Origin of the sequence: Sporolactobacillus shoreicorticis (assembly GCF_024125445.1) — a bacterium.
Taxonomy (GTDB): Bacteria; Bacillota; Bacilli; order Bacillales; family Sporolactobacillaceae; genus Sporolactobacillus; species Sporolactobacillus shoreicorticis.
Genome location: NZ_JAMXWM010000004.1, coordinates 115,343 through 227,517, shown reverse-complemented (window position 1 = coordinate 227,517; position 112,175 = coordinate 115,343). Strand labels below are relative to the sequence as shown.

135 protein-coding genes, 4 pseudogenes and 2 riboswitches (2 of these 141 running past the window's edge) are annotated in these 112,175 nt (G+C 43.8%); of the genes and pseudogenes, 31 read left to right on the top strand and 108 right to left on the bottom strand.

The window, feature by feature from the left end:
* Positions 1 to 184: the end of a HoxN/HupN/NixA family nickel/cobalt transporter gene (locus NIE88_RS05415; protein ID WP_253059889.1), read on the top strand. It extends 821 nt beyond the left edge of the window; only the last 184 of its 1,005 coding nucleotides appear in the window; its start codon lies beyond the left edge, outside the window; its stop codon occupies positions 182 to 184.
* 194 nt (positions 185 to 378) lie between these two features.
* Here the strand turns inward: NIE88_RS05415 and NIE88_RS05410 are convergent, their stop codons facing one another.
* Both NIE88_RS05410 and NIE88_RS05405 read right to left on the bottom strand, forming a co-directional pair.
* Positions 379 to 1,038, bottom strand: coding sequence for a VTT domain-containing protein (locus NIE88_RS05410; RefSeq protein ID WP_253059887.1), 660 nt, complete (start codon positions 1,036 to 1,038; stop codon positions 379 to 381).
* Between the two features lie 215 nt (positions 1,039 to 1,253).
* Complete coding sequence (locus tag NIE88_RS05405; protein ID WP_253059885.1) at positions 1,254 to 1,523, bottom strand: glutaredoxin family protein; 270 nt, start codon at positions 1,521 to 1,523, stop codon at positions 1,254 to 1,256.
* 137 nt (positions 1,524 to 1,660) lie between these two features.
* Here NIE88_RS05405 and NIE88_RS05400 point away from each other — a divergent pair, with 137 nt between their 5' ends.
* The 6 genes from NIE88_RS05400 (at position 1,661) to NIE88_RS05375 (ending at position 5,700) form a co-directional block, all read left to right on the top strand.
* Positions 1,661 to 2,173, top strand: coding sequence for a GNAT family N-acetyltransferase (locus NIE88_RS05400; RefSeq protein WP_253059883.1), 513 nt, complete (start codon positions 1,661 to 1,663; stop codon positions 2,171 to 2,173).
* A 114-nt stretch (positions 2,174 to 2,287) separates the two neighbouring features.
* Positions 2,288 to 2,863, top strand: coding sequence for an ECF transporter S component (locus NIE88_RS05395; RefSeq protein WP_253059881.1), 576 nt, complete (start codon positions 2,288 to 2,290; stop codon positions 2,861 to 2,863).
* 96 nt (positions 2,864 to 2,959) lie between these two features.
* Complete coding sequence (locus NIE88_RS05390; RefSeq protein WP_253059879.1) at positions 2,960 to 3,820, top strand: energy-coupling factor transporter ATPase; 861 nt, start codon at positions 2,960 to 2,962, stop codon at positions 3,818 to 3,820.
* Complete coding sequence (locus NIE88_RS05385; protein WP_253059877.1) at positions 3,807 to 4,670, top strand: energy-coupling factor transporter ATPase; 864 nt, start codon at positions 3,807 to 3,809, stop codon at positions 4,668 to 4,670. The genes NIE88_RS05390 and NIE88_RS05385 overlap by 14 nt, the downstream gene beginning before the upstream one ends.
* Positions 4,667 to 5,479 carry an energy-coupling factor transporter transmembrane component T family protein gene (locus NIE88_RS05380; protein WP_253059873.1) on the top strand — a complete coding sequence of 271 codons (813 nt, stop codon included), beginning with the start codon at positions 4,667 to 4,669 and terminating at the stop codon, positions 5,477 to 5,479. The genes NIE88_RS05385 and NIE88_RS05380 overlap by 4 nt, the downstream gene beginning before the upstream one ends.
* Before the next feature lie 104 nt (positions 5,480 to 5,583).
* The gene (locus NIE88_RS05375) at positions 5,584 to 5,700 is read left to right on the top strand and encodes a YjcZ family sporulation protein (RefSeq protein ID WP_253059871.1); all 117 of its coding nucleotides are present in this window, start codon (positions 5,584 to 5,586) and stop codon (positions 5,698 to 5,700) included.
* 194 nt (positions 5,701 to 5,894) lie between these two features.
* Here NIE88_RS05375 and NIE88_RS05370 read toward each other — a convergent pair whose 3' ends face one another.
* The 9 genes from NIE88_RS05370 to NIE88_RS05330 all read right to left on the bottom strand — a co-directional run bounded on the left by NIE88_RS05370 (position 5,895) and on the right by NIE88_RS05330 (position 16,665).
* Positions 5,895 to 6,635: a YdcF family protein gene (locus NIE88_RS05370; protein ID WP_253059869.1), complete on the bottom strand. Its 741-nt coding sequence runs from the start codon at positions 6,633 to 6,635 to the stop codon at positions 5,895 to 5,897.
* A gap of 511 nt (positions 6,636 to 7,146) precedes the next feature.
* Positions 7,147 to 8,187, bottom strand: a complete 1,041-nt coding sequence (locus NIE88_RS05365; RefSeq protein WP_253059867.1) for an N-acetylmuramoyl-L-alanine amidase — start codon at positions 8,185 to 8,187, stop codon at positions 7,147 to 7,149.
* A 126-nt stretch (positions 8,188 to 8,313) separates the two neighbouring features.
* Positions 8,314 to 9,279, bottom strand: coding sequence for an aldo/keto reductase (locus NIE88_RS05360; protein ID WP_253059865.1), 966 nt, complete (start codon positions 9,277 to 9,279; stop codon positions 8,314 to 8,316).
* 128 nt (positions 9,280 to 9,407) lie between these two features.
* Positions 9,408 to 10,598, bottom strand: coding sequence for a M20 family metallopeptidase (locus NIE88_RS05355; RefSeq protein WP_253059863.1), 1,191 nt, complete (start codon positions 10,596 to 10,598; stop codon positions 9,408 to 9,410).
* 329 nt (positions 10,599 to 10,927) lie between these two features.
* On the bottom strand, positions 10,928 to 11,887 hold the full coding sequence (locus NIE88_RS05350; RefSeq protein WP_253059861.1) for an ABC transporter ATP-binding protein: 960 nt from the start codon (positions 11,885 to 11,887) through the stop codon (positions 10,928 to 10,930).
* Entirely contained in the window at positions 11,880 to 12,932 is a 1,053-nt protein-coding gene (locus tag NIE88_RS05345; protein ID WP_253059859.1) for an ABC transporter ATP-binding protein, read from the bottom strand. Before NIE88_RS05345 ends, NIE88_RS05350 begins: the two co-directional genes overlap by 8 nt.
* Positions 12,933 to 12,936: 4 nt before the next feature.
* The gene (locus tag NIE88_RS05340; RefSeq protein ID WP_253059857.1) at positions 12,937 to 13,971 is read right to left on the bottom strand and encodes an ABC transporter permease; all 1,035 of its coding nucleotides are present in this window, start codon (positions 13,969 to 13,971) and stop codon (positions 12,937 to 12,939) included.
* A complete protein-coding gene (locus tag NIE88_RS05335) occupies positions 13,968 to 14,912 on the bottom strand; it encodes an ABC transporter permease (RefSeq protein WP_253059855.1) in 945 nt (314 codons plus the stop codon). The genes NIE88_RS05340 and NIE88_RS05335 overlap by 4 nt, the downstream gene beginning before the upstream one ends.
* 82 nt (positions 14,913 to 14,994) lie before the next feature.
* Positions 14,995 to 16,665 (bottom strand): peptide ABC transporter substrate-binding protein, encoded by a 1,671-nt coding sequence (locus tag NIE88_RS05330; protein WP_253059853.1) that lies wholly within the window; start codon positions 16,663 to 16,665, stop codon positions 14,995 to 14,997.
* A 406-nt stretch (positions 16,666 to 17,071) separates the two neighbouring features.
* A riboswitch (SAM riboswitch) is annotated at positions 17,072 to 17,177 on the top strand.
* Positions 17,178 to 17,336: 159 nt separating this feature from the next.
* Here NIE88_RS05330 and NIE88_RS05325 point away from each other — a divergent pair.
* Positions 17,337 to 18,467, top strand: a complete 1,131-nt coding sequence (locus NIE88_RS05325; protein ID WP_253059851.1) for a vitamin B12 independent methionine synthase — start codon at positions 17,337 to 17,339, stop codon at positions 18,465 to 18,467.
* Positions 18,468 to 18,648: 181 nt separating this feature from the next.
* On the opposite strand, the gene NIE88_RS05320 is transcribed toward NIE88_RS05325, so the two are convergent.
* The 12 genes from NIE88_RS05320 to NIE88_RS05265 all read right to left on the bottom strand — a co-directional run bounded on the left by NIE88_RS05320 (position 18,649) and on the right by NIE88_RS05265 (position 31,930).
* A complete protein-coding gene (locus NIE88_RS05320) occupies positions 18,649 to 19,416 on the bottom strand; it encodes a LytR/AlgR family response regulator transcription factor (RefSeq protein ID WP_253059849.1) in 768 nt (255 codons plus the stop codon).
* Positions 19,416 to 21,074: a sensor histidine kinase gene (locus NIE88_RS05315; protein WP_253059847.1), complete on the bottom strand. Its 1,659-nt coding sequence runs from the start codon at positions 21,072 to 21,074 to the stop codon at positions 19,416 to 19,418. The genes NIE88_RS05320 and NIE88_RS05315 overlap by 1 nt, the downstream gene beginning before the upstream one ends.
* Positions 21,075 to 21,280: 206 nt before the next feature.
* The gene (locus NIE88_RS05310; protein ID WP_253059962.1) at positions 21,281 to 22,504 is read right to left on the bottom strand and encodes an L-lactate MFS transporter; all 1,224 of its coding nucleotides are present in this window, start codon (positions 22,502 to 22,504) and stop codon (positions 21,281 to 21,283) included.
* 301 nt (positions 22,505 to 22,805) lie between these two features.
* Entirely contained in the window at positions 22,806 to 24,164 is a 1,359-nt protein-coding gene (gene hemA, locus NIE88_RS05305; RefSeq protein ID WP_253059845.1) for a glutamyl-tRNA reductase, read from the bottom strand.
* A 241-nt stretch (positions 24,165 to 24,405) separates the two neighbouring features.
* Positions 24,406 to 25,917 carry a glutamate/gamma-aminobutyrate family transporter YjeM gene (yjeM, locus tag NIE88_RS05300; protein ID WP_253059843.1) on the bottom strand — a complete coding sequence of 504 codons (1,512 nt, stop codon included), beginning with the start codon at positions 25,915 to 25,917 and terminating at the stop codon, positions 24,406 to 24,408.
* 151 nt (positions 25,918 to 26,068) lie between these two features.
* Positions 26,069 to 26,833 (bottom strand): uroporphyrinogen-III synthase, encoded by a 765-nt coding sequence (locus NIE88_RS05295; RefSeq protein WP_253059841.1) that lies wholly within the window; start codon positions 26,831 to 26,833, stop codon positions 26,069 to 26,071.
* Between the two features lie 13 nt (positions 26,834 to 26,846).
* Positions 26,847 to 27,755 carry a hydroxymethylbilane synthase gene (gene hemC / locus NIE88_RS05290; RefSeq protein WP_253059839.1) on the bottom strand — a complete coding sequence of 303 codons (909 nt, stop codon included), beginning with the start codon at positions 27,753 to 27,755 and terminating at the stop codon, positions 26,847 to 26,849.
* A 165-nt stretch (positions 27,756 to 27,920) separates the two neighbouring features.
* Positions 27,921 to 28,559 (bottom strand): precorrin-2 dehydrogenase/sirohydrochlorin ferrochelatase family protein, encoded by a 639-nt coding sequence (locus NIE88_RS05285; protein WP_253059837.1) that lies wholly within the window; start codon positions 28,557 to 28,559, stop codon positions 27,921 to 27,923.
* Positions 28,534 to 29,283 (bottom strand): sirohydrochlorin chelatase, encoded by a 750-nt coding sequence (locus NIE88_RS05280; RefSeq protein WP_253059835.1) that lies wholly within the window; start codon positions 29,281 to 29,283, stop codon positions 28,534 to 28,536. The genes NIE88_RS05285 and NIE88_RS05280 overlap by 26 nt, the downstream gene beginning before the upstream one ends.
* 13 nt (positions 29,284 to 29,296) lie before the next feature.
* Entirely contained in the window at positions 29,297 to 30,058 is a 762-nt protein-coding gene (gene cobA / locus NIE88_RS05275; protein ID WP_253059833.1) for a uroporphyrinogen-III C-methyltransferase, read from the bottom strand.
* Positions 30,059 to 30,070: 12 nt separating this feature from the next.
* Positions 30,071 to 30,289, bottom strand: a complete 219-nt coding sequence (locus NIE88_RS05270; protein WP_253059831.1) for a DUF3906 family protein — start codon at positions 30,287 to 30,289, stop codon at positions 30,071 to 30,073.
* A gap of 21 nt (positions 30,290 to 30,310) precedes the next feature.
* Positions 30,311 to 31,930: a nitrite/sulfite reductase gene (locus tag NIE88_RS05265; RefSeq protein ID WP_253059829.1), complete on the bottom strand. Its 1,620-nt coding sequence runs from the start codon at positions 31,928 to 31,930 to the stop codon at positions 30,311 to 30,313.
* Between the two features lie 363 nt (positions 31,931 to 32,293).
* Positions 32,294 to 32,402: riboswitch (SAM riboswitch) on the top strand.
* 196 nt (positions 32,403 to 32,598) lie between these two features.
* Between NIE88_RS05265 and NIE88_RS05260 the strand changes: the two genes are divergently transcribed.
* From NIE88_RS05260 to NIE88_RS05245, 4 genes and pseudogenes are all read left to right on the top strand, one after another.
* Entirely contained in the window at positions 32,599 to 33,951 is a 1,353-nt protein-coding gene (locus tag NIE88_RS05260) for a YeiH family protein (RefSeq protein WP_253059818.1), read from the top strand.
* A 59-nt stretch (positions 33,952 to 34,010) separates the two neighbouring features.
* A complete protein-coding gene (locus NIE88_RS05255) occupies positions 34,011 to 34,379 on the top strand; it encodes a hypothetical protein (RefSeq protein WP_253059816.1) in 369 nt (122 codons plus the stop codon).
* Positions 34,380 to 34,654: 275 nt separating this feature from the next.
* Positions 34,655 to 34,759 (top strand): annotated as a pseudogene (locus NIE88_RS05250) (GH-E family nuclease); the annotation flags it as partial.
* 29 nt (positions 34,760 to 34,788) lie between these two features.
* Positions 34,789 to 35,363 (top strand): annotated as a pseudogene (locus tag NIE88_RS05245) (suppressor of fused domain protein).
* Between the two features lie 350 nt (positions 35,364 to 35,713).
* Here the strand turns inward: NIE88_RS05245 and NIE88_RS05240 are convergent.
* The 9 genes from NIE88_RS05240 to NIE88_RS22340 all read right to left on the bottom strand — a co-directional run bounded on the left by NIE88_RS05240 (position 35,714) and on the right by NIE88_RS22340 (position 43,443).
* A complete protein-coding gene (locus tag NIE88_RS05240; RefSeq protein WP_309247018.1) occupies positions 35,714 to 36,286 on the bottom strand; it encodes a uracil-DNA glycosylase family protein in 573 nt (190 codons plus the stop codon).
* Positions 36,287 to 36,362: 76 nt separating this feature from the next.
* Positions 36,363 to 37,724: a tripartite tricarboxylate transporter permease gene (locus NIE88_RS05235; protein WP_253059812.1), complete on the bottom strand. Its 1,362-nt coding sequence runs from the start codon at positions 37,722 to 37,724 to the stop codon at positions 36,363 to 36,365.
* Between the two features lie 3 nt (positions 37,725 to 37,727).
* Positions 37,728 to 37,973: a hypothetical protein gene (locus NIE88_RS05230; protein ID WP_253059810.1), complete on the bottom strand. Its 246-nt coding sequence runs from the start codon at positions 37,971 to 37,973 to the stop codon at positions 37,728 to 37,730.
* An 81-nt stretch (positions 37,974 to 38,054) separates the two neighbouring features.
* Positions 38,055 to 39,116, bottom strand: coding sequence for a type 2 isopentenyl-diphosphate Delta-isomerase (gene fni, locus NIE88_RS05225; protein WP_253059808.1), 1,062 nt, complete (start codon positions 39,114 to 39,116; stop codon positions 38,055 to 38,057).
* Between the two features lie 4 nt (positions 39,117 to 39,120).
* On the bottom strand, positions 39,121 to 40,212 hold the full coding sequence (locus NIE88_RS05220; protein WP_253059806.1) for a phosphomevalonate kinase: 1,092 nt from the start codon (positions 40,210 to 40,212) through the stop codon (positions 39,121 to 39,123).
* Between the two features lie 15 nt (positions 40,213 to 40,227).
* Entirely contained in the window at positions 40,228 to 41,208 is a 981-nt protein-coding gene (gene mvaD, locus NIE88_RS05215; RefSeq protein WP_253059804.1) for a diphosphomevalonate decarboxylase, read from the bottom strand.
* A 31-nt stretch (positions 41,209 to 41,239) separates the two neighbouring features.
* On the bottom strand, positions 41,240 to 42,208 hold the full coding sequence (mvk, locus tag NIE88_RS05210; RefSeq protein ID WP_253059802.1) for a mevalonate kinase: 969 nt from the start codon (positions 42,206 to 42,208) through the stop codon (positions 41,240 to 41,242).
* A 360-nt stretch (positions 42,209 to 42,568) separates the two neighbouring features.
* Complete coding sequence (locus NIE88_RS05205; protein ID WP_253059798.1) at positions 42,569 to 42,754, bottom strand: hypothetical protein; 186 nt, start codon at positions 42,752 to 42,754, stop codon at positions 42,569 to 42,571.
* 563 nt (positions 42,755 to 43,317) lie between these two features.
* Positions 43,318 to 43,443, bottom strand: coding sequence for a hypothetical protein (locus tag NIE88_RS22340; RefSeq protein ID WP_290446316.1), 126 nt, complete (start codon positions 43,441 to 43,443; stop codon positions 43,318 to 43,320).
* Between the two features lie 151 nt (positions 43,444 to 43,594).
* Here NIE88_RS22340 and NIE88_RS05200 point away from each other — a divergent pair, with 151 nt between their 5' ends.
* The 3 genes from NIE88_RS05200 to NIE88_RS05190 all read left to right on the top strand — a co-directional run bounded on the left by NIE88_RS05200 (position 43,595) and on the right by NIE88_RS05190 (position 44,948).
* On the top strand, positions 43,595 to 44,167 hold the full coding sequence (locus tag NIE88_RS05200; protein WP_253059796.1) for an RBBP9/YdeN family alpha/beta hydrolase: 573 nt from the start codon (positions 43,595 to 43,597) through the stop codon (positions 44,165 to 44,167).
* 137 nt (positions 44,168 to 44,304) lie between these two features.
* Complete coding sequence (locus NIE88_RS05195; RefSeq protein WP_253059786.1) at positions 44,305 to 44,463, top strand: hypothetical protein; 159 nt, start codon at positions 44,305 to 44,307, stop codon at positions 44,461 to 44,463.
* 104 nt (positions 44,464 to 44,567) lie between these two features.
* Positions 44,568 to 44,948: a hypothetical protein gene (locus NIE88_RS05190; RefSeq protein ID WP_253059784.1), complete on the top strand. Its 381-nt coding sequence runs from the start codon at positions 44,568 to 44,570 to the stop codon at positions 44,946 to 44,948.
* A 145-nt stretch (positions 44,949 to 45,093) separates the two neighbouring features.
* Here the strand turns inward: NIE88_RS05190 and NIE88_RS05185 are convergent, their stop codons facing one another.
* The 3 genes from NIE88_RS05185 to NIE88_RS05175 form a co-directional block, all read right to left on the bottom strand.
* Positions 45,094 to 45,276, bottom strand: coding sequence for a hypothetical protein (locus NIE88_RS05185; protein WP_253059782.1), 183 nt, complete (start codon positions 45,274 to 45,276; stop codon positions 45,094 to 45,096).
* A gap of 1,004 nt (positions 45,277 to 46,280) precedes the next feature.
* On the bottom strand, positions 46,281 to 46,526 hold the full coding sequence (locus tag NIE88_RS05180; protein ID WP_253059780.1) for a hypothetical protein: 246 nt from the start codon (positions 46,524 to 46,526) through the stop codon (positions 46,281 to 46,283).
* 1,002 nt (positions 46,527 to 47,528) lie between these two features.
* The gene (locus tag NIE88_RS05175; RefSeq protein WP_253059778.1) at positions 47,529 to 49,466 is read right to left on the bottom strand and encodes a DUF1565 domain-containing protein; all 1,938 of its coding nucleotides are present in this window, start codon (positions 49,464 to 49,466) and stop codon (positions 47,529 to 47,531) included.
* A 149-nt stretch (positions 49,467 to 49,615) separates the two neighbouring features.
* On the opposite strand from NIE88_RS05175, the gene NIE88_RS05170 reads away from it, so the two are divergent.
* Positions 49,616 to 50,413, top strand: coding sequence for a helix-turn-helix transcriptional regulator (locus tag NIE88_RS05170; protein WP_253059776.1), 798 nt, complete (start codon positions 49,616 to 49,618; stop codon positions 50,411 to 50,413).
* A gap of 449 nt (positions 50,414 to 50,862) precedes the next feature.
* Here NIE88_RS05170 and NIE88_RS05165 read toward each other — a convergent pair whose 3' ends face one another.
* The 3 genes from NIE88_RS05165 to NIE88_RS05155 all read right to left on the bottom strand — a co-directional run bounded on the left by NIE88_RS05165 (position 50,863) and on the right by NIE88_RS05155 (position 55,033).
* Positions 50,863 to 52,179 carry a sialidase family protein gene (locus NIE88_RS05165; RefSeq protein WP_253059774.1) on the bottom strand — a complete coding sequence of 439 codons (1,317 nt, stop codon included), beginning with the start codon at positions 52,177 to 52,179 and terminating at the stop codon, positions 50,863 to 50,865.
* Positions 52,180 to 52,208: 29 nt separating this feature from the next.
* Complete coding sequence (locus tag NIE88_RS05160; RefSeq protein ID WP_253059772.1) at positions 52,209 to 53,540, bottom strand: glycoside hydrolase family 30 protein; 1,332 nt, start codon at positions 53,538 to 53,540, stop codon at positions 52,209 to 52,211.
* A 212-nt stretch (positions 53,541 to 53,752) separates the two neighbouring features.
* On the bottom strand, positions 53,753 to 55,033 hold the full coding sequence (locus NIE88_RS05155) for an MFS transporter (RefSeq protein ID WP_253059770.1): 1,281 nt from the start codon (positions 55,031 to 55,033) through the stop codon (positions 53,753 to 53,755).
* A gap of 1,673 nt (positions 55,034 to 56,706) precedes the next feature.
* On the opposite strand from NIE88_RS05155, the gene NIE88_RS05150 reads away from it, so the two are divergent.
* The 7 genes from NIE88_RS05150 (at position 56,707) to NIE88_RS05120 (ending at position 60,586) form a co-directional block, all read left to right on the top strand.
* Positions 56,707 to 57,246, top strand: coding sequence for an ATP-binding protein (locus NIE88_RS05150; protein WP_253059766.1), 540 nt, complete (start codon positions 56,707 to 56,709; stop codon positions 57,244 to 57,246).
* Position 57,247: 1 nt separating this feature from the next.
* A complete protein-coding gene (locus tag NIE88_RS05145) occupies positions 57,248 to 58,363 on the top strand; it encodes a hypothetical protein (protein WP_253059764.1) in 1,116 nt (371 codons plus the stop codon).
* 18 nt (positions 58,364 to 58,381) lie between these two features.
* The gene (locus tag NIE88_RS05140) at positions 58,382 to 58,750 is read left to right on the top strand and encodes an ASCH domain-containing protein (protein ID WP_253059762.1); all 369 of its coding nucleotides are present in this window, start codon (positions 58,382 to 58,384) and stop codon (positions 58,748 to 58,750) included.
* A gap of 134 nt (positions 58,751 to 58,884) precedes the next feature.
* Entirely contained in the window at positions 58,885 to 59,367 is a 483-nt protein-coding gene (locus tag NIE88_RS05135) for an ImmA/IrrE family metallo-endopeptidase (RefSeq protein WP_253059760.1), read from the top strand.
* Positions 59,364 to 59,561: an Arm DNA-binding domain-containing protein gene (locus NIE88_RS05130; protein WP_253059758.1), complete on the top strand. Its 198-nt coding sequence runs from the start codon at positions 59,364 to 59,366 to the stop codon at positions 59,559 to 59,561. The genes NIE88_RS05135 and NIE88_RS05130 overlap by 4 nt, the downstream gene beginning before the upstream one ends.
* Before the next feature lie 480 nt (positions 59,562 to 60,041).
* Positions 60,042 to 60,215, top strand: a complete 174-nt coding sequence (locus tag NIE88_RS05125; RefSeq protein ID WP_253059756.1) for a hypothetical protein — start codon at positions 60,042 to 60,044, stop codon at positions 60,213 to 60,215.
* 5 nt (positions 60,216 to 60,220) lie between these two features.
* Entirely contained in the window at positions 60,221 to 60,586 is a 366-nt protein-coding gene (locus NIE88_RS05120) for a hypothetical protein (RefSeq protein WP_253059754.1), read from the top strand.
* Positions 60,587 to 60,960: 374 nt separating this feature from the next.
* Here NIE88_RS05120 and NIE88_RS05115 read toward each other — a convergent pair whose 3' ends face one another.
* From NIE88_RS05115 to NIE88_RS22585, 15 genes are all read right to left on the bottom strand, one after another.
* On the bottom strand, positions 60,961 to 61,968 hold the full coding sequence (locus NIE88_RS05115) for a hypothetical protein (protein WP_253059752.1): 1,008 nt from the start codon (positions 61,966 to 61,968) through the stop codon (positions 60,961 to 60,963).
* Between the two features lie 565 nt (positions 61,969 to 62,533).
* The gene (locus tag NIE88_RS05110) at positions 62,534 to 62,809 is read right to left on the bottom strand and encodes a phage holin (protein WP_253059750.1); all 276 of its coding nucleotides are present in this window, start codon (positions 62,807 to 62,809) and stop codon (positions 62,534 to 62,536) included.
* Positions 62,810 to 62,823: 14 nt separating this feature from the next.
* Entirely contained in the window at positions 62,824 to 63,027 is a 204-nt protein-coding gene (locus tag NIE88_RS05105) for a LysM peptidoglycan-binding domain-containing protein (RefSeq protein ID WP_253059731.1), read from the bottom strand.
* 35 nt (positions 63,028 to 63,062) lie between these two features.
* Entirely contained in the window at positions 63,063 to 64,070 is a 1,008-nt protein-coding gene (locus tag NIE88_RS05100) for a replicative DNA helicase (RefSeq protein WP_253059721.1), read from the bottom strand.
* Positions 64,071 to 64,102: 32 nt separating this feature from the next.
* Positions 64,103 to 64,375, bottom strand: coding sequence for a hypothetical protein (locus NIE88_RS05095; RefSeq protein WP_253059719.1), 273 nt, complete (start codon positions 64,373 to 64,375; stop codon positions 64,103 to 64,105).
* Positions 64,344 to 65,186 carry a phage replication protein O gene (locus NIE88_RS05090; protein ID WP_253059717.1) on the bottom strand — a complete coding sequence of 281 codons (843 nt, stop codon included), beginning with the start codon at positions 65,184 to 65,186 and terminating at the stop codon, positions 64,344 to 64,346. Before NIE88_RS05090 ends, NIE88_RS05095 begins: the two co-directional genes overlap by 32 nt.
* Entirely contained in the window at positions 65,179 to 65,340 is a 162-nt protein-coding gene (locus NIE88_RS05085; RefSeq protein ID WP_253059715.1) for a hypothetical protein, read from the bottom strand. Before NIE88_RS05085 ends, NIE88_RS05090 begins: the two co-directional genes overlap by 8 nt.
* A gap of 97 nt (positions 65,341 to 65,437) precedes the next feature.
* Complete coding sequence (locus NIE88_RS05080; RefSeq protein WP_309247016.1) at positions 65,438 to 66,010, bottom strand: hypothetical protein; 573 nt, start codon at positions 66,008 to 66,010, stop codon at positions 65,438 to 65,440.
* A gap of 192 nt (positions 66,011 to 66,202) precedes the next feature.
* Positions 66,203 to 66,511: a DUF771 domain-containing protein gene (locus tag NIE88_RS05075; RefSeq protein WP_309247015.1), complete on the bottom strand. Its 309-nt coding sequence runs from the start codon at positions 66,509 to 66,511 to the stop codon at positions 66,203 to 66,205.
* A gap of 63 nt (positions 66,512 to 66,574) precedes the next feature.
* Positions 66,575 to 66,739 (bottom strand): hypothetical protein, encoded by a 165-nt coding sequence (locus tag NIE88_RS05070; RefSeq protein ID WP_253059713.1) that lies wholly within the window; start codon positions 66,737 to 66,739, stop codon positions 66,575 to 66,577.
* Positions 66,736 to 66,900: a hypothetical protein gene (locus NIE88_RS05065; protein ID WP_253059711.1), complete on the bottom strand. Its 165-nt coding sequence runs from the start codon at positions 66,898 to 66,900 to the stop codon at positions 66,736 to 66,738. The genes NIE88_RS05070 and NIE88_RS05065 overlap by 4 nt, the downstream gene beginning before the upstream one ends.
* A complete protein-coding gene (locus NIE88_RS05060; RefSeq protein ID WP_253059709.1) occupies positions 66,897 to 67,409 on the bottom strand; it encodes a hypothetical protein in 513 nt (170 codons plus the stop codon). Before NIE88_RS05060 ends, NIE88_RS05065 begins: the two co-directional genes overlap by 4 nt.
* 14 nt (positions 67,410 to 67,423) lie before the next feature.
* Positions 67,424 to 67,648, bottom strand: a complete 225-nt coding sequence (locus NIE88_RS05055; protein WP_253059707.1) for a hypothetical protein — start codon at positions 67,646 to 67,648, stop codon at positions 67,424 to 67,426.
* A 246-nt stretch (positions 67,649 to 67,894) separates the two neighbouring features.
* Entirely contained in the window at positions 67,895 to 68,071 is a 177-nt protein-coding gene (locus NIE88_RS05050; RefSeq protein WP_253059705.1) for a hypothetical protein, read from the bottom strand.
* 65 nt (positions 68,072 to 68,136) lie between these two features.
* Positions 68,137 to 68,514: a helix-turn-helix domain-containing protein gene (locus tag NIE88_RS22585; protein ID WP_309247014.1), complete on the bottom strand. Its 378-nt coding sequence runs from the start codon at positions 68,512 to 68,514 to the stop codon at positions 68,137 to 68,139.
* Positions 68,515 to 68,657: 143 nt separating this feature from the next.
* Here NIE88_RS22585 and NIE88_RS05040 point away from each other — a divergent pair, with 143 nt between their 5' ends.
* The 3 genes from NIE88_RS05040 (at position 68,658) to NIE88_RS05030 (ending at position 71,326) form a co-directional block, all read left to right on the top strand.
* Positions 68,658 to 68,993 (top strand): helix-turn-helix domain-containing protein, encoded by a 336-nt coding sequence (locus tag NIE88_RS05040; RefSeq protein ID WP_253059703.1) that lies wholly within the window; start codon positions 68,658 to 68,660, stop codon positions 68,991 to 68,993.
* 160 nt (positions 68,994 to 69,153) lie between these two features.
* On the top strand, positions 69,154 to 69,387 hold the full coding sequence (locus tag NIE88_RS05035) for a hypothetical protein (RefSeq protein WP_253059701.1): 234 nt from the start codon (positions 69,154 to 69,156) through the stop codon (positions 69,385 to 69,387).
* A gap of 19 nt (positions 69,388 to 69,406) precedes the next feature.
* Entirely contained in the window at positions 69,407 to 71,326 is a 1,920-nt protein-coding gene (locus tag NIE88_RS05030; protein ID WP_253059699.1) for an ATP-binding protein, read from the top strand.
* Here NIE88_RS05030 and NIE88_RS05025 read toward each other — a convergent pair.
* Positions 71,323 to 72,567 carry a DNA cytosine methyltransferase gene (locus NIE88_RS05025; RefSeq protein WP_253059697.1) on the bottom strand — a complete coding sequence of 415 codons (1,245 nt, stop codon included), beginning with the start codon at positions 72,565 to 72,567 and terminating at the stop codon, positions 71,323 to 71,325. The genes NIE88_RS05030 and NIE88_RS05025 overlap by 4 nt on opposite strands.
* A gap of 146 nt (positions 72,568 to 72,713) precedes the next feature.
* Here NIE88_RS05025 and NIE88_RS05020 point away from each other — a divergent pair, with 146 nt between their 5' ends.
* From NIE88_RS05020 to NIE88_RS05005, 4 genes are all read left to right on the top strand, one after another.
* Positions 72,714 to 73,217 carry a hypothetical protein gene (locus NIE88_RS05020; protein WP_253059695.1) on the top strand — a complete coding sequence of 168 codons (504 nt, stop codon included), beginning with the start codon at positions 72,714 to 72,716 and terminating at the stop codon, positions 73,215 to 73,217.
* Positions 73,218 to 73,379, top strand: a complete 162-nt coding sequence (locus tag NIE88_RS05015; RefSeq protein WP_253059693.1) for an Arm DNA-binding domain-containing protein — start codon at positions 73,218 to 73,220, stop codon at positions 73,377 to 73,379.
* Positions 73,380 to 73,510: 131 nt separating this feature from the next.
* Positions 73,511 to 74,146, top strand: a complete 636-nt coding sequence (locus NIE88_RS05010; protein ID WP_253059691.1) for a tyrosine-type recombinase/integrase — start codon at positions 73,511 to 73,513, stop codon at positions 74,144 to 74,146.
* A 40-nt stretch (positions 74,147 to 74,186) separates the two neighbouring features.
* Complete coding sequence (locus NIE88_RS05005) at positions 74,187 to 74,366, top strand: site-specific integrase (protein ID WP_373689404.1); 180 nt, start codon at positions 74,187 to 74,189, stop codon at positions 74,364 to 74,366.
* A gap of 358 nt (positions 74,367 to 74,724) precedes the next feature.
* On the opposite strand, the gene NIE88_RS05000 is transcribed toward NIE88_RS05005, so the two are convergent.
* Complete coding sequence (locus NIE88_RS05000; protein ID WP_253059689.1) at positions 74,725 to 75,432, bottom strand: ParB N-terminal domain-containing protein; 708 nt, start codon at positions 75,430 to 75,432, stop codon at positions 74,725 to 74,727.
* Positions 75,433 to 76,049: 617 nt separating this feature from the next.
* On the opposite strand from NIE88_RS05000, the gene NIE88_RS04995 reads away from it, so the two are divergent.
* Positions 76,050 to 76,196 carry a hypothetical protein gene (locus NIE88_RS04995; RefSeq protein ID WP_253059687.1) on the top strand — a complete coding sequence of 49 codons (147 nt, stop codon included), beginning with the start codon at positions 76,050 to 76,052 and terminating at the stop codon, positions 76,194 to 76,196.
* A gap of 4 nt (positions 76,197 to 76,200) precedes the next feature.
* Here the strand turns inward: NIE88_RS04995 and NIE88_RS04990 are convergent, their stop codons facing one another.
* From NIE88_RS04990 to NIE88_RS04735, 53 genes and pseudogenes are all read right to left on the bottom strand, one after another.
* Entirely contained in the window at positions 76,201 to 76,887 is a 687-nt protein-coding gene (locus NIE88_RS04990) for a hypothetical protein (RefSeq protein WP_253059685.1), read from the bottom strand.
* Positions 76,888 to 77,071: 184 nt separating this feature from the next.
* The gene (locus NIE88_RS04985) at positions 77,072 to 77,365 is read right to left on the bottom strand and encodes a phage holin (protein WP_253059683.1); all 294 of its coding nucleotides are present in this window, start codon (positions 77,363 to 77,365) and stop codon (positions 77,072 to 77,074) included.
* A gap of 18 nt (positions 77,366 to 77,383) precedes the next feature.
* Positions 77,384 to 78,496 carry a peptidoglycan-binding protein gene (locus NIE88_RS04980; RefSeq protein ID WP_253059681.1) on the bottom strand — a complete coding sequence of 371 codons (1,113 nt, stop codon included), beginning with the start codon at positions 78,494 to 78,496 and terminating at the stop codon, positions 77,384 to 77,386.
* A 42-nt stretch (positions 78,497 to 78,538) separates the two neighbouring features.
* Positions 78,539 to 78,757: a BhlA/UviB family holin-like peptide gene (locus NIE88_RS04975; RefSeq protein WP_253059679.1), complete on the bottom strand. Its 219-nt coding sequence runs from the start codon at positions 78,755 to 78,757 to the stop codon at positions 78,539 to 78,541.
* A 67-nt stretch (positions 78,758 to 78,824) separates the two neighbouring features.
* A complete protein-coding gene (locus NIE88_RS04970) occupies positions 78,825 to 79,403 on the bottom strand; it encodes a hypothetical protein (RefSeq protein ID WP_253059677.1) in 579 nt (192 codons plus the stop codon).
* 172 nt (positions 79,404 to 79,575) lie between these two features.
* Positions 79,576 to 79,707, bottom strand: coding sequence for an XkdX family protein (locus NIE88_RS04965; RefSeq protein ID WP_253059667.1), 132 nt, complete (start codon positions 79,705 to 79,707; stop codon positions 79,576 to 79,578).
* Entirely contained in the window at positions 79,700 to 79,966 is a 267-nt protein-coding gene (locus tag NIE88_RS04960; protein ID WP_253059665.1) for a hypothetical protein, read from the bottom strand. The genes NIE88_RS04965 and NIE88_RS04960 overlap by 8 nt, the downstream gene beginning before the upstream one ends.
* Positions 79,963 to 80,760 (bottom strand): hyaluronate lyase N-terminal domain-containing protein, encoded by a 798-nt coding sequence (locus NIE88_RS04955; protein ID WP_253059663.1) that lies wholly within the window; start codon positions 80,758 to 80,760, stop codon positions 79,963 to 79,965. The genes NIE88_RS04960 and NIE88_RS04955 overlap by 4 nt, the downstream gene beginning before the upstream one ends.
* Entirely contained in the window at positions 80,757 to 81,191 is a 435-nt protein-coding gene (locus tag NIE88_RS04950; protein WP_253059658.1) for a hypothetical protein, read from the bottom strand. The genes NIE88_RS04955 and NIE88_RS04950 overlap by 4 nt, the downstream gene beginning before the upstream one ends.
* Positions 81,191 to 82,807, bottom strand: a complete 1,617-nt coding sequence (locus NIE88_RS04945; RefSeq protein WP_253059656.1) for a phage tail protein — start codon at positions 82,805 to 82,807, stop codon at positions 81,191 to 81,193. Before NIE88_RS04945 ends, NIE88_RS04950 begins: the two co-directional genes overlap by 1 nt.
* Before the next feature lie 2 nt (positions 82,808 to 82,809).
* Positions 82,810 to 83,517, bottom strand: a complete 708-nt coding sequence (locus NIE88_RS04940; RefSeq protein ID WP_253059654.1) for a phage tail family protein — start codon at positions 83,515 to 83,517, stop codon at positions 82,810 to 82,812.
* Complete coding sequence (locus NIE88_RS04935) at positions 83,517 to 86,528, bottom strand: phage tail tape measure protein (RefSeq protein ID WP_253059652.1); 3,012 nt, start codon at positions 86,526 to 86,528, stop codon at positions 83,517 to 83,519. Before NIE88_RS04935 ends, NIE88_RS04940 begins: the two co-directional genes overlap by 1 nt.
* 3 nt (positions 86,529 to 86,531) lie before the next feature.
* Positions 86,532 to 86,831 carry a phenylalanine racemase gene (locus NIE88_RS04930; RefSeq protein WP_253059650.1) on the bottom strand — a complete coding sequence of 100 codons (300 nt, stop codon included), beginning with the start codon at positions 86,829 to 86,831 and terminating at the stop codon, positions 86,532 to 86,534.
* A gap of 122 nt (positions 86,832 to 86,953) precedes the next feature.
* Positions 86,954 to 87,256 (bottom strand): segregation and condensation protein B, encoded by a 303-nt coding sequence (locus NIE88_RS04925; RefSeq protein ID WP_253059648.1) that lies wholly within the window; start codon positions 87,254 to 87,256, stop codon positions 86,954 to 86,956.
* 12 nt (positions 87,257 to 87,268) lie between these two features.
* Positions 87,269 to 88,039, bottom strand: coding sequence for a phage major tail protein, TP901-1 family (locus NIE88_RS04920; RefSeq protein WP_253059646.1), 771 nt, complete (start codon positions 88,037 to 88,039; stop codon positions 87,269 to 87,271).
* Positions 88,040 to 88,050: 11 nt separating this feature from the next.
* Positions 88,051 to 88,458 (bottom strand): DUF5072 family protein, encoded by a 408-nt coding sequence (locus NIE88_RS04915; RefSeq protein WP_253059644.1) that lies wholly within the window; start codon positions 88,456 to 88,458, stop codon positions 88,051 to 88,053.
* Positions 88,459 to 88,462: 4 nt separating this feature from the next.
* Entirely contained in the window at positions 88,463 to 88,828 is a 366-nt protein-coding gene (locus tag NIE88_RS04910) for a hypothetical protein (RefSeq protein ID WP_253059642.1), read from the bottom strand.
* The gene (locus NIE88_RS04905) at positions 88,825 to 89,145 is read right to left on the bottom strand and encodes a phage head closure protein (RefSeq protein ID WP_253059640.1); all 321 of its coding nucleotides are present in this window, start codon (positions 89,143 to 89,145) and stop codon (positions 88,825 to 88,827) included. The genes NIE88_RS04910 and NIE88_RS04905 overlap by 4 nt, the downstream gene beginning before the upstream one ends.
* Complete coding sequence (locus tag NIE88_RS04900; RefSeq protein ID WP_253059638.1) at positions 89,142 to 89,468, bottom strand: phage head-tail connector protein; 327 nt, start codon at positions 89,466 to 89,468, stop codon at positions 89,142 to 89,144. Before NIE88_RS04900 ends, NIE88_RS04905 begins: the two co-directional genes overlap by 4 nt.
* Positions 89,468 to 89,629 carry a Rho termination factor N-terminal domain-containing protein gene (locus NIE88_RS04895; protein ID WP_253059635.1) on the bottom strand — a complete coding sequence of 54 codons (162 nt, stop codon included), beginning with the start codon at positions 89,627 to 89,629 and terminating at the stop codon, positions 89,468 to 89,470. Before NIE88_RS04895 ends, NIE88_RS04900 begins: the two co-directional genes overlap by 1 nt.
* A gap of 13 nt (positions 89,630 to 89,642) precedes the next feature.
* Positions 89,643 to 90,071, bottom strand: coding sequence for a fibronectin type III domain-containing protein (locus NIE88_RS04890; RefSeq protein ID WP_253059633.1), 429 nt, complete (start codon positions 90,069 to 90,071; stop codon positions 89,643 to 89,645).
* Between the two features lie 121 nt (positions 90,072 to 90,192).
* Positions 90,193 to 90,903 (bottom strand): annotated as a pseudogene (locus NIE88_RS04885) (coat protein); the annotation flags it as partial.
* A 172-nt stretch (positions 90,904 to 91,075) separates the two neighbouring features.
* A complete protein-coding gene (locus tag NIE88_RS04880) occupies positions 91,076 to 91,699 on the bottom strand; it encodes a DUF4355 domain-containing protein (protein ID WP_253059622.1) in 624 nt (207 codons plus the stop codon).
* Between the two features lie 117 nt (positions 91,700 to 91,816).
* Positions 91,817 to 92,050: a hypothetical protein gene (locus tag NIE88_RS04875; RefSeq protein WP_253059620.1), complete on the bottom strand. Its 234-nt coding sequence runs from the start codon at positions 92,048 to 92,050 to the stop codon at positions 91,817 to 91,819.
* 3 nt (positions 92,051 to 92,053) lie between these two features.
* Entirely contained in the window at positions 92,054 to 93,487 is a 1,434-nt protein-coding gene (locus NIE88_RS04870) for a minor capsid protein (RefSeq protein WP_253059617.1), read from the bottom strand.
* 92 nt (positions 93,488 to 93,579) lie between these two features.
* Entirely contained in the window at positions 93,580 to 93,945 is a 366-nt protein-coding gene (locus NIE88_RS04865; RefSeq protein ID WP_253059615.1) for a hypothetical protein, read from the bottom strand.
* Positions 93,946 to 93,947: 2 nt separating this feature from the next.
* Positions 93,948 to 94,208, bottom strand: a complete 261-nt coding sequence (locus tag NIE88_RS04860; RefSeq protein WP_253059613.1) for a hypothetical protein — start codon at positions 94,206 to 94,208, stop codon at positions 93,948 to 93,950.
* Entirely contained in the window at positions 94,174 to 95,523 is a 1,350-nt protein-coding gene (locus NIE88_RS04855) for a phage portal protein (protein ID WP_253059611.1), read from the bottom strand. Before NIE88_RS04855 ends, NIE88_RS04860 begins: the two co-directional genes overlap by 35 nt.
* A 2-nt stretch (positions 95,524 to 95,525) precedes the next feature.
* The gene (gene terL / locus NIE88_RS04850; protein WP_253059609.1) at positions 95,526 to 96,923 is read right to left on the bottom strand and encodes a phage terminase large subunit; all 1,398 of its coding nucleotides are present in this window, start codon (positions 96,921 to 96,923) and stop codon (positions 95,526 to 95,528) included.
* On the bottom strand, positions 96,916 to 97,350 hold the full coding sequence (locus NIE88_RS04845; RefSeq protein ID WP_253059607.1) for a terminase small subunit: 435 nt from the start codon (positions 97,348 to 97,350) through the stop codon (positions 96,916 to 96,918). The genes terL and NIE88_RS04845 overlap by 8 nt, the downstream gene beginning before the upstream one ends.
* Before the next feature lie 55 nt (positions 97,351 to 97,405).
* On the bottom strand, positions 97,406 to 97,780 hold the full coding sequence (locus NIE88_RS04840; protein ID WP_253059605.1) for a PH domain-containing protein: 375 nt from the start codon (positions 97,778 to 97,780) through the stop codon (positions 97,406 to 97,408).
* A 67-nt stretch (positions 97,781 to 97,847) separates the two neighbouring features.
* Positions 97,848 to 98,348, bottom strand: coding sequence for a sigma-70 family RNA polymerase sigma factor (locus NIE88_RS04835; protein ID WP_253059603.1), 501 nt, complete (start codon positions 98,346 to 98,348; stop codon positions 97,848 to 97,850).
* Positions 98,338 to 99,705 (bottom strand): SNF2-related protein, encoded by a 1,368-nt coding sequence (locus NIE88_RS04830; protein ID WP_253059601.1) that lies wholly within the window; start codon positions 99,703 to 99,705, stop codon positions 98,338 to 98,340. Before NIE88_RS04830 ends, NIE88_RS04835 begins: the two co-directional genes overlap by 11 nt.
* A complete protein-coding gene (locus NIE88_RS04825; RefSeq protein WP_253059589.1) occupies positions 99,695 to 99,982 on the bottom strand; it encodes a VRR-NUC domain-containing protein in 288 nt (95 codons plus the stop codon). Before NIE88_RS04825 ends, NIE88_RS04830 begins: the two co-directional genes overlap by 11 nt.
* Positions 99,983 to 100,297: 315 nt before the next feature.
* A complete protein-coding gene (locus tag NIE88_RS04820) occupies positions 100,298 to 102,703 on the bottom strand; it encodes a virulence-associated E family protein (RefSeq protein ID WP_253059586.1) in 2,406 nt (801 codons plus the stop codon).
* 363 nt (positions 102,704 to 103,066) lie between these two features.
* Complete coding sequence (locus NIE88_RS04815) at positions 103,067 to 103,648, bottom strand: HNH endonuclease signature motif containing protein (RefSeq protein ID WP_253059584.1); 582 nt, start codon at positions 103,646 to 103,648, stop codon at positions 103,067 to 103,069.
* 1 nt (position 103,649) lies between these two features.
* Complete coding sequence (locus NIE88_RS04810; protein ID WP_253059582.1) at positions 103,650 to 103,844, bottom strand: hypothetical protein; 195 nt, start codon at positions 103,842 to 103,844, stop codon at positions 103,650 to 103,652.
* Positions 103,845 to 103,874: 30 nt separating this feature from the next.
* Positions 103,875 to 105,038 (bottom strand): sigma-70 family RNA polymerase sigma factor, encoded by a 1,164-nt coding sequence (locus NIE88_RS04805; protein WP_253059580.1) that lies wholly within the window; start codon positions 105,036 to 105,038, stop codon positions 103,875 to 103,877.
* A 6-nt stretch (positions 105,039 to 105,044) separates the two neighbouring features.
* Positions 105,045 to 107,018 (bottom strand): DNA polymerase, encoded by a 1,974-nt coding sequence (locus NIE88_RS04800; RefSeq protein WP_253059578.1) that lies wholly within the window; start codon positions 107,016 to 107,018, stop codon positions 105,045 to 105,047.
* Between the two features lie 75 nt (positions 107,019 to 107,093).
* Positions 107,094 to 107,651 carry a DUF2815 family protein gene (locus tag NIE88_RS04795; RefSeq protein WP_253059576.1) on the bottom strand — a complete coding sequence of 186 codons (558 nt, stop codon included), beginning with the start codon at positions 107,649 to 107,651 and terminating at the stop codon, positions 107,094 to 107,096.
* A 45-nt stretch (positions 107,652 to 107,696) separates the two neighbouring features.
* A pseudogene (locus NIE88_RS23020) lies at positions 107,697 to 107,816 on the bottom strand (hypothetical protein); the annotation flags it as partial.
* Entirely contained in the window at positions 107,816 to 108,994 is a 1,179-nt protein-coding gene (locus tag NIE88_RS04790) for a DUF2800 domain-containing protein (RefSeq protein ID WP_253059574.1), read from the bottom strand. The gene NIE88_RS04790 and the pseudogene NIE88_RS23020, both read right to left, overlap by 1 nt.
* The gene (locus NIE88_RS04785; protein WP_253059572.1) at positions 108,991 to 109,365 is read right to left on the bottom strand and encodes a hypothetical protein; all 375 of its coding nucleotides are present in this window, start codon (positions 109,363 to 109,365) and stop codon (positions 108,991 to 108,993) included. The genes NIE88_RS04790 and NIE88_RS04785 overlap by 4 nt, the downstream gene beginning before the upstream one ends.
* A 13-nt stretch (positions 109,366 to 109,378) precedes the next feature.
* Complete coding sequence (locus tag NIE88_RS04780; protein WP_253059569.1) at positions 109,379 to 109,795, bottom strand: hypothetical protein; 417 nt, start codon at positions 109,793 to 109,795, stop codon at positions 109,379 to 109,381.
* A gap of 42 nt (positions 109,796 to 109,837) precedes the next feature.
* Positions 109,838 to 110,047 (bottom strand): hypothetical protein, encoded by a 210-nt coding sequence (locus NIE88_RS04775; RefSeq protein ID WP_253059567.1) that lies wholly within the window; start codon positions 110,045 to 110,047, stop codon positions 109,838 to 109,840.
* 14 nt (positions 110,048 to 110,061) lie between these two features.
* Entirely contained in the window at positions 110,062 to 110,313 is a 252-nt protein-coding gene (locus tag NIE88_RS04770) for a hypothetical protein (protein WP_253059565.1), read from the bottom strand.
* Positions 110,314 to 110,337: 24 nt separating this feature from the next.
* Positions 110,338 to 110,529: a hypothetical protein gene (locus tag NIE88_RS04765; RefSeq protein ID WP_253059563.1), complete on the bottom strand. Its 192-nt coding sequence runs from the start codon at positions 110,527 to 110,529 to the stop codon at positions 110,338 to 110,340.
* A complete protein-coding gene (locus tag NIE88_RS04760) occupies positions 110,516 to 110,836 on the bottom strand; it encodes a hypothetical protein (RefSeq protein ID WP_253059561.1) in 321 nt (106 codons plus the stop codon). The genes NIE88_RS04765 and NIE88_RS04760 overlap by 14 nt, the downstream gene beginning before the upstream one ends.
* Positions 110,837 to 110,841: 5 nt before the next feature.
* Positions 110,842 to 111,072: a hypothetical protein gene (locus NIE88_RS04755; protein ID WP_253059559.1), complete on the bottom strand. Its 231-nt coding sequence runs from the start codon at positions 111,070 to 111,072 to the stop codon at positions 110,842 to 110,844.
* Positions 111,047 to 111,358, bottom strand: coding sequence for a hypothetical protein (locus NIE88_RS04750; protein WP_253059557.1), 312 nt, complete (start codon positions 111,356 to 111,358; stop codon positions 111,047 to 111,049). The genes NIE88_RS04755 and NIE88_RS04750 overlap by 26 nt, the downstream gene beginning before the upstream one ends.
* On the bottom strand, positions 111,359 to 111,553 hold the full coding sequence (locus NIE88_RS04745) for a hypothetical protein (protein WP_253059555.1): 195 nt from the start codon (positions 111,551 to 111,553) through the stop codon (positions 111,359 to 111,361).
* Positions 111,553 to 111,795, bottom strand: a complete 243-nt coding sequence (locus tag NIE88_RS04740; protein WP_253059553.1) for a DUF771 domain-containing protein — start codon at positions 111,793 to 111,795, stop codon at positions 111,553 to 111,555. The genes NIE88_RS04745 and NIE88_RS04740 overlap by 1 nt, the downstream gene beginning before the upstream one ends.
* Positions 111,788 to 112,175: the 3' portion of an antA/AntB antirepressor family protein gene (locus NIE88_RS04735; RefSeq protein ID WP_253059551.1), read on the bottom strand. It continues 353 nt past the right edge of the window; only the last 388 of its 741 coding nucleotides appear in the window; the start codon falls outside the window, past its right edge; its stop codon occupies positions 111,788 to 111,790. Before NIE88_RS04735 ends, NIE88_RS04740 begins: the two co-directional genes overlap by 8 nt.

The window sequence follows — 112,175 nt, the reverse complement described above, 5'->3', positions numbered from 1 at the left end:
TATAGGCTTTACAGAATTGGTGCAAACATTTTCCAGTCTTTTTCAATGGAAGGGTTCGTTCTGGCATTTTATCAGTTCGTTAAATTTGAATTCAATCGGCTATTTACTTGTCTCATTATTGCTCACATCATGGGTGATCGCACTTATTCTGTGGCGGAAGGATAAAGCAATACTGAGACAATAGTCATGATCAAATTGTTTTGCTTACAGCTCATACAATTTGTGTATCTGGTACTTCGATCATTGACAAGAACTACGCCCCTGGCTTAAAAGATGGGTCTTTTAAGCCAGGGGCGCTCTGTTTTTTTATCGTAACCATGTAAATTAAGTGCGAGCAAATGAGCGTTAAATCATAAAGATCGGGATGCCCACAAAGCATTAATCAAAACGTTTTCCTTTGAACATATTTTTAATCATGACAAGCAGCATCGGCAGAAGCGACACAAAGACGATCAATAGCATCATTAACGAAAAATTATCCTTAATGAAGGGTATCTGTCCGAAAAAGAAGCCGGCCATCAGTCCTGCCAGTGTCCAAACGACGCCGCCTAATACATTGTAGAAGATAAAGAACGGGTAATGCATCCGGCTTGCCCCTGCAATAAATGGAATAAACGTGCGGATGAACGGTGCAAAACGACCGAGAAATACGGCAAAACCGCCATATTTATTGAAAAAATGCTGCGCCTTCTCCATCTTTTCTTTATTAATCAATTTGTGAAAACGATTATGCTTCTCCAATGATTGTCCAATCTCACGGCCGACCCAATAATTAATGGTATCGCCAAGCACCGCGGCAATCGCTATTAAAATCACGAGCAGCCAAATATTGAGTTCCGTTCCACTGTGAGCGGCAATCGCACCGGCAGCAAACAGCAGCGAATCGCCAGGCAGAAACGGACAGATCACCAGCCCCGTTTCAATGAAGATCACAATAAATAAAATCGCATACGTCCATGCGCCATATTGATTCACAATTTGAGTGAGAAATTGATCAATATGCAGAAAGACATCAATAAACCAAGATACAGAATTCATCAATACGTCTCCTCGCCAATTTGTCCTGTTTCAAACAAGTATACAAAATGTCTGTTGGAAAAGCTGTAACCTAAATAACCTAATCTTCATCGTACCTGATTTTCAATCATTAGAAAACCCTAATTTTCATTCTCTCAATACGAAACAATGACTTTTAAGAATCTCTTAACAAAAAAAGAGCCCGAGACGGGAATCTCGGGCATGTGCGGGCAAACTCAGCCGATTGCTTCTTTCATAAAAGCTGTAATCGTTTCTTCTCTGGAATCGCTCAGCGTTTTACCTGTTGTCTGATCAACAAAAGTCGGAACCGTCATGAATTGATATTTTTCTTTCAGCTGCGCAAATCGTTCTTCATCATCTTCACGCACAAACACTTCAATTTGATCATTATATTTCCCGTCAAGCGCATGGTTCAGCACCATCTTCGCCCGATCACAATAGGGACATACTGTTTTTGTTATCATCAATACTTTTTTGTCAGCCATTATGTTCACTCCTTTCTTCTATTGTAACCAATGATCAGCGATTCTGTCATGCAACCTGTTTCACGACCATTGAACAGATTCCATGTGGGAAAACTGATATATACTTGGAGCAAAACCTTAAAATGGAGGAAGCATAAATGAACCTGTTTGATGCAAAACAGCCGGAATTGCTGAATATTTCATGTACGCTCCGTCTCCGTAAATTCAATAGGGTCGCCCCTCAAGCTTTAGTTTGGTATCAGAATGAAGAAACATTGCGGCTTGTCTGCCGGAACAACCCCGCACCGTTTGATCTTGTGCGTTTAAAACGGATGTATGATTACCTTGAGCAGCATGGCGAATTGTACTACATTGAATGTGCGGATAACGGATGGTTCCATGCTATAGGGGACGTTACACTATGTCCTCATGATCTGCCGATCGTCATCGGCGATCCCGCGTATCGCGGTAAGGGAATCGGAAGCCAGGTCATTCGTGCCTTAACGATACGAGCCATGAATTATGGGATAAAAGAACTCTACGTGGAAGACATCTATGATGATAATATCGGATCGAGACGCGCATTCCAAAAATGCGGTTTCACGGCAAGCAAGAAAACGCAATTCGGCCATTCATATCGGCTGACCAAAACTACGTTAACTGTTCACTGAATTCTATTGACAGTTCAAAAGGCAAATAGTAAAATCATCCTTAATCCCCTGCAGGTAAGTAGGGTTTATGGACTTAATAAAATCATTTATTTAATTTAAAAGGAGAATCAAACAATGAGCAATCCAAAAAATTCATTTGGTGTGCGCGACATTGTACTTGTCGCACTCTTTGCTGCAGTGACATACCTTGGTATCTCTGCTCTTAGAATCCCGCTTCCGGCAGCTGTTGGTGCACCGTTCATTCATTTTGGCAATTCGCTGCTCGTTCTCGCCGTCCTGCTTCTTGGGGGATTCCGCGGAGGCCTGGCGGGCGCGATCGGTCTTGGACTTTTCGATCTGCTGAGCGGCTATGCGTCGACTGCACCGGTGACCGTCATCCTTGCATTCCTTGTTGCAGGCATCGTGACCTTCGCCTTCCGTCTGCTGAAACATGTTGACAAACCATTGAATATCTTCATTCTTGCTCTGATCGCAGGTGCATCAAAAATCGTACTTGAGTTTCTGCATGGCTTGATTGTATTATTGCTTGGCGGCAGCGCGTTTGGCGCATCCGTTGTCGGTGCGTTTACCAGTCTGCCGGCAACAGCGATAAATGCGGTCTCAACCGTGATCATTGTTTCCGTGCTGTATTTTCCATTAAAGAAGGGATTATCGGTCTTCGATTCCAATAAAGGGATTTCCAAAGTCTGATTAAACCGTGTATGATTAAGTTCGGACGGGTATTTCGTCCGAACTTTTTTCATTTTTTCATATCCGTAATTATTCTTAACGATAAGGAGAGTTCACATGAGCGCTCTGATTGAAACGAAAAATCTCCACTTTCAATATTTGCATCACCAGTCGCAAAATGAATGGATCTTAAATGGGATTGATTTGACAATTCAAAACGGTGAATTCATTGCTATTCTCGGATCAAACGGATGCGGAAAATCAACGCTCGCGAAGCATTTCAACGCATTGCTGATGCCCTCAGACGGCACCGTACGGGTAAACGGCATGGATACGGGTGACGAAAAAAAACAATTTGAGATTAAAAAGCTGATCGGAATGGTATTTCAGAATCCTGACAATCAATTGATCTCAACGATCGTTGAAGAAGATGTTGCCTTTGCACCGGAAAATTTAGGCATGCCGCCTTCAGAAATTCGTGAACGTGTGGACTGGGCACTTGAAGCCGTGGATATGTTTGATTATAAAAGGCATACGCCGTTTAAATTATCAGGGGGACAAAAACAGCGTGTGGCAATCGCTGGAATTCTCGCGATGCGTCCGCAATGCATTGTCCTTGATGAGCCAACATCAATGCTGGATCCAAAGGGTCGCACTGATGTCATGCAGACAATTTGCCGGCTTAATCATGAATTCGGGATCACGATCGTGCTGATTACGCATCACATGGAGGAAGCTGCACAGGCAAAACGGGTACTTATGATGGATCATGGACGAATTGCATTCGATGATACACCGGAACGCACCTTTGAGCAAATTGAACGCTTAAAGAAACTAAAGCTGGATGTCCCACAAATTACCGAATTAGCCCATCGCCTGCAGCAGCGCGGCATTCGTATTCCAAACGGAATGACTCAGGTCGGCCAATGCGTGGAGGCCTTGGCTGCTGCTTTGGAGGAACGTTATGGCCATCATTGAACTCAGAGATATCAGCTTCCGTTATGGTACCGGCACACCCTTTGAGAAACAGGCACTTCAAGACATTTGTTTATCCGTTGAACATGGTGCGTTCATCGGAATCATTGGTCATACCGGATCAGGAAAATCAACACTGATTCGTCACTTTAACGGATTGCTCCGACCTGATTCCGGACAAGTACTTGTAAACAACGAAGATATCTGGAAACATCCTAAGCAAATTCGCTCGATTCGTTTTCAGATCGGGCTTGTCTTTCAATATCCGGAAACACAAATCTTTGCAGATACGGTCGCTCGCGATATTGCCTATGGGCCTAAAAATATGGGACTTGATCAGGAAACGATTAATCAGCGCGTTCGTGAAGCTTTGTCCTTCGTCGGTCTTGATGATTCTTATCTGGATCGCAACCCGTTTCGCCTGTCAGGCGGAGAGATGCGCCGTGTTGCTATTGCCGGTGTCATGGCGATGAGACCGGCAATACTGGTACTGGACGAACCAACGGCCGGACTGGATCCTGAGGGATGCCGCAACCTGTTTGATCATTTGGAACAGTACCGGCGAAAAACAAACACAGCGATCGTCATGGTTTCTCATAGTATGGAGGAAATTGCCGAGCATGTGCAGCGAGTGCTTGTCCTTGATAAAGGAAGAATTGTCCTTGAAGGATCCGTTCCTTCTGTTTTTGCCCATGCAGGTATACTCAATCAGTTCGGTCTTGATGTTCCGCAAATCACTAAAGCCCTGCTTGGCCTTAAAAAAAAGGGATATCCGGTCGACACCTCTGCCGTTACAGTGGATCAAGCGGAAAACGAGCTCTTAAGATTATTTGAAGGGAAAGATGATGAATGACGCGTGATATTACAGTTGGTCAATTTCTTCCGGGCCAATCGCTCTTGCATCGGCTTGATCCGCGGACAAAAATTGTCCTGACCCTTGTTTTTATTATTCAAGTGTTCGTATCCAAAAGTGCGCTAAGCCTATGTTTTCTCATCGTCTTGCTCGGAGTTCTGATCGCCTGTTCCCATGTACCGGCGAAAAAAGTATTTCGAGCCGTTCGACCAATGATTCCGGTCATTATCTTCACGGCGTTAATTAATATTTTCTACGTCTCAGGGAATCCTGTATTCCACTATTCCTTTATTCGGATTACAGATCAAGGCCTATTTATCGGTTTTACATTGTTCGTTCGTTTAACCGCACTCATTGCCGGATGTTCGCTGATCACATACACAACTTCGCTAAATCAGCTTGCTGCGGGACTTGAACAGCTTCTCGCTCCACTTAAACGATTCCATTTCCCGGTTAATGAACTTTCAATGACTCTATCGATCACACTCCGTTTTTTGCCGACGATCGCCGAAGAACTTGATCGCATTATTGACGCGCAAAAAGCACGCGGTGCTGATCTTAGCAGCGCAAACCTATATAAAAAAGTTCATGCCTATTTTCCGATCATCCTCCCTTTGTTCATGTCTGCCTTCAGACGTGCATTCGAGTTGACAAACGCGATTGAATGCCGCTGTTATCAAGGCGGAATCGGCCGAACGAAAATGAATGTGCTCAGGCTGTCTCGATTAGACTACCAAGCAATCGTCTTTTTTTGTGTTGCTTTTGGTCTCTCCATCGCTTTCAATTTGTATTTTCCAACTTTTTTCTAATCATTCATGAATTGACGTTGAATACGTTAATCGGTATATTTGCCCTCCCAATATCGGAACTGGATACATATAATGCAGTATCTGATTGATGAGGGGGTGTTTTCATGGGCTGTCCAGATAAAGGCGGTGCCAGCTACAGTGGCGGAATCGGCAACGGCTTTGCTCTGCTCGTTGTACTGTTCATCTTGTTAGTTATCGTTGGTGCTGCATTCTGTTACTGATCCGTTTGAGTTCTGAAGCAACTCATCCATCCGGCACCCATTGATGCCGCTGTCTCTAGTTAAATGCATAGCCTCCTGAAAAAGAGCGTCCGGACTGTGGACGCTCTTTTTTGCACAACCGATCTAACGAACTGCTTAATTTAGCATTATTTTCCTATACCGTTCATTCGCATAGCAGCAATTGCCGCTTGTCGTCAAAAAAGTGAAACAAGTATTCCGACATACTCTTTCAATGCGGTGAATGCGGTTCCGCCGTTTGAGGGGACAAACTGCCCGGGATACAGGAAAACCTTCCTGCTTACCAAGTAATCAGTCGGATAAGCCGTAACATGCATGCCCTGCTTATTAAAAATCAGGACTGCACGCGGCATATGAAAAGCAGATGTGACGAGAATAGGTCTGTGAAAATGAAAACGGTCAAGCAATTGCTTCGTATTTCTAGCATTCGTTTTTGTCGTAATGCTTTTCTTTTCCACAATAATTTCAGATCTCGGCACACCAAGCGCAATCAGCTGTCTTTTCCCGATTTCTGCTTCAACCCCACTATCCGGATAAACCTTCCCTCCTGACAGAATAATCGGCAATCTCGTTTGCCTGTACAATCTGTATGTAGTGAGCAGCCGATTCGCTGCGCTTCCGGAGAGCTGACCGTTTCCATTCATATCCGGGGTGCCAAGCGTCGCTCCGCCGCCAAGCATGGCAATCACGTCACCTTTTGGAACAGCGGGAGGCTGATAGCGTTCTTCAAGTGGGTGCACAAGCAGAATTCCGGTTAACGGAATAAAGGAAAAATACATAAAAAGCATAAGTCCGCCAGTTAGATAAGCTGCTCTTCGCTTCTTTTGAAATAATAGAAAACTGACTACGGCAAGCAGTGTCACAAATAATCCGGGCGGCAACAAAAATCCATAAATAAATTTAATGCCGTATTCCATAGCTCACCTCTCCCGATCAGACAATCCTGACTGATTCTTCACCATGTAATTGATTGTAACATCTTGAAAAAGGAATGTGGTCCAATAGACGGAACAATTACAGAAAAGAGGCCGCAATCATTTGATATCGTCATGAAAATAGTACACGGTAACCGAGATTGAGCCGTTATCCCACTTTTACTCTGAAAAACTGTTCTTTAAGTGCATAAAAAAACCGAGAGCACTGTTTTATTTTTATGGAAATCCGTTCGCCAATGAGCGTAGTCGTTTCATAGTTGAAATTTCGTGCGCTGGCATCACGTTTTCGTGCATAGGATTATCTTTTCATGCATTGAATCACCGTTTTTGTGAGTAGGATCAGCTTGTCACTCTGTTCGTGCGTTGATTTCGCAATGATGTTTTATCACGACACAATGTCCGCAGATTATTGGACGAACAATCTTCACCCGCTTTTTAATTCCGAGACAACAAAAAAAGCACGCATTTTGCATGCCTTTAAATCGCATCCCAATTAAAACAATGTATTCCATGTCTTCATACCAACGATTCCATCCACTGTCAGTCCATGGCGTTTTTGATATGCCTTAACAGCTTCCTCTGTCTTCAGGCCAAAGATACCGTCCACAGCTAGTGACAGCGCCCGTTGAACCCGTTCCACATCCTTCCCCTGACTGCCTCGTCTAAGGAGCACTCCGGGATAAGCAACCACCGCCGTTCCCGATGATGCAGCCGACTTCGCTTTCCGAGTTACGGCTTTGGTTAATGCTGCCCGGGTATCTGGCCCGACAATACCATCGACCGCAATTTTATAATCACTTTGCAACGCGCGCACCGCACGTTCCGTGGCCGTTCCGAAAATACCATCGACGCCTGCCTTGCCGATAGAATAACCGGCTTTAATCAAATCCTGTTGCAGTTTTTTGACCGCTGAACCGGTTGATTTATTTTGTAACAATGGGCTCTTCTTAGACGATGTTGCGTCCTGTTTCGCAGGTGCAGATTTTGCTGATTGATTTGGCGCATTTTCTGCAATGATCGTTTTATTAAGGATTCCTTCAGCAATCGCCTTTCCGATCACATCGGTTTTCGCTGAAACAATTTCCGCATCGGTTTTTGTATCCACAAACCCGCATTCCACGAGAATTGCCTGCGGCTTGGTATTTCTGAGAACATAGAGGCTTGTATTTTTCTTAATCCCGCGACTTCTCAATCCGGTTATCGCGCAAATATGATTCAAAACGCGTGTGGCTACCGCATCGGTTTTGCTGTCATACTGATAAACTTCGATTCCGGTTCCGCCTCCAGCATTCAAATGAATCGAAACAGCCAAAGTAAGGTCGGTATGGGCATTCACGTTTCGCACAATCGCAGACAAATTTTCATTTTGAGTCTTGCCTACGTCATCCGTGTCGTCATAAACGGTTTGGCCGTCAGCTCGTAAATACTTAATGGTGGCATCTTTAATCATACGATCCACCACTTCCTCCTTAATATATCCCTGCGCGCCCGGTACAAATGCATTATGTCCGGCATGAATACTGTATTTTGCCATGTCTCGACAGCTCCTTTTCTATATTTTTATGTCTGTCCTTCCTTTTTTGGAAAGACAGATCACTAATTATATAGAAAAGACACGTTTACCCGGTGGGAAAAAACAGCCATCGGTGAGATAAACGTCTCACTGACGGCTGTTTTCAAAAAATGATACAAAAATCTGTTCGATAATTTTGTAATCTGAATCGCTAAGCTGAAGACCCTCGCTTTGCACATTTGCAAGCAATTGCTCTGGTGTACGCGCGCCTGGAATTACTGGTCCAATCAGCGGATTCTTCATGTACCATGCAAGGACAATCTGCGCCACCGTCGCATGATAGGTCGCAGCGATCGGCTTCAGCTGCTCGACTTTCGCAACATTTGCTTTTAGCTGATCCGGTTTATAGAGATCAATGTTTAAACGATGATCCCCTTCTTCAAAATGCGGCAGATTGTCCGGAGCGTAGCGCCCAGTCAGAAGAGCAGCAGCGAACGGTTCATACGGAACAAATGAGATGTGCTGTTCACTTAAATATGGTAGTAATTCCTTAACCGCATTTTGCTGAAGCAGATTGTACTGATTCTCCACCAAGTCGACATAACCATCTGCATCTGCCTCTTTCACCTGATCCAAATTAAAGTTAGACACGCCGATCGCGCGAAGCTTTCCCGCTTCTCTCAACCGTTGCAGCGCGCCGACAGCTTCAGCCTTGGGCGTGTCTTGATCGGGGAAGTGAATATAAAAGATATCCAAATAGTCGGTGTGCAGACGTTGCAGACTTTCATCCACGGATTTAGTTAAAAACTCTGGGGTGTTGTTTAAGGTCACCGTTCCATCAGCAGCCACCTGCTGCGCACCCTTCGTTGCCACGACCACTTTATGCCGGTCATTCTTTTGCAGCACCTCGCCAATCAGTTCTTCAGAATGCCCAAGCCCGTACATAAATGCTGTATCAATCAGCTCAACATCATGGTCGATCGCTGACTGAATAACCTTTTTCCCGACTTCGTCATCCAGATTCGGAAACAGATTGTATCCGCCGATCTTGTTGGTTCCAAGGCCGAGAGGGTTAACGCTCAACTCTGTCCGTCCGATTTGAATCTTTGCCATTAAATCACCCGCTTCTCTATAGATTACTTTTATCGTAAAAAACAATGCCTGTGACCTTAAAGCAGCCTCGGTGATCAGCCGACCGTTCATTTGCCAATCACATGTCGTATACATATCTCAATTAATCTTCATTGCGCAGCTTTTTCCGCATGCTGTTTCTTTATTTTTTCAAGCAAAATTCCATCTAAATATAAGTCCAATGCGGTTAATGCCAACAATTGAGCACCGAGAGGAATTGAAGCGAGTCCTTTTTTGCTTGCTGCTGCTTCCTTGAACGCAACCGTATGTCCGCCAATTGGTTGATCAGAAATAGATAGTGTCGGTTGAATGGTCGGAATCACCTGGCTGACATTACCTACGTCACTCGATCCACCTAGTTTTCCCGAATCCTTTTCATAGGGAATCTTAAATGCTTCTAAATGCTTTGCAAATAGTTGATCAAACGATGGTGTGAGAATCATATGATCTACCTTATTCTGATAAAGACCGAACTTATAGGTAGTACTAGTGGCTAATGCTGCTCCCTTAACTATATTCAGAACTTTTTCTTTGACTTCATCCAGTTCCGGACGTGTCGCGGCCCGGAGGTAGAACTTTGCCGACGCATAATCCGGTATCACATTCGGCACATCGCCGCCGTGGGTAATGATCCCATGAATTCGGATATCCTCCTTTAACTGCTGGCGCAGCGCATTGATCCCGTTAAAAGTTAGAATAATCGCGTCCAGCGCGTTAATTCCCTTCTCAGGAGCGCCTGCCGCATGAGCAGGTTTCCCAAAGAATTCAATAGAAACCGGATCATTGGCTAGTAAACTCCCAGACAACTTATTCTTATATCCCGGATGGACACATAATGCAGCATCTACATCGTTGAAAAATCCATTTTTCACGAAACTTTCTTTCGCGCTTCCGTTTTCTCCGCCTTCCTCTCCCGGAGTACCGTATACCCTGATCTCACCGCCTAAATCATCAATGAGTGAGCGAATAGCGACTCCTGCCAAAGAGGAAGTAGGCCCAAACAAATTATGTCCGCATCCATGTCCCAATCCGGGTAACGCGTCATATTCAGCCAAAAAAGCAATCGTAGGACCCGGTTTGGATGATTTATAGCGCGCGTCAAATCCTGTGCGATGACCGGCCACATCCTTTTTCACATCAAATCCACCCTTTTGTAAAAGGTGAATCAACACATCAGAAGAATGAAATTCATGATTGCTTACTTCCGGATGATGATGAATGTCTAGCGATGCTTCCTGATATTCTGTTGTATTCTGTTCAATAATCGCTCTAATTTTCGTTTTGTATTCTTCTACACCCATTGTCTCTCACCCCAGTTCAAAAAATAAGAAGCACAAAGCTGAAACAGCAGTAAATGATCGCAGTCAAAAACTCATAAGCTAAATAATGATTGATTCTCGTTTTCTTCTCTTGGTGTTTCTCATTCTTCCAACTGCCTTTAAAGAAAAATCGTTTACAGCACTGTATAAAGAATGCAAATACTCTTTCACGAATCAGCCATTGAAACGTTGCCATAATACTTAACGAAAGCGCCAATAAAAAACTTGAGTTGGATAAGGTAAGGATATCAAAACGGCCGCCTTCCCACAGAACGAAAAGATAAAAGATCGGCAGTGACCATAATAAACAGTTAATGAGCGTTATTCGTTGCTTGTGTTTTCTCATACGCTAATTGTCCCTTATAATTCTCAATCTGATTTTCCGTGCTTAAGATGTAATGGTTGGTTCCTATTTCATGGATTCCGCCGATAAGATCATCTTCGTTAACATGATAAATAATGCGAGAACGCTTTTTATCCGCATACGGATCAGCGTACGGAATAGCAGACAGCAGGCTTTTTGTATAACTATGAATTGGATAATGATAGATTTCACCGGCATCTCCGGACTCAACAATTGTGCCGCGATACATCACAGCTATTCGGTCGCTAATATGCCGCACCATTGAAAGATCATGGGCGATAAACAAATAAGTAAGCTGTTTTTCTTTCTGCAGCTTTTTCAAGAGATTGACAATTTGTGCTTGTATGGATACGTCAAGAGCAGAGATCGGTTCATCACAAACGATCAATTTAGGCCGTACCGCTAAGGCCCTGGCAATACCGATTCGTTGACGCTGTCCGCCGGAGAACTCATGTGGATAGCGGTTGGCATGTTCCGGATTGAGACCGACCGTTGCCAATAGCACTCTGATTTGATCATTTCGATCCTTTTTCGATTTAGCCAGATGGTGAATATCGATGCCTGCACCAATGATATCCAAGACCTTTTTCTTAGGATTCAGTGATGCATAGGGATCTTGAAAAATCATTTGAACATTTCGATGAAATTCCAACTGTTCTCTTTTTGATTTGATTCGTGAAATATCCTTGCCTTCGAAATAGATCTTTCCCGCCGTCGGCTGGTACAAGTTAACAATACTTCTCCCGGTTGTTGTTTTTCCGCAACCGGACTCGCCCACGAGCCCAAATGTTTCTCCTTCGTATATATCAAAACTAATACCATTGATCGCTTTCACTTCATTTTTTTTACCGCGGGAATAAATTTTCTGCAATCCCTTTACCTGAATCAATTTTTTTCGTTCACTCATCGTACCCCTCCTTATGCCTTTGATGATAAATGTCATACCGACGCTGAATGGACGCAGGCACTGCTATTTTAGGAGCCCGCTTGTCCAATAACCACGTTGCCGCGTAATGAGTCGGCGATACTTGGTAAAGAGGCGGCTCAAAGTGAAGATCGACTTCAAGCGCATAAGGATTTCTTAGATAAAATGCGTCTCCTTTGGGCGGATGAATTAAATCAGGCGGCGAGCCGGGAATCGCATACAAGTCTTCCTCTGTTTCTTCTAATGATGGAATGGATTGTAATAATCCCCATGTATAAGGATGCTGCGGCAGATAATAGATTTCTTCAGTTTTGCCAAACTCGACGATCTTCCCTCCGTACATCACCGCAACTCGATCGGCAACCTTTGCAACAACGCCCAAATCATGGGTGATAAAAATAATCGACATTCCTGTTTTTTTCTGTATTTCTTTCATCAGCTCAATGATTTGCGCCTGAATCGTCACATCCAAAGCCGTCGTCGGTTCATCGGCGATTAAGACTCTAGGATTGCAGGCTAACGCAATCGCGATGACAATTCTCTGCCTCTGACCTCCTGAAAACTGATGCGGATAATTTTTGTAGCGTTCCTCACTATTCGGGATGCCGACAAGATCCAACAAATCAATGGCCCTTCGCTTTGCTTCGTTCTTTGAAAGATGTAAGTGATGGATCATCGGTCTGGAAATTTGTTTTCCAATTTGCATCGTCGGATTAAGCGAGGTCATCGGATCTTGAAAAATAATTGAAATTTCTTTCCCACGAATTTTTCTTAATTCCTTCGGTGTTTTTAACAGCATTTCCTCATCTTCATAAAAGATCGTTCCTTCGTCAATTGAAGCATTTTTTGAAAGCAGTCGAATGATGCTTCGGCATGTTACCGACTTTCCGGAACCGGATTCTCCTACAATCGCTAAGGTTTCTCCTCGCAATAAATCAAACGAGACTCCCCTGACCGCGTGAACTTTCCCAGAGAATGTGTCAAAGGAAACCTGTAAATTTTTCACGGACACTATTTTTTCAGTCATTGGATTACCCCTTCATCTTCGGATCAAAAGCGTCTCTGAGTCCATCAGCGAAAATGTTAAACGAAATCATGATTAAGCTGATGACGAGCGCCGGATACCACATTAAATGCGGATAAAATCGAAATGTCTGGTATCCGTCATTAATCAGTGTTCCTAAAGAGGCGCTGGGTGCGCGCATGCCCAACCCAATAAAGCTTAAAAACGCTTCAAAGAAAATGGCAGTTGGAATGGTGAACATGGTTTGAATAATAATGACACTGCTTAGATTAGGAAAGATCTCGCCAAGTGCGATTTTCAATGGACTTTGCCCCAGAACCTTGGCTGCCAGAACAAATTCCTGATTTTTTAATTGTAATGTCTGCCCCCTAACGACCCGGGCCATCGTGATCCATCCGACCAGAACCATCGCCATCACGATCGATACAATTCCGGGTGGAAACACGAGCAGCATCAATACGACAACAACAAGTGTCGGCACGCCTGAGATGATCTCCAGGATGCGCTGCATCACCGTATCAACCTTGCCGCCAATCCAGCCTGAGGTCAGACCATAGGCCACACCGATCGTCAGGTCAAGAAAAGCGGCGAAAAAGGCGATAAGCAGCGAAATTCTTGTTCCAAAAAGCAATCGTGAAAGCAGATCCCTGCCGAATTTATCCGTACCTAAATAGTAATAGCTTCCGGAAGGCACCTGTTTTTGTTGATACACATCCACCCAGCGATCTCCTTGTTTCGCATAACCGTTAAATCCATTAATCGAGACCCCGGGAATTTTGGGCGGTAAAAAAGAATATCTGACTTCCTGAGCATTAGGATCATGCGGCGTTATCCAGACCGACACGATTGAAATGAATAAAATAAGAAGCAATACGACAAAAGAAGCGACTGCCCCTTTATTTTTCTTTAATCTTCTCCAGCTGTCTTGATAGAAGTTAACCGATTTTGTCTGGATTGCTTCGTTTTCATAAGCTTTCTCAGAATGATGTAGTCTGAAATAGTGATCAGGGATCTTTTCGATCGGACGTACAGGTTCGCTCATTCTTCATCCCCCTCACTCAGGCGTATCCTCGGATCGATCAATACATAGAGAATATCAACAACCAAGATAACGGCGACCAGTAAAGCAGAGTAGAGAATGGTGAGACCCATGATTGTAAAATAATCATTTGAAAGAATTGATTTGATGAATTGCTCACCAATACCGGGAACGGCAAAGATTTTTTCAATGACTAAAGAACCGACCAGCAAGCTGGCAACCATCGGACCTAATATCGTGATAAGCGGAATGACCGCATTTCTTAAGCCGTGTCTCGCGGCTATTTCCCATTCTCCTATTCCAGTGGCGCGCGCTAATTCAATAAAATCGCTATGCAAAACGTCGATCATCTCAGTTCGAACAAATCGAGCCGCGTCCGCCATTGGAGCGAATGAAAGGGCAATCGTTGGAAGAACGGTTGAATAAAATCCCTGATCCCACAATCCGATCGGCAGCCATTGCAAATGAATGGCGAAAATAAGCTGTAAAAGAACCGCAAAAACAAAGTTAGGAACGGAGCGTCCGAGAATCGCGGTCAATGAAGTGGAGGTATCAATCCATGTATTCTGAAACATGGCTGAAATAATGCCTAGAATGATCCCAACCACTGTACCCAAAATAATGGCCTGAATGCCCAGTTGAACAGACGGACCAATTCTGGCCGCAATAATTTTTCCCACCGGCTGATCGCCGAATTGCAGCGATATACCGAAATCACCTCGGGCGATACCGGCCATGTAGAGCAGATACTGCTCGGCAACCGGTTTGTCTAAACCATAGCGTTCATTCATCACTTTTTTCTGAGCGGAAGTAATTTTTTCTTCATTTCCATAGGGAGATCCCGGGAGCTTTTGCATGAGAAAAAAAGTAACCGAACTGATTAATAGAATCGTAACCAGCATGTAGATGATTCTTTTACCTATGAATTTTATCCATTTAGCCAACCCAAAACCTTCCCTCCAAAGAACATCAATAAAAAAGAGAGGGGCAGAAAAAGATCCCCTCCCTTTTTGTAATGATCGATCATTATTTCACAAAATACGCACGTGTTATGTCAAGGGGGGCTCCAAGATTATGTGTTACGATTCCCTTAACTTTCGTATTCACCAGGTAGTTTTCCGCACCTTGATCTAATGGAATAACCACTTGTTTATCCAATAAATACTTTTGAGCTGTCAGCAAATCTTCCCATCGATGATTTAGATCGGTCAAATCCTTTGTTTTAATTTTATCGATCAGCTGATCATATTTAGGATCGTTAAATTTGGCGTGATTATGTTCAAACGTTGAGTAGAACTGATTTAAATAGCTCACCGGATCAAAGTCTCCGGTCCAGCCTCCGAGAGCTAAGTCAAACTTATAGGACATCATTTTCTGGAAACGGACCTTTGCAGGAACGTTGCTCAAATTAATCTTTACTCCTGGAAGTGCTGTTTCTATTTGACTCTGCAAGTATTCACCGACATCCTTAGAGACATCATCGTCAGTAGTCAATAAGGTAAAAGATACTTTGTTCTTGCCAAGTTCTTTCTTCGCTTTATTCCATAGTTGCTTTGCCTTTGCGGAATCATGCTGCACTAGGTTTCCTGCCGCATCCGCGAAATCTGTTCCATCCTTCGGACTCTTCGCAATGCCCTTTGGAATTGCTCCGGTCGCCGCCCTGGAACCGTCTGCAAGCACATTGTTAACGAGTTCATTGCGATCAATCGATAAACTTAACGCTTTTCGCAGATTTTCATTTTGCAGATCTTTATTTGAGCTTGTCCCTAACTCAAGATTTGTTGCGCGCAGTGCTAAAACTTTCTTATATCCCGGATCATCTTTGTACTGCTTAATAAAGTCACCGGATAGTGCCGCGGCGTCAACGGTACCGTCTTGATACAGATTAATACCGGTTGCTGTTTCTTTCACAACCTGTACATTAATCTGGTCTAGTTTAATATTTTTCTTATCCCAGTAATTTTTGTTTTTCTTATACTTCCATGTCAGCCCGGTACCGTCCCAGTCAGTCAGAACAAATGGTCCGTTGCTCAACGTATTCTCACTGCTTGATCCGTATTTATCGCCCTTCGCAGTTACGAATTTTTCATTTTGCGGGAAAAGATTCTCATCAGAAAGTGTTTCTTCAAAATATGCGTCCGGATATTCCAAGTTGACCTGAAGCTTTGTATCGGAAAGTGCTTTAATGCCTAACTCGCTTTTATCCTTTTTTCCTTCATTGATGGCTTGCGCATTCTTTATATTGAAGTATGTGCTGGCATTTTGTGCCGCCGTCTTTGGATCAAACAAGCGCTGCCAGGCAAAAACAAAATCCTTTGCCGTCAACGGATCGCCGTTAGACCATTTCAAACCTTTCTTAATATTAATCGTGTATTCTGTTTTCTTATCATTTGTCGCCTTTGGACGCCCGTCGGCAATGGCGGGAACAGGTTCATTTTCCCCGTTAATTTTGTACAATCCTTCAGCAAAAATATCAATTTGTTCTGAGCTTGCCGTGTCATATTCTTTCACTGAATCGGCAGTTGGCAGTTCGACAGTCGCGATCCAATTCAATACCTGTTTGTCGGCCAAATTGCTCGCCGATTTTTTATTTGATGAAGCATCGTCTCCACTTGTGTTCGCTCCACAGCCGACTAATGATGAAACGACGAACAATGCGCCAACGAGCATCATTACCTTTCTTTTTATCTTCCCCATGTTTTCTACCTCTCTTTTTTGAAAAAACTATTCTGTTGCTGTTCTGTTTTGAATCTCCTGATACAGTTGACGTCAATGCCAACAACAGCATTCTTGATGTTTATTGTCCAATTTCATCATAGAAATTCCCCCCATTGTTGATGTTTCTCTGCTGCACTTGCCTCTATTCGGCATTGATAACAGTATAAGAATTAATCCACAGTAAGTCAATGTGTTTTATTATATTTAGATTAGATTTTTCTTCAGTAAAGGTGAATATTCGTTTATTAACAATTACTGGCTCCATGCACTGTATCAATAGCTGCTGACCGCCAATCGTTTATATTTAGAGTAGGGCTACAGAAAACTCTTGAATAAATAGGCAACTTATCGTAAACTACATTAAAACCTTATAATTAATAAATGATTCTTATCTAGAGAAGCTGAGGGACTGGCCCAATGACGCTTCAGCAACCGTCGTTTCGCGACAAGGTGCTAATCCCAGCCGGTAAAATGTGCCGGAGGGATAAGAAGAGACTTGAACGCGCAGCCTTCTTCTCCCTCGAAGAAGGCTTTTTTGCATCGAAAATATGCTGAGTCAATGAAATCTCTTCGGACAGACCGACTTCACCAATCGGTGCGGTTGTAACAGAATCATTAAACAAGAAAATTATTTTGAGGAGGCAACAGAAGTGACAGTAACCGCTGCAAAACAGGCACCATTCAGATTCGACCAAGTAGGAAGTTTTTTACGCCCGACCAAATTGAAAAGGGCTCGGGAGAAATTTGACTCAGGAGAAATTGACAAAACAGCATTAACTCAAGTAGAAAATGAAGAAATAAAAAAAATTGTTGAGAAGCAAATTCAATCGGGACTGAAGGCAGTCACAGATGGAGAATTCCGCCGCAGCTGGTGGCATCTTGACTTTCTTGCCGCATTAAACGGTGTCGAAAGCTATTCTCAAAATGCAAGTTATAAATTCCAAGGAGCAAAAACACGCGATACAAACGTGCGCTTCGTTGACAAGGTTTCCTATAACCCGGAACATCCTTTTTTTGAAGCATTTAAATTCATGCAGAGCATCGTACCGGAAGGCATTCTGGTCAAGCAGACAATTCCTAGTCCAACGCTCTATTTCCGTGATCATCGCAGCAATGAAGCCGATCATTGTTACGCTACGCGTGAAGCATTCTTAGCAGATTTGGCCACTGCCTATCATCAGACGATTCAGCGATTTTACGACCTTGGCTGCCGTTATCTTCAACTTGACGATACAACTTGGGCCTTCCTGATCGATCAAATTATAAATGCCAAGAATGCTGAGGAAAAGGCAAAAAACGAACAAATTGCTGAAGACGGTGTGACTGTAATCAACGAAGCTTTAAAACGACTTCCTGAAGATTTGACCGTAACGACCCATATATGTCGTGGCAACTTTCGGTCTACATTCCTGTTTTCCGGCGGCTATGCACCGGTCGCAAAATACCTTGCGCGACTAAATATCGACGGTTATTTTCTTGAATACGACAATGAACGCTCCGGCGACTTTGCTCCGCTCGGTGAGCTATTTAAAGAAGACTCCAATAAAAAAGTTGTCCTTGGTCTGGTAACCTCTAAATTTCCCGAACTTGAATCCGTAGTCGGATTGCAGAAACGAATCGAAGAAGCAACAACCTATGTCCCACTGAAAAACCTTTGTTTGTCCACGCAATGCGGCTTCGCTTCAACCGAAGAAGGGAATAAACTTACCGAAGCACAGCAATGGAAAAAAATCGAATTGGTTGTCGCTGCCGCGAAAAAGATCTGGGGAAACGCCGATTAATCAGCGCTCCGGAGCAATCAAAATGCATTTATCTTAGACAAGTCCACATAGAAAAACCGCTCAGTCCTGTTACGGCTGAGCGATTTTTTTATAACAGATACTTCTCTAATAATCAGTGATAAAAACAAATTCATTTCTCAGTATGTCGCTTATCTCTAATAGACCGCTTGGCAGTATTTAATTACAAATCCAAATGCATCCGTTGTCGAAACTCCTTTACTTTACTTCGGCTGACCGGAATCTCGGCTTTAAGATCGTTCAAACGTACGAGATAGGTCTGATTAAACCACGGCACAATTTCACGGATTTTGGACAGATTGACTGTATAGGAGCGATGACAGCGAAAGAATAACTTTTGGGGCAGCATCCCCTGAAATTCGGACAGGCTCATTGGCATTGTATACTGCTGATCGTTGGTATACACCAGCGTCACTTTTTCGTTTGCTTCCGCATAATAAAGGTCATCAACATCTTTGACAATGATTTTCTCATCATGGCGCAGATTGATCCGCCTCGGATGAATTGATTCGTCTTGTGCGGCTGCTTGATCACGTGGATCAATTATTTTTCCTATCGATTGATGATCACGCCGAAATGCGGTCTCCAGTTTGGCCAGCATCGGTGCAATCCGCTTTTCATCATAGGGCTTCAAAATATAATCGAAAGCCTCCAGTTCAAAGGCTTTTGCCGCATGTTCCTTATAAGCCGTAGTGAAAATAATATACGGCTTCCGTTTGAACTTGCTGATATTGCTTGCTAAAAGCATACCGTCAAGAGATGGAATATTGATATCCAAAAAAATTGCATCGGTCTCATTTTCCTGTAAAAATTTCAACACATCAAGACCGTCTTCGAAGCAGTCTGTAATTTCGATTGAACTGTATGTCTTGATTAAGAACTCAAGTTCATCACGCGCTAATTGCTCATCTTCAACGATAATTGCTTTCATTAATCCACCTTCTTAATGTCGAAGTAAACGTCCGTACCGGGCGACAAATGGCGAATAATCAATCCGTTCCCATAAATTAATTTTACGCGCTGATGAACGTTTAGCAAACCGATTTTCTTTGCCGGCATTTGCTCTTGATACAAGTGATCAATCGTGTTCTGATCAATACCTGGTCCGTTATCCCTCACATGAATACGAACACAATGATTCAATGCTTCTACGCTTATCGTAACCTTGCCTTGGCCCCCCGCTTTCAATGCGCCATGCTTGATCGCATTTTCCACGAGCGGCTGCACCAGAAGGCTGGGAATTTTTATATCGACCGGATCAAGGTCATAGTCTACCTCCAGTCGGTGGCCGAATCTTGCGCGCTCGATTTCGACATAGTCCTTTACCTGCTGAATGGCCTCATTCATATCAATCAATTCGTCTGTTCGTTCGATATTCGAACGCATATATCCGGATAAATGGATAATCAATTCACGTGCTTTTCCCGGATCTCTGCGCGTCAGAGATGCAATCGTGTTCAGTGCGTTAAAAAGAAAATGCGGATTGATCTTGGATTGAAGTGCCCGCAGTTCTGCCTTGCTCGCCGCCTCTTTGATTTGTTCCATTCGGGAAATCTCCAATAAGGTGGAGATCATCTGTGAAAGACCGATTGCCAGTGTCTGCTGAGAATAGGTCATTCTTGTCGCTTTGCGATAGTATGTCTTAAGCGTCCCTGTAACTTCATCCTTTTCTTTTAACGGAATAATAAGTACGGATTGTATTTGCGGCAGATGATGCTCCGACGAATCGTTTGAGAAGGTAATATGGCCTTGCCTAATCACCTTTTTCGTCAATTCGCTGACGATATTTTTGCCGACCGTGTAGCGTTCCTCACCAAAACCAACGTATGCAAGAACGGTCTCTTTATCCGTCATCGCCACAGCATCCGCATGAATTTCTTGTTTAATGATGCTGCAGATTTTTGCCAGAGAATTCTTATTAACAGAACGAAAATAAGGAAGTGTCTTGTTAGCGATGTCCAGAGAAAGCTTCGCCTGCATCGCAGCGATTTTTTCCTTTTCTCCTTCAACACTCATGACGAGCAGAACAATGAAACCGATATTGACTTCACCTAAGATCATTGGCAAGGCAATCTGCGAGACAATACTCCAGCCGCGTTCAAACGAACCGGCCATCAAAAGGATGAGCACCATCGTTAACAGTTCGCAGAACATCCCGCCGGCGATACCATAGATCCAGCGCTGTGATTTCTTTACCTTTTTATGAATCCATACCGAAACAACTCCGGCAAATGAGCTTGTAATAAAGCATGGAAGTGCCGAAACGCCTCCGATATCAATCAAATAGCGGTGTGTACCGGAAACGAAACCCGTAATCATGCCGACCGCCGGTCCAAATAGAATGCCACTTGATACAATCGTTGCGATGCGGACATTCACGAGTGATCCTTCCACGTGAATCCCTGAATAAGTACTTAAAATGGCAAACAGGCAAAAAATAGATGTCAAAATCGCAAGCTCGGTTGGCGAATGCTTTTCGCGCTGCAAGATCTCTTTAAAACGCGGGATCCGAGTGATTAAAAAAAGAAAAACAATCAATAATGCCGCCCGCTCGAATAATTGAAACAGCATCGTCACAAATGATGTCATCGTGGTTTTTCACCCGCTTCCAGCTCGTAATGGTACCGATTTCATAATCATTTTAGCAAACTTTTGCAAATCTGCGCCACCCTTCGTCGAAACAGCAAAAAGTTTCTGCCTCAAACACCTATGATTTGGATGCTGAAGGCAGAAGCTTTTGCGAAAAACTCACAAGCTATCTATTTATAATGCTCTTTTTTCATCCTCAAAACAAATTATCTTCTTTCTTCCTGTACTTTGTGAGCGGCAAACAAAGGCGCGCGTTTCATACCCGGAACATGGAGCAGCAGCGCAACAACGGAGGCGGCGACGCATAGCAGCGCAATAAAGTTGAACGTTGGCGCGAATCCCCCTAGAAATCCGGAAACGAAGGATACGCTTAACCCGCCGATTCCGAAACCTTGATAGATGATTCCATAGTTTCGGCTTTGATTTTTCAATCCGAAGAATTCGGAAACAATCGTTGGGAAGATTGTGATATTCCCGCCGAAGCAAAACGCGACGCTGGACACACAGATGAAGAACAAAGCAAAGTTTAGTTTCAATTCACTGAGAACAAGTGCGGCTGCCGCCGTAATGAACAGCGATACGGCAATCACTTTCAACCGATCAAAATGATCGGATACGGTGCCTAGTACAATGCGTCCGGTGGTGTTGAAGATCGCGACAAGCGCAACTGCATTCGCCGCCGTCGCAAGATCCAACCCGGCAAGGCTGACACCGATATTCGCCACACTGCCGATCAGATACAAGCCGCTCATACATGCGGTGAACAGAACAAAGAATAAAAGATACGCTTCCTTCGTGTGCAGCATTTCTTTCAAGGTATAATCATTCTGAATGCTTTTACTGCTTTTTTGCGGACTTGCCGCAACTTTCGCTTCTTTAATTAAGAACGCGCCAACGATAAGTAAGAGGGTGATGATCGCGCCCCAATAGAGGAACGCTTGCACAACACCGACAGAATCGATGAAAAATCCGAGAACATATTTGAACAACAGGCTTCCGGTTCCGTATGCGCCTACTGCAATTCCCGAAATCAACCCTTTTTTCTCAGGAAAATACTGAATCGCATTCGACAGTGTTGTCATGTAACCAATACCGTTTGCGGCACCAACAAGTATGCCTGCGAAAATATAAAGCATCCACAATGATGAAGAAATCGAACTGATCATCAGTCCCGCACCCATGCCCACACCACTAAGAATGAGCAATCCGCGAATTCCCAATTTCTTCTGAATGCTGCTCGCCGACAAAGTCGAAAAGGACAGAGCAAAACTCATAATTGAGAACGTCGTTGCGACCGCGCCGACACTCCAGCCGTACGTGTCGGCAAGCGGTTGATTAAATAAACTCCATGTATAGATGGTACCTAAACCAATCATTGCAATAACCGTTCCAATCAGCACAGACAGACGGGATTGTTTTGAGCTTTTCATTTCATTTGTCATTTTAATGACCTCTTTTCGCTCCAATTAGTCATAGAAAGCTGTAAAATCTGCTTTTCTAAAGAATTTATTTTCTTTCCACACACTAATTGTAGCAACAAAAGAGATTATGAAAGCGTTAACAGAATGAGATGACGAAAATCAGGAACGAACGGCAGAAATGACGGATTAAAGTTCAGGGCTGTAGTATCTGCGGCCCAAGAACACGGCAAAATAATAAATGGTGCATTCTTTCGAATCACCATTATGCTTTGAAACATATAGAAAAACTGTTTTTATCATTGAACATTTCTCAACCGCTATGAATCGGTTGATGAGTCGCTCTTTTTTCAACAGAAGGATTTGGAACGCGATCTGATTGACCTGTCTGAGCGGACGGCTTCCCATCTCCCGTTAGATTAAATAATTCGGCAAAATGATCGACCGCACGAATTTCCTGATCGTGTCGCGCTAATTCCTTGATATTATGAATTGGATCACGGAGCAGCTGATTAATCATTTGCTCTGTCTGCCGGCTGATGATCTTAAACTGTTGCTCCGTCATTCCGGGCAGCTTATTCTCAATGCGCCTCATCGCACCGGCATGCAGAGACAGTGCTTTTTTTCGCAAAGCGGAGATGACCGGTATAACAGCAAGTGTCCGAAGCCATTCGGTATACTTCATCTGCTGCTGTTCAACAAACTGCTCAATTTGCAGTGCAGCCCTCCTTCGCTCATCCAGGCTGTCATCAACGATCCGGTCCATGTCATCAATATCATACAGAAGGACACCGTCCAATGAGGCAATCTGCGGATCAATATTTCTCGGAACGCCGACATCGATAAGGATCAGCAAACGCCCCGCACGTGCCGCAATAAGCGGAAGAATATCCGCTTTTGTGAGCAGAAATTCAGGAGCCGAAGTCGACGTAAAGACAATGTCACTTTGCTTGATCCGGACCGCAAGTTCATCGAGAGTCGCAGCCTTTCCATGAAACTGCTCCGCTAAATGAACCGCGTGTTCTTTCGTTCGGTTCATCACCGTCAACTGCCCCATACCGATCACAGACAGATGCTTGAGTGTCAGCCTGCTCATATCGCCCGCACCAATCATCAGCACCGATCTGTTTTCAAGTGAGCCAACCGCATTCTGAAGCATTTTAACCGCCGCATAGCCGACCGAAACCGGGTGATCATTAATTTGCGTCTCATTCTGTGCGCGTTTCGCTACATTCAGCGCCTGTTGGAACAATTCATTGAGAAAGGTTCCGATTGTTCCGGCATGCTGCGCCGCCAAAAAACCGGTTCTGACTTGACCAAGAATCTGCGTCTCACCCAAAACCATTGACTCCAATCCGCAGGTCACACGGAAGAGATGGCGAACCACTTCCTGATCTTCCTTAATCATTAAATAGGGAGCAATTTGCTCAGCCTTTATGTTGAACCATTCGGTAAAAAATTTCGTGCTATAATAACGACCATCATGCAGTTGTTCACAGACGACATAGAGTTCTGTTCGGTTGCATGTCGATAGAATCACATCTTCAGCAATTGTTTTCGCTTTTCTCAATTTAAGGAGTGCCTGCTCTAAATCCGACGGATGAACGGTTAATTTCTCTCTCATGTTCACCGGAGTATTTCGATGGTTGACTCCAATTGTCAGAATATGCATGAACCCGCTTCCTCCGATCTTCTTCAAACAATGGAACCGATTGAAACGGACGGGTGTCGCTCCATTAGCCACTGTCTTTTAAAAAATAACAAAAAAGCGGCTTGAAATCAAAACATAAGCATTAATTAAATGATGTTCATCACTTGAAGTAAAAAATAATATGACTTTTTTGTTAAATAGTCATAAAGAAATCACCTACTTTTAATGAATGGAACGTTGTAAGTTATTTTAAAGCCTCGATTTACGAGCGATGATTAGAAATACCCGCTAAATTTGCACTGATTTTTTTTTGAAACTGGCGGTACAGCCATAAAGCGATTAGTGAGAAAGCAATCGGACCGATAATAAGGAAGAACGAATCCAAATACCTGGCCTGTGTTATGGGTTGGATGACTGTAAAAATAATAGCAGCCACAATACTTACACTCACAGTACCACTGGCCCATGGTACCTGTGACTCCGTTAATAATTCATAGGTACTGCGCTTACGCCTGAATAAGGGAAACGATAAAGCAACGATCAGATAGGGAATTGATCGCGAGACATTTGTCATCAGGGTAAGATTGTTGTATAGACTTGTCGCCTTAGCATTACCAAAAGACACAAGCAATACTAAACCGATAATCAAAACAGCCTGAACCCAAACGGCATTGCGGACAATATTATGCTTGTTTTTCCGTGTCAACGCCTTTGGCCAATAGGATTTCGGTGTTCCTTCGATTATAGCTTTCAATGGAGCATAAGATATTGTGACCAGCAAACCGACATATGCCCAGAATAACGCTAAGCCTGTGATACGCAAATACACTTGACCTACAAGTGCGGCTTTATCCGCCGACAGACCGCTAATCTGTCCGACTTGCTCACCTAGATTCTGCATTAAAAAATACATCGCGTTTCCCAGACTGACGTCTTTATTTGCAAAAAGGGTGTGCCAATTTGCACTTGCGCCCCAAAGAAAAATTCCCGATAAATAAGTGCCAGCGATAACAAACGTCGCGATTAGAATCGCTTTGGGAAATTTATTTTTACCTGTACCGGTTTTGTCTACCAGACTGGCAACGGTATCCAAACCACCAAAAGCAGTTATGCCGAAAATAAAAAAGCCCAGATTTCCAAATAAGCCTTGATATGTAGGATTTTGAGCGGCGAGCAGTGAATGCATCCCCTGAAACGGCTGGCTAAAAGTAAAGTTGTTGTGAATTAAAACAAACAGATTGCTTATGGCTGCAATACCAAAAAGAATTAAGATGAATACACCGCCTAATAACATGAAATGGGAGATGGTGGTAAACCCGCGACTAATTAAAAGTGCGACAAGCGCCACTGCGACTAGCGAGCCCAATCCTAACCACCGTATTTGCGGTATACCCAACACTAAACGAGAAGAAGTCGTTCGATCCTCACCAAAAAATAGAATAGACAGCGGAATCCAAAACTTCATAAACAAGCTTGCCATCCAAATCGTATAGCTGCTGTACCACAGAAACACGGTCATAAAAGCTACTCTTGGACTGGTCGAATTCACAATCCAGCTATAAATGCCTCCGCTTTGATTTTTAAAGTTGCCTGTATATTCAGATACGATCAAGGCGTAGGGAATAAAAAATAGAATACCAGCTAGAATATACCACGGAATCGCGGCATAGGACATCAAATAAAATGCATTAGACATGCTTGTAAAAGAATAGACGGTTGTCGCAATGATAATCACTAGCTTAACCAGCGATAAGTTTACTGCTTTATCTGACAAAAAAACCACCACTTTTCCTTTTATTAAATGAACTTCCAATGCCTGCCACACCGATTAATTAACGATTTTCTTTTTTACATAAATTAAGAAAGTATAAAGATTTAGAGGAATTTAGTGTAAGTGCGACGGCGGCTTGGCGAAGCCAAGTTTTCTAATAATACCTTTCCAGAGCCCTGATCATATCCATCGCTGTGTAGCGATCGGGAATCACATCGGGCGGATACCCCAAATTTGTCAGCGTCTGAGCGGTTATGTCCCCGATTGAAACGACGGTACTGCTGCCCAGAACTTGGCGCCAAAGGTGTTCATCCAGCATTTCAGTAAAAAAGCGAACAGCGGATGGACTGGCAAACGTCAGCGCGTCAAGGCTTCCCGATTTGACAACTTCTGCCAGTCGCTCTTTTTCCTGCCAGTCGGGTATCGTTTCATAAATAGTAGACTCATATACTTGCATGCCGATCAGCCTTAATTCATTGAATCGGGACATGTTGGCTAGTGATCCGTGCGGAATTACAATTGTTTCTTCATGAATCTCTCGTTCCCGAAAGGTTCTGACCAGCATCTCTACATTAAAGGTCCGAGAGACAATATCGGCATGTAATCCTATTTCTTCTAATCGATGTGCGGTCTGTATTCCGACAGTCGCGATTTTCTTTTTCTTTAATAAATCCGACATATATCGGTATTCGATCAGAAAATCAATGCTGTTGCGGCTGGTAAAAATGATCCAACCGGCCTGTCGAATCTGTGCACGCAGCGCCGACTGTTCGGAGCAAGAAAGTGCAACAGATTTAAAACAAATGACCGGAACACAAATCGGTATTCCGCCTAATTGATGAATAAAAGCACACATAGAGGCCGCTTGCTCAGCTTGGCGTGTAATCAGTATGCGTCGTCCCTCTAGAGAAGAAATCATTCATCGCCGCCTCCTACAGACCCTCAAGAATCTCAGCGGCACCCTGTCTAAGAAGATCCTTCGCGGCAAGTAAACCAAGTTCTTCCGGATTTTCTCCAGTTCGATCTGTTTTCAAAACCTGTCGCCCATCGATCGAAGAGACAAGTCCGTTCATTTGAAGCGTCGTATCGTTTAGCCGTTTGCAGAAGGCCGCGATCGGCACCCGGCAACTGCCGTTCAATTTTTGTTGAAAAGCACGTTCGGCGCGAACCGTACGTTCCGTATCATCATCATTGATTTTTCTCAGCAATGTTTTCAATTCAGTATCCGCTGAACGACATTCAACCGCGAGTGCACCTTGACCCGCTGCCGGCAGCATCACAGACAGGGGAAGAAGCTTGTCCTGATAAGAAAGGCCGAGTCGCTGCAGCCCCGCGGCAGCAAGTATGATCGCGTCGAAATCTCCGTTCGCAAGTCGTTTCAAGCGTGTATCGACATTACCGCGCAAGTGTCTGATCTTTATGTCCGGCCGCACATGAAGGATCTGCGCTGCCCTTCGCAAACTTCCCGTACCAATGACCGTTCCCGGAGACAACTGATTGAGCGACGCACCCGTTCGTGAGATCAAAACATCACGTGCATCCGCTCTTTTCGGAACAGATATAATTTCCAATCCATCGGGCAATACAGTAGGCATGTCTTTCATGCTATGGACAGCAAGATCAATTTTTCCATCTAGAAGCGCGCGCTCGATTTCCTTAACAAACACCCCTTTACCACCTAAGTTAGAGAGCGGAACATTTTTCATTCGGTCACCTTTCGTCAAAAGATGCACGATTGAAAAATCAAAGTGATCCTCTATTCGAAGCAGCGCATCGATCACTTCATAGGTCTGCGCTAATGCAAGTTTGCTTTTTCTTGATCCGACAAGGATCGTTCTCATTACATTATTCCTCTCTTTTCGCCAAGCTGTTTAAAAACGGCATCTGTTAATCGGCGAAAACCATGTATCTATTGACACCTTTATTCGAAAGAAGTACCGTCCGGCCTTTCATTATTTCCAGAAAAGACAACGGTTCCCTGTTGGCGTCTTCATCCACATTTATACCTAGCTTTGTGTTTCAGATGCTTGATTTCGAGTCCACTGATTCATAGCTTTCATTAATTCATCTTGATTATTTCTGTCATGATATTTTGGTTGAAGTATACTTTTAAGATACGCCTCTTTAAGCTCCGAGCTCAAGCCCTTTTTTATGATCTCTTGTCTAAATACATAGAGAAAGTCCAGATAGTCTTCAAGATCTTCATCGAGATTACAGGCGATCTGGTCGCGCAGCTTTTTTGCATAAAGAGGACTTGCTCCACCTGTTGCCACAGCAACAGTCAGGCGACCGCGACGAGTTACGGCCGGTACGGAAAAATTTCCAAGGGCTGTCTTTCCCGCGACACAAATTAACTGATTCGGACCTGCAGATCGAGCAATCTCAGTATTCACACTCTCGTTATTCGTTGCTACGATTGTCAAGAATGCATGATCAGTGTCTCCACTTCTCCAATTTCTCCTTATCCAGATGACATCATTATGCTCCGACCACTCCTGAATCTGATGAGATGCTTGCTCACAAATGACGGTCACCTTGGCGTGACACCGGATTAACGAGCGGATTTTACGTGTCGCAATGCGTCCTCCACCGATGACAACCGCAACCCTTCCGTCAAGATCAAGATTGAGTGGGTAATCGATCATAAGACATCGACTCCTCAATTCTTTTCTTGAGCAATCGGATCAGCAGCGGATGGTAGCCTATCGATCGACAAAGCACTAGAGAAGATCGATTGTCTTTGGCAGCTATGATCCTTTTCATGGACTTCATCAGAATTCCCGAAAATAGCAGGTAAGGTAAAATGTACAGTTTACCCGACAGGTGCTTCGATGCTTGTTCGAGCCCTTCTTTTAACAGAGGCCGGGCAGCCGCCATATAGCATACAGAAACATGATGGATGCCCCGTTTCATCAACATGGAACGAATTTGAGCAAAAGCTTGCGGTATTTCTGGGTAACTTGATCCTCTGCCAACGACCAAGACATCTTCGACTCGTTCCGAACCAGTTTGCTGTTCACGGAGTCGTTCGAACAGAATATCAATAATACAGCTGTCTACGCCAAACGGCTGTCCATAGATAAATCGGACATTGGGAAATATTTTCCTTGCCTTGTCAATGATACCGGGAATATCCCGTTTGTCATGCCCCGCCGACAGAAGGAGGATCGGCTGAACAACAATGCAATCTGCTCCAAGATCAACGCAGTGACTGATTCCTTCAAGAATCGTCGGTCTGACAAGTTCAAGGTAGCTTATTTTCTGAATAGGCACATTGATCTGATCCATACATTTCTCAAGAAATTGATTCACTTGATGGACACCCTCAGCAACTCGTGAACCATGGGCAACATACATAATTGCCTGCATCGGAAGACCTCCCTTAGCTTGTTTTGCCGCACCTTTGGTTTTCAAACCACTTCAATTGCTCCCTGAGCCTCACAACCTCACCGACAATGATCATGGATGGATTGCAAATATGCGCCTGCTCAGCTAATTCACATAGATCACACAAAGGCGCGGTAAATGTGCGTTGATGCTCCGTCGTCGCCCATTCAATAAGCGCTGTTGGTGTAGACGGACTTCTGCCACCGGCTATCAGCCCGGAAACAAGATGAGGCAAGGCGGACACACCCATATAGATCGCCAACGTATCAGCCGCTGACGCTAACACAGACCATTGCGCTACACTCTTATTGCCGACTTTGCTATGACCGGTCAAAAAAGCGACCGAACCCGCATAGCCTCGGTGCGTAACTGGAATACCTGCATAAGCCGGTGCGGCAATCCCCGCCGTAATTCCAGGCACAATTTCAAAATCAATCTGCTCTTTAACCAGTTCGGCTGCCTCTTCTCCGCCGCGCCCGAAAGTAAAGGGATCCCCCCCTTTTAACCGCACAACAATGGAATATTCATTCGCATAATTCACAAGCAGTCGATTGATCGCGCGCTGATTCAATGGGTGCGCATGAGGTTTCTTCCCGCAATAAATCAGTGTGGCATTTCGTTTCGCTTCCCTGAGCAGATCTTTATTGACCAGCCTGTCATAGAGAATCACATCCGCAGTCCGAAGAATCCGCAATCCCTTGACTGTTATCAGTCCCGGATCTCCCGGTCCCGCTCCGACGAGGTAAACTTTTCCCATGCCGCGCACCCCCTACTCATAAGATTTCCGGGGCTGGATCAAATAACCGGCTCCACTTTTTTTAATGCCTTTCTTCTCGATTAAGACGACATCTCTGATTTTCGGCTGAATCAACAGATTATGCTGAATTTCCTGATCTACCACCTGCAAAGCCGCTTCCTCACTTTCCGCAGCGGCAATAACCGGAAGTTCACCTTCCTCCGTAGACACAATAAAACGAAATAACTTCATCGTCTTTTCACACATCCCTTATCAATTGTCGAAGTTTTCCAGAATAGCATCAAGAACAACCTGCAATTTTTCTGTCCCCAACCTGTTTTTAAATTCAAAGAATGTTTCCCCTTTTTCTTTTTCATTCTTAAAATAAATAAGAAATTCCTTAAGCACGTCGGAAATCACCGATGCTCTGATTCTTCCCTTCAGACGTTCATTGAAATGACCGCCTCCAATGAGCGTGCCCCCTACAAATAGCTCATAAGCGTCAACGAGTTGATTATTCTCTGCTCTCAGCTTAAGACCTTGAATGCCGATATCGGCAATTTGACGCTGACCGCACGAATTGGTGCACCCCACCATGTAAATGCGCACCGGAACATCCAGATCAACTTCTCTATCGAGCCGAGCGGCGATCTCTTCCATTCTGTCCTTGGTGTTCGTCAATGCCTTATTACAGAATTCATCACCAGTACAGGCCATTGCGTAGCCGGTGAAGTGTGCCGGATGAATAGGAAATTTTTTGAAAATATTGTCTGTCAGTAATTCATCCAGTACCTGATCCGGTATATTGGGGATAATCAAATTCTGAGAGCTTACCGTCCTCAGTTCTCCATTTCCATATGTTCGCGCAAGTTCTGCAATTCTAAGAAAGTCATCTGAATGGATACGTCCGACGGGAACACTGATTCCAATATAATTCAAGCCCTTCTGCTTTTGCGGATGGGCGCCAAAAAAGAAGCCGCCGTTCCATCCACTGATCTCGTCATGACCCGCTGCGGGTAGCGGTCCTGTCAGTTCCAAAACCTTTTCTTCAAACTTACTGATTCCCCAGTCCGCAACCAAATATTTAAGCCGCGCGCGGGCCCTGCTCTTTCGGTAGCCGAAATCCCGATAAATTGTCGTTACCGCTTCCGCAACTTTAATTACCTGATCCGGCACGACAAAAACATTTAACGCATCGGCAAGATAAGGTTTTGCCGCAAGGCCGCCGCCAACTTTAACATTAAACCCTAACCGCTTCTGCCCATCAATCACTTTGGTTGCGGGTGTAAATGCGAGGTCATTGATTTCAGCCTGCCCGGCATTAAAGATATTTGCATTGACCGATATTTTATATTTCCTCGGTAGATTAGAAAAATCAGGATTATCCTGAAAAAATCGATAGATTTCTTCCACAACCGGCCGTGTATCAAACAGTTCATTCGGATCAATACCGGCCAATGGATTGCCGACTACATTTCTGGGTGCGTCCCCTTCGGCTTCACTCGTTGTCAAATCGACCTTTTTCAATCGATCAAAAATTTCCGTTAATTTTTCAAGCGGTACCCAGTGAAACTGGATCGACTGTCGTGTTGTAATATCCAAAACATCCCGACCGTAATCGTGTCCGATTTTCGCAAGTGTCACCGCCTGCTCATCGCTCAATATACCGGTTGGAACTTTGACGCGCAGCATGAAAAGTCCTTTGTCCTGAGGCTTCTGCACCGTTAAACCAGCATATTTAAAATACATGTACTGATCTTTCGGAATCGATTCAAAGCCGGCTTTCGCGTAGTGCGGAATATCATCGAAAATGGTCAATCCGTCTTTTTTAAGCTTACTTATTTCATTCTTATTTAGTTTTTGATTGTCTGCCCACACCTTTTCATAACTCAAAATACGTCCCCCTCTCAAACAATTTTTAATCGCCTAAACAAAAAAATTTTTCAATTTGGAATTGAGGAAATACCTTGCAAAGATCAAGATTTTATCCCTGTTTTCCAAACTCGGCTTCCATTTTGCTTGTAACAGTTTACTTATTTCGTAGATTGCAAGATACAGCTGCCATCAACAAGGCAGTTTCTTAACCACTTTAGATAATTGTTAATTTCATTCATTCTAGAATTTTGACCGTTCATTGTCAATATATCTTATCGGATTATAGGTATTTAGATGCTTTTTTCCATATCACTAAAAAAATTAATTATTTGTGATTGTTTTATTCCGAGTAACATGATAGGATATTAACAATTTAATTGACTCTTATCAAGAGAGGCGGAGGGAATTGGCCCGATGAAGCCCGGCAACCACTTTATATTACATAAAGTACAGGTGCCAAATCCAACAGGTTTTCCCTGAAAGATAAGGAAGAGGTTCTAAGTGCCAAGCCCTTTCTTTCAGAATGAGGCTTTTTTTGCACAACCGGAAAAACGAGGTGACCGTAATGAAACAACGTACAATGAACTGCTGCATGTAACCGTCAACCGTTTATGAGATAAGAGTCTATTAAAACGAATGGTACCTGTTGCTTAGTATTGTGACCAATTTAAAGGGGGCATTTGACCATGTCAATCGACTTAACATCTGAAGACAATTCGAATACCGTAAGAAAAAGCGGCTGGTTTGAGCTGATCAGAAAAGAAGACTGGTGGGCGGTATGGATTGGTTTATTTCTCGTTCTGACAGGAATTCTATTTTGGACGACGGGCCATTCAATAAAGGTACTGACCGCACAGATTCCGAGATGGACTGATTTCCAGACGTTGGGAGGTGCGTTGTCTTCACATGCAGGATCCACTATTTTATTATTTGTAACTTATCTCATCCTGTTCTCGATCACGGCAGCGTTTCTTCGTATCAAAGTAGGTCAGTTTGCAGCAGGTTTCACGCTATTATTCATTATCAGCGTCGCGATTAACATTTTCAGCTCCTGGGGATGGGCACAGCAATATAACCTCGAAGCACCGATCGTCGCTCTCGCCATTGGGCTGATTGCCGGAAACCTCATTCCCCTGTCCGGATGGTTTTCCTCCGCATTACGTACTGAACTCTATGTTAAAGTCGGCATCGTCCTTCTTGGCGCAACACTTCCGTTTACATTAATCATTCAAGCAGGACCTGTCGCCTTCCTTCAGGCCACCGTAATCGCAGTCATCACGTTCTTCGTCATCTATTTTGCCGGCACTCGCTGGTTTGGCCTTGACAAACATTTTGCCGCGACACTTGGCGTTGGCGGTTCTGTCTGCGGAGTATCCGCGGCGATTGCTGTCGGCGGTGCGATCAAAGCGAAAAAAGAACATGTCTCGATTTCTATATCACTCGTCGTCATTTGGGCAGTTGCTGCGATTTTCCTGCTCACCTTCCTCATCAAGTTGCTTGGCATTCCGGCAGGTCCGGCAGGGGCATGGATTGGCACTTCCGAATTTGCAGACGCAGCAGGTGTAACAGCAGCCAGTTCATTTGGTGATCATGCGCTGAATTCTTTCACGTTGATTAAAGTAATCGGCCGCGATATTTTTATCGGCGTTTGGGCATTCATTCTTGCATTCATTTCGATCACATTCTGGGAAAACAAAAAATCAGGAACGAAGGCAGACGCTTCAGAAATCTGGCATCGTTTTCCCAAATTTATCATTGGCTTCTTTGCCGCATCAATTCTATTGACAATCTTTATCGCCGCAAACTCTGCATCCGGTCGTGCAGTGATCAATACAGACGTGATCGCTCCAATTAAGGAATTTAGAACTTGGGCGTTTACCTTTACATTCCTGTCAATCGGATTGACAACACGCTTCAAGGAATTGACATCATTCGGTTGGCGGCCGTTCGCCGCATTCAGTACAGGAGCAGTCGTCAATATCATTCTCGGATATGTACTCTCTGTTCTCGTGCTTCAAAACTTCTGGGCGTCGCTTTAAGAACATAAATTCACTTTACGGCGCAAGGTATGTTCAAAAGAAGAAAGGTGTTGACGTTGATGAAAAAAGATCGATTGACATGCGACCAAAGGGTCATCATTATTTTAACCTTCTATCCGCGATCAGCTCAACCAAGTTCAATAAATAGCCTTAACAAGAAGAAAAACAAAATCTCGATTCCCGACACCAAAGCAATCAAGGAATTCGGCCGTTTTATATCTGAGCGTTTTGAACAAGTTGCTCGGATGATTGAAATTCTTTATTCTGTAAACGATGATTGGGTAGTGACCGAAAAAAAGGATAAAATTATTTTGGAAACGAGTCGTCTGGATTTTCATCTCGCTGTCAATGCGTTGGCTGATGAAGGCTTCCATGCAAAAGATTATCAGCTTTACGTAGAATATGAGCGAAAATGGGGTATTCTTTGAATTGGCCCACCCTTGATTAACCGTAAAGAAATCCGCTTAATTTTTACAAATAAGAAGGAGTGCCCTGACAGCAAACCGGTTGCTTTCAGGGCACTTTGTATGCGGTCGTCGTTTTAAGAAAAACAGCCAGTAAAACAAATGAGGTCATTCCGACATTGAACAGAATCGATGACCAGATCAAAAATTTGGGCAGGTAGTTAAGGCAATCGGATAATTTTTGCAATGCTCAATAGATCAGTTTTTTCTCTACCGGCAGGAACATGTTTGGCAAACCATTGACCGATGAACACAATAATCCAGACCACTATCGACCTGAGTTACCATCTACTAATAGAAGTCATAAGGGTGAAGATTTGACTGACAATTATTTTGGAGATTAAGATTGTAGTGGAGTGTGAGGAGGGCTATTATGAGTATTTCAAGTGAAAATAAAATAATTCAAAGTCAGCTTTACAAGCTTTTGGGGGTAAACCACAAGTTTCAAAATACTGGGATGAAAAAAATGTAAGTAATATAGGTATACTTTCAACCGCTGATAGACCTTATAAAGGTATTACATCATACGCAACAGTTGGACTCTCCGACTATTCTATTGAATGTACTGTCGATGGACCCCCTTTACGAATAGAGATTGTTGGAGCTAGTGCATCAGAGTATAAACATTTTCCTAATGTGTTGGCAACCTGTGCTTTTTGTATTATAAATTCAAACTTTTTAGTATCTCATGGTAAAATTTTTCGAGATATGATAAGGATGTATTATCCTAATAACGAAATGAAACATGTTCTATTTGTATCACCATTTTTGTGGGAAGATTTAAAGACACTTGATTTTTCAAACAAGAAGGTGGCCTGGTTACTCGCTGTTCCAATTTCTGAGAATGAGTATATATTTGCCCAAGAAAAAGGAACAGATTCATTAGAGGAATTATTTGAAGAGAAAGAGATAGATATATTTGATTTGGAACGAAAATCTATATTGTGATTTTCTGTATGTTAACCTCGACTGGCTAAGGCCCTTCAGGGTTTTCTTACAGGCTTGAATTGTCAAACTAAGTGCAATACCTGATTATAAAAGGCCTCAAAAGGAGTCCTCCATCCTAAACATTTGCGAAGTCGGTGATTTAATTTCTCTGGTTGTACGCGGCATTAACGAGAAACGGGCGCTTCAATTGACCGCCAAGGGCCGCGCCTTTTTACGTGACGAACTGCATGCAACCATCTAGACATGAACACTAAGCTGACAGCAGGCTATTTGACCGTAGGTGGCATCGCCTTTAAAAGAAACTTTTTATATGGCAAAGAATAGCGCTTATCATCAACGCTTTCTCCAAGCTATAAAATCCGCTGAATTTGTTTCTTGAGATCAGGTAATACCTTCTCCTCAAACCAAGGATTTCGTTTAATCCAAATATCGTTACGCGGTGAAGGATGAGCTAACGGGAAATATTCAGGTAAGTAACTGCGGTAATTTTTAACAATCTGAGTTAACGTCATTCCCGAACTAATTTTCAGATAGTACTTTTGTGCATATAAACCAACTAATAAAGTTAACTCGATATCCGGCATAGCCTGAATTAATTGATGATGCCACTTTGATGCGAATCCCTTCCTTGGTGGAAGATCGCCATTTTTCCCTTTCCCCGGGAAATAAAAATCCATGGGAAGAACTGCTATTTTCCCCGAGTGATAAAAAGTCTCCTTGGATACACCCATCCATTCTCTCAGACGAATGCCGCTTCGATCATTCCAGACGATTCTCGAATCCTGCGCTTTCTGACCAGGAGCCTGACCTATAATTAATAGCTTGGCCGTCGGAGCAGCAGAGTAAAGTGGTTCGATCCCTCTGTTTGTGTAATCACTATTTTCCGGATCTTGTTTTATCTGATTAAAAACATCTTTTAACACGCTCACCTGTGCTCACCTCCAAATTAGTGCGGGAACCGGTAACCGATTCGGATTCCAGTTACAATTCTTCAATTGTTTAAAATACTGAGACAAGCCACGGTGCCGCATATAAAACCATAAATAAGATGCCGTAGCCGACACCTAAGCGGTGGAGCATTCCGGAGATAAGTCCGATCAGCAGGACACCGCCGATATTAATCCAGCCGGCGTCCATATACGCAAGCAGGAAAACAAAAGCGCAAAACAAGCCGAGTATGGCTTCGTGCGGAATTCGTTTAAACACAAAGCTGCAAATGGATTGTGCGTATTTAATCGCCAGCGAATAAGCGACCAGTATGGCCACCCCGGCGCCAATCACGGTCGCCAAAATGAAATCAGTGTGTGACAGGACATGGTACATATTATGCGTCGCGGTAAAGACCGGCGGGGCGTCAAACAGTGCATGGGCGGGACCTATGGCAACCGGAGAAAGTGGAATCCCCAATGCGATCAGCGGAATCAGCGTCCCGGAAAGATAGGTCGCGTTGGCGAGCGCGTTCATACTTGAAACGGCAATGGACGCCCGATCAACCGGATCCTTTGTCCGTTTTGAAAAAAGTTCGCCAAGAAGTGTCGTCATTCCTACCGGACTAAGGATAAAGGTGAAGCAGCTGATCAATGACGCCCCGGCACTGATCAACCATTCCCGTCTTTTCAGCGCGCTAAACGGATTGAACCATTTCCACTCGAAATGCATTTTCTGAAGCGCAATCGTTCGCAGCTGATCAGACCTCAGATGTTCTCTTTTTTCTTTATCCATCAGTTCAAACAGAGTCAGAATGACCGGTCCAATCGTAATGCCAAGAAAGAATGAAATAAAGACCGTTGTTCCTTTTGGCACAACGCCGATCCCCCAATAAAGATAACGCAGTCCTTCAATCAGAAGTGTAAAAGGAAGAATTGAAACGAGCGCCAGTAACTTATTCTTACTGAGCAATGCAAGCAAAACCGCACCGGCAAAGAAGATCGGATTCGCGTAATCTTTAATCATTTCGGCAAGTGAAATAAAGTTTTTTGCCAGCAGCAAACTCAGAAGCAGGCTGACCGGAACACTGACCAGTACGCCAATCAATGAGCCAGCCGCCATTTTACGCAGCGATTGGTCCGCCATTCCCTTTCTTTTAAGCAGCTGTGCATGCTCAATGAGCGGACTGGCCATGACACCTCCGGGGATACCGGCGATGGCCGCAGGAACCGCATCCATTAAATTATTGGCAATCACCGCCGAAATAAAAAAGCATAAAACAACAACCGGCTGAATACCGGCAAGCACGAGAATCAATGTGACGGGAACCAGAACAGCCGTTTCGTCCGTTCCAGGAATGATACCAATAATTGTATAGATAAGTGCGGCGGCAACAGCCGCAACAATCATTTCCAATAGAAGAATAAGATCCATCGATCAGTTCCCACTTTCTGTCTCTTCGAAAATACGTTTTGGTTTAATGAAAAGCGAACAAATAATAAATCCGACAACTGCTCCGATTAAGCCGAACAAAAGCGGCATCGGCGCGTGATTCGGTGCAATAAAATAGCCGCCCAATGTCGTAAAACTGTTAACACCAATCGCAAGAACAAGATCTTTAATCCGGACAATGTCGTCCCAAATTTCAATGGTATCAGGTTTCTTCTTTTTATCAGCAGCCATCGTGATTGATTCTCCTCTCTTCAATGCACCAGAATGAACACAAACAGAAAGAATGCCTTTGCGAATCCTGCTTTTGTTCAGTTATCGCCCTAATTTCGACGAACGGACGGCTAATTCTTCCGGTCTTAGCCCTCTGAGCCGCGCCCACTCCAAAGGTGCACCGTTCAGGATCAGATCCTTGCCACGCAGTGCCTGCAAATTCGGACAGCCTAGAAGCAGCATAATTTGACTCAGTTGCTCTTTCCATTCTTCGATCTGCGCAATCAGACCGTCCGTGCCTTCTTCAAGTGCTGTATGGAGAAAGGTTCCTGAAATGCCGACTGCGCGCGCGCCAAGCGCAAGCGCTTTAAGTACGTCAAGCGGGTGACGCACGCCTCCGGACGCAAAAAAGGTGCCCTGGCCTATGTAGGGCTGCGCTTCGAGCAGAGAAATCACCGTCGACTGCCCCCAGTCCTGCAAGTAATCGAATCGCGCACGTTCTCGGCGACGATTCTCAATCGTAATAAAATTAACCCCTCCATTACCGGCGACATCAATAGCCGCCACACCTGCGGCGATCAGTTTCTGAAAAGTTGCGCGGCTCATTCCGAACCCCACCTCTTTTACAACAACAGGAACGTCAACAGATCGGACAATCCGTTCCAGATTTTTAAGCCATGAAGAAAAATCGCGATCTCCTTCAGGCATCACGATTTCCTGAGGTGCATTCAAATGCACTTGAAGTGCGTTTGCTTCAAGCATATCGATTGCCCTTTTCGCCTGTTCTACGGCGAGTTCAGCACCAACATTAGCAAAAATAAATCCATTCGCGTTTACTCGGCGCAGCACCTGAAAGGTATCGAGCAGTTCCGAATCCCGTAAAGCCGCCTTTTGTGAACCGGATGCAACCGCAATGCCTGTCGCGGCGGCGGCCTGAGACAGGCATTCATTAATCCTCTTTGTTTTTTCACTTCCTCCGGTCATCCCATTTATAAAGAAAGGAACCGGCCAAGAACCGATCGGAAGTTCTGTCGTATGATCAACCTGTTTAAGACTCATTTCCGGAAGCGAATCATGAATAAATTTTACCGAATCAAAATCGTTTGTATGCTGCTGATAAGTTTCCTGAAAAAGCCGGACATGCTGATCTTTGCGTGATTCCATCACATTAGCCCTCTTCCTGTTCAAGATGAATATCCGATACATGCAGAGCGAGCGGGATAATCCCATGTTTTTGCCATTCCGCCGTCAGTCCGTTTCGATTCGTTTCGCGGTAAGCAAGAGCGATGCCGCAATCGCCTCCGCCGGCGCCGGACGTTTTCGCTGCGCCTCGATAGCTTTCGGCGATCATGCAGAGCTGATTCAATTTTTCCGTTTCAATGGCTACACCGCACAGCTCCGATAATTGAGCAAGAATTTTGCGGTTTTCGCGAATTCCGTCTAAAATCATCGCCGACCGTTGTTTCCGAAAACCGTCAATTATTTTCTCGACACACCGCTTACTTTGATTCAAAAAATGCTGATAGTCTTGCTCTTTAACCCGCTTAACTTTTTCTACCTGACGAACAAGTCTGAATGTCGAGGCAGGTGTTCCTGTCCATCCGACAATCAGGTGCAGATCCTGCGGAAGTACAAGCCGCTGTACGGACAACTTCGGCCAGTTCAAATGAAGCAACTCGATCCAGTTTCTTCCTGATTGGATTGAGCGCGCCAGCCAGTCACGGTCAAATGATGTATATTCGATCCAGCCACCGTAGACACTGGCGGCAATATCCCCGCATGATCCGTTTCCCTGAACATTGAGATGAGCAAGAGCGGCCAGCTTAAAAATAATTTGCTGATCGGCTTTCACATCATAGAATGCCAGCAATGCCCGCACGCAGGCAACAGTCACGGCGGCACTGGAGCCTAAACCGTATTTTCGTCCATCTTTACTGTCCAGATCACTGTTTATTGTCAGCTGGTAGAGATCAAGCTGTTTTTCCATTGCCAGTATGTATCGTTCGGTCCATTTTATTGCTGATAAAACAAATCGAAACGGAGAAACATCGCCATAAGTCTTCCATTTGTTTGCCGCCTCGCGACTCCAATTCAGCGATGCACTTACCGATTGAATGCGTCCGCTCACTTTTTTTTGCTCAATCTGTACCGTGACGAATTGATCGACAGCGGCGATGATGGCCGGATAGCCCGGTTCAACAACCGCATATTCGCCTGCTATATAAAGTTTTCCCGGTGCATGCCGGACAACGCGTTGCATTGATGCAGACCTCCTTCACTGAACGGGACGGTCGATATACTCAACCCCCGGCCCCGGACGGGCAACAATCAATGCATCCGTCGGGAAAAATTTGGCTAGATCTTCGAGAATGTGACCAACATCCTTTTCTGAACAAAGGAGCTTGACATTCGGACCGGCATCAATCGTAAAATAGCACGCAATTCCCTGTTCACGCAGATGAATCGCCCGTTTCATTGCGGTGATTGTTCCTTCTTCCCAATACATAAAGGGGGGATCAGCGGTGAGCATCGCAGCATGCATTCTCAAGGCATTAGCCTCGGCTATTTTTCCAATTTCCTCCAAATATTGTCTTCGAATGGCGGGTTCTATTCTGTCAAGATCTTTTTCCCCAGCCTCAACCCATACCGGATAAAAAGGTGACGTCTCTACCGTACGCTTCATGCCTTCGCGGCTGGACAGCTTTTTGATCTGCCTGTTCACCGCAATGGATATAAGGCGAATCGGCCACTCTGCCGAATCGACTGGGACGGCATAAGAACTTGCATCATCGCTTCCTTTCATCCATTTTACAAAACCACCGTATATCGAACGCGAAGCCGAGCCCGAGCCGCGGCGTGCCAGTCGTGAAAGGGCGGTTTTAGCACAGTCAATGCCGTACGCACGTGATGCTGCGGCTGAAAGCGCCGCAAAGCCGGAAGCGGACGAAGCAAAGCCGGAAGCAACCGGAACATGATTCCTAGTTACAATCCGGGCGAACAGGCGACTTGCCGACTTTTCGCGAACGAGATCCATGAATCGACTGATTTTCGCGGCAGAGGCGTCGCTCAGATTCGTGCCGTCCATAATCACCTCGTCCTCATGCAGTTCTTTTTGCGGTTCGACGCTGGTTTCTGTGTAAAAGGCATCGATCGTCAAGGATAAACTGCTGTTCATCGGTAAAATTAACTGTTCGTCCTTCTTCCCCCAATACTTGATTAAAGCAATATTCGTATACGCGCGTGCCGCAGCGTGCAAAGCGCTCACTCTCCTTTTCTATTGATGCACCTCAATGCAGCAGACTTGGCGCGGATGGCAGTTCTCTGTCTTGAAGCGGCTGAATCCACGTCCGGCGCGCCCCCGCATCGATTAATTTCTTTGCCAATCTCTGCGCCTTTCGCGCATCTTTAACCAAAGCAATCATACAGCCGCCGCAGCCGCCTCCGGTCATCTTTGCTCCCAATGCCCCATCCTTCATCGCCGTATCAACCAAATGATCCAAAGCGGGATGGCTGACGCCAAGCTCTTGGAGAAGAAGATGTGCCTCCAGCAAAATACGCCCCAAGATTTCTTCCTTAGTCGCCTCCAGTGCCTTTTTCGCATGCGAAGCAAGCGCCCCTAATTGATTTACTTTTTGCCGAGCGTGTACACTTTGCACCAGATGCTGTTTCAAAGCAGTGACTGCTCGTTTCGTCTGCCCTTTTAAACCGGTATCAGCGATCACCAGGCAGGAAGGCAGCGTATGATGAATCCATTCCGTTCTTTTTTCTTTCATAAAGAAAATCGGGTGTGTACTGCTGGCCGCAGCCGCATCGAGGCCGCTCGGATTACCATGGCAGCATTCCTCGGAAAGGCCAACGAGCGTGAGCAGCATTTTTCGTTCAAGCGGTGTTTCAAAATAGTTAAATAAACTGCGAACCACCGAGATGGCGATCGCAGCACTTGAACCCATCCCCCGCTCTGCAGGGATTGTACTGTCGATGGAAATCATTAGCCCTTTTTCAGGCTGCTTTAAAACGTGAAGCGCTGCCGGAATAATCGTTTTGAGTCCGGCAATTTTACCATCCCCATCACTTAAGATACCATTATAGAAAGTACATTGCAGCCTCAGCGGACCAAGGCATCGGCTTGTTTTTGCCACTGCATGCACTGCCGGTACGGGCATGGCAATTGCCGGCTGACCGTAAACAACAGCGTGTTCGCCGATCAGAATAATTTTACTGCTGCTTGTTCCGATCCCTGCTTCGTATTCGCTCATCTGTATTTACCATCTTTCCTTAATTTCTGTTCTCTTTATTTAGAATCATGCTCATCACATTTTCCCAATAAGCTTCCGCGTGTCCGATCGATATACGTTTCGAACAGCCGTTTATGACATAGTTGGTGCCTTTCAGTTTTAATTAATGATTGATTGAGAAATCCATTACGCACTCCTTAATCTATTCTATTGATAAGCATTATCATTTTCAATGATTTTGTTTCAATTTTTTCGGTATCATTTTATTCAGCTTCTGTTCTATATGCTGGATAAATAGCCGGAAATTATTATTCAGAGCAGTTAATGGACAAAAGGGTCAATTGCTCTTTATCATCGTACTCAATTTTAACAACTTTTTCTTTAACTGTCTCGCTTTATTGATCTGTGCGCGACAGTTTCAGTCACTTTTGCTTTTCCTCCGCGCTTGTCAAAGATCACAATCAGTACTTCCCCATGCTCGGTTTTCTCAATTACAATCAGATTTACGACTTGAACGATGAAGCTCATTAGGTAATTGACTTCATATGTAAAAAGATAATTGTTCACTTTAGTAATCGCTTGAGTGATCAATACGTAATTACCGATAAGATCCTGTAACAGCTCACTAATCTTTCTTAACGCGCAACTTCAACACTTATCCCCGGACCCGTACTACATCTCCGCAATTTTATGTTAGAATGAATCAAAATTCTGCTCAGGAGTAAGCTATTGCAAATTTTAAAAATCACATCATACTCATGAAACTTTTTCAAATCATATTAATCGTTATCTTAATACCAACCGGTCTTTTCATACTGGGAGACCTGTTCTTCGGGTTCCAATATCAGCATCCTGATAATCTTTGGCTGAGATTGCCCAGTTTATTCTTCTGGCTTTCTGCGTTACTTTACGTTCTGTTTTTCAAAAAATTCAAGGATTAAAAATACCGTCGTACTATAAGCTAGTATGAATGAAAAGCTTTGTATCATGCCTGTCATTCTTGGACTGCTGTGTTTACTTATCCGCGCAATTCCATCTGATATTGGAATCTTTTAGTGATTGTTCCGATCATTTTTTGAATGCTGTACGTTTCGATCAATGATGCGCAACACAGAAAGGAAAAGCCATAATCAAAAATAACCGTTTATAATAAAACGCCGTATAAAGATAAAGCTCCGTCCGCGCCGCTGGATTGATCCATAAGACTTCTTATTCGCTTCATCTGCTCTCCACAGTTGAGCTATATAATCATCCATGGTATATCGACTCCATATTGCTTTTTCATAACCGAAATTCGTTTGGATTTTGCACGGAAAAATATTCCCCATACCAAATCGTTATTCGATGTATTCGGTTAAATCGGTAGTATACTATTTTTATATCTTTAAAATGAAAGGAAAAGAAATAATGGGAAAACAAATTTATATTATCCATGGATACGGAGCTCAGCCAACCAATCATTGGTTCCCTTGGTTAAAAGAAAAGTTAAAAGCAGACGGTCATCAAGTCCTGATCCCACACATGCCAAATTCGTCTAGCCCCGACAAGGAAGAATGGTTGGAAGCATTAGTCAATGAAATAAAGAATTTAGACAGCAATACCTATTTTGTAGCACATAGCTTAGGATGTATCACACTATTGAAGTATCTGGAGAAATTAGATCCGCTACCAAGCTTTGGGGGCTTTATTCTTGTTTCCGGCTTTTCCGCTCCATTACCATCTCTACCTTCAATAAGTCCTTTTACCGCAAAAAAAGTGGATGGCAGCAAAATAATTTCTGCAACGAATTCACGTGCTGTTATCGCTGCAAAAGATGATTATATTGTTCCTTTTCAATTCAGTCAAGATTTATCCGAACAATTGAATGCATCATTTTATCTTGTTGAAAAGGGAGGACATTTTCTAAAAAACGATGGTTTCATTACGTTCCCATTGGTTTTTGACCTTTTAAACAATATAATAAAAAAATCCGGGAGTTGAGTTCGGATTAGATCAAAAATATGTTGAACAAAACAAATTACTACGTTGATCAAGATTTAGACGCCAAAAACGTGCAAAGATGGCGCTTGATGTTCAGGAACTCGATCAGAACCTCACCAATGAGTATAGACAAATCAATGAAGATCTACCAAACATCAAGTCATTATTATGAAGAACTAATTAATGCTACCCGCCAAGGTGCCGATGTTCAGCCGATGCATTTCAATGCAACCGCCTATCATGACAGTAAAATCTATCAGGTTCAAGATGAAATACGACAGGAAACGCAGAACTAGCAGAACTATTTGAAAGTCAAAGAGCATCAGGAACAGGCGCGAATAATGAATACTGAATCCCGCCTGCCAGCCGACTTCCGTATGCGCCTTTTAAAAAGGATCAAATGAACCGTGGGATGACGCAAGGCCTCATTGATACGGGCAAAGACATCGTCTATGCCTTTATTGATATGGCTCAAGATCCTAAAAAATCTGCGACTAACACAGTTACTGCGCTATGGAATCGGAAACAAACTTCAGTACTCATCGCCCAAGCAATCACTGAATACTATGTCAAAAATATGGTACATGGGGACGCGTACACACGATCAAGGTGGGTTACCCACGCCCTGGGCATGACAGTCACTTCAATTGTCGGTACCAAGGGCGTCGGCCAAGTGAGCAAAGTGGCTAACCTAGAAAAGCTGAGCACGCCAGCAAAGAAAGTGGGTACGCTGGCACAAACAAAACAGTTAAGTATGCAAACAAAGCAGCAGAAAAAATGAACGGATGGGGTAACCCATTTGCGCCAAAAATGCAAATTGCAGCAGATATCCCCTATAATACAATTAATTCTTCAGGCCTCAGGAAAAGATTATTGGGAATGGCAGGTAGGTATAACCCATTCACTTTGGGGCAGTGAATGGGTTTTTATGCGCTTTGGATGCGTCCGTGTGCCAAAATGCCCCCTTTACTAAAAATGCGGACCTTACGCCGATTATAGCAAAATGCATTGAGATAGGACTCACCTATCTCAATGATTCGAATATGTCGTTGTGAAAATGATCCATCCTTCGCCTGATAGATAATTTCCAGCACATCGCCCGGTCTCATGGAATTATCCTCAATGTCCGCGGAAACCCTCTTCAAAATTTACAAGACCATCCTTTTTTAACTTGGTGATTGAAATCCGATAGCTAATTGGACTTTGATCGCCGAGTTTTTCTTTGAGCTTAGACTCATTATAGTCTTTAATCCACACACGGGTGGTAGTTTCACAAAGCGCAGAAACTCATTCATAAAGTGGTTTCGCCTTAGTTCACTAACTACTTGCGTTTGTTCCGTTCGTGTTGCTCTCTCTGATGAATTAAGGTATCCAATTTTTTAAGTACTCAATCTGAAATAATTCATTTTCCTTCTCAAGATCCTAATGTCGTCCTATTCCGGTTGATCAAAATTTTTCAACTTATTCTTCTTTTTGACTTCTCGCTTTACATGTTCATGTTTCATAGGTGGACGTCCTCGTTTGGTTTTTAATCTATCCACACCCATTGATGCAAACCGCCGATTCCATTGATAGATTGTTGACGGCAATGCAATTTTGAAATATGGGCTGCACGTTCGAGTGTTGAATTGTTATCCCTCATTCACTTTAATTCGTCAAGCTTACAGTTATAGGCATAAGCTGGCCGTTGTTTCAAATTTTTAATGCTTAAAATGACATTTTCCTGATAGTAATGCACCCATTTCAAAATCAGTTGTTGAAAGGGAATCTAATACTTGTGGCAAAACAAAACGCTCCCCATCCCCTTGAGATGGTCACTAACAACCTCCATCTTAAAATCAGTTGAGTATTTTGATCATATTAAAGCCCCCTGAATTGGATTTTGATTGTCCAACTTCAGGGGGTCAGTTCATTGACTTGGTGTGAGCTATTTAACGTTTACTTTCAAACAATTGCTTGTGCCCAAATAATTTCTAGAGTAAAACTTGATCTCAAAAAAGTCAAATCCAATTCTTATTTTATAATGCTCCTTATATTTATTTTCATGCTGCTGATCTCGCTACCAAGTATGGGCGGTACTAGTAAAGGGATAATCCTATTTTGTTCAAAATTATTATTTCATAAAAATACGTCCAAGTTGATCAATTAAATTCTCTAAGTCTATTCCGAGTTGATTTGGTTCATCATTTTTATCAAAACCTCTCTCTATAAGCTCCTCACTCACAGCACTTCGTAATTCATTTCCTAACTTTTCATCGATATCTATTTCTGAGTCATCTAAAACCCATAGAAGATCTGGCCTATGCGTCCCTAAACATTGTTTGAGCAATAAAATCATCGTGTCATTAAGCTCATTCACTTTTTTCTGACCCCTTTTGAATTTTTCGCATAAGTTGTTATTACCTTTCCGGCTTTATTAAGTACAACAACTGCGTTTTTTCCTATATATTTGACTCTGCCTCTTGATTGGTTCACCACTCGACTTGGTTTTTTTACAGCATCAAGTATAGCCAGCGTTCCTCTTGATATTCCCACTTTTTTGCAACGTCTTGTTTCTTCAATCCTAATTCAGCAATCCGACCAGACAATTTATTCATTTCACTCTCACCCCTCTTTTTTTACAATTCAACGTAAATTAGGGTTGTCCCTTTAACATTTTTCAAAAGAACAAACAAGAAAGAAAATTATCCGTGTAATATTTTATTTTTTCTGTCTGATGAATTAACCATAATTGAATGAAGAATAAAGAAGAGAAAATCAAAATTTCACTTTCCAACCAGCTCCATCATACGAAAAGGCTAATATAAAGAATGATTTCTTTATGTTAAAAATACGACAGTTTTCTTCTTAAAAACCCTTTTTTACTTCACAGTCATCCATCTCCCATGTTTTTCTATATTCAAATTGTGAAATCTGCGTCGCCCTTGTCTGTTAATTGAAATAATACTGAAACCCTTTGCTTTCCGTTAACCGGATTGGTCAGTTCTGAAGAAACATGGAAAATCATCCAGATTTAGCTCTCACTACCAATATACAAGAGAAGATTACTCTGAAAACCATTTCATTACAGAAGTGTCTGCCATGTATCACTTGTCACCCTCTACATTACGAATCTATAAAAAACTTGGTCTGCTTTATAAAACATACCGCATTATGGAGATCACCGAATCTGTAATAACTATGTCTAGCACGTTTAAGTGCAAGCTGTTGCTTTAAAGACACCGGCATAACGCCAGTGGAACTGTAAAATCCTCTTTACGTGGGCGAGGACATAACCTGGATAAAATCATCAGCCTGTTTGATGCTCACTGCCGGAAAGTGGCCGCCCAACCAGTACACTTGTTCTAGAAATTTGACCAAATTAACCTTTATCACACCAAACGACGATCACATTCTCACCTGACTTCAACTGTTTAAATGGGCCGGGAATGGTTTGTCCGTCACACTCATTAAGCTTATTAAAGTAGTCCCGATTTAAATACAACGGGTCACCGGTGACATTTTCAAAATCCGCTTCTGCTAATCTTACCCGGCCTAAGCTGGCCGTTGTCTGGACCTGGCCCCTGAACTGATCAAACGATGCCGGCAAATGAATGGTTAGCCTTACCTCATCTTCCGTTCGCGTTATTTCGCAATGCAAATCGAACCGGTCATCTTTTAAATAATGCACTTCATTCATAAACGGGATTGCTCCATTCAAATACACATTATGATTAATGTGAACCGGCTGTCGCACCGTTTCAAACATTTCGACATCCCCGGGGAGCCTTTGTTCAACCGCGGCCACGTAGTCCTGCATAGAGATCGGACTACCATTATATAAATTAGTTCCGTTATTTAATTCCGGATCAGCATCACCAATAAAAATATTATTGAAGTAACGGTCATCACCGCCATACACCATCGCGTAACCCTTAATGGCTGTTTGATGGGGGATGTGATATGGGGTTGCCCGGTTAAGAACACTTTGAATTGTCGTACGGCCCATGATCAGATTATTAACGAATGCTCCTCCTTGCGCATATTCATCAATTGACCGCTTAGAAGCGAAAATATTATCAGCAACTAAAAACGGTCCGTGGCACACTTCAATCAAAAAATCCCGAACATTATGATGATAAAAATTTCTCATAACCATCGTTCCCTGCGCCTGCCAATCCAGCCAAGTCCCTAAAACACAATGGTCGATTTGATTATGGACAATTTCAACATCAATCGCCGCATGAAGTTTAATAGCTGAAATTTCCCAGCCGCCAAATTCATATTTTGTGCCAATGTTATAAATGTGATTTTTAACAACTCGGCTGAAAATACCGCCCAAGTTGCCGACAATTCCACTTTGACCACAATTATAAATCTGATTCCCATAAATTAAATGTGAGCCAACCGACGCTTTATCCCACCCAAATTGCTGAGCACGAAAAACACGCTCAATCTGATACTGATATCCGGGCCGATCATGCCGATTTGAAAAAGCATTTTCATCAGCAAGGACAGGAGCGCCAATACTAATTGCACTGCATTTAGCGTCGTGCAGCCGATTACGCTTGATAACCCAGCCTTTAGACCAATGTGGCCCGATCAGCCCGATCTGTTCTGACGTCGGCGGTGCCCACGGTGTCGCTGCCTGACACATTTCGAATCCAATAACCGCGATAAAATTGATCCTAGGTTTTGACGGATAAAAACAGCATGGCCGCACACTCATTTCAACTAATTCATGATTAGGATTAAAACTATGAAAATTAGCAAAAATAGTAGTCGTTTGTGCGCCCGCCTCTGCATACCACTTGTAAGCAGTTTGTCCGACATCGGCCATTTTCAGCGTGATGTTTGTTACATATTCCGTCGCTTGATCACGTTCTTCACCAGCAGCCATTTCATCAAAAGAAGCTGCTTCATAAAAGGATTGCCCATTTAAATATAGATCACCGGTGTGTCGGTCATTACTTTGTTCCAGCCAGTCCCCCTGCAAGCGAAGCTGAAATGGATTGTCCTTTCCAAAAACCTGATTATTGACTTCTGCCTGCCAAATACCGGAGCGAATCTGTACCCAATTTGTCACAACTTCAGAGCCCTTGATTACAACATGATCACCCGGAACAGCTTGATACGTAATCCGTTGATTGTCACTGAGACCTGAGAACTTAGGATCGACCCTTTCTCGGTAATTGCCTTCATGGACAAAAATTGCGTCTCCGGGTTGCGCCAATTGCGCGGCATGGTTAATCGTTAAAAAGGGTTCTTGTTGATTCCCACAATTGCGATCGTTACCTTTTTTTGCAACATGATAAATCATCGGTTATGTTTCCTTCCGTCAGCTAATAAAGCGATTTCATTTTATTTTAATCTGGTTTATAGTTAAGTTTAAGTATAAACAAATCTAATTACAGCTGATTCTTAAATATAAAAACAATAATCGCAGTACAAAGTAGGAGTGATTTAATTTTGGCATTTTTTCAACACTTCGGAATGGAAAGTACACCTGTTTTTAAATATTTCGATCTTGAAGACTTTAGCTTTCCGTTACATCTGCACCGTGCTTATGAGTTTCTCCTCGTTCGCTGCGGTCAACTGCATATTCAAGTCGACGATATTGACTATCACGTTAATTCCAGACAGTCTGTGATCGTTTTTCCCAACCAGATTCACGGCTTTGACATGACTCCGACAACTAAGGTTACGGTTGTTATTTTTTCTCCGGAGTTCATTGGCGCATTTAATGAACAATATCAGGAAAAAGTGCCGGTTCATTCACTCATCTATTTGAGTTCGCCAATTAATTTCCAACATACATCAACAACCTTTGGCATCAAAAGTTTACTCTACGGCATTTGTGATCGAATCGTCGCACAAACAGACTTTTGTGATCGCCGCCACTCATCTCAATTAGATACCGCTTATAAAGTATTGAATTACGTTACGGCCAACTTTCAATCAGACTGCAAACTTAAAAACCTGTCCAAAATGATTGGTTACGACTACTCATACCTGTCAAAAGTATTTACCAAGGTGATGAACGTGTCCTTCCCTGAGTATCTGAATAGCTACCGCATTTCCTACGGCCGCCAGTTGCTCAAAAATACAACGCTTTCAGTTTCGCAAATCGCCTACAAATGCGGGTATACCGACGTTCGCGGTTTCAACCGCAACTTTAAACAGCTAAATCAGTGCACGCCGCAAGAATTTCGCCGCACTGTTATTAAATATGATAAAAGTCTGAAAGAAAATTACGTTAGCGGTTAAGATGGCTGGCGATCTGCGTGAAACATTGAGCTTGTTTCATGCGGTTTCCGAATCGTAAGGAAAAGATCATACCCATTCACACTCGGGTTTTAATACCTGTGTTCATCCGGTTTATTACACAATACGGGTACGTCGATATAATTAAGTTAATGAAAAAGCTTAATTCGAAAAATCATTTCAATATTGTCTCGAGCAAAGTTCGTCTTTTTTATGAGTTGCATTATAATATTTTCCCCATGACATCCGCATCGGCATATGAAGATTGTCCACTTAAAAAAGTTCTCTTATATAACAGAAACAGGATGAATAACCGCTTAAAAACATTGATTTCACCCTGTTCACTTATTCTTTTTTTCCAAAAAGCAGCAAAATATACTTTATCCCAAATTCTTTTCGACCACTATAAAATGATCCGTTTTAACGATATGTTGCTGCTAATCACTCACTCATTACCCATTGCTTAATAACCCGTTTGTCAGTTGGTAACTCGTCGTCAAGCCATGATGGTCTGCTTTTTTAATTTTCAAGAAACTTCGGTGTTTACGGTTTTTCTTAAAATTTCGCTCGGCCTTATCGCCTACATCAATAGTTTCGACGCGGATGGAATTATTTTGACCAAAGCCTCCGCCATTTACTATCAAAAGCATACCATTCAATAACGGCACCATTTGCCGATTATAGGCTGCTCCGGTTTGAGTTTTAAACGTTTGGGCCGCAGTTATCCCTGTTAGCAGATCTTCCTGATCCTTAAAGACGTAAACATCTCCACTCCCGGCATTGTTAAATGCAATTCTTCCGTCATTCAGCGTTACAATATACGGTGACCCCCTGTATGGTGAAACGACATTCCCATATTCATTTGAATTCCATTTTTCGGGGCTCTCCGGATCTGAAGTTACTTTAAGTTCGGATCGATCAAAGGAATTGCCGCCTTCGTGCTCATAGGTCATCGCAAAGTTGCCGTTACGAAGCTGCGCGACAATAGGCATTCCCGGCCGTTGAGCGTCTTTAGCCGGGATTCCCTTGAAATCAACATCCACTACAGGCTCGCTCCAATTTACGCCATCAGCCGTTGTTTCATGAACAATCGTCTGAGAACCTTTTACAGTGTTATCCCGTTCATCAGAATAATAGACAATCAGCTTGTTATGATGCACCATTAGAAATGGTTCCCAGACTGGATCATACCCCATCTGATTTCTAGGATTTTCACCTCCGGTCGCAATGCTGCTCTCAAATTTCCACGTCTTCCCGACGTCTTGACTCTTCATTAGTTGCAGATCCGTATTACTTAAATCGTTTGGCGTCGAAATGCCCGCCAACACAATTGTCCCTTTCGGCATGTTGCCGATTCGATGCGGCAGCTCATACAATTGCGGGCAATTCATCATGCCCCAATCTTTGTGTTGCGTTTCTGAAACATCTGCGATCTGTTTCCAAGTCGCACCATTATCATCGCTCTCATAGATCGGGAACGTTGGATGGCGCCCGCTTTTGGCGACGTCATTTCCGATGACCTGCTCAAACGTTAATAATATTTTACCATTATCACTGAGGTTAGCCTGATGTTTCAACTGAACGGCCCGCGGCGATAGAACACCGTAATTCTTATTATTTAAATAACCGCCCGCCGGTGTTTGTGACGAGTAAACCGTTATCGGTCCCATTGTTGACGGCTTAGCAGCATCTGCTTCCGTCGAAACTGTAAATCCGACAAACAAAACCGCAACCGTAAGTAGTGCTGTGATCGGTAGAAATTTCGCCATTTGAACTGGAAGCCTCCCTGAAAATCAAATTAGTCAATCACAAAAGTATTAAACGAGTGCGCCTGCACTACTGCTTCATAGGTCTGACCCTTCACGCTAATCGTGATGTCCCGTGCGCTGTTCATGCTGTTGGACATAACGACCACAATTTCTGCGTCCGGGTTTTCAAAAGCTACTGATTCACCGTACAGATGACCCGAATAGTCCAGAACGTGAGCCCCAGGTTTTACGAAATGAGCGAAGTGCTTCATAACATAGTACTCAGGATTATAAGTTACCTCGCCATTATCAGGATTAATTGAAATCATACTGTTCTGATGCCAGCCCCAGGTACTTTCACCACCATCATTAAGGACGGAGTTCCAATACAGGTAGCCATTGACACCGTTACTGATATAGTGGCGATACAGATTAAAGACATACTCTGCATAAACCCACGTATTACGACCGTTCCCACATTCACTTTCAGACTGTAGGTAGCCTAATTCAGGAAATGACTGAACCGTTCGCTGAAGAACAGATTTGCCGGCCCATTGATAAGTCACGCCTTTGACATATTGGTAGGTCTCGGGGTCCGAAAGTACTGTTCCAGTGATCAACGGATAATCAGTCGTTTCATCCTTGACCATTTCCGTGTCCTCAAGTGGCGAATTAATGGTCCCAAGCCAAATCTCAGTATCCAATCCAAGTTTTCCAAATGTCGGACCGAGATAGATTTTAATGAAGTCACGCAATTCTTCTCCCGTCCAATAACAGGAAGGGAATTTTTGATCACGCTGTGGTTCATTTTGAACATACAATTGCCCGATATGAACCCCTTCGGCATCGTACGCCCGAATAAACTTGGCAAAGTAATCGGCATATGCCTGCTGCGTTTTGGCGTCATGCTTCAAAACTCCATAGTTATAAACCGGAATCGTCTTCATCCAAGTCGGCGGACTCCATGGAGAAGCCGAGAACTTAATGTCCGGATTCCGTTTTAATGCTTCTTTAATGTAGGGAAGCAAATATTTTTTGTCCCGTTCGATCGAAAAATTCGCCAAATCATAATCTTCGGGTGTTTCATCAGCGCTGTACCAACTCAAGGCATAATCGCTCGCGCCTACCGGAATTCTGCAAATGCTGTAATTCATCCCTACGCCCGGTTGGAACAGGTCATTAAGAATTGCATCACGATTTCTTTCAGTCGTATTTTGCAACGCAACGGTGCCTAATTCATTAAAGGTCTGGCCGAAGCCCCAGAACTCCTGCCGCTTCATGTCGCTTACCTGCAAATGATTATGTCTTTTTGCCTGCGTTGACGTTAAATCTTTTTTCTTTAACTTCAATGTCTCTGTTGTTTCGTAGTGAGTTGTACTCATCTCGTTGACCTCCACAAAAAATTTTATTAGTTTTCATTAATACCTTGATTTACAGTTTCTTGCTTATCTGATTCTCCTTTCAACTATGTCCGGAATCAGACGAAAGCGTCATGATTAAAATCGGGACTTCAAACAATTTTCATCTCATTTTAAAAGCGGGAGATGAGACCTTCACTTGACCACAACCCCCAGTTTCCGATAACTGTGAACGTTTATTTCACTCTTTTGATGAACAGGACAAGAATTCCTCCGGCAAGAGAAAGGACCGCGCAGACCGGGAAAATCCAATAATAGCTCCCACCCGCGATCGTCACAATCGAAGCCGCAACGATAGGTCCGAGAATTTGCGACCCGGTATTAGCCAGATTGAGGATTCCCAAATCCTTTGCCGCGTTCTGCTCATTGGGAAGAACTTCCAGATTGAGCGCCTGATCGACTGAGAAGAAGATACCCATTCCTAGTCCGGCTAGCGCGCCATATACAATCATCGTCCATGGGGCATTTGTAAAGGCGGGCATGAATACGCCAACGGCAACCATCAGTGCGGAAACGAAGACTGGGATCTTTCTGCTTTTTATCCTGTCGGAAATCGTTCCAGAGCTGATCGACATGACAATAGCAGTTATCATCAATAGAGTGGAAATAATGGAGACGTACTTCTGCTGACCACCTGTATTAAGCAGGATATAATCGCTTAAAATATACAACTGATAGCCCATAATCGCAGTAGTTGCCGTGCTGATCAGCATCTTGCCGAACAGAGCGAGATAAAAATCACCGGCGTCATGAATAGGAAAGATAAAATTCTGAACGAACATACGCCACGTGAATTGTTTCTTCGGCATACCGATGCTGGGCGGTTCACGCATGATGATTGCCGCGAGAGGTCCAGACAGAAGTGTGAGCAGCCCCATCACAACAATACCGGTGCCGACCGTCGTGAGGAATTGCGCCCCCACAACTTGGCCGCCGTACTGCCCAATGACATAACCGAAAGCATAGATTGAAGAAATCGTGCCCCGATGCATCGGGGCCACTCGGTCAGAGATAACAGCTATAAGCGGAGCAACGATCGCATTCAGGAATATCTGATAGACGCACCATGAACCGACCAATGCTGGAATCGAACTTACCATGTTAAAGACAACAAGCATAACACAACTGCCGATGGAGCCCGCTATGATCCACGGAGTCCGTCGCCCCCAACGTGAACGTGTCAGGTCGGACAGTCCGCCGATGATAACGTTGGCAAGGGTAGCGATAATCATCGCCGATGTTGCCAAAAGTGCAACAATTGTCGCCTTGTTTCCGGGAGCAATCTGCTCGACCTTGGCAGGCAGCAACACGGCGTTAACGCCAAGGTATGGCCCGAGCCAAAGCAATGCTCCCAATCCCGTAGCAATACCGATTTTAAGAGGAATTTTTGACTGTTGGCTGTCCGAAACGGATCCGGACCAGCCACTGAAACTAGCATTCGTATTTGCAGATTTCATTGTTTTCACCTTTTCTTTTCAGTAAATTTGCGAATCGTCACCAATTCTTACTCACGTAATTTTTACAAACCGGAAGCCTCAGTCATTTAGCAACCGCTCACATCGGCACCACGGTGGTATCTTCAAAAAGCTATAACTAACATCAATGTGTCATGCAACCGACAGCGTTGGCTTCGATGAATGAAAGCTTTACTGGTGTATTCTTTACTCGCTATGACACATCAGGCCGCGTGCTCACATTCTTATTACTTTTGCAATTATTTTTGATTACCTGCTTTATCGTTACTCAGCACTACGACTATAACAACAAGTTACATGCGTCGACAGCAGAATAAGTAACCGATTTCATTTGGTGGTGAAAATTTAAATGAACCCCCTCCTCTGTCAAGTTTTTATTTTAAAAGCGTTTTCAAAAAATAGTGAACTTGATCAAGTTCACTATTAGTTTATTAATAAAACAAACTTTTACATAGGATTATTATTGATAATCAATGGATAAAAATTGTGTTTATCACCGCTTTTTAAGGTCCGTGACTAAAATCCAGTCGTATTATCACATGCTCTGTTTAAAGCAAGCCGCCGATATTAACAGTACTTTTCGGAAACTGTTTTTGCTATGATGACAACGGTTTATTTTAGTCAATGAGCCCTTGGTCTAAGCTCACCGGCTTTTAGCCAGTAGATCTTTTCAAGACTCGGTGGCACTTCAATGGCTTCTGAAAGCTCTGCTATAATGGTGTCAGGTGAGTAAAATGGGTTATATCCATAATGGAGGTCTCCAGTATCATATTGTCTGGACGACCAAATATCGTTGTAAAATCCTACAGTAAAAAATTGCTGTCCAGCTGTGAGATCTGATCCGGCTGGAGTGCAAAGCATGAACTATTCAAAGTGCCGGTGAAGCACAGGAAAAAAACACGTGCACCTGCTGTTATCCTATCCACCGAGTAGCTGTTTGAGGAAGCTGATGCAGAATTTCAAAGGACGCCCCCTCAAAGAAGGCACAGGAAGAGTTCAAGGAACTAAAGCAGAGGGCGGATAAGAAGGGGCAAACATTTATATCTATAGACTCCGGAATATTTCTGCAGGACGGTAGGAGCCTTGACGGAAGGAGACAGGAGTACATTCAAAATGTTGAGCTTGCTTGAGAAGGGCCTTTTTTAACAGACTTTAGCCGGAACAGAGATTTTAAGTCATAGCAACGAGCCCCTGTACTTTTAATACGAGGTATTATTCTATCAATAATCCATTCATGGAGATAAGCAGGACAATAACATGAATAGACACCATTGTAATTTTGTTTTAAAAAAACTTTTCAGAGAAAATCTATTAAAGACATTGAGACAACCTTAGGAACCTATGGCCATTTGTATTTCCCAACAGCAACTTTGATGTCGCCCATAAATTGAACGAAACGGCAACCCGGTAGCCTTCCTCCCAGTATCGTCCGGATTAACGAATCGCCATTTGAGAACTCCGGTGTGGACGAAACCCATAACTGTGCTTCGAGAATTGACGATCAAGCACCTGCATGAGCAATTGATCGATCGCAGCACAGAGTCTCAACAAGAATTGGTGTAGTGGGTTTTTTTATATCATTTACATAGGTAATTCATATCAGACAATATTTATCAGAAACACATGTTTCTATCATCTATATGGAGGAATCTATTATGACGCAGATTGTTTTTATTTCTGGTATACACGGAAGTGGAAAGACCACTCTTGGAAAGAAAATATCAGAAGAAATAAACATACCATTTGATAGTGCAAGTAACATAATTAAAACGGTATCATCCCAAAACTGGGATAAATACAAAAAGGTCACTGATATTAGTGGCAATCAAAGCAAATTGGCTAAAGGAATAGCAGAGTTATATGCAAATGATAATATTTTGATTCTTGATGGGCATTTCTGTTTGTTAGATAAAGATAATGAGGTCATTGAAATTGATTTGAAAACCTTTCAAGAAATACATATTAAATTAATTATTTGTTGTACTGCCAATTATCATACTATTTCAAAAAGGTTAAGTGAACGTGACCAGAATTATAAAGTTGACTTAGAACAAATAAAACTGTTCCAAGAGAAAGAAATCGAGCATGCAACCGAGGTATCAAATCAACTTAATGTTCCGATCATTTTTTTTGACGCTGAGAAGAACAACGAAGGTGAACTTCTAAATAATATCAAAATAATTGGAGGGATATAAAATGCAGTATATTGATTATGACGTTCTAAGTATTCGAACAAAAAAATTCAGTGACTTAGATCTAGATAATCCATTCTTTGATACCTTAAAAAATGACTATCCTGGTTTCGAAAATTGGTTTATACGAAAAGGAAATGAAAACGCATTTGTTGTTAACGATGGTGGCATACAAGCCTTTCTTTATATGAAATTGGAGGATAAGGCTGAAGATTATTCAATTTTTGAAAAGCCTCTTCCATCTGAATTACATTTAAAAATTGGTACTTTCAAAATTACAAAAAGTGGGTATTATTTAGGAGAGCGATTCTTTAGAATTATTCTCGAACATGCTCTATTGAATGATGTCGATGATATTTATGTTACTATATTCCCAAAAAGAGAAGAACAAAAAAAATTAATTGGATTTATGGAGACATTTGGTTTTTCACAATATACCAAAAACAGGAAGACAAATGAACTAGTATTTATGCGTAAAATGAATGTAGTTCAAGATATGGAGCCTAGTTTAAAAAATTACCCCTATGTGAATAAGAATCTCACAAGAAATTATTTTATGCTCGCAATAGATGCGGGTTACCATACTAAATTAATTCCTGACTCGATTCTAAGAGGTGAAGATCCATCGCTTATAACTAGTGATATTAACGCAGCAAATGCTGTAAAGAAAACATATATCGGCAACTATCGAATTTTTCCTACCCCAGGGGATATAATCGTTTATTATCGAAATAAACCTGTAGGCCAGAATGGATCCGCCAAATACCTCGCTATTGTAACAGGATTCGGCATGGTTTCTGAAACATTCAATTCTATCAGAACGTATGCTGAAGTTAGTAAAATTGTTTCACATCGGTCAGTTTTGACAACAGAAGAAATAAAAACTAAACTTAGAACACATAGTAGCTATGGAGTTAATATACTTAAATTTTTTGATTTGTTCTCTTTTAAACGCAGACCTATACGTAATGATTTAATCGAGAACGACATACTTGTTCCGACCGGTGGCACAACTAGTTTTGGTGGTATTGCATATGAATATCCGACAAAGAAAATCACGAAAGAACAGTTTGATCTAATTTTAGAACTTGCAAATTTTAATGAGAATTTGTTTATTTAAACTATCGGGGGAGAAAATATGCGAAGTATTATTTTATCAATTCATCCTTCTTTTGTTGATAAAATATTAAGTGGTGAAAAGCGATTTGAGTTTAGAAAAGTACTCGCCAAGAAAAAACCTCAAAGGTTGGTCATTTATTCAACATCACCTATTTCAAGTGTTGTTGCTGAGGCTGATATTGAAGACATTTTAGTGGACACACCCGATAATTTATGGGATAAAACCTCTAATTATGCTGGTGTAGATAAAATATTCTTTAATGAATATTTTAAAAACAGACAGCAAGGAATTGCATATCAACTAACAAATATTACTCAATATGAAAATCCAAAATCCCTTAAAGATTATGGATTGCAAAACGCACCACAATCATTTGTGTATATTTAAAAAGAGGCAGCCAGTTTCTGGCGCCTCTTTTATTTATATACTTTTTGCTCGATAAGCTGACTTTCAATACGATGAATTCTCTCAAGTACCTCATCCTTAGTCAAATGATCAAATCCCGCTGCTTTCAATGATATGTGATTGGACAATGCATTAAAATTATCATATCTTTTCACACGACCTACTTTCACACAGAGGATCTTGAACTCAAGAAGATCGCAATTGCTTTTAGAATTGAGTACTCTTGCTGGCATGGTCAACCGTATGCCTACCGTCTTTCAGAGAACTCAGCTGCTTACATAATCGAAAACAAGCAGGTGGCCGAATATGAGCAGCGGGAGCACTTCTTTCACGAGCTGGGACATATTGTCCGGCACTGCGGTGATCAGTGCGATATGCCGGAGCTGTTTCTTCAAATGCAAGAGGCAGAGGCTCGTCAATTCGCGCTCTATGCAGCCATCCCCTACCACATGATCGATTTCAACCGCACTCATTCATTAAAAAGTATCATGCAGGAGTTTCATTTCACGCTAAACCTGGCTTACACTCGGATTGACGGTATGTGTCAACAAATCATCGTGCAGCAGAATGGATCCACTGACGAAAAGAGGTGCGAGTGAATGGCAAGTATATCCCGGCGAAGCAGTATCGTGTCTCCTACAAAGACGGAACCTCTTACCGGAATAAAACAAAAGGTGGATTTATTACAAAGAGACAAGCCCAACTTGCAGCTGCAGACATTGAAGCTAAGCTTGGTCGTGGGGCAAAATTGAAAGCCGGTGATCGCTTATTCTCTGAGTATTTTCGTACCTGATATGAGACGTTCCGTAAAGGAAAAAAGTCCCCCGACAATGATCGGGATATCGAACGTGCAGTAAGATTCGCTGAAAAGCACTTTGAAGGAATGACCATCAAATATATTTCGCGTCGTCTTGGCCATAAGAGCGTGATCACAACGCTGAATACATACTCGCACATTATTGACGACCTGGATCAATGCGACTCTGAATCAACAGATTTAGCCCTGAATGATCTCTATTCCCTGCGCAAAATTAGCGCAAAATGATTTGATTTTCGTTGACGATTGCCCAAAAATAAAAAGAGCCTTCAACCGCGTCATATCAACGGTTAAAGGCTCTTTTACTTGGTTTATGCAACCATCTCTGATACTCCAAATATGGAGACGGTGGGAGTCATACTCAAATCGTTGATAACTAATTCATTAGGGTTTTTCGCAATCATCTTGTCATCTTCCCCTCAAAAACCCCTCATTTATTCTACGGAGGGAAATCTCATGAAAAATTGGAATGCATCTGAAGCAATGATCGAAGAAAACAATCGTGCACTTGTTGATCTTAAAAAATATGAAGAAGAGCATCGCAATGATCTACCATCGAGCGCCATATATTGGGCAGTCGTCCATGAGATCGAAGCTTTAGAAAAAGAAAACAGAGAATTAGGGCAGTGATTTCCATGCCTAGGAAGTTGAAATTAACTCTTGAAATCGCATTGGTTTCACTCATTTCCTTGTCCTGTGCTTTTTTCACTTATCGAATGTTTGGCAAACCTTTGAGCCCTCATCACACCGTCACCCGTATCTTTGATGACCACGTAGACGTTTACCGCGTCAAGGACGGTGTCATGACCATTCGCGCAGAGGCTGAGGGTTGGGATGGTACCGGCTGGTCACAGTCAAATGCACGGCGTGATGGACTGAGAAAGATTAGCAAGCTATATGCCACTGTGACCGATGAAAACTATACCGTGAAACAAATTAATGTGACCGTTACGTACTATGGAAAGAAAGAGATTCAGCAAACACTTTATATAGAGAACTAAGTCTCATCCCCCATAAATCTTCAACAGTCGTCTCAAGCACACTGGCCAGCTTTATGGCCACGTGTAGGGATGGCTCTTTTGTAAGGAAAAGAAGTGAAGTGACGCTTTGATCAAGGATATTTCAGCGATCGAGCACGCTCTGAGTGTATATTTGATCTTGTGCCTTTGATCGCCAACTTGGAAAGGTCCCAATATTCAGTGCCACTCGCCCTACTGATTCTCTCCCTTCCACAATATCTTTAATCGCTGCTCGCTCTTCTCTACAGACAACCAGATCCTATTAGACATAAAAAAATCTCCTTTGCATCAACAGATTTTGATTCATCTGTCAACTCAGAGGGGATCATATCACATATTATTTGACGCAGCCTTTTTTATTTGTAGGTAGGAGCAGTTCCATTATTATCTAAAACGTATTTGAAATAATCTGGCAATCTAAATGTTGAATTGTCTCCTAATTGCACAACCCTCATTTTCTGGATAAACTTGCTTCCTTTACTGAAGATATTTCTTAGATCTCCTTTATATACTAGATAATTTGTATCCGATTGATCACTGCTAAAAAATAGGTTAGTTAAATTGTTTTGCGGATCGTAGTCAACCTCTCTTATTGTGTCTGATATATTTACTGTATCGTTAGGCGCATAGTTTTTCATTGAAAAAACGGTTTTTCCGTTATCGCTGAATTGGTCAAATAGTGTCCCTACCGTTATTTCTTTCTTATCGAATGATTCAGTTACATTTTGCCCCCATGAGGGATTAACTAAATCTCCATAACCTTTTGTGTAAGCAGATTCTCCACCATTGATTTGGGAGTCACTTTGTTGGACATCAATACCTAAATTAGTGTTATCCAACGAACGTGTTCCAAATGTACTGTTAGCGGAATCATATCTGTATGAAATGTATGGAGCGAGTTTGTATTTACTGTTTGAAACAAATTGAACCTTATATGTACCTTTTAACCCAAATTTAAATCCTCTGTAAACCCCAGCTGTAATCGAAGTATTAATAGTATAGTTCCCATGTGGATTTATTACTAAGAGTGAGTATTTTTTGTATAGCATACTAATTATGTCGGACTGGGCGGTCAACGCAAGAGAATGTGAGGTAGAAAGTGATTTCACGTTGTACATAGCACTAGCGCCATATTTACTTCCGTTCAAGGTGATGGATCCCGGAGATACGGTCTTTCCATATGCACCGGAGGAAACTTGAGCAGGGACGTTATAAAGATAATTACTGCCCTTTTTTATAATGTACCATGCTGCGCTTCCCCAGGGAATAGATGCCGCCTTTGCTTCATGTCTGGGAAATTCAGTAAATAGTAAACCTAAAGTGAGAGAAAAGACTGTTAATAGGATTATAATTTGTTTTTTCATAAGTTCCTCCTCAACTCAAATATTGTTTTTAAATCTTATAGTTAAGAGATACGCTAAAATAATAGAAACTACTATTAGGAAAATGCTAATTAGAAAAGAGCCCGGCGTGGAATAAAATGCATTTGAAATATACCTAGATATATATATCATAAAAAGAAAGTTAATAATATATTGAATCCACCATACTATTTTTTCTAACATATCATAGAAGTCTCCCTTTTCTATATTGTTTCTGTATATACTTCCTCCCATATTCCTTCCTCGTTATTTTCAACAAATATAATTATACAACTTTAGTGCTAACTAAAAAACGCATTTTTCATACGTGACTCCGAAATCTTTTGTGCGGTATTCCGCACGTTTTGATGCGTGAACACGCACACCCCCGCATGTTATTCTCCGATTTCGACGGTGTTCGACATTATATGACAAAGCATCCGTCTGATTAACCTATAAAATTAATAGTCTACAAAAATCTCATGTTCACACATTAGTCACATTATTAAACGATCTTCGTATCACTCAAATATGTATCCTGCCATCTTGGCGGGTTTATTACGTTATGTTATTTCTTCGGTTCTTCGTATGTCAGCGCCTGCTCGCTGTCGCCAATGCCCGCGGTTGTCGGATCTTGGATAACGCCCAGCGTGCCGAGTAGCGTGAAGACAATAGCGATGGCCTGCGTGAGTTGATCGGTCAGCGCCTTGCTATCAAATTGGATTGCCCACCATCCCGACGAATTACCAAGTGTGAGCACAGCCGCCAAAATACCGATTACCTGCGCCACAAACGCCACAACAAAAGTCTTATTCTTAAATCGTACCAACCAGTTAATTTTCATGAATGATCTCTCCCTTATTTTAATTTCAGAATTTGTCCTGGATAAATCGTATCCGATTTGAGCTTGTTCAACTTCTTCAACGTCGCAACCGTTGTCTTGTTCTTAATCGCAAGATCCCAAAGCGTATCGCCTTTAACCACTTTGTGCGTTGGTGATTTTTTCAGTTTGGATTTTTTCTGTGCGGCAATCACATTGGTGTAGGCAATGTTCTCATCCACGTTGCCGGAGATACCCGGCACTCGAGCACTGGATGTTAACGCCTGGCAAGCTGTTTCAAACCGCTTGTGACTGCGCCAATGGCCAGGTCTCTGCGCTCATACTTGCCGGTGATCTTGATAAAGCTTAAATAGTCAATGATCGCCAATTGCTTTTTATCCGGATGCTTTTTCATCGACTTGCGAATGGTTGCGCGGATGTTGGCGATGGTCTGTGACGGTCGGTCATGAATCGCTAAGGACCATCGTTCATAGATGCCCATGCCTTTGATGACGCTCTCCACGTCTCGTTCGCTCATGAATCGTTCCGGATTGCGCCACTTGCCCGCATCGATGTTGCCAATCACTGACAGCAGCCGCTGCTGAATTTTTGTTTTCGGCATTTCTAGGCTGAACAGATCGACCACCACATCATCGGCCGCTGCGCTCTTGGCAATATTCAGCGCAAAGGCTGTCTTACCCATGGATGGCCGACCGGCAACAATGATCAGGTCATCATCCTGCAGACCGCTTGTCATGCGATCAAGATCGGTGATGCCTGTGGTTACACCGGAGATATCGCCGCGCTTCTCAAAAAGTGAGTCATAGATTTTCATCATGCTTTCGCGATCGGTCATCTCGTCATCGATCGGACGCGCATCGGCGATCTCATCCAGCGATTTTGCCAACTCTTCAATGCCTTCGGTGCTTGGATCGTTCACAAAGCGATTGGCTTTAGCCCTAGCTTCACGCAGCTTCCGTGCATCGTTCAGGATCCGTTCGTAAAACTCAAAGTTCGATGTCGTTGCAATCCCGTTGACCAGCTCAGCCAAGTAACCAATGCCGCCTGTTTGATGCAGCTTGTTGCCAAGCTCTTTCGCAAGTGTCACCGGATCGATCGGCGCCTCTTTAAGATTCAAGGCTTCAAAGCCAGTGAAGATCACTTTATGTGCTGCCTTAGAAAAATGATCCGCAGTCAGCCAGCACATGTCCATCAGCTGATTGTCATACAAAATGGACCCAAGAACTGCCTGCTCGGCTTCGATCGTTGCTTGTTCCTCAATCATTTTCGAACACCTCCAAGCGTGGCAGTCTGCTTTTATTTACCGGATGCGCCTTGGCTTCCGCTTCCCACTGGCGCATCTTCTCCGTCTCCTGAGACAATCCAGAATCGCGTCCATTCACGACAAGATCGGCCTGCGTGACGGCTTTTTGGATCGCTAACGTAGCGATAGAAGCGCTCCATTGTTGCGTTAAAGTCTGCGTGCTTTGTCGTTGCAAGCCAGATGTTCATGTATGTATCATCAGCGACAACGAACGGATACATTTTCACGATGCACTTAACCAGATGGGCCACTTGCAATTGATTCATTCTGCCTCAGCCACCTTTCAATCGCTGCATCATTTTGCTGCGCACGATTCGTTGGAAAACCTCTGCCTTGCTTTTGCTTGCTCTCTTGCCGGCAACGCGCAACCATTTTGTCAAAACCTTTTCTTAGGCTGTTCGGAGATAAAATGACTGTGCTCCAAAAATCATCTTTCTGTGACCAACGAATGAGATACTCAACCTGCTCTTTCGTTCGCTTGTCTCGCTCCATCATGAGACGAATGTCATTTGCCCATTTATCCAACTTTTCCGGAGCTTTGTAATTCGGGTTATTGGCTTGAATCAAAGAGAGTAATAGATTCGCCATTCCCAGGTGCTCGTCGGAAAACTTTGTTTTTCGACAAGAAGTCTTTTCTTTTTCTTGTTCTTCTTCTTTTTCTTCTTCTTGTCCCCCTGTCGTTGACGTGTCGTTACACGTATCGTTAACGACACGTAAGAACCGCTCTACAATCGTATCGTTAGGAATGTGCTCAACGATTAACGTAAGCAGCGATTTGTCTTTGACGGAGGCTAATTCTTTGTCAATACAATCCAGCACCGATTTACCTGTCTTATTAAGGTTGTATTTGATCAACCGATGATGCATTTCAAACCGATTAATCAAGCTGTTGACCGTTTCAAGTGAGTAGCCAAGATCAAAGGCCATTTGCTTTTTTGTAATCTGATAAACGCCTATTTGAGCCGTCAAAGGATTGGTTAAAAGGTAAAGATAAAAATAGCGATCTTCCGGAGTCATTTCCTCAATCACTTTAGGATCCGACCAAAAATTCACATGAATCTGCCTGAATTTAGCCAATGCCTCTCACCTGCCGTTCCTGCTTCGCCAGCCGGTAATACCTACATTTATTCGCCTTGGCATAAGAAACGACATGAGGCTTGTCCTGAACGATCATGTTCACTTCCAGAGTGGCGAAGAACCCGTACCAGTCTTTGTTTGTCTTGAGTGCCAAACCATCGTCCCCTTTCCTGTCGGTGTTCCTGCCCGCTGCATGAGCAACACTAGGTATTACCCCTGCGCCGGGCAGGAACATGTCCGGCATTGATCATTTACTCAAATGTTGGTTCTGGTCTCTTCTCAGGAGTCACTTCATTACGGTCACCATCAGAATCAATAATTAATTCGGTGTGATCTTGGCAAAGAGCCATGAGAAAAACCTCAAACTCATTAATTTTTCTGAGTGAACTTAGATCGCTAGCATGTTTATAATCAATGGTCCAGCCCTCGTTTGACGATTTAGTGTATCTATAGAGCTTAATTTCAAAATTCATTGTTTCGTCATGCTCGCATTCAAAAATCAAAGTAGCATGTTCGAAGCAGCTCCAGTCTCTCTCGGTATCGCGTTCAAATTCAAAATAAACGTCAACAGCTTCATAGGTTGGCTCGTCATCGTAATCAATGTCCAACTCGTCAGTATCAACATTTTTCTCAACGAACGTCATCCAACGATTAAATAGATCCGTTACCTCGATTTCTTTGATGTCGTGATCAACCATCAGATTTTTGAAATTACTCAGAAGTTTTTTATTATCCAATGCAGAATTTTTGATCACATCCACTAAGACACTATCCAACTTGATGAGATATTCGGAATAGTCGTAGGATTCCAGGTATGGAATCATGACCGATTTCACCTTTTTTTTGATTACCTGTGTAACATCGCCATACGAGCGAAAAAGATTGTCAAGCGCATTTTTCACTCCGTTTTCCAGCTGCTCACTGATCAGTTTTTCAACCGTTCCATCTCCAAGTTTTTTTTACTGATGACATCTTTAATATTGCTTTCCAAGTTCATGACCAAGCCTCCCAATTTTTTATCCTAACCGCCTTACCTTGCTGTTTTCCGGAATAAAAATATCTCTGAAATGGAGCTTGAGAAACTGCTCCATCTTGTCTGCAATGAAACACCATTTGTCGCCTTGTGCTTCTGGAAAATGTGTGAACGTCTCCAGCTCTTTTCTGAACCGTGGCTGATACAAAATGTTGTCCTTCAACCAGTTTTGGCTTTTCCCGGTCTTCGCCCTTAGGTCGTCCATGTGCCACCACACCATTTCCGTACGGATCAGCTTTTGAACCTCAGCCTTCAAAAAATCCTCATTCAAAATGACCTGAACACCTTCCAAATTGACCACCTCTCCCTCAGCATGCTAAAATGGATGCATATCCTATTTGATTGATGAAGCATTTCAACAGGTCTCCGTTGCACCGGAGGCTTTTTTCATGCGCTTCAAAGCTGCTTTCATTTCCGCAAGCTCAGCCATAACCCACCGTTCACTCCATACGCAGCCCAACTTTTTCAAACCCTTGCGAATCTTCTCCAATTCGCTGATCCGATCCATGACTTCTTTCATCGCTTTTTCACCTCGATCAATTGAATTCCATTCGCCTGTTCCAAACGATCATGCTCGTTTACAAAACGAGTAAACTCATTGCCATTCATTCTGCACGACACATCATCAAACAAGATTGCAAGATTGCTAAGTTCGCGCAGCGCTTGGACATTCTTGTTCATTTCCCCATCCTTCTCGCCTTCAATGTGACTTCCAACTGTTGGAACATCGTCCGAAAAGATAACCCGTACTCCTGACAATTCACACGGACCAGGTTAACCATCGAACACGCTGCTTCGAGCACTTCCTCATTGATGCTCTGAACCTCTTGCTTGTCCCGATCCGTTGCATGTTCAGGTGGCTTGTACAGCTGAGCCTTTGCCAGCTTGTCCATTGCTTCCTTCGTCTCTTTCATCGCCAGGTCAATCATCGCCAGCGTGTCTTGCCGAATATAATCACCGTCTAGCGGTGGCAGCGAGACACCATTCGTTGCCAAGACACCAATCTCCATCATGAGATCCGGATCATCGAAGCGATTGTTCAACTTCGGTAACACATCACCAGGAACACGCCGTCTCTCATTTGCCCACGCACTGACCGCCTGCCGGGAGTAATGAACATCCACAGCCAAATCCGCCTCTTTCACGGCCCCTGCTTTCATTGCATTTTTTAACTTTGCACCGATTGACACATGTCCACTCCCCTTTATTCCGTATAAGTTGCACCGTTAAGATAATTGATTAACGCTCTTTTGCAGTTTTCATACACTCTTAATTCCGTTTGAGCTTTACTAACGGCTGATTCGAATCCAAGATCACCGTACTTTTTCAAGTCCTTCTGGCTCATTTCAATGGATGACTCAACATATTTTAAAAAGACATCACAGGCTTCTTTAGGCGGCATTGGTGGATAATGGTATTGCTTTACCAAAGAAATTCCTCCTTCCATTCAGATCAGTGCAGGTCATTTTGTTTGGTATAATATTCCTATCTGATAGAGATAGGAGGTGAAAAATATGAGCGAACATGCATCTAATGATGAAATTGCTAGAGACATAACCATTGCTTGGCTCAGTCAGCCAAGGTCAAGTCGCTTCGTCACAGAGTAACAAACCGCTGAAGCTTACAAATTATTTTTTAAAGCTGTTGAAAAACCATATGAATTAGAAAGCAATAATTAAATCTGTTTTGATAACTCTGCTATGGCTGCCACCATCCGCGGAGTTATTTTTTCGATGCCATTTATTCTCAATTCTTGGCATAAACAAATTACCGTTTTCGCAACCTCCTGATCTTTTTTTAACTTCACAGCATCTGTTTCAAGTTGAAGTTGATTTAACTCTTTATAGTCCACCTTGCTCCCCCTCTCATCTGTGTCATCACCGTCAGCCGCTCCACACCCATAACTGCTATGTTTAATTAAGGGCGCGCTACCACAATATTAATTGGACTTGTCCAAGAATCGTCAGCCGGTAAGCTGCCTTCCATTAATTCAATAATCCGATCCATTTTGTTATTGAGCTGAACCAGGAGCAGCTCCGTGTTACTTAACATTGATCCACCTCCTTTCAGTAAGTTAACAACACATATTGTGCGGATTGTCATCAAAAAAATATCTTGAACATTTGTTTCATAGTAATTTGCAAGTCGAACCTTTATTTCGTTTTTTGGAATCCTTTGACCATTTTCATACATTTGAAGCGCACTGATACTTATATGGTTTGCATTCGATACCTCTTCTCTTGATCGATTTGCGCGTAAGGAAATTAATCTTTTTGCAATTAGCTGTTTATTCATTATCACACCACCGTTCCGCACGTATTGTGTTTATGAATTTAATATAAACCACACTTTACGTGTTGTAAACACATTTAGTGCGATTAATTATAAACTATATAAATATACACACATAACGTGTTATTATTTTAATAGGTGATATTATGGCAGATTTCAAAAATAGATTAAAATCGCTTCGAATTGAAAAAGGCATTACTCAAAAGGATTTAGGCGATCGACTTAAATTAAGTGAGAGCGCCATTGGAATGTACGAACGAGGAGAAAGACAGCCTTCTATTGATTTGTTAAGGAAAATCGCTGAATTTTTCGATGTTTCCAGGCCATATCTTCTAGGTGATAGTGACATTCGCAATTCAAGTGATAAAAATGAAATGTATTTCTTCGATAAGGACAAGTGGTCTGACGAAGAAATTGAGGAAGCTCGCGCCTTTATCGAAGCGCGCCGGCTGATGAAGAAGAATAAAAAAATAATTAAATAACGAAAAACCGTTATTAGAAATCAAAAATAAAAACCCACTACACCGAAGATCAACCGCAGATTCTTAACAATAATTGTGTAGTGGGTTATTTTTATAATTCTCAGCGGGTCTATTGGAATGGCTATTTATTATCGAATTAAATACATGGAGGAGAAAACGGATGTTAACAAGAGCTGATTTACCTAATCTTGTTGAAAAGGCATTAATTGAAAGTGAGGGCAAAGCCACAATTGTACAAGTAAGTAAATACATATGGAAGAATTATCGAGAAGAATTAGAAAAATCAGGAGACCTTTTCTTTACATGGCAATACGATTTGCGGTGGGCGGCGTATTCGTTAAGAAAAAAGAAAATTATGAAACCATCTAAAAAAGGGTTCTGGGAACTATATTAATGGTACTAGGGGGATTATTATGGTCGAAATTAGCGAAACAAGTGCTATCTTTCAATTTAGTCCAAGAATAATATTAGAATCATTAGGATCAAAAATTATAGAATCAGATAGTATAGCTATTGCTGAACAGATTAAAAACGCTGTTGATGCAGGTTCAAAGGATAAAGTTATTGTGGACTTTTCAAGAATTAACGAAGACCTTATCACGATCACAGATAGTGGACAAGGGATGTCTGTTGATGAAATAAAAGAAAATTGGTTTTTTGTTTCAACTGATAATAAATTGTCAAATAACCGAATGTTGGGCGAAAAAGGTATTGGACGATTTAGTTTATTTAGACTTGCTGACAAAATTGAGATCGAAACTATTAAGGCCGGATACATAAACAGCTTTACTTTAGATAAAGACGAATTAAGACAAAAAGAATATATTTCAGATTTTCACGCCAGTATTTTATCAAGAGAAAATGTCGAATCTAATAATATTGGTACAACGATCTATCTTCGCAATTTAAAATCAAATATCAATCTTTTTGAGATTCAGAGAGAGCTGCAAAACTTAAACGAACCAGAAATTGATGATATGTTCACTATTATTTATCCAACTAATTATGATCAAACAATTTATTATCCGATTGAATCTTTTGTTAAAAATGCCGCTTTTCATGCAATAATCGAATTAAATGATGAAGAGATACAATCTTATGAATTTAGTTGTAAAATTCAAGATAAATCATTTTATGAAAATAATTCTACAACTACTATCCAAAGAAGCATTGAGAACAAAAATTTAAAACTTAACACTGGAAAGACAAAAATAATTATTCATAACTTTTATGATTACAAAAAAATCAAACCTTTATTGACATACTCCAGAAGCGAATTACAGGAACATTTCTTATCAGCTTACCAAGGAATTAATGTTTATCGCAATTATTTTAAAATATATGGACACGGTGAAGTAGACTGGCTTAAATTAGCAGAAAGACGTGTCAAGAAAGTCAGTGATCACATTGATAATAAATTGACTTTTGGCTACATCATTTTGGATCCCGATAGATCCATTGAATTAGAAGAGAAGACTAACAGAGAGGGTTTCTTAAGAAATAATGAATTAATTAATTTTAAGGAAATAATCTTATTAATTCTTGATCAGTTTGATAACGATATTAACAATGTGAAATATATTATAAGAACAACTAATCTTCTAAACACCACTTCAGTAAAAGTTGATTCAAAACAAGATCTAAATAATAACGATTGCACAGATAATAATAATAAATCTTATGTAAATAGTTCCAACCCAAAAAACAATACTGGAGATAAAACAGAGGAACAAACTAAAGAGAAAGTTAAAGAACAAAGTGAAGAACAAACTACTGATAATGATCGCCAAGATGAAGATGAGTCACCAAAAACAGAGTCGAGTGATAAAAAACAATATCACTTTGAGCCACGTATTGGTACCATTGATAAAAATATCTTTGATAGCATAAGATCAGAAAAAGTAAAAGAACTTGTCAACGAAATTACTAGCATTTATGCTTACAAATACAAATTAGCAACAGCTTTTTTATTACGCTCCTTTTTTGAAGTAGCCATGAATGAATACATTATTAATAATTTTGATTCAGTAAAAAAATATAATAATAATATGGTTATTTTAAATGATTTAATAAAGCAAAAGTTTTACAATAAAAGCAATCAAGAAGTGATAAAGGATCTTTCTATAAAACAAAAAATTGATCTCTTTATTAAAAAATTCAGAAATAACAATGTCGATCCCCGATCTATTAATCATTTAAATAAACTTGTTAAATTTATCGATGATATAAATCTTGCAATCCACTGGAAAAATAAAGTAATAAGCCTAGATGAGTTGCAAACCCACTGGCTTAATACAAAGTTTTTCATCGAGTTTTTATGTAAAAATGTTTAATGAATAATAGCAATTTGGTTTAGTTGTTCTTTAAGCCAAATTGCTATTATTTTTGCCATTAAAGGTGGAACGGCGTTTCCTATTTGTTTGAAAGCTGCAGTCCTGCAAGACTCAAAATAATAAGTATCTGGAAACGATTGCACTCTTGCGGCTTCCCGGATAGAAATTGATCGGTTTTGATTAATATCTGGATGTATAAAATAATGACCATCTTTTGATATATGAGCCACAATAGTGTGTGAGACATCATCATAGGGTACAACATTAAATCGATCTAGGAATGTTTCTGTATTTTTATGGGTTTGCAATTCTTCAGGTAACTCATTATATTTAACTTTTCTATGTTCACTATTCCATACATTAACACATCGACGATAAATTTTTAAATCTCTTTCTTGATTTGGTCGTGATTCATGCTGCGATAGTACATTCCAATCAGGTACCCTAATTCCACAATCAATCAGATATTGATTAGGTTGACCAGCATAGCCATCCCTCGGGTCATATGATTCTCCTGAACATATATTCGGCAGATCGCTAAATAAGTCACGAATAGTCGAATGTGTCTCTTCAATATCGAAATCAGGATAATCAAAGTCAATACCAAACCTAGCTCCAATGATAATAACACGTTTTCTATTTTGGAGTACCCCGAAGTCTTTTGCATTTAAGATTCGATAATCAATATTATAGCCGGATTCATGCATTTCTCTTTGGATATCTGCAAAAATAGTACCATTTTTAGCTGAAAGAATACCTTTAACATTCTCAAAGACAAAATAATCCGGCTGATAGCGCCTTATGAACCTTATATATTGTCTGTATAAATAATTACGTGGATCATTTTCCATATTTTCTGGATCTCTTGACCTTCCTGCTAGAGAATATGCTTGGCAAGGAGGTCCCCCAATTATTAAATGTACATGCTCGTTATTTAATAATGGATCAAGTTTATCAAAGACATCATCAATTGTTTCATCTGAAATTTCAGCATTAATTACTTTATGTATAATTTCTTCTGGTACTTGACTATACAATTCATCACGAGTAATTTCATTTCTTAAATATCTCTCATATATGTCAAGTCGATTGATAGAGTTTAAGTAATGATAAACTTCTCTTGTCTTTAAAGTTAGACAGGCATCGCGATCCATTTCTACGTGTGCTCGTATATCAAAATCAGCCTGTCTAAAGCCTTCAGACAGACCGCCTGCTCCTGCAAATAAATCAATTACATTCATGCTAATCACTCCTAATTTTGAGTATACCAGGATTGCAAGCACAAAACATCATTCTATCATAATTTTATTTAGAAATTTTATTTACTCAACAAAAGTAATAAATTTTGATGTATAATCGAACATATATTCTCATTGGAGCTGATGACATGCCTCGACCTTACTTCCCTTCCTTGGTTGAATCCTGGGTTTCACAGAAATTCATAGATCACGGTATCACGAAGCCCGAAGATCTCGAACTTAAAAAGATTGCTCAAGCGTTCGGCATTGAATATTCAATCTGGCATGGTCATCCCTTCGCCTATCGCCTCTCAGAGGACAAAGCAGCCTACATCATTGAAAACGAACAGCAGCCGAATATGAGCAGCGTGAGCACTTCTTTCACGAGGTGGGACATATTTGTCCGGCACTGCGGTGATCAGGGCGAGATGCCGGAGCCATTTCGTCAAATGCAAGAGGCAGAGGCTCGTCAATTCGCGCTCTATGCAGCCATCCCCTACCACATGATCGATTTCAATCGCACTCACTCATTAAAAAGTATCATGCAGGAGTTTCATTTCACGCTAAACCTGGCTTACACTCGGATTGACGGCATGTGTCAACAAATCATCGTGCAGCAGAACGGATCCTTTGACGAAAGGAGGTACGAGTAAATGGCAAGTATATCCCGGCGAAATGGTAAATGGCAGTATCGTGTCTCCTACAAGGACGGAACCTCTTACCGAAATAAGACAAAAGGTGGATTTATTACAAAAAGACAGGCCCAACTAGCAGCTGCAGACATTGAAGCGAAACTTGGGCGTGGGGCAAATTGAAAGCTGGTGATCGCTTATTCTCTGAGTATTTTCGTACCTAGTATGAGACGTTCCGTAAAGGAAAAAAGTCCCCGGACAACGATCGGGATATTGAACGTGCGGTAAGATTCGCTGAAAAGCACTTTAAAGGAATGACCATCAAAGAAATTGATCGACTCGCCTATCAGCAAGTTCTGAATAAATATGCAAAAAATCATTCAACCGCCTCTGTACGGAAACATCATATTTACATGCGCGCCTGCTTTCGTGATGCCATAAATCACGATGTGATTTTCAAGGATCCAACCTATAAAGCAATGACGCTTGGAAAAGTTGAGGACAAAAAGGAGAGCCTCAAATACATTAATTTCATCGACGCACAGAAACTGATTAATGAGTTAATGAGCGATTTACGGCCGCGTTATATTTCTCGCTATATGATCTTATTTGGACTTGCAACGGGCTGCCGCTTCAGTGAAATATTAGGCATGACCCGGGACTGCATTGATACGAAAAAGCGAGCAGCAAAAATAGAAAAGACATGGGATTACCAAGATACAAACACATTTGCACCTACTAAAAATAAAGCATCCATTCGTATCGTCCGATTGGACAAACAAACTTGCGAGTGGCTTGATGATCTAAAGTCATCTCAAAAGAAATCTGCAGTCAAATCGGGGCTTAGAAATGAATCAAATCTGTGCTTTGTTAATGATCAAATGAACTTGGTGACCAATACAGCGGTCAATAAGTGCCTGAAAAGCTTATGTACGAAGATCAAAGATTAATTCAATCACCTTCCATTCTCTGCGCCACACGCACGCGTCTATGCTGCTCTACAAGGGGATCAACATCAAATATATTTCGCGTCGTCTTGGCCATAAGAGCGTGATCACAACGCTGAATACATACTCGCACATTATTGACGACCTGGATCAACGCGACTCTGAATCAACAGATTTAGCCCTGAATGATCTCTATTCCCTGCGCAAAATTAGCGCAAAATGATTTGATTTTCGTTGATTTTCGTTGACGATTGCCCAAAAATAAAAAGAGCCTTCAACCGCGTCATATCAACGGTTAAAGGCTCTTTTACTTGGTTTATGCAACCATCTCTGATACTCCAAATATGGAGACGGTGTCCGCATAACCGTGGACAATAATCGCTGTTATATCAACGGATTTCATCACACTCGATTTGCATTAGCCAGCAAATCGCCAGCAACGGAAATAGATCCAAAAGGTAGTTACCCACGTCCGGAGCGGTTTATTGTGCCGTCGTGCATTTTAAGCACTTTAGCCCGAATGCCCATGTACAGAGATGGTTTTTTTTATATTTCCAAAAGCCCGTGGATAACTATTACGATTAACTAAATTGAAAGCCTTTGCCAGATAAATATGATTTATTGAATAGCTGCTCAGCGCTGTAGTTTCTCTCAATGCTTGCACTAGCAAATCTAACAAGCTCGTTATTAAAGATATAAAAAAGTTCATCAAAGGAACTAGAAAAAAGGTGTTCCTCTATAACTGTATATTCCGAAATAAATAGTGTTGCTATTTTTTGGGTGTTATGTTTCAACTTGTATGTGATTCTGTGGTTGCCGTCAATGACCAAGTAATGATATCCATTGCTGAAATATGGAACAACAATAATAGGATTATTACTTCCAGCATATTTTTTTGTATCTCCAGTAACTTTAGTCCAATAAATACTTTGATTACCGCCCTGAAATTCAGTAATAGGAATCATTTGGCTTTGTGGATAATAGTTTTTAACCAGTTGATTTGCAATTGAAACCCGAAAATGGATGAGCACCTTATTAATTCCCCAATTAGTTGGCAATTGAAATATTTCTCTTTCATTTTGTACTTTACTAATATAGTCTTCAACTAAGCTTTTCGTACTGAACTGTTTTTTCAAAATTTCATCATGCTTTCTTAATTTCCCAACCCATCGTCTTAGGTAAATCTCCTGCAGCTTATTATCCAACAGTATTTTTTTGCTCTTAATCTCATTAAAAAATTTGTGGTAGTCGATCTCATAAATCCGAAAATTGACATAATCAAATGGCATAATAAGAGTCTCCTTTTCTATGGAACTAAATAAATCAATGCGGCGTTATGCCCTGAAACAGTGAACTATTTAAAAGTATAATGTCCCATCTATATATTTCTAATATCGTCAATATGAATGAATATTTTTATATACCTTGACATAGCCAGATATGGATGCCTAAATACAAAAGAAATTCCATTTCCCGATACTACTGAAATTTATTTTTCTGCTCTGACAAAGTACTTATATGGTAAAATATTCTTATAAATCCAATCTGCGAGAGATACTTATGACAAGCAATATCTGCGCTAGTTGTTGATTTTCTAAATAGCACAGCTTTAAAAATGAATACTAGGGAGATGGACAAGCAATGCCACAGAATAACAGCAGTAGCCAAGCGTACACTAGTAGATTAAGTTCCAATGGCGGAACAAGATCAGTCGAAAAGCCAACGGCAGTTATTCGACCATCGGATTCTTCGAAATCACAGTCAAATAAATCGCATAAGAAATGAGGGATTGAAATGAAGAATAGACCCGTAGGGGACCCTAGAAAATCTCAAGATTCGGTCGACAAGGATTCAGCTCGAATTCAGCCACCAGCAAAACCTAGTTCTGGGGGTAAAAAAGAAAAAAATGAATGAAGATAAAGAAGGATTCCAACGAAAACATAATTACTCAGTTGATAAAGAATCTGCAAAAATCGAAGTTAAAAAAGTAATTAATACACAACAAGGACAGCATTTGAAAGTTCCTAAACAGATTAAAAATACAAAAAAATAGTGGGTCACTCTTTAAAATCATCTAATTGTGCTTGACGAATGTCAGCCTTGTCGAAAATTTTTACGTAATTGCCCGTTTTTGTATCGATAAAATAATTATCAGCCTTGAGACCGTGATTCTCTACAAGCTTGGTGAAAAACTTAGTTTGTTTAAGATATAAATTGCGTTCCGGTTCAAATGTCCGGGACGCTTTTCTTATTTCGCCAATCACTATCTGTTCTGGTTTTGCGATATTACCTATTTCTACAACTTGAGCATCGCTATGCAGGAAAATTTCATCCCAAACAGAAGTAGTCTTTGACAATTTAGCAAAGCCTCTCCACTTGCGTATCATATTAATAATCCATAAATAAAGACTATAAAGCCATTTTGCCCACACAACCGCATAAACAAAACTAATTATCAAACTTAGGAAAATAAACATAAACATAAAATTAAAACTAGTGGATGATTGTTTTAATTCATCAACTGTATCAATAGTATTTTTTGTCATTTTAATGACAGAATTGCTTGCCATTAAATTATAAATATAGATCGCTGTTAAAGACACTGGAAGCCACATTAAAACGGCCAGAGCGGTAAATTCTGCTGTGCTATGTTTGACAACCGGGTTAACTCCAAATGCTTGGATCCAAAAGTACAGCATTAGCCCAGGAAGCAAAAATATTAGGGTACCTAAAAAATTATCCAAGCTACTTCTCCTCCCCTTAGCTTTTATCTAGTAATATTTTCACTAATACATAAATACATAAATACATATTAGCTAGTTTCTCATATAAAATAAAGTAAAAATCGAATGCTAAGTATCTCTTAATTTTTGTAACGTAGGCCATTTTTATATGTACACCCGCTCTCGCGGGCGGTAAAAATTATGCTTATTTAAGTTCAGCGTCTTTCTTCGGCGCTGCGTACTCTTGAGCCTGCTTGCTGTCACCAATACCTGCAGTTGTTGGGTCCGTAATCGTACCGACGACTCCGCCGATTAGTGTAAACACCAAACTGATCCATGCCGTAATAGTCGTTGTAGCCTTTTCCGTGTCAAAATTAACACTCCACCAGCCAAGCAAGTTTCCCACGCTGATCACGCCAGAAGCGATACCGATTAATAGCGTTGCTAAAGATGTCACAGTCGCTTTATTTTTGAGACGAAGAATCCAATTGATTTTCATACATGCTCTCTCCCTTAATTAAAATAATGTGTTCCATGTCTGCTTGCCGACAATGCCGTCAATGCCGTCAATGCTCAGTCCATGACGTTTCTGATAGGCTTTTACTGCGGCTTCGGTCTGTTTTCCAAAGATTCCATCAACCGTTATACCAAGTGCCCGCTGAATCCGCTGTACATCCTTGCCCCGGTTGCCCCGTTTCAGCACATGACCAGGATAGGGGACGACGGACTTGCCGGACGGCTTGCTTTTCTTTGCCAGCGCTTTGGAAAGTGCTGACTTTGTTTGTGGCCCAACAACGCCATCTATGCCAATTCGATAATCCTGCTGCAGTTTGCGAACGGCTGCATCCGTCGCTGGGCCAAAATCGCCGTCCGCTCCCGATTTTCCTACAGAATAACCTGCAGTGATCAGATCATGCTGCAGACTTTTGACCGCTGATCCTTTGCTGCCTTTCTTAAGCAGGGCTGATACCTTGGCCGCTGGCTTCGGTTTATTGACGGGCTTGGTCTCCTGTTTCGGTTTTGATGCTCCAAAGAAGTAATCCAGTCCTTTATTGCCATTCAGATCAGACAGATCCAGGCGCCCATTGTAAAAGGGCTGATTACCTTTACTCGTGTACTGCCAAAGATCGCACGGCCAGTCCGGCTTCGTACTTTTATTGCCATTATTCACGCCGTATCGAGGCAACCAGAGAAAGTCAGCTTTAACTTTGTCCAGATGGTGCGCCTTATACATGTTGTGCGAGCAGTAAAAACCAGCCTTATATCCGGCTGCTTTCAGTACATCGATGTACGCCTGTGAAGCAGCTGCCAACTCGGATTTATTCCGTAGCGAATCGAGCGTCAGGCTTTCAACGTCAAGAATCAGTGCCGCGCTCGCCTTATCCGCACGTTTAATTAGATCCCTAGCTTCCACTTTTGCATCCTCGATAGAGACGAAATGTCCATAAGCATAGCTCATGAAGGGAATGCCGGCTTTTTTCGCGTTGGCTACGTGCTTTGCATACTCCTTATCCAGTGTCAGTGAGCCGTATTGTACACGCAAAATCAGTCCGTCTATCAACTGTTTCGCTTTGCCCCAGTCAATCTGATCACTGTCTTGATATTTTGATAGGTCAACGATTAATGCCATTCTTTTACAGCTCCTTTTCTTTATCTTATGCATGTCCTTCGATCACTGAGGCGGCAGACGTTCTTCAATTCCGTCCAGTTTGTTGATCACAATGTCGTATTTCTCCGAGAATTCGCTGAGCACTTTGTTTTGATCGTTAATGACTTGATTTAATCGTGTTTCACGCTCATGCGCCTCCTTTCTGTACGAAAATAAAAGCCAAACAAAGAGGGCCCCAAAGGGACCCTGCGTCAAAAAATATGAAATAACCTGGCTTTCCAAGTGGCATCATCTCCTGACAATGAGCAAAAATAAAAGACCTCGGAGGGTCTCTTTAAGCACAAGCATTTTAATTTTTAAATCGCTCAAATCCATCAACCTCGGCTTGTATATCTCTTAAATTAATAATATGATCAGCAAAGGCTTCTTTACCCTTGTATTTATAATATTTTTCCGCAGCTGAGCAGATATTCTTGCATAAAGTGACTATATTAATCTGAACCGTCTTTTGCTTTTCTATTCTCTTGATCTCTTTATGAGGAGTTTCCCACGTCTCCCCAAAACTGTCGCTGCCATTTATGCATAGTTCAAAATGATACGAATACCTATATTCGTCATTCTCTTGATCTCCCCAAAATTTTTCCTTAATATTCGAATCACCCGAATGCAAGAAAGCGCATCTTAAACCATAGCACAGTCTCCCTGTAAAATAGGGATTCTTAGCCCTTTTATCGTTATCCCAACCAGAAGGATCTGCATATAAGTGTTCAACCCAATTGTCGAACCAATTTTCATACCGATTTCCCACATTGTATTTTGGATATTCAACCTTTCCACAGATATCCGGCAACGTCAACGCTAAAGCCAAAGCAGGAAGATAACACTCGCACTCAAGAGCCCGTTTAATTGCTTCAATTTTGTCAAGCATTGACCAACACAGCTTTCATTAAGGCTTAGGCTTAGTATACATCAAAAAGCTCTATAAGCTAATAGCTGATCTGCGTATTTAGCAATAAAAAGTCCGGACCTAGAGATCCGGAAACAGGTGTTTTTGATGTTTCATGCACTATTTATATCGGTCCGTATTACCGACTGTTTACTTATGCCGCATAATCCTGCCCCGTGATCGTTTTAAAATCTGCTTCGGTAATGTCCCCGGACTTTACAAACTCTTTCACGTCATCGCTTGTGTAAAGATTCATCTGATAAAACTTAGTGATCCAGTTAAGCACCGGCCGACGCCTCCTTTAATGCCGCAATATCCTGTTTCATTTTTGCCTGTTCGAGTAAAATTTCTGCGATTTGCTGTTGCTCTTCGCTTGCTGGTTCCGCGTCAAATTCCGCACCGTCCGCCAGTGTAAATTTTGAAAAGTCGGTGATGCCGCGGAAAGAGAAAATAACAGTAGAACCATTTAATCCAATAATCTCACTGTCTGTTTTGATAATTTTTTCGGCTTGGAATTCTTCTCCACTAAAGGTTAAAGTTTTCACTGGATAATCCCCCCATTGTATTCGACTTCGGCTGTTTCACCGGCAGGCATTGCTGTTCCGGCTTTAAAAATAATCGATGAATCAACACCCATTCCAATTTCATTTCCAGAACCAGGAAGTAAATCATAAACTTTAGCCGTTGCTTTGCCCGTAAGAAAAATGGCCGCCAACGTATTTGATGCACTAGACTGTTCATAAATTTCAACATTTGAATTTAAAATATAAAATCCCCGAACTCCATTAGACTTTCCGTCAATTTTAGTATTTCTGATCATCGTATACCGGCAATTTGATATAGACAATACGCGATCAAGTTCGGTAACCCCGGCCGATATCAGATCCAGATAGTGAAGCTCAAGATGAGACGAGATATTGCTAAATGCAAGGTATTTACAATTAATTGTCGCACGTCCTTCATCGCTTTCTATTGCGATGTCTCCACCAAGATGATTCCGACAGGTAATAATATCTTCATTAAAAGTCGCTCCTGAAGCCAGATGTATCGTAACGGTGTGCCGAATAAAATCCGGAATAAGATCCAAGGCATGTTGTACCGTTTTAAATGGTTTATCCTCAGATCCATCCCCGGTTTCGTCGCTGCCCTCGGAATTCACGTGGTAATAGATATCTGCTGTGGTCATGGTTGGAACATACCCAACTCGTGCCACTTCCTGATTGCCGCCCGCACCGAAAAACAGGCGCTTGGTATCCGTTGCAACACCAATTTCCCCCGCCATGAGCTGCGGCAAATCCGCTTCATTTCCCCTGTAATGCTGTATTGGTCTGTAACTCACGACCATACACCCCCATCAATTAAATTAAATTTATCCTCAATAGTGCGATCTGCGAATGTTCCGCAGTCGATCACTTCTGTGTCCCTGGTTGCGCCGAATTCTCCGGCATCGATCGGGGCAAGCTGCGCGGCAATCAAACTGTAATCGGCATCAATACGCTCCCCGATCGTGTCATGACTGTCGCCGGTCTCCGTATTGGTTCGGGCAGCCACAATTTCAGCGCTGGACGGATCGTCAAGCGTCATGTTTGCAAGTTCATCGTTAAATTTCTTTTCAAGCGTGGCTTGTCTTTGTTCGGTTTGTTCCGTCCGGGTTGTCGCTGCCTCTGTTTCCTTATTCACAGCGTCCAGGCCGTCCGCCAGACTGCCCCGCACTTCCCGACCGTACGCGGCGGTTCTGATTTTATTTAAAAAGTCCTTGATATTTGCCATTAAGCTGTTCCTCCTTCCAGTGCTTCAACACGGCTCACTAAATCGTCCAAGTCTACAGCAGCGGTCACGCCAATCAGAGCAAGCTTTTCGCTCAGCGCATCCAGATCAATTTCTTGCAATACTGTAATCAGATCAAGTTTTGTTTTGTCTGCGGCCGACATCAGGCCTGCAGTTTCTGGCGTCGCTTCCTCATAGCTTTGCAGCCCGTCCAGCTTCGTCTTATCTGCAGCAGACATCAACCCGTCCGTCGTCGGCGTTGCTGGTCCGTAAGACGGTAGGCTGTCTATAGCTCCATTCAGATCGTCAACTGCTGACTGCAGGTCTTCCACAGCCTGCTTCAGCCCCGGAATGTCCCCGTCCGCTAACGCTTGTTGCATCGTTTGCACGGTGCTGTCCACGGAATCTAGTTCTGTTTTTAGTGTGCCGATCGTCTGCGTTTGACTTTCCACCGTCCGTTCCAGCTGAACAATACTTTTAACTTGTTTCCGGCTGGCTCTCTGGTACTCGGTCAGTGTCTGGTACTTGTCGCCGATTGTAAGTGAGATATTCATCGGATTCACGAGATCGTTGTCCTTTTCAATGACCTGCAGGCGTTCGTTAATGCCGAACACCGGATTAACCACCGCATAGCGATTCCCAGCTTCCAGCTCGTCAAATTCACTATTAAGTAGGCTTACATCGACCGGTGTCAGTGAATACGTGATCTTCGCCGCTTTCTGCTGCGCCAGAAACTGTTCGCCCTTTGCCTTTAATGTTGCTTTATCCGATACGTCGTCCAGTTCAAGAGTCCCTTCAACGACACCAAATTCAGCGATCATTTCCGGGTCGTCCAGGTAATCCTTACCGCCATTCACGTCGGCAATCGTGATTCGTGCCTCACTCGCTCCCGTATCATCTGGGTTGTCACTTTCAATTTTTGCACCCAACGGAACTAGGCGCGTAATCACGTCCAGCGGATCGATCTCACGTTTCATGTCCTTCAGGTTTGACCTCAAACGGATCTCGGTCTCCGAATCCTCGCCGACCTCTGCCAGGTAATCGATATAATTTCCGTCTGCCGCTTCCCGGATGACCAAAAAGCCGCCCAACCGATCGAGCAGCTTGTCCTTAATCGTTGCGTATGTTTTATCGTAGCCAAGATACCGATACAGGCTGTCGTTCGGATCCGTTACCGTGACGTTTCCGAGTTTAAACTGCTTGCACGGCTCAACCTGCCGGTTGTGATTCTCAAGCATCACGCCAAGAAAATCACGCACGGTAATGTCATGATATTCGCCGAATCGTTGATTCGAGTCGTTAAGATATGCCAATCGATCTTCACACGCATACTCGATACTGAACAGTCCGTCACTAGACATCGTCTGTGTAGGTTTGAGCACCCGGCCTTTGAAAATCCGCTTATTTCGCTTAATATCCCGAGCCTCGATCAATGTTTTCAGCGGCTTAATCTTTCCCCAGCCGGCGTTGTTCAGGTTGATCGTAAAGGACATATTTGAAATCCCGCTGATTACTGTGTTCACCGTACCAGCAGATAATTTCACGCCATTCGGGTACGGCGATTGAATGACGGTCCCCGCCTGATCATCCGGACCGTCGAATATTTTCACTTCAAACATAATCAGATCAGCTCCTTATAAAAGCTGAACTTGATCGTTCCCGTGCCGCTAATCGTCATCGGATTTTCACCAATTTCCAGCCGAAAGGACTCGCTTTTACTTTGTCCTGAAGGCACCTGGTAGGTCGTGCCGTTCTTCACGATTTCCATTGCCGCACTGGCCGTAATCGTCGGCACAACACCGACCGAACCGATGTTCATCATATTTATCATTAGCGTGCCATCGACATCGAACGCAACTGGTTGGGCGTAATCCAGCAAGAAATTAAATGGATCCCAGAGATCATTGCCTTCCTCAAGCTCTCCCCGCATGAACGGGTAGGCTTCAAACTCTAAAGTAATGAGCAGCCGGCCAAAGGGATGATCGTCATCCACGTCAACGCTTGTACATTTCGCCCACCAATAATAGCCTTTGTCATGATCGTCAATGAGTTTGCCAAAGCCCGGTTTCATCAGCCAATTTTTCAGGACAATCTCGTCAACCTTGCGATACTGATAGTCTCGTTGATAAGCTTCGAACTTATAGGAGAGTGTTCGATTTTTATAGATTCGCTCACCCAAAATCATAGAAAAATCATAGTTTCCCTGCATGAAGGGAACCTCTACAGCGATTGTCTTTTCTTCCGGTGTAGGTGCCTGTCGCTCCATCAACCGCATGCCATATTCCTTTGTGTGTGCACCATTGGTGTAAAAACCTTCCTCAATGTCCATCACAGCCCCCACCTTTCCGAGAGCGCCAATCGACTGCCGCCCGCACGATCATATTCGGTATAGGTGCCGCCAACAAGTGCACCGGTATCCAGAACCACGACCTGCCGGCTATTCGCCATCTTCTCTAACAATCGCTCAACACGACCCATATCTTGCGTCTGTGACTGGCCAGTGCTCCGGTCTGCATAGCTGCTGTTCTGCGCAGCCTCCCGGGCGTATCTCATCGATACATCATGTGGGATCACTTGGGAGCCATCCGGCAGGTTGACAAGTTCCCCTCGTCCACCTTCGTTCATTCGGGCAAAGCCGCCCTGCCAGCTCTCTGTCCCGTGAACCAAGTATGGAATCTTACCAATACTGACACCAGGTATTTTATTGATCAGGGAAACAGCTCCGTTTATGCCGCCAATGACGTTGTTAACGAAGCCTTTGACCTGTCCGACCAACTGACTGACAGCCCCAGAAATACCGCTGAACACGCCGGACACAAAGCCGGTCAGTCCGCTCCATGCACCTTGGATCGCATCAAACACGCCCGTGATTCTCCGGGCAACACTACCCATGATGCGGTTAATTATGCTGAATACTGTGTTAAAAACGCCAGATACAACCGAACTGATGCCACTAATCACCGCGCCCACACTACTCATCGCCGCTCCGATAAAAGTCACGATATTCCGGAACACACCGCTGACCACGGAGAACACGGTGCTAAAGATCCCGATGACAGGGGCTATAATCAATCGGATAACACTGACGACGCTCGTAATCACACCGGCGACAAACGCAATGATCGGACTGATCACGGCCATAATCGCAATAATAATGTTGCCAATAAATGCTACGATCGGACTGATGACCGCGATGATTCCGGCGATCACGTTAACAACAATCGTCAGGACAAGCATGATGACCGGCATCAGCGCCTGGATCACGGCAATAATCATCTGTATGATCGCAATGACCGCCGGCGCGACCGCCTGTACAATGTTCATGACGACTGCAATTACATTTACAATCACCGGCATTAAAGAACTGAGCAAAACCGCAACGAGTGGAATGACCTGAGCAATAACCTGTGCAATAATCATGACCACCTGAGTAATGATCGGAACCAGTTGATTCACCAAGGAAATGAGCACAGGCAAAACCGTCTGGATGATCGACATAAAAGACATGCCGACCTGCAAAATAACTGGAATCAACGTAGCAAAAGCCTGCATCAATATCGGAATCACTGAGCTCGCAATCTGGCCAAGTGCTGTTCCAATTGTCGAGACAACCGGAAGAACCATAGCGACAACCTGCTGAAAAGCGGCCGTAATTTGTGGACCAAAGTTCTGGAACAGGACGATAATGCCCTTTACAATTGGATTCAGTCCGAGAAGGATTGCTCCCAATTGAATGGCGAAGCCACTGCCAATACCGCCCGCCGAATTAAAGCCGTCGATCAGGCTGGAAAAGAAGGTTGTAAAAATGGGAATAACCGCTTGGATCACACTCCAAATTGTTTTGAAAACGGAACCCATTTGCGAACCAAAGTTCATAATCACCGGCTGGGCGGCTGACCACATATTCTGAAGAACAGGCAGAATGGCCTGCACGACGCTTGTCACTTTGTCCCCGATTGCGCCAAACACAGACAACACGCTATTCCGAAACTTTTCATTTGTTGCCATCTGATAACCAACCACGCCAACCAAGGCAGTGATCGCGGCAATGACTAAGCCGATCGGGCTGATTAAAAAGCCAATAGCAGACGCGAGTCCACCAAGTCCGATCGACAGAATACCGAGTACTGTCAGAACGGGGCCAGAAAGTGCCAAAATACCAGCTGTCATCGCAATAATCTTTTTGGTGCCATCGTCCAGACCGTTAAACTGTTCCACTACGCCCGTAACCCATTTTGCAATATCGGTAATCATCGGCGTGAGCTGGCTCATGACAGAAATCGTTGCCGACTCAATTGCGCCGGACAGGTTCTGCAGTGCGCCGCCGATACCGGCCTTCATCTCAGCTGCCGTCTTTGCACTTGCTCCGGATGAGTTCTTTAACTCGTTCGTTAAGCCTTTCAATCCGTCCTGCCCGGCATTCAACAACACAAGCATGCCGTTTGCAGCTTCGGTACCGAAGATTGTGGACAAGGCCGCGAGCTTTTGCGTTTTGGTCATCCCCTGCATGGACTTGTCCAGGTCACCAACAAGTTGATTCAGTGGCTTAAAGTTCCCGTTGGCGTCTGTCGCGCTAAATCCAAGTTGTGCCATGACCTCGGAAGCCTCTTTAGTAGGGGCGGCCAGACGACTAAAGGCCATTCGTAGCGTTGTACCTGCCTGCATGCCCTCGAATCCTGCATTAGTCATAATACCGGTGGCCGCAGACAGTTCTTCTATACTAATGCCCAAGTTCGCGGCGGGAGCTGCAGCATATTTAAAAGCGTAGCCCATGTCGCCAATCCCCGCTGCCGTTTTGTTTGCTGTCATGGCCAGAACATCCGCAACTTTACCGGAATCCCCGGCCTTCATCTGAAAGCCGTTCAGCGCACTGGTGATGACATCAGCAGTCAGTGCCAGATCTTCACCACTTGCCTCAGCAGCTGAAATAACACCGGGCATTGCCGCAATCGTTTGATTCGCATCGAAGCCCTTGGCGGCCATTTCGCCCATTGCGTCAGCAACCTGGGTACTGGACAGAGAGGTACTTGCTCCAAGGTCTAGTGCGGATTTCGTCATCGCATCGAGTTGTTGCGCATTTGCCCCAGCGATGGCTCCGGCTTTACGCATCGCGCTGTCAAAATCAACTGTTGTTTTAATGGCTCCGATAAACGGCATCGTGACTCCGGCAGTAATTCCAGCACCGGCCAGTGCAGTTTTTTTACCAAAATCCTGGACTTTTTGACCAATCGCCTTGGTTTTTTCAGATAAAGATTCCAGCGTTTGATTCGCGCTTTGAAATGCCCGCGTAAAACCGCTGGCATCCCCCGTGATCTTTGCACTCAACGTATAGTCTGCCATCGCTCAGCCTCCCTTCTTTGCCCCATTCGCTCGGTAAACCTTTTCCACCCACGTCTTGCCTTTTTTCTGTTCGATCGCCGTAATCGTCTTCATAGCCTGTTCGTTGTATTCCTTGTCCGCCCGTGGCGGCTTTTTGGGGAAAAGTTCTTGGAACTTCTTGCCTTTTTTGCGGTTGACATTTGCTTCCGCATTCAAGACGGCATTCCGGACCCACGTCACGTCAAACAGGAATTTGTTCTCGTATTCTTTGCGAATAAAAACTTTTTCCTTTTCGGTTAGCTGATCAAATTCCTTACGAGACATGCCAAGCCGCACAACAAAAAAAGCCAGGTCCCTCTCGTATTGAAAGGGCCTAGCCAGTAATTCTTTTCGCCGTTCTGCCGGCGTCAGTTCTCCCGCACCCGGTAGAGCCCTTTCAATAAGCTCTACCGGAACATAAAAGCCATGTCATCTTGTAGCTTCTCCACAATCGCCATATTGACCGAGATTAAGCCATTCTCCTGTACAACCTTTTCAAACATTTCGGCCGCCTGCTTCTGCCTTACCGGCGATCCGGTGGTTTCCTCGACCAAAGCAAATGAAAAAAGTGCTTCAAGTGTGGCATATGGCATAACCCCATTATTTTTGGTGATTTCACCGACGATGCTTGTCTTTGTTACGGTTTCAATCGTTTTCACTTTTTTCGTGTTATATTTCAAGGTGTATTCTGTTCCATCTACTGAAAACATTTAAAGACCTCCTTACGGTTCCGGAGCAGTCGGTGTCGCGCTAACAACTTCACTCGCCGCACTGTCTCCTGCTTCGTTGGTCAAAATCGCTCTAAAGCTATATTCCAGTCCATTCGTCAGATCACTGAATGAATAAGTAAGGTCGTCCGCGTTCTGCACAACAGGCGCACTCCAAAGATCATCACCGTCTGAGGCTTTCTTTGCTTGGAACTTAACCTTCGTGACGTCCGCTCCGCCGTTATTTTCCGGCAGTACGGCAGTCAGGGCTACCTGACCATCCCCAGCTGTAGCTGTAAGCGTCGGCGCATCCGGAACAGTTACGGTACTCTCCAGATCAACCAAAGCACCCGTACCGGTCAGCGTGATCGAATAGGTCGTCGCGTCATCATAGGGCGCTTCAATCGGGTAACTCGTCACAATGGCCAACCCGCCAAACATATCGGTCTGCGTTTTTTTATTTGTGACTTTAATTAGGAGCAGATTGTCATTCTCATAGGCCTGGATCAGCAGCTTATGGGACTCATCGCTCCGAACATACACGCCGTCATTATCAATAGACCATTCCTTAAAGCCACCAAGGTATTCCTTCCAACCTCCCTGTGTATCCTTTGAGGTTACTTCCACCGTATCTTTATCCCGGTTAATCGTCAGCCCCTGCTGGCCGGCAAGGGCTAACAGCTTATCACCAGTCGCATTCCACAGTGACAACAAAATATCCTTACCAGCGGTCGCTGAATTAAGCCGACTGGTTAGTTGATCATATAATTCTGTTTCAGCAGCCATTGTTTTCCTCCTTAGATTTTGACCTTATAGCCTGAGAAAACGACAAAGTCATAGCCAATGATGGCATGCTTGGTGCCGTCTTCCTCGTTGAGAATCTGTGACACACCATTTGGCACCTGCAGAATCATTTCGTAGCCGTCCGGCAGTTCAATGTCCTCGGTCAGCGCCTCCTCCAGCTTGTGAATCGCGTCAAAAATAGCAACGGATCCTTTGCCTTCCGTGTGTACGTGAATGACCGCCTGGTATCGGTCTTTCATCATGGTTTTACTTTTCTCCGGTATCGAGCCAAGCATTTCCGCATGATAAAAAGGCACTGGCGCATTCTCCGGTATACTGTCATAACAGCGTAGATCTGTATTGGCTTCAATCTTCTGAATGATCGCCGCCAGCACATCCGTGAATGAAAGCTTTTGATACATGCGTTCACTCCCTCAGTTTTTCTTTCAAATCTTCTTTATAGATTGATCGTTGGGTGTCGACATTGCGCTTTAAGTAATACTGCCCAGGCACATATCCGCCGTTTACCGTACGATGGCCATACTCGACATGCGGTGCGTAGCTTTTCAAATACCCCACTTCCCCCTGGCGGTAGGTCAGGGAAATACGAAGCTGCCCGGAAGCATAAGGTGTACCACCGGTTTCTGGTGGCACCCCGCCCTGATACGGCTGCTTCTGTCCACGTGTGTAAATGTCACGAATGTTCTTGTTGGCCACGGCTTCAAAATCCGTCGCGCTCTTCTCCAGCAGCTTTTGAGCCAGTCGATCAGCACCGATTAATTCAAGCTTCATGCGGTTTCACTTCCGTAGCGGTTGACAACAACAATCCGCCAGCGCGTTGTGTCATCACCCTGAATCTCGGTAATCGAGTAATACAGGTCCTCAAACTTGATCTTGTCTGCAGCCGTCAGGGCTTCTTTCATGGCCCGTGTTACAATCTTTCGGTTATTTTGCGTGATCTGCCGAACATCCAGAGCGATTTCTTCAGCCGTCCAGCTGGAGAAACGGCCGACTGATTCACCCGTTTGCACCAATTCATTAATTGGATTCCCCAGCGGATCCGTGCCAGATTGTTGATTCGCATACAAATAGAGTGGCAAGAATCTCATAGGAATCTCACCACCCCTTTATTCACGTTCTCCTGTTTCTCCGTCATCGCCAGGTATCGGTGGAAATCTGCATCATATTCGTGCAGCATATCATCCACAAAAGAAACGCTGAACGTATCCACATTCTCAGTCTTAACACCTTCGTGATAGCTTCGATTGTACATCGCACAGACAACCTCAACAGCTACAGACTCAAGTTCCATCGGAAACTCGGTTAGCCCCAACCGCAGGTTAATCCGGTCTGTTGCCGTCTGCGACAGCTCGGCCAAAAGATCGTCTTTAATCTCTGGTAGGCGTATCTTAACTCGATCCGTTATGGCCATCAATGATCACCAAGTTCCGCAACCAGTTGAGCCTTATTCATATGCACAATGTCCTTAATACCTCTTTCTTTAGCCAACGCCCGCAGCTGATTCAAGTTTAGGGCTTCAAGTTCGGACTTTCTCTTCTTAACCAACTCACGACGTCGCCTCTGAAATCCCATTAAGCTCATTACCTCACCCCGCAGGTGCCGTTGGTGTAAAGTGTACGGCTAAGGAATCATCCCAGGCACTTTGTCCAAATTCATTAGCGGCCGCAAACTCAATCGAGTATTCCGTGCCGTTCTCAAGTCCTGAAACCGTGCCAGTGAGATCTGCTCCAGCATCCACCTGTGATCCCCAAGAGGCATCTGATGTCTTTTTCAAGCGATAAACATACCCAGTAATTGGCAATCCACCATCGTCTTCCGGCGCAGTGATTGTATAATCGCCCTTTCCGTCACCGGCTTCAACCGTTACACTCGGTTTGCCTGGAACAGAAAACGACCCGAGAAAGTCCTTCAGTCGCTGCAGCTCATCATTTCTAATGCTCAGATGCCCATAAAGATGATCATTTTCTGACATTCGATCATCAATGTGAGTCAAAACAGTATCAATAATCGCCATTTCTTATTCCCCCCACTTACGCAATTTTAAACTTGAACGCAACCATGCGAATCGCTTTTTCTTCGTAGACGCGTTCCCAGTTCTCCCCATTTGCCAGTTCTGCGTTTGTCGGGAAAACGTCTGCGACACTCGCTTCAGTGAACTTAATGCCACGCGGGTGCAGAATATAAAGCTGACGGTTGATCAGAAAATCTTCACCACTAGAGGCAAGAGAATCGCGATCTGTCTCGGTGGCTAACACATCCGGATGTGAGCCATTGCCCCAGGCCAGTGCACCGGTACCAAACAAATACGCGGTTCCGATTTTAGTAGTCGTGTCAAATGGCATGCCATCATCCACGATGACACGCTTATTCATGAAGTAAGGAACACGGACATTCTGACCGGCTTCCTGAACGTATTCAATCAGCTGTCTTTTTGCTAGATAAGACTCAACAGCAGAGTGAAAAGTTACCGCTGTCAGACTGTCCTTGGCATCACCCATCAGCTGGTTAGCGTCGATGAAAGTCTCGCCACTGATTAAAGCAGCATCACCCTCAGCTTCGGAAATATCATGTACTTTTCCAGCCAGCGATTCGGAGGCGAACACACCTGCAAGTGTCGAAAGCAACACCTTCTGACGATCACGCGCCCAGAATCCTGAAACAAGATCAGCTGTTGAACCTAGCGGATCGGCACCAGACAGGTAAGCTGACAGGCCATTTGCGCCCCAGGCTCTTCCGCGTCCGTTCTTCCGAGCAACATCCTTGTTTGTGCCGATCGCTCCTGGTGTTAGGGAGCCCTGGTCTTTCAATGTTTCTGACTCGCCCGTCAAATCTTCAAAGTAGGGCATATTGATCAACGTACTCGGGCCAGAAGCTAGTTGATCGAACAGTGCATTATTCTCGGCAATGCCACTATTTAGTACATTTGAAACTTCCATCGTTTTCTGAATCACATACTGGGTAAAAACTTCCGGCTGAATAATATCAGCAATTCTTGTAACAGCCAATTCAAACTCCTCCTTATGCTTGTGCTTTTAATTTTTTGTACAGTTCCGGATCCTCCCGGAAAAGTCTTGCCTGTTCCGTCAGATTGAAGTGTTCCTTACTGAACGGATTATTCGTCGTTGGGTTTTTAGTCACCTTAGGCGGTTTGCCAGCCAGTGCTTGCTTCACGCCGGCTTTCACCTGCTTTTCAACCAGCTTCACAAACGATTGAACCGCTTCCTGTGTATCTTCCGCTGTGTCTTTCACGACGAACGAAAGCAGGGTGTCGTCAGCGATAATCTCGTGTTCAGCCAGCATTTTAGAAGCCTCTTTGGAAAGCGCATGATAGGCATCTTTCTTCTTGTACGTTTCCAGCTCTGCCTGCAGTTTCTCAAGCTCGTACTGCTTTTTCTGTTCCTCGTTCATCTTCGCCAGCTTCTCGGCCTCTTTCACGGCCTTCTCTGCTGCTTTCTTCTCCCGAGCTACGCGCTGTTTGATCAAGTCCTCAAGCTCTTCCTGCGTGTAGGTCTTACTATCTTCGTCTTTTGGTGGCTTACCGTCTCCCGGATCTTTCGGCTTTTGATTGTCAGCCGGAGGATCTGCCGGCGGCTCGTCTTCAGCAAAGAACTGCAAGTTCAACGGATATTTTAGTAAATCCATGTTATCTCCTCACTTTTTATAGACTTGGTTGTCTGCCAATCACATGATTTTCTTTAACGTCTCAATCAAGGAAAAAAGACAATAAAAAGAGCACTCAACGAATTAGTCGAGCACTGCTTATTTTTCGAGTTCTTTAATTTTTTGGTTTGCTTGTTCCTCTGTGATCTCATCAATCAGGGTCAGCGTTGAAGTATTCCCAAGGGATTTTTCTCCGCTATCATAGCCCATGAGCCGATCCATCAGAAGGTTTTGATTATCGACCACCCAGCCCCTACCTTTTTGATACAGATACGGAACAAATTGGTCAACCTTACCCAAGAGTTTCAAATCATTAATATAATAAAAGTTCATAGGCTAGTTCACCTCACTGATTCGAGCTGGTCTTTTTAGTTTCTTTGACAGTGTTGCCATTTCCTTGGCTAAAGCCACGGCCTCTTTTGAAGCTTTATCGCCAATCACTCGCCATTTTTCATACAGATCATGAAGCTTGCCGTTCTTCAGTGCAAAGCTTTCCGCCGTATGATACTGAAGCTCAAATTCATAGCCATCAGCATTCTTCACGAACGTATTGATTCCGTTATAAGGATTAACCGGATTGTTCCAGTAATTCTTCACCACAGTTTCAGTGTACCCGTTCTCCTTCAGCAATTCAACGGTTTCATAATAGTGGTCCACCAGTTCATTAGGATCCGCTATCGTGGTATATCTTAATATGTCTCTAATCTTTTTGTTTCCTTCACTCTCAATTTTACGTGTCAAGGATTCAACGGACTTTATTCTATACTCCAATCCTGCCAAACTGGCACCGACTGTAGCGGCCGTGGAGACCAGAACTGCTGTAATCGCGGGCTCCTGCTTCTTTGCCTCTTCAATCATCTTATTGGCTGCCACTTGCTCCCTGTCATTTTCAATCGGCACGGCTGTCGTTCGGCAGCGCGGATGAAACGGTGGGTAATTGACGCCGACTTTCGCATCCTTGAAAGCAAATTCTCTGCCGTCCATAGACTTACAAATAGCACTTGTCCTGCGGTCCATAATTGCCGTAATTTCATAGCGTTCAACACCGGCGTCCTCAAAGGCTTTCTTGTTCGACTGATTCATCACAAACGAACTTTCTGTCTCAATCAACCGCCGTGCGTCCTCAGCCCCAACACCCATACGATGCTGAATGAGTTGCGACATCTGCTGATAGTCTTCCCCGCGAATAATCGCATCCCGGATTTCCGTGTTCAGTGTATTGATCAGCTTTTCCTTATTCGACCAGATTCGATCAGAGAAGTTCTTGCCATCAATCCACTTCTCGTTCATCGTCAACTGCAGCGCATCGTCACTAACACTGAAAAAAGAAGGTGCGTTTTTCAGCCCTTTCATCGTGGACAAATAGCCGCTGCTGTAGGCTTCTTTCAGTAACTTCTCAAAGCCTTCCTGTTCAAACACCCCGAGTTCGACCATGCGCTGCCTGGTGGATAACTGTAGCCCTTCCAGTCGGTTCAACCGGTAGATGCTCTCACGCACGGGCATGAGACGCTGATATTGCGGATAGCGTCGGGCGAATTCCTGATAGTCCTTGTACAGCAAATCACGTTCAGACTGAGAGAGAGCAAGCACCAGCTGACGATATTCAATTACGTCGTTCACCGCATATTTGGCGTAATAGCTGGCGACTTCTTTTTTGATCTGTTCTTCCAGCCGCAGATACTCTTTCCGCAATCGCTTATCCAGCTTCGTATTCCGCTTGTCCTGCGCGTTGTACAGCTGAATCATTCGATTTTCCCAATAGCTTGACATAGTCATCACCCGGAGCACACAAGAAATAAGCCTTTTAACGCCGTGCTTAGGGCGAGATAATAGGGATCACCGTATCCTTTCCGGCCTATCGCCTACTTGCTTCTGCTTTCTTCAACTAGAGCCTTGGAAATAGACTCGATTGCCTGCTCAATCGGCATATAATACTTGTCATCATCCATCGGCGCGAAATGCAGATGAAGCAGTTCATGGACAAGCGTTTGTTCCATGTCATAAGCCATTGGAGAGCCCACATTTTGATAGTCATCAAGACTGAGCACATAAATAAGCGCGAACCGACTTTCTAAGTTCCACTCACATTTACCGGCCTCATCTCTATGATCCATTTTCGAGAGTGGAACGATCTTTGCCGTTATGTCCCAGTCTCTTAATCTGAGCCGTTCCTGCCAGTATTTCAATTTTTCCTGAAGATTGGATTCAGTCAGAATAAGATTCCCCATAATCATTCCGCCTTCTCGTACGTCTTTTGGAAAATGTCTGGCTTGCAGGGATATAGTTCACCAGAAATACCTTTAATCACGTAATCGCCTGGAGAAACTGTATGATCGCCTTCAAGTGTGTGGATTTTAAACACCTCGTCTTCAAAATAGGCAACACCTGTTTTAAACGCTTTGATAATCCATTCAGGATCTTCAATTTGATCCGGCTCCCCTGTCCATTTAAACGCCTCAATCACTACCGGTTTCTTGCGGTACTTCGCCATCATCATCGCCTCCTGTAGTATTAAAATCACCATCCGGATAATTCGTCTCCGGCTCCTCGGCTTTTATGCGCTCAAGCTCCTGCTTTGGATTATCCACAATGCTCAAAACACTCAGCTGCGTTTCTTTCGAGACAATGCCCTGCAGGCTCTTTGCTACATTAGCTTCATCCACGAGATTCCGCGGAATGTTACGGGTAAACGTATAATTCAAGTTTCGCCATTCATCTTTCTTGCTGGCCTCGATGAACAGTGGAACGTTAAACAACATTTTAAAACGCCGGTTCATGCCCGACGTGAATTTCCGTTCTTTCATGGCTGCCAGATTCTTCATCGGCTGCAGTTTAAACTCAAGAGCTACGCCCGACGCATTGCCGAAACTCTCATCGTTAATGTTGGCCACCATGCTCATCTGATAGATTAATCGCTCAATCCGATCCAGCAGGTGCTCCTGATTCGCGTCACCGTTTGGTTTTTCCATAAATTCAACGATGATTTTTGATGTATCCACCTCTTGACCAGAAATATTGATAATTCGGTTATCCCGAATTTTCTTCAGCGTTTCCTCGTCCAGCTCGGCGCCCAGGATCTTCATGTATGCGTCCGCAAAATAGTCAACGTCATTGGCTTTCTCAGACACTGCCTTGTCGTAAGCATTGATCAGCGATTCGACGGATTCAAATACGCTCTGCCGCTCTTCATTTTCAATGTACTCGATAACCGGCACATCACCATAATAATGTGGCTGGCTGTCACCAAGTGCAAGGCCGTCATCACCCTTGCTGAAGGCAATCTCTTCGGCTGCCGTGAACAGCTGACCTTTCAGCCCGTCTTCCGTCTGATGATATCTAACCGAAAACAACGGCTTCTGTGCAATCGTGTCATCGTAGACAATGAACATGTCGAGCGGCGTGTTATAAATGCAGCACGTCTCTGATTCTTCATTCTGATAGAGCAGCTCGAAGCCGTGACCGTATATGCTGGTAATCTTACTCAGTTCGGCTTGATTATCATCCATATCGTTCCGAGTCAGGAAGTCATCCACCCGTTCGTTCACGCCCGGATCATCATGGCTGACCTTTATCGGGAGCCCGATAAAATAGCCGTTAAATGTGTCGGTAATGTACTTGGCATAATTGACGACCAAGCGATTATCCGGCTTGTAATCGGGCTTGTCCTCTTGGTCGAGAATCGGGGGCTTGCTTTGATAAAGTTTTTCCAGCCGCTGATAACGCGGCAGCTCGGCCTGATGCAATTCGATAAAATGGCTGACCACTTCAGCCGTGATTTCTTCCTCTCGTGGAAACCTAAAAACCATGCTCACAACCCCCCTTTAAAAACTTTGACCTGAACACTTGATCCCATTTTTTCAGCAATACCCGTCAATGCGTCCGGCGCATCATCGTGGTCATTCTTGCCTTCTTTTTGATACCGTGTCAGCGCCTCATGCAGTTCCGGCCATTTATTCCGCCATCCTTCTGGAAAATACACATGATCCATCACCCAGGTTGCATTGGATAGAATCCGAGCCACTTTGTTTTTGCTCTGGTGAAACCAGCTAATTTTTGCTTTATTGGACCGATACTTCTGCCTGAGGATCCGTTCTACACTCCGGGCGAATCCGCGACCGCCGTTATTCGATTCGATCCATGCTAGATTGACTTTATTTCCATGAATTTTTTTAGCAAGCAGTGGCTCCGTAATCTCCATCGCGTCTTTTGTAAAAATAGCATCCAGGATATACGCCTCATCATCAAATGTTTCGCCAAAAATAAAAGAAGCCAGATAATCGGCTCCTTCATCAGCGGTATCAGTGTAGCTGGCTATGCGCTTGAACACCGGCAGGCTGCCCGCTTGGTACGTCTTAAAACTCGAATACAGCTTGCCTTTCACATCAATGGGCTCCTGCTGATAGTTTGCTGCCGCAATGTCAGCGCCCATTGTCTTCGTTTTCCGTTCATATTCTTCTCTCGTCAAAATCTCATCGCAGAGCATAGAGCCGTCATCCTGTAGGGCTTTTAAGTTCACGTGTCTAACTTTATACCCTTTCGCCGGAAGCTCTGTCAGGGCCCGTCCTGCGAGGTCTAATGTATGCCAACGTGTCATGATCAGAATGATCTTGCCTCCAGATTCCAACCGGGAAATCATTGTATTGGTAAACCAATCCCAGTGGCCATTCAGCACGTTGGCGTTATAGGCTTCTGATGCATTCTTAATCAAGTCATCGACAATAAAATAATCCGCGCCAAAGCCCGTTGCGGTACCGGTTGGAGACGTTGCTAGATAGTTGCTGAAATGTCCGTCCAAGCTCCACAGATTCATTGCCCCGTCGCCCTGCTTAATGCGGACACCGGGGAAGATTTCACTGTAAACGACCCTATCCGGATCCGCCTTAATCTCCTGGATCGTGTTTCGCACATTCTTTGAGAACGTCGTGGACAGTGTCTCATTGTAGGATCCGGTCATAATTTTCATATCTGGATGATTACCCAGCATCCACTCGACAAAATTTCCAGCCGTCCGAGACTTCCCGTGACGTGGTGGTTCATTCAGAACCAGTACATCATCTGTGGATTCGGAAAAACGCTGCAGCTCATCGGCAACCTCAATCAGATGCTTCCGGCTATACTTGAAAAATTCAGGTGATTTTAAGTGACAGTACTCAAAGAAATCCCTCCTGGCGAGCTCGATCTGAGCGCCTTGTCTGATTTTATTCATGCTTCTCACTTCGGGCAATCTTCCGCAACTCCTCGGTGGTTAATACGGAATAAGGATTAGTAACGTCTAAACCACCAGAGAGTTCGGTCTTATCAACGGGCTTAAATCCTGCCCGGTCAAGAAAATCCTTCGCCGCTGCGATTCGATCCCGATCAGCTGCAGACTCGTCTTCCATGATGTCGTGCATGACTTTTCGAGCCTCTAAAGCATCAAACATGAATTCCTGTCTCAGATCCGCTTCCAGTTCTTTTTCTCGTTCTTGCAAATACCTGATAATTTTAGGATTTTTCAGAAGTTGGCTACTTTGTGATGCCGCTGATTTCGGACTATATCCTGCGTTGATCGCTGCTTGTGTTTGATTCTTTTTCCGATACTTCAAATACTCATCAACAAACAACTTCTGCTGTGCTGTAGCCTCATTCTTCACATTTCGCCGCCTCCTTTTTTGTATTAAAAAAGAGCCCCGTAGGACTCTCTAAATCTTATAGGTCATATCGATAGGAAACGCCGGCAGCTTCTCGTGCTTCTTTCGCTGCCGTTCTAATCTTCTCCCGCACGTCATGCGGGCTTTTAATCCGTCTCAAAACAAGTTTCGGCTTGGATTCATCGGCGCTGATTAGTTCAATATCCCCGATGTCCAAAACCTTATCTTTAAGCTTTTGCCGAACGGTAATGTCCTTGACTTTGAACAGTTCGATATCATCCCGGGTCTCAGAAACAAGCCCTTGCTTCGTAATCTTCAAACGTTCGTTCGTCAGCTCGTACTTTTCTTTCGGCATTTTCAGAAAGCCTGCATTACCGCCTTTAATCCCAAACATGTACGTCTCGAATTCAAGAAGAGTCCTCTCTTCACTCAACGCCGACATCTCCCTTTTCTTTTCATTTTACCGAAAAAAGGAAATGAATAAAATACCCTCTCATAGATTAGTTGGCAAAAGGGCGTGAAGTGGGCGTGTTTTTAAATTTATTGCGTCCGCTAGCGAGACAATCTCGTACACGTCGCCTTGATAAATTCAACTCTGCTGCTACTTGCCTCTGACTCAGGCCATAGCCCTCCGTCAGGATAAATACTTGACGCTCACGTACACTCAAAGTCATTAAAGCATCCACAATTCTTTGCTTATCTTCATCACTCACGGACTCTCGTTCCGGATCTAAGTCCAGGCACGGATATAAGTCCATATCCGGCTCAAACTGTGTCATCTGGTACAGCGATCGAGAGCCCCAATCTTTTCGATTTCCCGGCTCCTTACCGTTTCGCATCCAGGTTAAACTGTAGGACAGATTCGAGATCAAACGATTCACGGCTTCCCGTTCAACTATATTCTCTTTATTCACCTTGTCGTGGTAATTCTGCAACTCGTGCATCGTTCTGCTGTACTCGTCAATCAACTTGCCCACCCAGGGCTTCCGTTCAATCGTCATGCTTGGCCACTTCCTTCAGTCTCGCTTTCACGGCTTCAAGTAATGCCTCTTGTCCGCCCGCTTTCTGCTGCAGCACGTTCAGTGCCTGTTCATCAATCGTTCCCTTGGCCACCAGGTGATGGACAATGACGCTCTCTTTCTGTCCCTGCCGATCCAATCTTGCATTCGCCTGCAGGTATTGTTCCAAACTCCATAACATCGAGAACCAAACAATGATATGTCCGCCGTCCTGCATATTGAGTCCATGGCCAGCTGACGCTGGATGCACCAGTAACATTTCAATCTTGCCCGCATTCCAATTCGCAATCGTTTGCGAGTTTTCGAGTTCACGTGCCTGCTTGAATCGTGCCTTAATCCGTTCAAGGTCATGCTTGTACTGGTAGAATACAAGAATCGGCTGACCGTTCGCCTCTTCGACAATCTGTTCTAATGCGTCCAGTTTCACGCTATGTAATTCCTGGACCTCACCGTTTTCGTTATAAATCGCTCCGTTCGCATATTGCAGAAGCTTGTTCGATAAAACCGCTGCCGTATTGGCTACAATATCACCGTTCGCAAACGGCAGAAGCAAGTCTCTCTCTAATTGTTTATACCGTTTTTGCTCGGATTTATTCAGTTCTAGCTCAACCACGTTATCCACGCGTTTCGGCAGCTGCAGGTAATCGCTCGCCTTCATGCTGACACAAATATCCGATATGGCTGAATAAATTTGCTGTTCCGCGCCTGGCTTCAATCGCCAGCTGAAGACGATATGCTGACTTCGCTTGTCCGGCTCAAAATATTTTTGCCGATAAGCTGTTACCGTTTTGCCTAAACGTTCGCCGCCGTCCAGTAAATAAATTTGTGGCCAAAGGTCCAAAAGTGAATTCGGTGCCGGTGTTCCGGTCAATCCGATAATGCGATGAATCAACGGCCGCACTTTTTTTAATGCTCGAAAACGCTTTGCTTTACTGCTCTTAAAACTGGACAGCTCGTCAATCACGACCGTATCAAATGGCCATTTGGTTTTATAATGATCCACCAGCCACACGACATTTTCACGATTCGTGACATAAATATCTGCCGGTTCAGCCAGCGCCTGAATCCGGTGCTGTAGATTGCCCAGCACTTTGGCCACTCGAAGATTTTTCGTATGATCCCACTTTTCGGCCTCACGCGACCAGGTATCTTCAGCCACCCGCTTCGGTGCGATCACCAGCACTTTGACCGAATCGAAGTAATCAAATAGCAGCTGCCAAACCGCTGTTAAGGTGCTGACTGTCTTTCCCATACCCATATCAAGCAGGAGACCAGAAGCCGTATGATCGATGATCCAGTTGGTTGAATATTCCTGATAGGCGTGCGCCTTATACTTCATTTCCAGTCACCTCCCGGATTAAATCGTCAATTTGCTGATCCGAATCTATTTTGATTGCTTTAAATCCTAAATTCGTCAGCTGCTGTCGGCGCTTTGCCTGCAGGACGCGAAGCGGTTTCCCTGGTGCTTTCATCTCGACAAAAATAATCCGGCCACCCGGGAAAAGCAAAATCCGATCCGGCACCCCAGCCAATCCGGGAGATACCCACTTCGCGGCAATGCCTCCCAGTCGCTTCACCTCGCGTTCCAGTCGTCGCTCCAATCTGCTTTCTTGCACGTCAGCCTACCTCCCTGAAAATAATCAATCGGGGGACCAATAACCCGAGACCATACGCAACTTTATATAAAACCCTATTTATAGATATTAGATTATAATCATTCTAATCTAATATCTATATATCCTATTATTCTTTAATATTATATTTATATGGTCCCTATGGTCCCTATATAGTATTAAGTGCTGATATAATAGTATTTATACAGTGACCTTGATAGGGACCATGTTGAGGACCATGACCTTTATGGTCCTCAACATGGTAATTTATAGAAATTTATTCCAAATTTTACATGGTCCCCATTTTCCCATGGTCCTCTATGCATGGTCCTCAAGAATAAACGCCTTTTGCTTGCCGTATAGAGTGAATTTTAGCCGTCCGCGATTTTTATCGTAGGGCTTCCACCCTGATATATTTTGCATAATATCCGTGATTTCTCTTGACCGCATCGGGTTCAGATCTTCCGGCCGATTACCGAAACACTCCGCCCATATTTCCATCGCACATGTACGATCATGCACAAGTGTTCCTTTTTCGCGGATAGCCGGATTTTCAGCTAACCAAGCTCTGCGCTCACCAATCTCCCGACTATCCCAATCTTTTGGTAATTTCAGCTTCAGGTACTCTTCAACCAGGCCGAATTTGTCGTCCTCTTCCAGGTGCGCCTCTTGCATTTCCTGTGCGGCCTTCTCCAGTTCCGGCGACAGCAATAGAGATTCACGTGCATCCCAGGCGGCTTTCGCCTCTGCCCAGATCTGATCCAGTTCCTCGCCCTTTAAATCATTCCATATGTCCTTTTTATGCTTCTGCTTACGCACCGTTACCGGCCACCAGCGCCGGTTACCGGTCTTGTCAATCAGGAACATGCTGATGTTCGTTGTGCCAAAAAACACACACTGACGCGGGAACTCGTCCACGTGATGGCCATAGCTGACACGGAAACGATCCACTTGTTTTGCTGTGAAATGCTTGACGGCCTCAGTCTCCGCCCGCCGTGTCGCCTTGAGTTCGGCCAGTTCGATCAGCCAGGCACCCTGCAGCTGTTCGTAAGCGTCCTTGCCCTTGATGCTGTCCAGACTGTCACTTGTCCAGCCGTGTCCCAATCGGCGGATAAAATAGCTCTTCTTCGCGCCCTGAGGGCCAACAAGGACTAGGATCTGATCAAACTTAATCCCTGGCTGCATCACGCGACCAACAGCGGCAATGAGCATCTTCCGGGTCACGGCTCGTACATACGGCGTATCATCAGCGCTGAGATAATCAATCAGCAGCGTGTCCAGACGCTTCTTGCCGTCCCACTGCAGGCCGTTCAGATAATCCCTGATCGGATGAAAGGCGTTGTCTTGCTTGACCTCCGCCATCGCATCAGCAACGTTCTGCTTATGGCTGATGCCATAAATGTCACTTAAGTAGTTGCGCAAGCAGGCATCATCGTCATCGTTCCAAAGGGTACGGCGGCTCTTTTTGCGCCAAGGCAGATTATATAAGACCTCGCATCGATGCGAGAAATCGTTTTGGCCAAACTTGCCGGCAAGATTCTCATCATTTCGCAAAATAATCTTGATGTTTTTGACGGACTTGTCAAAACTTCCGTCCTTATTCTGATCCAGCTTTTTAACCCAGTTGATGTCGTCCTTAAAATCTTCGTTCGCTTCCGCCAAGCGCTCTTTGATGTTGGTCTCTTTGACTTTGTCATCCTGCCGTGCGAAGTCGATCATGGCGCTGTAGCTTGGCAGCTTAATGACGGGCGCGCTCAGATCCGCGTCTTCGTCCTGATCGCGAAACTTATGGATCCGCACTAGGTCAAATGCGTTGACCAGCTGGCCGCCGATCGGATCAGTACCATGGTGCGAGTAGCAGAAACGATCATCATCGTACACGATCATGCCGCCGGTCGTAGATCCATTTTTGTACGTATAGCGATGCGCACCTGCAGGTTCATACACGTCCGGAAGAAAGGTCTCAAGTGCTTCAGTCACGGTAAAGGCGCGGCAGAACGCGCCGACCATGCCTGGTTTCGCCAGTGGATCGCCTTGCTTCTCTGCCATCTTCTGACGGTGCTGTTTCTGCCGGCTGGACTCCGGCCAGTAAGACGGATCCTTCCAGTTCGGATATCTGGCCAAAACACTGTCCGGATCCAGCCAGGCGGCATCCTGAAATTTAAAAACGTAGGGTACATCTGCCGGCACTGACGGCCAGTACATGAGTCGTTCCGCTTCGTACGTCGTGTCATCGAAAAAGTCGATGCCGAGATCCTCGGCCAGCTTTCGCGCGATCGGCTGATATTCGTCCGGCGTAACCGGTCGGGACAAGGGAATAATTAACCGAAGCCGCGGACGCTGCGGCGTATGTTTGTGCGTGCTGTAACAGGTGACAGCACAGTCCATTGAGATTTCCACCATGCTCCAGAGATCGCCTTTAATGAAATCCGCGTCAAGCGTGACCAGGCTTCGAAAAGCCACCTGTCCACTCTTGCGCCGTCCGCCTTTTAACGTGCCGCCGACAAAGCCCCCACGGTCTTTAATCGCGTCCTGTTGTGCTTTTGATAGTTTCATATACTCGCTGTGCGTCTCACCTGTTACAGCGGGCTTGTGAAGCCGCTGAACGAGTTCAGACCACAGCATTGATTTATTCTTCCAGTGCATTTCCTTCCGGCTGTGACCAGTAGCGATCGTCAGGCTGCCATCGTTCTGCACGTTCGTTTTTTGTTGAGGGTCGTTCATAAAACTCACCTACTGTCCTTTCAAAGTTGCATCTTTGGTATACTTACAAACCATGGTGGCGACTATTTCCAGTTCGAAAAAGTTTTACCGATAAATAACTGAAGTGTCCCCGATTTCATAGGTTTTCTTCAGTAATGATCGGATCTTTACTCTTGTTTTTCTTGATATTTTTATCTCTCCTGTTGTATATTCATAAACTGGTACATTGTAAATGCGTATTAGCTTATCTCTATATCGCGTTTTTACGTCTAAATATTTTAACCAGTGGTCGCCTTTTGGATACGGCCCTAAAGGATCAAGCTCTGATAAATTTTTCAAACAGATTTCCTTCCTTCGCTTTAGCTGTCTACCATGAATCACTAATCACTTACGTTTCCGCTCATGCATCTTGCTAAATAAATCAGCAAGTACAATTCCCGTCTGGGTTAATTCAGCATTATTCCGAATAAGTCCCTTTCTGTTTAAAATGGCCATCTGCTTATCTGTGACTAGGATTAAATTGTTCAGATCAAAATTGAGCCGATCACCGTCTCCAAAAATTAATTTATGACCTTTGGGTATCGGACGACCATTAGCCTTTTCCCATATGAGCCGGTGTTTTTGACGCCATTTCCCCGGATCCGCAATTTTAATGTACATGTATCCATCACTTTTCATTTTTTCAGTGCCAACGGGCATATAATTGGCAGGTTGATGCCCTTTTTTAAATTGTGTGGGTTCCCAGCCACCGTTATGCGTGCCCTTGTTTGCAGGTACATGACCTTTTTTATAGTGACCAGTTAGTCCGCTGCTAAGCCCATGGTTTTTCTTGTAGGTTTTTACTTGTTGGCGTGTGAGCGTCAGACCGAAGTTCTCATTTAGGATTGCGGTCAGTTCGGCATTTCCCAATCCTTTAACATGATCGCTAAGAAACTGATCTTGTTCCGGAGTAAGCAGACGTGCCATATTATCCCTCCAGCATTTTGGGCAGCTGTGCATCAAGCACCAGCTGACCATTCGCGATGATCTGAGTGGCAACGCCAGCAATAGACTTTGCCCGTTTCATTTCAACTTCAAGTTCTTCATTCGAAAGGCTCTCATCACTTAATCGTTCCAGTTCAGCAAAAAGATGGTTGTTTAAATCGCCTAATGTGTTTTTCATTTTTCGGGCATCTCCTTTGATCGTTATGGTTTACTTCGCGGGCTCAAGTATCGTAAGCACGTAAGCTTCTAAAGCTTGCAGCTGTCGATTTGACTGTTGATACAGATTGAAGTATTTGTCTCGATCCTGTCCGGTGTACATGAGCTGGCTTTCGATGTCTTTTTTTTCATCTGTGATTTTTGCAATCTTAGTTTCAAGGTCATCAGCGGTATCATTAAGGGATTGGAGCTTACTCTTTGCGTCTTTCAGTTGCTCTAGCGCATCCAGTTTTTCCGCTTCCAAGTTCTTGACCCTTTTCTCAAGATGAGTAATCGTATCGGCTTGATTTTGGATCGACTTAAGATAGTCAGCCTTCTCCTTTTTCCATGGATCAGCTTTCTTTTGGGCAGAGCTTGGAGCGTTCATTTTCTTTATGTTTTCTGTCAGTTTATCTTCGAATGGTGCGATTTTCGTCTTATTTTTGCAACGCCAATTATAGAGCGATTTCTTATTAACACCAAGCTTGTCCGCCATTCCGTCAAGCGTTAATCCCGAAAAAACAAAATCCTTGTATTGGTCAATCGACATAAGAGGTCTTGCCATTGTTGCTTCCTCCTTTTCGCGGTAGCCCATTCGCTCCGCTTCCTGTTTTAATGCGGCATAAAATTTTGCGAGTATGCGAGATACCCGAATTTGAGAAATGCCGTGTTGTTTTCCGATTTCAAGCTGCGTTCCCACATCATTTAAGTGTGCAAGGATAATTCTTTTGTATTTATCTTTAAATTGATTGAGCACTCGCTTGGTTAACCTTAGTGCTTCATCTTTCAGCAAATGATCCTGGTCAGGTGCAGCCAACGTATCAAGCAGCGTCAATGTTGATCCCTCCGATTCACAGATCGGAGCATCTAAACTGACTACTATGCCTTGACGCTTTTTCGCTTGGTTGGCACGGTAAATATGGCTAAAGGTTGCGCGCACTTGCAGACCTGCGTAGGTTGAAAATTTTGTTTCACGACTTAAGTCAAATTTTTCGATTGCCTGGGAAAATGCGGCCATAGTTATGCTTAGCGCGTCTGCATATTCCATGTCGATTGGTTTGAATTTTTTTGTGAAAAAATGCGCAAGTGACATATTCAATTCAATAATCTCGTTTCTTGTATCTATGCCGCTCTGATACTGCCGAATTAGTTCGAGCGTTCGATCATCTCGATTCACGGCGCATCAGTCCTTTTTGTAGTAATGAGTCTCATAGCCGTCTGCCTTAAGCGGCAGGCCTTTCATCCAGGCTGCCTTACGGCACATGATCGCGGACATGTCATTCGGCGTGATGCCGTCCTCAGGTACCTCAGCCACCAGCTCGTCATGCACGTGAAAGACAATAGGGATCCCAGCTTCATCGACGTGCGTCATGGCATGTGCCAGGCAGTCGCGGGCGGTTGCTTGGACGATGTTCTCGACTAGCTTCCCACCGTAAGTCCGAAGCCGTACCCAGTTCGTGGGCATGCCCGGAAGCTGTTGTTTGCTTTTTCCTGTTCCCTCGTACGTCAACTGATCACGGCCATAGGTCGGATCCGGTTCAATGCGCGGCTTGGCGAAGGCAATACGCCGGCCACTTGGCAGCTGGATGAACAGCATTCCCGATTCATAAATGAACTTGAGCCCCTTTTGCAGGCTGACGGTCGTCTTTTTCTTGACCGCTGTAAGTGCCGCATTGTTGCAGTCTCTCCACAGCATCACAATCGCAGGACTTGCATTTCGCCATTTCTCGACGATGTCCGGTAATTCGTCTCGAGATAACCCCATGTCAAGTGCGCCCATCTGAATCAGTGCCCCAGATCCACCGCCATAGCCCAGCGCAAGCTCGGCCACCTTGCCCTTCTGCCGGAGTGGATCGCCTTTTTTTATCGACTCGATTGGCACGTGAAACATCTGACTGGCTGACGCTTCATAGATTTTCCCGTGACTACGAAAAACGTCGAGCCGCCATTTCTCGCCGGCAAGCCAGGCAATGACTCGTGCTTCAATCGCGGAAAAGTCAGAAACCACAAATTTATGCCCTTTTGCCGGCACCAGGGCTGTCCGCACAAGTTGGCTTAGTGTATCGGCTGTATCATCGAATAGCATTTTGATGCCCTCCTCATCGCCTGACCAAAGCAGTTGACGCGCTGTGTCCAGGTCGAGATCTGTCATATGATTTTTCGCTAGATTTTGAGGCTGGATGATTCGTCCGGCCCAACGCCCCGTATGGGATGCGCCATAGAATTGTAGTGATCCGTGTACACGACCGTCCTGACAAACGGCATCGGCCATCTTGGTATATTTAGCCGTGGATGTCCGAGACGTCGCCTGACGGATCCTGAGGACTTCACGAACGGTCTCATTGGGTGCTCGCTTAATCAGTCCAGGCATCAGCTTTTTACCAAGGCTTCCGACTTTGTCCATGCCCTGATCTTCCAGCCATTTTTTAATTTGTGCCGGACTGTTTGGATTTGGGAGCCCTGTCAGCTTCTGTGCGCGTTCGAGATAATAGGAGCTGTTTGCTTCATCGATCCGGATCGCATTTTCGACCAGCTGCGGATCAATGGCCACGCCACGATCGTTTATTCGTTGGTCGATCGCCCACAGATGATTTTCAAAATCGCTTGGCGCATATTTCAGTAAACGCCCGCGAATATCGCGTTCAACGTCCACGTCTCGGCCGTTGTAAAATTTAAACCGTTCCCAGCCGTCCGGATCATCCTGTGGTAAGTGACGAGTGCGTCCTTCATTCAGCAGATCCGGCTCGCAGGGGATCGAGAAAAACTTGATCAAATTCTTGCCGGCACTGTCTTTCTGCACGTCGAGCTTCAGCACTTTGGCCACACCGTCCAAACTTGCAGGAAGACCAAGTGAAAGCGCCAGTACCATACTGCAGCGCCAGTCTTCCGGATTGGCATAGCCGAACGTCTTAGACAAGCAGGTGCGTTCAAAGTTTGCATTAAAGGCGGTCTTGACGACACCACTAAGCTGCAGTGCATCTTTCACATCTTTCGGTAACTCTTCGCCCTGTTCCAAGTCGAGCACTTGCACCGGATCGTTATCGAAGGCAAAAGCGAAAAGCAGGATCCGGAACTTCGGAGAATCTACATACTTGTAAACTCCATTGTCGATGGAATTATCACTAAACGTTTCAATATCGATACCAAGCGTTGTCATAGTGGTACCTCCTTCCTATCAAAAAGAGGGAGAGCGTTGTCCCTCCCCCTCTCAGTCCAATTACTGAATGTTTAATTAACCGAGAAAATCGTCATCATCGTCATCAGTTTCAAGAGCGTCGAAGTCATCTTCTGCCTTCGAACGTCCGCCGAGATAGTCGCCGTCTTCCCACTTTTGAATGTTATTCAGGCCGCAGGCAATGCCCTTGTTTCCGCTCGTGTTATAAGCGTAGAAATTGATGCTTGCGCGAATGTAGCAACCACTGTACAGGTCGTCTGAATCCAGGATTGGATCCTTGTGCTGATCAATCAGTCCTGGTTTCGTTTTGCTGTTTGCGTTCAGGAAGTACGCACCGGCAAATTCTTCTTGATCCGGTCGTTCCTCGTCTCCGTCACGCAGAGGCGTTTTCAGTGATGCCGGAATTTTGCCGCCTAGTGTATTGATGCCAGCTTTCTTGGCCGCCTCCACGGCAGCCTTAATCTTTTTCAGTGTCGTTTTGTCCGTTTTGGAAATGATCAGGCAAACCGAGTATTTTTTCTGCTGCGCGTCATCTGCCGCCCACGGTTCAAAAACGTGGAGATAAGCAGCACGCACCTTTCCTGTAATGACTTTCGTGTCTGTGTTTGTTGGCATAGTATGTTTACTCCTCTTCTGATTTGGAATTATTCTTGCATTAAAGCGCCATTTAAGGGCATCGTCGCCGATTTTGTCCCGCAGTTTGTCCCAGGCTTGGCTTTTCGTTCGTTCTTCAATGCCAAACACGAATTGACGTGAAACCGTACTGTAGATTCCGTACATCAGCTAAAATCGCTAACCGCTGATGCCGTTGATCCAATCTCCGGTCGTTTATCCGATTCACGGGCTAGCGTTGGTTTGCCAGCCGGCTTTACAACTAAGCCGCTAAGCAGTTCATCAAATCGCTTTTTGCCGAGCAGCTTCTGCATTTTCGTGATGGCCAGAAGCTTTTTCTGGAAAATCTGTTCGTCCGTGTATTTTTCCTTGCGAAGCTTCTCAGCGACCTGGTCTTCATCCGTATACTTTCGGTTACTTCGGCCTTCAACAAGTTTCCAGCCAGGGAACTTCGTTCCATTTTGGGCGTTAACCAGTGCGTAATTCTCCACGTCTTCAGCCCACTTCCGGAGCTCATCCGCTTTCGTCAGCACGTCACCAATTTCTTCCGGCGCAAGTGTCGGCGGATCCGCGAAGTCCAGTTTGGCAAGTTCCAGGTTCTTATCCGCTCGTGCACGGCAAACGGCACGCGCCCGGCAGAACCGGCACCAGTCACCAGCAAGAAATTCGCCTTCGCCGGCAGCGGCTTGATCTGCGGTTGGCTTGACCGTTTTCATCGCCCAGGCTTCGAGCTCGTCCACAGTCAGTTGATCGGTTGAAATGCTGTCCAACCGTGGTTGTACGATTGTCATACGGACATGATCAGGTTCATATAATGCACCGAACCCATTCATTGCCCCTAATGCATAAAGTCTCATCTGGGTGTTCCCGATCGCACTGACGGGAACACCTTTGCCATACTTTAGGTCGACGACTTCAATCGCTTTGTCGGAAAGAACCAACGCGTCACCGGTACCAAAGCCGCCAGGAACCCACGGCGAGAAGTCCAGGCGCTGTTCAATCATCAGGAAAGCGTCGCCCGCTTCTGCCTTTGCCCCGCTGAGGCGTTCCATGACCGTTGTCACATAAACGTCCACATAGTCCAGCATTTCCTCGGCAAAAAGTTCATTCTTCTTGTACTTGTTCAGCCGGCGCGTAAATACCGATTTTGTGAGTTTTCCAATTTCATAGAGTAGGTGCAGCTCTGCGAGTTCGTGCGCCAGGGTTCCCTCTTGGGCAAAGACACTGGCAACGCCGTCATCTGGATACTGCAGTTCCAACTTTGCCGATGGCGGACAATGCAGCCACCGACTGGATCCGGATGCGGATAGGTTGGCATGATCTCGCGCTGCATGATTCCCACTCATGCGAGTTCCTCAGCTTTCTTAAGAAGCTCCGCATATCTTTCTCCCGGCACGTCTGACAACTTTTTGACACCGAAACTGGTCAGCAACGCTTTAACATCTTTTTGCTTTCCGGCTTGACTGAGAGAGGCAAGTTTTGCGCGCACCGTTTCCAGTTTGATGGTCTGCGTTGTCGTTGTTTCGGTTTCCGGCTTTGGGTCTTCATCCGGATGCTGCAGTTTCTTGGTTTCCGTTTCTTCCGGTGGGAAGTCTTCGTCCTTGGCTGTATTCCATTTCTGTTCACGCATTAGCGCTTCAGTGCTCTTGTCACCAAGTGCCGTGGCAAGATGATTCAAGGCGTCTGCAAGTTTATCGATTGATTGTTCAAGTCCCATGCTGATTACCTCCTTATCGTTTACCGCCAAAGATCAATTCCATGTCTGACTTTTTCGCTTTTCTCGTGCGAAGTTTTTGCGTCGGCTCTTCATATTCATAGGTTTTGAGCTTTTCAGCAGTCAGCTTACCCTCTTCGACAAGTTGGGCAACGCCCAACAGATCGATGTATGATTTGGACACGCCGAGATCGGCGGCTAACTGATCCTTGTCCAGCTTTTTTGAAATGGTATCTTTGACCGTAAGGACATAAGGCGTGTTGTCCTTATAAGCGATCACGTTACCGTTTTTAACAATGTGGTGGATGATTTCTGCTGTGTTGGTGTCGATCCGTTCTTTAAGAGCTGCACGATCACGCTTCATTGATTCGACTTCCTGATACAGTCCGTTGATTTTGGACTGCTTAATTTCCGTGTTAACGTTGAAATCCATGATCTTCCCTCCGTAAACCGCCTGTGCTATACTGGCGGTAGGTTAGTGTGTTTTTGGGTCAGTCGTCTCTGCCAAGGCGGCTGATCTTCTTTTTCTCACCGGCACGATAATTCGATCAAAGACTACCGGGTCGTCTGCGTCATTGTAGCTAAGCATGTCGCCGTCACTTGCATAGCCTAGCTTAGCGAGATAGTCGTCAATCGCCTCTTCGAGGTCAGTCCAAAGCAGTTCAGCTTGCTCAATCTTCCTCATTCTGTATCACCCCCTTAAAGGTGCCGGAATGTCGTTTTCGGATCGGTAAACATCATTGCGATCAAAAAATCTTTTGCGACACCAGCCATCGGTTTCATAAGGTTTTCTGTAAGTTCCGGATAATCTGCTTTCAGCATCAAAGCTAACTCTGTGATTTCTTTAATTTGAGCCAATGCGCCAAGCTGTTCCGCGCCGGAACTCTTCTGCACATCCTCTCGAAGCCGCTGAACATGTGATAAAAATTTTGCTTCCGTTTCTGGACTCATGCGGTTCATCTCCTCCCTTCAAGTTCACCACTTGAGAAAACTAATCTCGTATCGAACGGTGTCACGTCGAATTTCACGGAACTTTGCCTTGAGTTCTGCCCTTGCTTTACTACCCATCCACGACTCAGTTTCTGTTTCATTCTTGGGCTGTCCGAGTAGGTCAATCACTCGTTTCAGCTCAAAAATCAGTAGCGCCCTTTCGTCATCCTGCTTCATTTGATCCACATCCCTCCTGAGCTTCTTCCGGATATTCCGGATCCTCAGTCCAGGCACCCATGACTGCGCGCACCTTACGATACGTTGGAATGAGATCAGCGTTTAGCGGCGTACCTGCTTTGATATAACAGTCGGTGCAGAGAAACAGTTTGGTGTTTGGATCATACGTGCCTTCGTCCAGCTCAACAACATCCCTTGGGCTTTTGTATCGATCGGGTTCAGCTAGCGTGCGATCGACGTATTCTGACATTTGCACCGGTCGTTTACCGCATCCGGCGCAGCGAGTGACATAGTTTTCATTGTTCATTTTTCTCACGCTCCTTTCATCATCTGGAAATACTTGCTTTTCATTCGCAGTGCCCAACGCGCAATGTTCATGCGTCCCGTTGCTGTCATTCGAATCTGAACGTCAGCAAAAAACAGGAACATTAATTTTCGATAATCGGGCGTACCCTGATACTCAAGGAGCACGTCAGCCGGTAAGAAATAGGCTTCTACACAGTTATTAGCGCATTCGTTAGTTAATGTTTGTGCTTGCATCATTTATCACCCCCTTAACGGCATTTTGAAACAGCCTTAATTTCTCGCGCTCTTGGTCTGCCACGACCCAAATCTTTTCAAGTGCTTCCGTTTTGGCTATCTCAATGTCTTCGCTATCAAGTCGTCGTGCGGTTATGTCGAGTTTGTAGCAAGTCATAAACCAACCGGTGCAATGAAGTAACCGATGCACGATTAAATTAAATCCGTCTTGAACTCGTAATTCAAATTGCGTTGATCCGGTACGCTTTTTTTGATTGCCATCGGTCGTGTCTACCCACACTGCAGCCACTTACCTCACCTCTTCCTGCCGGATATTGATCTCAGTGATTTGCTTACGGCCAGACATCACTGAAATATGGATCCGTTTGCCATTAAAGATCGTTTGCAGCTTGGCCAACTTAAAAGCGATCTCGGTTGCTTCAAGACTGGTATCGAATTTTTGCTTTTTAAAGCCGTGAATGTGGTCAATCACTCGGTAAGCCATTAGGACACCCGCTCTTTAAACAGGTCTGCAAAGTTTTCCTTTAAAAACTGCTGCATTGGCTCGGCAAGGAATTTCCACCGTTCACCACGGACTCGCGGATAAAAAACAGGTCCCCCGTTATTCGAATCAAGCTTGTCCCGCCATTCGGGGCGAAAAAGGATGTTACGTGTTAGCCATAGATACTTATAGCCGGTATGTTGTTCAAGATCGCGGAAATTCCAAAAAAGCTTGTTGTTATCCATCGGCAGCAGCCTTCTTTTCAGCGAGTAGCTCATCCAGGACTCTGACTTGCCCTTTTCCTGTAATGAGCGTTGTCGATCGCTGAAGATCATCACCATCCGGCCGAGAAATAATTGTAGGTTTTGAGACGAACAACCCTTGATCGATATAGCGCTGAACCGGATTATTCTTTTCCCGACCGCTTTTGATTAGATATCCTCGATCGCGAAGCCAGGCAAACATGTTATTACGTCCAATCTTGATGCCCTGTTTGTCGTGGATCTCTTTAGCAAAGGAACCGATCGGAATTGCAGCGTTCGAGTTGGATACTTGCTTCCCAAATTGCGTAAAGGGCTTGTCCAATTCCATTTGACCGCGAAGTTGCTCAACGCGTTGATTTGCA

Bases quoted from the DNA above. Each gene is read 5' to 3' on its own strand.
- NIE88_RS04930 (WP_253059650.1), bottom strand. From the start codon at position 86,831: ATGTCTCGTAAGGAATTTGATCAGCTAACCGAAAAGGAAAAAGTTTTT.
- NIE88_RS05320 (WP_253059849.1), bottom strand. From the start codon at position 19,416: ATGAAAGCAATTATCGTTGAAGATGAGCAATTAGCGCGTGATGAACTT.
- NIE88_RS05365 (WP_253059867.1), bottom strand. From the start codon at position 8,187: ATGGCAAAATACAGTATTCATGCCGGACATAATGCATTTGTACCGGGC.
- NIE88_RS04745 (WP_253059555.1), bottom strand. From the start codon at position 111,553: ATGGCTTACCGAGTGATTGACCACATTCACGGCTTTAAAAAGCAAAAA.
- NIE88_RS05160 (WP_253059772.1), bottom strand. From the start codon at position 53,540: ATGAGTACAACTCACTACGAAACAACAGAGACATTGAAGTTAAAGAAA.
- NIE88_RS05025 (WP_253059697.1), bottom strand. From the start codon at position 72,567: ATGAATGTAATTGATTTATTTGCAGGAGCAGGCGGTCTGTCTGAAGGC.
- cobA (WP_253059833.1), bottom strand. From the start codon at position 30,058: ATGGGAAAAGTTTACCTCGTCGGAGCGGGACCGGGAGATCCGGGACTG.
- NIE88_RS04770 (WP_253059565.1), bottom strand. From the start codon at position 110,313: ATGAGTCCAGAAACGGAAGCAAAATTTTTATCACATGTTCAGCGGCTT.
- NIE88_RS04950 (WP_253059658.1), bottom strand. From the start codon at position 81,191: ATGGCAAATATCAAGGACTTTTTAAATAAAATCAGAACCGCCGCGTAC.
- NIE88_RS04855 (WP_253059611.1), bottom strand. From the start codon at position 95,523: ATGGTTTTTAGGTTTCCACGAGAGGAAGAAATCACGGCTGAAGTGGTC.
- NIE88_RS04820 (WP_253059586.1), bottom strand. From the start codon at position 102,703: ATGAACGACCCTCAACAAAAAACGAACGTGCAGAACGATGGCAGCCTG.
- NIE88_RS05380 (WP_253059873.1), top strand. From the start codon at position 4,667: ATGACGCGTGATATTACAGTTGGTCAATTTCTTCCGGGCCAATCGCTC.
- NIE88_RS05150 (WP_253059766.1), top strand. From the start codon at position 56,707: ATGACGCAGATTGTTTTTATTTCTGGTATACACGGAAGTGGAAAGACC.
- NIE88_RS05115 (WP_253059752.1), bottom strand. From the start codon at position 61,968: ATGAAAAAACAAATTATAATCCTATTAACAGTCTTTTCTCTCACTTTA.
- NIE88_RS05125 (WP_253059756.1), top strand. From the start codon at position 60,042: ATGAAAAATTGGAATGCATCTGAAGCAATGATCGAAGAAAACAATCGT.
- NIE88_RS04835 (WP_253059603.1), bottom strand. From the start codon at position 98,348: ATGACGATTGAACGGAAGCCCTGGGTGGGCAAGTTGATTGACGAGTAC.
- NIE88_RS04920 (WP_253059646.1), bottom strand. From the start codon at position 88,039: ATGGCTGCTGAAACAGAATTATATGATCAACTAACCAGTCGGCTTAAT.
- NIE88_RS05260 (WP_253059818.1), top strand. From the start codon at position 32,599: ATGTCAATCGACTTAACATCTGAAGACAATTCGAATACCGTAAGAAAA.
- NIE88_RS05330 (WP_253059853.1), bottom strand. From the start codon at position 16,665: ATGGGGAAGATAAAAAGAAAGGTAATGATGCTCGTTGGCGCATTGTTC.
- NIE88_RS05345 (WP_253059859.1), bottom strand. From the start codon at position 12,932: ATGACTGAAAAAATAGTGTCCGTGAAAAATTTACAGGTTTCCTTTGAC.
- NIE88_RS04925 (WP_253059648.1), bottom strand. From the start codon at position 87,256: ATGTTTTCAGTAGATGGAACAGAATACACCTTGAAATATAACACGAAA.
- NIE88_RS04970 (WP_253059677.1), bottom strand. From the start codon at position 79,403: ATGCTTGACAAAATTGAAGCAATTAAACGGGCTCTTGAGTGCGAGTGT.
- NIE88_RS05070 (WP_253059713.1), bottom strand. From the start codon at position 66,739: ATGAAAGAAGTCATGGATCGGATCAGCGAATTGGAGAAGATTCGCAAG.
- fni (WP_253059808.1), bottom strand. From the start codon at position 39,116: ATGGAATCACGCAAAGATCAGCATGTCCGGCTTTTTCAGGAAACTTAT.
- NIE88_RS04800 (WP_253059578.1), bottom strand. From the start codon at position 107,018: ATGACAACGCTTGGTATCGATATTGAAACGTTTAGTGATAATTCCATC.
- NIE88_RS04995 (WP_253059687.1), top strand. From the start codon at position 76,050: ATGAATGAAGATAAAGAAGGATTCCAACGAAAACATAATTACTCAGTT.
- NIE88_RS04760 (WP_253059561.1), bottom strand. From the start codon at position 110,836: ATGAACAATGAAAACTATGTCACTCGCTGCGCCGGATGCGGTAAACGA.
- NIE88_RS05035 (WP_253059701.1), top strand. From the start codon at position 69,154: ATGTTAACAAGAGCTGATTTACCTAATCTTGTTGAAAAGGCATTAATT.
- NIE88_RS04935 (WP_253059652.1), bottom strand. From the start codon at position 86,528: ATGGCAGACTATACGTTGAGTGCAAAGATCACGGGGGATGCCAGCGGT.
- NIE88_RS22585 (WP_309247014.1), bottom strand. From the start codon at position 68,514: ATGAATAAACAGCTAATTGCAAAAAGATTAATTTCCTTACGCGCAAAT.
- NIE88_RS04785 (WP_253059572.1), bottom strand. From the start codon at position 109,365: ATGGGACTTGAACAATCAATCGATAAACTTGCAGACGCCTTGAATCAT.
- NIE88_RS04905 (WP_253059640.1), bottom strand. From the start codon at position 89,145: ATGAGATTCTTGCCACTCTATTTGTATGCGAATCAACAATCTGGCACG.
- NIE88_RS04795 (WP_253059576.1), bottom strand. From the start codon at position 107,651: ATGCCAACAAACACAGACACGAAAGTCATTACAGGAAAGGTGCGTGCT.
- NIE88_RS04940 (WP_253059654.1), bottom strand. From the start codon at position 83,517: ATGGACATTGAGGAAGGTTTTTACACCAATGGTGCACACACAAAGGAA.
- NIE88_RS05235 (WP_253059812.1), bottom strand. From the start codon at position 37,724: ATGGATCTTATTCTTCTATTGGAAATGATTGTTGCGGCTGTTGCCGCC.
- NIE88_RS05175 (WP_253059778.1), bottom strand. From the start codon at position 49,466: ATGATTTATCATGTTGCAAAAAAAGGTAACGATCGCAATTGTGGGAAT.
- NIE88_RS04945 (WP_253059656.1), bottom strand. From the start codon at position 82,807: ATGTTTGAAGTGAAAATATTCGACGGTCCGGATGATCAGGCGGGGACC.
- NIE88_RS05400 (WP_253059883.1), top strand. From the start codon at position 1,661: ATGAACCTGTTTGATGCAAAACAGCCGGAATTGCTGAATATTTCATGT.
- NIE88_RS04810 (WP_253059582.1), bottom strand. From the start codon at position 103,844: ATGAAAAACACATTAGGCGATTTAAACAACCATCTTTTTGCTGAACTG.
- NIE88_RS04830 (WP_253059601.1), bottom strand. From the start codon at position 99,705: ATGAAGTATAAGGCGCACGCCTATCAGGAATATTCAACCAACTGGATC.
- NIE88_RS04755 (WP_253059559.1), bottom strand. From the start codon at position 111,072: ATGATGCAAGCACAAACATTAACTAACGAATGCGCTAATAACTGTGTA.
- NIE88_RS05195 (WP_253059786.1), top strand. From the start codon at position 44,305: ATGAAGATCTACCAAACATCAAGTCATTATTATGAAGAACTAATTAAT.
- NIE88_RS05110 (WP_253059750.1), bottom strand. From the start codon at position 62,809: ATGAAAATTAACTGGTTGGTACGATTTAAGAATAAGACTTTTGTTGTG.
- mvk (WP_253059802.1), bottom strand. From the start codon at position 42,208: ATGAGCGAATACGAAGCAGGGATCGGAACAAGCAGCAGTAAAATTATT.
- NIE88_RS04775 (WP_253059567.1), bottom strand. From the start codon at position 110,047: ATGAGGAAGATTGAGCAAGCTGAACTGCTTTGGACTGACCTCGAAGAG.
- NIE88_RS04895 (WP_253059635.1), bottom strand. From the start codon at position 89,629: ATGGGATTTCAGAGGCGACGTCGTGAGTTGGTTAAGAAGAGAAAGTCC.
- NIE88_RS05395 (WP_253059881.1), top strand. From the start codon at position 2,288: ATGAGCAATCCAAAAAATTCATTTGGTGTGCGCGACATTGTACTTGTC.
- NIE88_RS05140 (WP_253059762.1), top strand. From the start codon at position 58,382: ATGCGAAGTATTATTTTATCAATTCATCCTTCTTTTGTTGATAAAATA.
- NIE88_RS05360 (WP_253059865.1), bottom strand. From the start codon at position 9,279: ATGGCAAAGATTCAAATCGGACGGACAGAGTTGAGCGTTAACCCTCTC.
- NIE88_RS05385 (WP_253059877.1), top strand. From the start codon at position 3,807: ATGGCCATCATTGAACTCAGAGATATCAGCTTCCGTTATGGTACCGGC.
- NIE88_RS04865 (WP_253059615.1), bottom strand. From the start codon at position 93,945: ATGGGGAATCTTATTCTGACTGAATCCAATCTTCAGGAAAAATTGAAA.
- NIE88_RS04870 (WP_253059617.1), bottom strand. From the start codon at position 93,487: ATGTCAAGCTATTGGGAAAATCGAATGATTCAGCTGTACAACGCGCAG.
- NIE88_RS04890 (WP_253059633.1), bottom strand. From the start codon at position 90,071: ATGGCGATTATTGATACTGTTTTGACTCACATTGATGATCGAATGTCA.
- NIE88_RS05370 (WP_253059869.1), bottom strand. From the start codon at position 6,635: ATGGAATACGGCATTAAATTTATTTATGGATTTTTGTTGCCGCCCGGA.
- NIE88_RS05145 (WP_253059764.1), top strand. From the start codon at position 57,248: ATGCAGTATATTGATTATGACGTTCTAAGTATTCGAACAAAAAAATTC.
- NIE88_RS05285 (WP_253059837.1), bottom strand. From the start codon at position 28,559: ATGATCGATTACCCACTCAATCTTGATCTTGACGGAAGGGTTGCGGTT.
- NIE88_RS05405 (WP_253059885.1), bottom strand. From the start codon at position 1,523: ATGGCTGACAAAAAAGTATTGATGATAACAAAAACAGTATGTCCCTAT.
- NIE88_RS05220 (WP_253059806.1), bottom strand. From the start codon at position 40,212: ATGCAACGCGTTGTCCGGCATGCACCGGGAAAACTTTATATAGCAGGC.
- NIE88_RS04910 (WP_253059642.1), bottom strand. From the start codon at position 88,828: ATGAAGCTTGAATTAATCGGTGCTGATCGACTGGCTCAAAAGCTGCTG.
- NIE88_RS05295 (WP_253059841.1), bottom strand. From the start codon at position 26,833: ATGATTTCTTCTCTAGAGGGACGACGCATACTGATTACACGCCAAGCT.
- NIE88_RS05340 (WP_253059857.1), bottom strand. From the start codon at position 13,971: ATGAGCGAACCTGTACGTCCGATCGAAAAGATCCCTGATCACTATTTC.
- NIE88_RS05165 (WP_253059774.1), bottom strand. From the start codon at position 52,179: ATGGCGAAATTTCTACCGATCACAGCACTACTTACGGTTGCGGTTTTG.
- NIE88_RS04880 (WP_253059622.1), bottom strand. From the start codon at position 91,699: ATGGATTTACTAAAATATCCGTTGAACTTGCAGTTCTTTGCTGAAGAC.
- NIE88_RS04875 (WP_253059620.1), bottom strand. From the start codon at position 92,050: ATGAACTTTTATTATATTAATGATTTGAAACTCTTGGGTAAGGTTGAC.
- NIE88_RS05375 (WP_253059871.1), top strand. From the start codon at position 5,584: ATGGGCTGTCCAGATAAAGGCGGTGCCAGCTACAGTGGCGGAATCGGC.
- NIE88_RS05410 (WP_253059887.1), bottom strand. From the start codon at position 1,038: ATGAATTCTGTATCTTGGTTTATTGATGTCTTTCTGCATATTGATCAA.
- NIE88_RS05350 (WP_253059861.1), bottom strand. From the start codon at position 11,887: ATGAGTGAACGAAAAAAATTGATTCAGGTAAAGGGATTGCAGAAAATT.
- NIE88_RS05280 (WP_253059835.1), bottom strand. From the start codon at position 29,283: ATGCAGGCAATTATGTATGTTGCCCATGGTTCACGAGTTGCTGAGGGT.
- NIE88_RS04815 (WP_253059584.1), bottom strand. From the start codon at position 103,648: ATGGCACGTCTGCTTACTCCGGAACAAGATCAGTTTCTTAGCGATCAT.
- NIE88_RS05120 (WP_253059754.1), top strand. From the start codon at position 60,221: ATGCCTAGGAAGTTGAAATTAACTCTTGAAATCGCATTGGTTTCACTC.
- NIE88_RS05155 (WP_253059770.1), bottom strand. From the start codon at position 55,033: ATGAAATCTGCAAATACGAATGCTAGTTTCAGTGGCTGGTCCGGATCC.
- NIE88_RS05010 (WP_253059691.1), top strand. From the start codon at position 73,511: ATGACCATCAAAGAAATTGATCGACTCGCCTATCAGCAAGTTCTGAAT.
- NIE88_RS05040 (WP_253059703.1), top strand. From the start codon at position 68,658: ATGGCAGATTTCAAAAATAGATTAAAATCGCTTCGAATTGAAAAAGGC.
- NIE88_RS04790 (WP_253059574.1), bottom strand. From the start codon at position 108,994: ATGAGTGGGAATCATGCAGCGCGAGATCATGCCAACCTATCCGCATCC.
- NIE88_RS05355 (WP_253059863.1), bottom strand. From the start codon at position 10,598: ATGGGTGTAGAAGAATACAAAACGAAAATTAGAGCGATTATTGAACAG.
- terL (WP_253059609.1), bottom strand. From the start codon at position 96,923: ATGAATAAAATCAGACAAGGCGCTCAGATCGAGCTCGCCAGGAGGGAT.
- NIE88_RS05190 (WP_253059784.1), top strand. From the start codon at position 44,568: ATGAACCGTGGGATGACGCAAGGCCTCATTGATACGGGCAAAGACATC.
- NIE88_RS05390 (WP_253059879.1), top strand. From the start codon at position 2,960: ATGAGCGCTCTGATTGAAACGAAAAATCTCCACTTTCAATATTTGCAT.
- NIE88_RS04765 (WP_253059563.1), bottom strand. From the start codon at position 110,529: ATGAAGCAGGATGACGAAAGGGCGCTACTGATTTTTGAGCTGAAACGA.
- NIE88_RS05095 (WP_253059719.1), bottom strand. From the start codon at position 64,375: ATGAATCAATTGCAAGTGGCCCATCTGGTTAAGTGCATCGTGAAAATG.
- NIE88_RS05310 (WP_253059962.1), bottom strand. From the start codon at position 22,504: ATGAAAAGCTCAAAACAATCCCGTCTGTCTGTGCTGATTGGAACGGTT.
- NIE88_RS05020 (WP_253059695.1), top strand. From the start codon at position 72,714: ATGCCTCGACCTTACTTCCCTTCCTTGGTTGAATCCTGGGTTTCACAG.
- NIE88_RS04985 (WP_253059683.1), bottom strand. From the start codon at position 77,365: ATGAAAATCAATTGGATTCTTCGTCTCAAAAATAAAGCGACTGTGACA.
- NIE88_RS04980 (WP_253059681.1), bottom strand. From the start codon at position 78,496: ATGGCATTAATCGTTGACCTATCAAAATATCAAGACAGTGATCAGATT.
- NIE88_RS05185 (WP_253059782.1), bottom strand. From the start codon at position 45,276: ATGAGACCGGGCGATGTGCTGGAAATTATCTATCAGGCGAAGGATGGA.
- NIE88_RS04860 (WP_253059613.1), bottom strand. From the start codon at position 94,208: ATGGCGAAGTACCGCAAGAAACCGGTAGTGATTGAGGCGTTTAAATGG.
- NIE88_RS05100 (WP_253059721.1), bottom strand. From the start codon at position 64,070: ATGATTGAGGAACAAGCAACGATCGAAGCCGAGCAGGCAGTTCTTGGG.
- NIE88_RS04915 (WP_253059644.1), bottom strand. From the start codon at position 88,458: ATGTATCAAAAGCTTTCATTCACGGATGTGCTGGCGGCGATCATTCAG.
- NIE88_RS04740 (WP_253059553.1), bottom strand. From the start codon at position 111,795: ATGGATAACAACAAGCTTTTTTGGAATTTCCGCGATCTTGAACAACAT.
- hemA (WP_253059845.1), bottom strand. From the start codon at position 24,164: ATGCATATTCTGACAATTGGAGTCAACCATCGAAATACTCCGGTGAAC.
- hemC (WP_253059839.1), bottom strand. From the start codon at position 27,755: ATGAGAACGATCCTTGTCGGATCAAGAAAAAGCAAACTTGCATTAGCG.
- NIE88_RS05315 (WP_253059847.1), bottom strand. From the start codon at position 21,074: ATGACATCATTTGTGACGATGCTGTTTCAATTATTCGAGCGGGCGGCA.
- NIE88_RS04900 (WP_253059638.1), bottom strand. From the start codon at position 89,468: ATGGCCATAACGGATCGAGTTAAGATACGCCTACCAGAGATTAAAGAC.
- NIE88_RS04780 (WP_253059569.1), bottom strand. From the start codon at position 109,795: ATGGATTTCAACGTTAACACGGAAATTAAGCAGTCCAAAATCAACGGA.
- NIE88_RS05255 (WP_253059816.1), top strand. From the start codon at position 34,011: ATGAAAAAAGATCGATTGACATGCGACCAAAGGGTCATCATTATTTTA.
- NIE88_RS05000 (WP_253059689.1), bottom strand. From the start codon at position 75,432: ATGCCATTTGATTATGTCAATTTTCGGATTTATGAGATCGACTACCAC.
- NIE88_RS05005 (WP_373689404.1), top strand. From the start codon at position 74,187: ATGCTGCTCTACAAGGGGATCAACATCAAATATATTTCGCGTCGTCTT.
- NIE88_RS05270 (WP_253059831.1), bottom strand. From the start codon at position 30,289: ATGAAGTTATTTCGTTTTATTGTGTCTACGGAGGAAGGTGAACTTCCG.
- NIE88_RS05030 (WP_253059699.1), top strand. From the start codon at position 69,407: ATGGTCGAAATTAGCGAAACAAGTGCTATCTTTCAATTTAGTCCAAGA.
- NIE88_RS05200 (WP_253059796.1), top strand. From the start codon at position 43,595: ATGGGAAAACAAATTTATATTATCCATGGATACGGAGCTCAGCCAACC.
- NIE88_RS05080 (WP_309247016.1), bottom strand. From the start codon at position 66,010: ATGATTCCATACCTGGAATCCTACGACTATTCCGAATATCTCATCAAG.
- NIE88_RS05065 (WP_253059711.1), bottom strand. From the start codon at position 66,900: ATGAACAAGAATGTCCAAGCGCTGCGCGAACTTAGCAATCTTGCAATC.
- NIE88_RS05230 (WP_253059810.1), bottom strand. From the start codon at position 37,973: ATGGCTGCTGATAAAAAGAAGAAACCTGATACCATTGAAATTTGGGAC.
- NIE88_RS05015 (WP_253059693.1), top strand. From the start codon at position 73,218: ATGGCAAGTATATCCCGGCGAAATGGTAAATGGCAGTATCGTGTCTCC.
- NIE88_RS22340 (WP_290446316.1), bottom strand. From the start codon at position 43,443: ATGGATGATTATATAGCTCAACTGTGGAGAGCAGATGAAGCGAATAAG.